This is a genomic window from Flintibacter muris, assembly GCF_943192995.1.
GTDB classification, from domain to species: domain Bacteria; phylum Bacillota; class Clostridia; order Oscillospirales; family Oscillospiraceae; genus Lawsonibacter; species Lawsonibacter muris.
Genome location: NZ_CALPCP010000002.1, coordinates 109,812 through 225,154, shown reverse-complemented (window position 1 = coordinate 225,154; position 115,343 = coordinate 109,812). Strand labels below are relative to the sequence as shown.

At 59.3% G+C, this 115,343-nt stretch carries 95 protein-coding genes, 1 pseudogene, 3 riboswitches and 1 other annotated feature (1 of these 100 only partly in view); of the genes and pseudogenes, 47 read left to right on the top strand and 49 right to left on the bottom strand.

The window, feature by feature from the left end; genetic code table 11:
- The first annotated feature begins 71 nt into the window (after positions 1–71).
- The 4 genes from NFS22_RS03315 (at position 72) to spoIVB (ending at position 3,209) form a co-directional block, all read left to right on the top strand.
- Complete coding sequence (locus NFS22_RS03315; RefSeq protein WP_251316341.1) at positions 72–1,091, top strand: dipeptidase; 1,020 nt, start codon at positions 72–74, stop codon at positions 1,089–1,091.
- Positions 1,092–1,167: 76 nt separating this feature from the next.
- Positions 1,168–1,443 (top strand): zinc-ribbon domain-containing protein, encoded by a 276-nt coding sequence (locus NFS22_RS03310; RefSeq protein WP_251316340.1) that lies wholly within the window; start codon positions 1,168–1,170, stop codon positions 1,441–1,443.
- Positions 1,444–1,704: 261 nt separating this feature from the next.
- Entirely contained in the window at positions 1,705–1,878 is a 174-nt protein-coding gene (locus NFS22_RS03305) for a hypothetical protein (protein ID WP_251316339.1), read from the top strand.
- A 209-nt stretch (positions 1,879–2,087) separates the two neighbouring features.
- Positions 2,088–3,209 (top strand): SpoIVB peptidase, encoded by a 1,122-nt coding sequence (gene spoIVB, locus NFS22_RS03300; protein WP_251316338.1) that lies wholly within the window; start codon positions 2,088–2,090, stop codon positions 3,207–3,209.
- Between the two features lie 62 nt (positions 3,210–3,271).
- Here spoIVB and NFS22_RS03295 read toward each other — a convergent pair whose 3' ends face one another.
- From NFS22_RS03295 to leuA, 8 genes are all read right to left on the bottom strand, one after another.
- Positions 3,272–3,985, bottom strand: coding sequence for a DUF554 domain-containing protein (locus NFS22_RS03295; protein ID WP_251316337.1), 714 nt, complete (start codon positions 3,983–3,985; stop codon positions 3,272–3,274).
- A gap of 4 nt (positions 3,986–3,989) precedes the next feature.
- The gene (locus NFS22_RS03290) at positions 3,990–5,438 is read right to left on the bottom strand and encodes an aminoacyl-histidine dipeptidase (protein WP_251316336.1); all 1,449 of its coding nucleotides are present in this window, start codon (positions 5,436–5,438) and stop codon (positions 3,990–3,992) included.
- Between the two features lie 67 nt (positions 5,439–5,505).
- Positions 5,506–6,000 (bottom strand): DUF6672 family protein, encoded by a 495-nt coding sequence (locus NFS22_RS03285; RefSeq protein ID WP_251316335.1) that lies wholly within the window; start codon positions 5,998–6,000, stop codon positions 5,506–5,508.
- Positions 5,997–7,130 (bottom strand): ABC transporter permease, encoded by a 1,134-nt coding sequence (locus tag NFS22_RS03280; RefSeq protein WP_251316334.1) that lies wholly within the window; start codon positions 7,128–7,130, stop codon positions 5,997–5,999. Before NFS22_RS03280 ends, NFS22_RS03285 begins: the two co-directional genes overlap by 4 nt.
- Positions 7,127–8,242, bottom strand: coding sequence for an ABC transporter permease subunit (locus NFS22_RS03275; RefSeq protein ID WP_338147928.1), 1,116 nt, complete (start codon positions 8,240–8,242; stop codon positions 7,127–7,129). Before NFS22_RS03275 ends, NFS22_RS03280 begins: the two co-directional genes overlap by 4 nt.
- Positions 8,243–8,254: 12 nt before the next feature.
- On the bottom strand, positions 8,255–9,856 hold the full coding sequence (locus NFS22_RS03270; RefSeq protein WP_251316333.1) for a sugar ABC transporter ATP-binding protein: 1,602 nt from the start codon (positions 9,854–9,856) through the stop codon (positions 8,255–8,257).
- Between the two features lie 98 nt (positions 9,857–9,954).
- The gene (locus NFS22_RS03265; protein WP_251316332.1) at positions 9,955–11,220 is read right to left on the bottom strand and encodes a DUF3798 domain-containing protein; all 1,266 of its coding nucleotides are present in this window, start codon (positions 11,218–11,220) and stop codon (positions 9,955–9,957) included.
- A gap of 399 nt (positions 11,221–11,619) precedes the next feature.
- Entirely contained in the window at positions 11,620–13,305 is a 1,686-nt protein-coding gene (gene leuA, locus NFS22_RS03260) for a 2-isopropylmalate synthase (RefSeq protein ID WP_251316331.1), read from the bottom strand.
- Positions 13,306–13,379: 74 nt separating this feature from the next.
- Positions 13,380–13,617, bottom strand: a binding site (T-box leader).
- A 208-nt stretch (positions 13,618–13,825) separates the two neighbouring features.
- Between leuA and NFS22_RS03255 the strand changes: the two genes are divergently transcribed.
- The 4 genes from NFS22_RS03255 to hflX all read left to right on the top strand — a co-directional run bounded on the left by NFS22_RS03255 (position 13,826) and on the right by hflX (position 17,263).
- A complete protein-coding gene (locus NFS22_RS03255; RefSeq protein ID WP_251316330.1) occupies positions 13,826–14,719 on the top strand; it encodes a dihydrodipicolinate synthase family protein in 894 nt (297 codons plus the stop codon).
- Between the two features lie 115 nt (positions 14,720–14,834).
- Entirely contained in the window at positions 14,835–15,038 is a 204-nt protein-coding gene (gene rpmE, locus NFS22_RS03250; protein WP_160666733.1) for a 50S ribosomal protein L31, read from the top strand.
- A gap of 137 nt (positions 15,039–15,175) precedes the next feature.
- Complete coding sequence (locus NFS22_RS03245; protein ID WP_251316329.1) at positions 15,176–15,676, top strand: flavin reductase family protein; 501 nt, start codon at positions 15,176–15,178, stop codon at positions 15,674–15,676.
- 297 nt (positions 15,677–15,973) lie between these two features.
- Positions 15,974–17,263, top strand: a complete 1,290-nt coding sequence (hflX, locus tag NFS22_RS03240) for a GTPase HflX (protein ID WP_251316328.1) — start codon at positions 15,974–15,976, stop codon at positions 17,261–17,263.
- A gap of 107 nt (positions 17,264–17,370) precedes the next feature.
- On the opposite strand, the gene NFS22_RS03235 is transcribed toward hflX, so the two are convergent.
- Positions 17,371–18,303, bottom strand: coding sequence for a D-2-hydroxyacid dehydrogenase (locus NFS22_RS03235; protein ID WP_251316327.1), 933 nt, complete (start codon positions 18,301–18,303; stop codon positions 17,371–17,373).
- Positions 18,304–18,494: 191 nt separating this feature from the next.
- On the opposite strand from NFS22_RS03235, the gene recG reads away from it, so the two are divergent.
- The 5 genes from recG to NFS22_RS03210 all read left to right on the top strand — a co-directional run bounded on the left by recG (position 18,495) and on the right by NFS22_RS03210 (position 23,666).
- Positions 18,495–20,585, top strand: coding sequence for an ATP-dependent DNA helicase RecG (gene recG / locus NFS22_RS03230; RefSeq protein WP_251316326.1), 2,091 nt, complete (start codon positions 18,495–18,497; stop codon positions 20,583–20,585).
- 52 nt (positions 20,586–20,637) lie between these two features.
- On the top strand, positions 20,638–21,006 hold the full coding sequence (locus NFS22_RS03225; RefSeq protein WP_251316325.1) for a C-GCAxxG-C-C family protein: 369 nt from the start codon (positions 20,638–20,640) through the stop codon (positions 21,004–21,006).
- A gap of 356 nt (positions 21,007–21,362) precedes the next feature.
- A complete protein-coding gene (gene mutY, locus NFS22_RS03220) occupies positions 21,363–22,409 on the top strand; it encodes an A/G-specific adenine glycosylase (protein WP_251316324.1) in 1,047 nt (348 codons plus the stop codon).
- A gap of 15 nt (positions 22,410–22,424) precedes the next feature.
- Positions 22,425–23,303, top strand: a complete 879-nt coding sequence (locus NFS22_RS03215; RefSeq protein WP_251316323.1) for a radical SAM protein — start codon at positions 22,425–22,427, stop codon at positions 23,301–23,303.
- 192 nt (positions 23,304–23,495) lie between these two features.
- Positions 23,496–23,666 carry a hypothetical protein gene (locus tag NFS22_RS03210; protein WP_251316322.1) on the top strand — a complete coding sequence of 57 codons (171 nt, stop codon included), beginning with the start codon at positions 23,496–23,498 and terminating at the stop codon, positions 23,664–23,666.
- Between the two features lie 203 nt (positions 23,667–23,869).
- Here NFS22_RS03210 and NFS22_RS03205 read toward each other — a convergent pair whose 3' ends face one another.
- Positions 23,870–25,519, bottom strand: coding sequence for a Na/Pi cotransporter family protein (locus tag NFS22_RS03205; RefSeq protein ID WP_251316321.1), 1,650 nt, complete (start codon positions 25,517–25,519; stop codon positions 23,870–23,872).
- Between the two features lie 456 nt (positions 25,520–25,975).
- Positions 25,976–26,317, bottom strand: coding sequence for a hypothetical protein (locus NFS22_RS03200; protein WP_251316320.1), 342 nt, complete (start codon positions 26,315–26,317; stop codon positions 25,976–25,978).
- A 228-nt stretch (positions 26,318–26,545) separates the two neighbouring features.
- On the opposite strand from NFS22_RS03200, the gene NFS22_RS03195 reads away from it, so the two are divergent.
- Together NFS22_RS03195 and NFS22_RS03190 are read left to right on the top strand one after the other, a co-directional pair.
- Entirely contained in the window at positions 26,546–29,026 is a 2,481-nt protein-coding gene (locus tag NFS22_RS03195) for an efflux RND transporter permease subunit (RefSeq protein ID WP_251316319.1), read from the top strand.
- Positions 29,019–32,273 carry a hypothetical protein gene (locus tag NFS22_RS03190; protein WP_251316318.1) on the top strand — a complete coding sequence of 1,085 codons (3,255 nt, stop codon included), beginning with the start codon at positions 29,019–29,021 and terminating at the stop codon, positions 32,271–32,273. Before NFS22_RS03195 ends, NFS22_RS03190 begins: the two co-directional genes overlap by 8 nt.
- 298 nt (positions 32,274–32,571) lie before the next feature.
- Here NFS22_RS03190 and NFS22_RS03185 read toward each other — a convergent pair whose 3' ends face one another.
- The 7 genes from NFS22_RS03185 to NFS22_RS03155 all read right to left on the bottom strand — a co-directional run bounded on the left by NFS22_RS03185 (position 32,572) and on the right by NFS22_RS03155 (position 43,166).
- A complete protein-coding gene (locus NFS22_RS03185; protein ID WP_251316317.1) occupies positions 32,572–34,962 on the bottom strand; it encodes a homocysteine S-methyltransferase family protein in 2,391 nt (796 codons plus the stop codon).
- The gene (locus NFS22_RS03180) at positions 34,949–35,626 is read right to left on the bottom strand and encodes a methionine synthase (protein ID WP_251316316.1); all 678 of its coding nucleotides are present in this window, start codon (positions 35,624–35,626) and stop codon (positions 34,949–34,951) included. Before NFS22_RS03180 ends, NFS22_RS03185 begins: the two co-directional genes overlap by 14 nt.
- A 66-nt stretch (positions 35,627–35,692) precedes the next feature.
- Positions 35,693–36,706 carry an aspartate--ammonia ligase gene (gene asnA / locus NFS22_RS03175; protein ID WP_251316315.1) on the bottom strand — a complete coding sequence of 338 codons (1,014 nt, stop codon included), beginning with the start codon at positions 36,704–36,706 and terminating at the stop codon, positions 35,693–35,695.
- A 106-nt stretch (positions 36,707–36,812) separates the two neighbouring features.
- Complete coding sequence (locus NFS22_RS03170; RefSeq protein WP_251316314.1) at positions 36,813–37,841, bottom strand: threonine aldolase family protein; 1,029 nt, start codon at positions 37,839–37,841, stop codon at positions 36,813–36,815.
- Between the two features lie 133 nt (positions 37,842–37,974).
- Entirely contained in the window at positions 37,975–40,680 is a 2,706-nt protein-coding gene (pheT, locus tag NFS22_RS03165) for a phenylalanine--tRNA ligase subunit beta (RefSeq protein WP_251316313.1), read from the bottom strand.
- Positions 40,681–40,953: 273 nt separating this feature from the next.
- Entirely contained in the window at positions 40,954–41,979 is a 1,026-nt protein-coding gene (gene pheS / locus NFS22_RS03160; RefSeq protein WP_251316312.1) for a phenylalanine--tRNA ligase subunit alpha, read from the bottom strand.
- Positions 41,980–42,011: 32 nt separating this feature from the next.
- Positions 42,012–43,166 (bottom strand): polysaccharide deacetylase family protein, encoded by a 1,155-nt coding sequence (locus tag NFS22_RS03155; protein WP_251316311.1) that lies wholly within the window; start codon positions 43,164–43,166, stop codon positions 42,012–42,014.
- 429 nt (positions 43,167–43,595) lie between these two features.
- On the opposite strand from NFS22_RS03155, the gene NFS22_RS03150 reads away from it, so the two are divergent.
- From NFS22_RS03150 to NFS22_RS03110, 9 genes are all read left to right on the top strand, one after another.
- Complete coding sequence (locus tag NFS22_RS03150; RefSeq protein ID WP_251316310.1) at positions 43,596–44,324, top strand: ABC transporter ATP-binding protein; 729 nt, start codon at positions 43,596–43,598, stop codon at positions 44,322–44,324.
- 179 nt (positions 44,325–44,503) lie between these two features.
- Positions 44,504–45,421, top strand: coding sequence for a SufB/SufD family protein (locus tag NFS22_RS03145; protein ID WP_251316309.1), 918 nt, complete (start codon positions 44,504–44,506; stop codon positions 45,419–45,421).
- Positions 45,421–45,867, top strand: coding sequence for a hypothetical protein (locus NFS22_RS03140; protein ID WP_251316308.1), 447 nt, complete (start codon positions 45,421–45,423; stop codon positions 45,865–45,867). The genes NFS22_RS03145 and NFS22_RS03140 overlap by 1 nt, the downstream gene beginning before the upstream one ends.
- A 38-nt stretch (positions 45,868–45,905) precedes the next feature.
- Positions 45,906–47,624 (top strand): NAD(P)H-hydrate dehydratase, encoded by a 1,719-nt coding sequence (locus NFS22_RS03135; protein WP_251316307.1) that lies wholly within the window; start codon positions 45,906–45,908, stop codon positions 47,622–47,624.
- 57 nt (positions 47,625–47,681) lie between these two features.
- On the top strand, positions 47,682–48,260 hold the full coding sequence (locus NFS22_RS03130) for a hypothetical protein (protein WP_251316306.1): 579 nt from the start codon (positions 47,682–47,684) through the stop codon (positions 48,258–48,260).
- 54 nt (positions 48,261–48,314) lie between these two features.
- On the top strand, positions 48,315–49,478 hold the full coding sequence (alr, locus tag NFS22_RS03125; RefSeq protein ID WP_251316305.1) for an alanine racemase: 1,164 nt from the start codon (positions 48,315–48,317) through the stop codon (positions 49,476–49,478).
- Between the two features lie 320 nt (positions 49,479–49,798).
- Entirely contained in the window at positions 49,799–50,164 is a 366-nt protein-coding gene (locus NFS22_RS03120; protein WP_160569579.1) for a type II toxin-antitoxin system PemK/MazF family toxin, read from the top strand.
- A gap of 92 nt (positions 50,165–50,256) precedes the next feature.
- Entirely contained in the window at positions 50,257–50,790 is a 534-nt protein-coding gene (locus tag NFS22_RS03115; RefSeq protein WP_251316304.1) for a hypothetical protein, read from the top strand.
- Positions 50,787–51,983, top strand: a complete 1,197-nt coding sequence (locus NFS22_RS03110) for a transglutaminase domain-containing protein (protein ID WP_251316303.1) — start codon at positions 50,787–50,789, stop codon at positions 51,981–51,983. Before NFS22_RS03115 ends, NFS22_RS03110 begins: the two co-directional genes overlap by 4 nt.
- A gap of 108 nt (positions 51,984–52,091) precedes the next feature.
- On the opposite strand, the gene argF is transcribed toward NFS22_RS03110, so the two are convergent.
- The 6 genes from argF to NFS22_RS03080 all read right to left on the bottom strand — a co-directional run bounded on the left by argF (position 52,092) and on the right by NFS22_RS03080 (position 59,459).
- Entirely contained in the window at positions 52,092–53,015 is a 924-nt protein-coding gene (argF, locus tag NFS22_RS03105) for an ornithine carbamoyltransferase (RefSeq protein ID WP_251316302.1), read from the bottom strand.
- Positions 53,016–53,027: 12 nt separating this feature from the next.
- A complete protein-coding gene (argB, locus tag NFS22_RS03100) occupies positions 53,028–53,882 on the bottom strand; it encodes an acetylglutamate kinase (RefSeq protein WP_251316301.1) in 855 nt (284 codons plus the stop codon).
- A 60-nt stretch (positions 53,883–53,942) separates the two neighbouring features.
- Entirely contained in the window at positions 53,943–55,166 is a 1,224-nt protein-coding gene (gene argJ / locus NFS22_RS03095) for a bifunctional glutamate N-acetyltransferase/amino-acid acetyltransferase ArgJ (RefSeq protein WP_251316300.1), read from the bottom strand.
- A 136-nt stretch (positions 55,167–55,302) separates the two neighbouring features.
- Positions 55,303–56,682: an argininosuccinate lyase gene (argH, locus tag NFS22_RS03090; protein WP_251316299.1), complete on the bottom strand. Its 1,380-nt coding sequence runs from the start codon at positions 56,680–56,682 to the stop codon at positions 55,303–55,305.
- A gap of 265 nt (positions 56,683–56,947) precedes the next feature.
- Complete coding sequence (locus NFS22_RS03085) at positions 56,948–58,162, bottom strand: argininosuccinate synthase (RefSeq protein WP_251316298.1); 1,215 nt, start codon at positions 58,160–58,162, stop codon at positions 56,948–56,950.
- Between the two features lie 394 nt (positions 58,163–58,556).
- The gene (locus NFS22_RS03080) at positions 58,557–59,459 is read right to left on the bottom strand and encodes a hemolysin family protein (RefSeq protein ID WP_251316297.1); all 903 of its coding nucleotides are present in this window, start codon (positions 59,457–59,459) and stop codon (positions 58,557–58,559) included.
- Between the two features lie 327 nt (positions 59,460–59,786).
- Here NFS22_RS03080 and NFS22_RS03075 point away from each other — a divergent pair, with 327 nt between their 5' ends.
- A complete protein-coding gene (locus NFS22_RS03075) occupies positions 59,787–61,046 on the top strand; it encodes a chloride channel protein (RefSeq protein WP_251316296.1) in 1,260 nt (419 codons plus the stop codon).
- Between the two features lie 14 nt (positions 61,047–61,060).
- Positions 61,061–61,435, top strand: coding sequence for a VOC family protein (locus NFS22_RS03070; protein ID WP_251316295.1), 375 nt, complete (start codon positions 61,061–61,063; stop codon positions 61,433–61,435).
- A 296-nt stretch (positions 61,436–61,731) separates the two neighbouring features.
- On the opposite strand, the gene NFS22_RS03065 is transcribed toward NFS22_RS03070, so the two are convergent.
- The 4 genes from NFS22_RS03065 to NFS22_RS03050 all read right to left on the bottom strand — a co-directional run bounded on the left by NFS22_RS03065 (position 61,732) and on the right by NFS22_RS03050 (position 66,440).
- Positions 61,732–61,974: a TIGR03905 family TSCPD domain-containing protein gene (locus NFS22_RS03065; RefSeq protein ID WP_251316294.1), complete on the bottom strand. Its 243-nt coding sequence runs from the start codon at positions 61,972–61,974 to the stop codon at positions 61,732–61,734.
- Between the two features lie 115 nt (positions 61,975–62,089).
- Positions 62,090–62,851 carry a sporulation transcription factor Spo0A gene (spo0A, locus tag NFS22_RS03060; RefSeq protein ID WP_251316293.1) on the bottom strand — a complete coding sequence of 254 codons (762 nt, stop codon included), beginning with the start codon at positions 62,849–62,851 and terminating at the stop codon, positions 62,090–62,092.
- Between the two features lie 278 nt (positions 62,852–63,129).
- Positions 63,130–64,395, bottom strand: a complete 1,266-nt coding sequence (gene hisD / locus NFS22_RS03055; protein WP_251316292.1) for a histidinol dehydrogenase — start codon at positions 64,393–64,395, stop codon at positions 63,130–63,132.
- A gap of 281 nt (positions 64,396–64,676) precedes the next feature.
- The gene (locus NFS22_RS03050; protein WP_251316291.1) at positions 64,677–66,440 is read right to left on the bottom strand and encodes a hypothetical protein; all 1,764 of its coding nucleotides are present in this window, start codon (positions 66,438–66,440) and stop codon (positions 64,677–64,679) included.
- Positions 66,441–66,735: 295 nt separating this feature from the next.
- On the opposite strand from NFS22_RS03050, the gene NFS22_RS23670 reads away from it, so the two are divergent.
- On the top strand, positions 66,736–66,870 hold the full coding sequence (locus NFS22_RS23670; RefSeq protein ID WP_277614739.1) for a hypothetical protein: 135 nt from the start codon (positions 66,736–66,738) through the stop codon (positions 66,868–66,870).
- 71 nt (positions 66,871–66,941) lie between these two features.
- Here the strand turns inward: NFS22_RS23670 and NFS22_RS03045 are convergent, their stop codons facing one another.
- Genes NFS22_RS03045 through NFS22_RS03035 form a run of 3 tightly spaced genes read right to left on the bottom strand, consistent with a single transcriptional unit; the run spans position 66,942 to position 67,999 of the window.
- Positions 66,942–67,199 (bottom strand): spore coat protein, encoded by a 258-nt coding sequence (locus NFS22_RS03045; RefSeq protein WP_251316290.1) that lies wholly within the window; start codon positions 67,197–67,199, stop codon positions 66,942–66,944.
- Between the two features lie 16 nt (positions 67,200–67,215).
- The gene (locus NFS22_RS03040; RefSeq protein WP_251316289.1) at positions 67,216–67,401 is read right to left on the bottom strand and encodes a spore coat protein; all 186 of its coding nucleotides are present in this window, start codon (positions 67,399–67,401) and stop codon (positions 67,216–67,218) included.
- A gap of 34 nt (positions 67,402–67,435) precedes the next feature.
- Positions 67,436–67,999 carry a hypothetical protein gene (locus NFS22_RS03035; protein ID WP_251316288.1) on the bottom strand — a complete coding sequence of 188 codons (564 nt, stop codon included), beginning with the start codon at positions 67,997–67,999 and terminating at the stop codon, positions 67,436–67,438.
- Positions 68,000–68,414: 415 nt separating this feature from the next.
- On the opposite strand from NFS22_RS03035, the gene NFS22_RS03030 reads away from it, so the two are divergent.
- The 7 genes from NFS22_RS03030 to NFS22_RS03000 all read left to right on the top strand — a co-directional run bounded on the left by NFS22_RS03030 (position 68,415) and on the right by NFS22_RS03000 (position 73,906).
- A complete protein-coding gene (locus NFS22_RS03030) occupies positions 68,415–69,392 on the top strand; it encodes an FIST N-terminal domain-containing protein (RefSeq protein ID WP_338147927.1) in 978 nt (325 codons plus the stop codon).
- Between the two features lie 13 nt (positions 69,393–69,405).
- Complete coding sequence (locus NFS22_RS03025; RefSeq protein WP_251316287.1) at positions 69,406–70,347, top strand: methyl-accepting chemotaxis protein; 942 nt, start codon at positions 69,406–69,408, stop codon at positions 70,345–70,347.
- A gap of 209 nt (positions 70,348–70,556) precedes the next feature.
- On the top strand, positions 70,557–70,817 hold the full coding sequence (locus NFS22_RS03020) for an HPr family phosphocarrier protein (protein WP_251316286.1): 261 nt from the start codon (positions 70,557–70,559) through the stop codon (positions 70,815–70,817).
- Positions 70,818–70,923: 106 nt separating this feature from the next.
- Positions 70,924–71,029, top strand: a riboswitch (TPP riboswitch).
- 64 nt (positions 71,030–71,093) lie between these two features.
- The gene (locus NFS22_RS03015) at positions 71,094–71,393 is read left to right on the top strand and encodes a thiamine-binding protein (RefSeq protein WP_251316285.1); all 300 of its coding nucleotides are present in this window, start codon (positions 71,094–71,096) and stop codon (positions 71,391–71,393) included.
- Positions 71,365–72,144 carry an ABC transporter permease gene (locus NFS22_RS03010; RefSeq protein ID WP_251316284.1) on the top strand — a complete coding sequence of 260 codons (780 nt, stop codon included), beginning with the start codon at positions 71,365–71,367 and terminating at the stop codon, positions 72,142–72,144. The genes NFS22_RS03015 and NFS22_RS03010 overlap by 29 nt, the downstream gene beginning before the upstream one ends.
- 2 nt (positions 72,145–72,146) lie before the next feature.
- Positions 72,147–73,154, top strand: coding sequence for an ABC transporter substrate-binding protein (locus NFS22_RS03005; protein WP_251316283.1), 1,008 nt, complete (start codon positions 72,147–72,149; stop codon positions 73,152–73,154).
- Positions 73,151–73,906 (top strand): ABC transporter ATP-binding protein, encoded by a 756-nt coding sequence (locus NFS22_RS03000; protein ID WP_251316282.1) that lies wholly within the window; start codon positions 73,151–73,153, stop codon positions 73,904–73,906. The genes NFS22_RS03005 and NFS22_RS03000 overlap by 4 nt, the downstream gene beginning before the upstream one ends.
- A 190-nt stretch (positions 73,907–74,096) precedes the next feature.
- Here NFS22_RS03000 and NFS22_RS02995 read toward each other — a convergent pair whose 3' ends face one another.
- A complete protein-coding gene (locus tag NFS22_RS02995) occupies positions 74,097–74,777 on the bottom strand; it encodes an RraA family protein (RefSeq protein ID WP_338147926.1) in 681 nt (226 codons plus the stop codon).
- A 77-nt stretch (positions 74,778–74,854) separates the two neighbouring features.
- Between NFS22_RS02995 and NFS22_RS02990 the strand changes: the two genes are divergently transcribed.
- Positions 74,855–75,772, top strand: coding sequence for a LysR family transcriptional regulator (locus NFS22_RS02990; protein ID WP_251316281.1), 918 nt, complete (start codon positions 74,855–74,857; stop codon positions 75,770–75,772).
- Here the strand turns inward: NFS22_RS02990 and NFS22_RS02985 are convergent.
- The 3 genes from NFS22_RS02985 to NFS22_RS02975 form a co-directional block, all read right to left on the bottom strand.
- The gene (locus NFS22_RS02985; RefSeq protein ID WP_251316280.1) at positions 75,762–76,937 is read right to left on the bottom strand and encodes a pyridoxal phosphate-dependent aminotransferase; all 1,176 of its coding nucleotides are present in this window, start codon (positions 76,935–76,937) and stop codon (positions 75,762–75,764) included. The genes NFS22_RS02990 and NFS22_RS02985 overlap by 11 nt on opposite strands.
- A 96-nt stretch (positions 76,938–77,033) precedes the next feature.
- The gene (locus NFS22_RS02980; protein ID WP_420908827.1) at positions 77,034–78,257 is read right to left on the bottom strand and encodes a glycerate kinase type-2 family protein; all 1,224 of its coding nucleotides are present in this window, start codon (positions 78,255–78,257) and stop codon (positions 77,034–77,036) included.
- A 13-nt stretch (positions 78,258–78,270) separates the two neighbouring features.
- Positions 78,271–79,233: a D-2-hydroxyacid dehydrogenase gene (locus tag NFS22_RS02975; protein WP_251316279.1), complete on the bottom strand. Its 963-nt coding sequence runs from the start codon at positions 79,231–79,233 to the stop codon at positions 78,271–78,273.
- 267 nt (positions 79,234–79,500) lie between these two features.
- On the opposite strand from NFS22_RS02975, the gene NFS22_RS02970 reads away from it, so the two are divergent.
- The 4 genes from NFS22_RS02970 to NFS22_RS02955 all read left to right on the top strand — a co-directional run bounded on the left by NFS22_RS02970 (position 79,501) and on the right by NFS22_RS02955 (position 83,523).
- Positions 79,501–80,832 (top strand): dicarboxylate/amino acid:cation symporter, encoded by a 1,332-nt coding sequence (locus NFS22_RS02970; RefSeq protein ID WP_251316278.1) that lies wholly within the window; start codon positions 79,501–79,503, stop codon positions 80,830–80,832.
- A gap of 76 nt (positions 80,833–80,908) precedes the next feature.
- Entirely contained in the window at positions 80,909–81,637 is a 729-nt protein-coding gene (gene pxpB, locus NFS22_RS02965; RefSeq protein WP_251316277.1) for a 5-oxoprolinase subunit PxpB, read from the top strand.
- 2 nt (positions 81,638–81,639) lie between these two features.
- On the top strand, positions 81,640–82,692 hold the full coding sequence (locus NFS22_RS02960; protein ID WP_251316276.1) for a 5-oxoprolinase subunit C family protein: 1,053 nt from the start codon (positions 81,640–81,642) through the stop codon (positions 82,690–82,692).
- Positions 82,693–82,764: 72 nt separating this feature from the next.
- Positions 82,765–83,523 carry a LamB/YcsF family protein gene (locus tag NFS22_RS02955; RefSeq protein ID WP_251316275.1) on the top strand — a complete coding sequence of 253 codons (759 nt, stop codon included), beginning with the start codon at positions 82,765–82,767 and terminating at the stop codon, positions 83,521–83,523.
- On the opposite strand, the gene NFS22_RS02950 is transcribed toward NFS22_RS02955, so the two are convergent.
- The 4 genes from NFS22_RS02950 to NFS22_RS02935 all read right to left on the bottom strand — a co-directional run bounded on the left by NFS22_RS02950 (position 83,504) and on the right by NFS22_RS02935 (position 90,433).
- Positions 83,504–84,007: a LysR family transcriptional regulator gene (locus NFS22_RS02950; protein ID WP_277614738.1), complete on the bottom strand. Its 504-nt coding sequence runs from the start codon at positions 84,005–84,007 to the stop codon at positions 83,504–83,506. The genes NFS22_RS02955 and NFS22_RS02950 overlap by 20 nt on opposite strands.
- Positions 84,008–84,401: 394 nt before the next feature.
- The gene (clpB, locus tag NFS22_RS02945; protein WP_251316273.1) at positions 84,402–86,996 is read right to left on the bottom strand and encodes an ATP-dependent chaperone ClpB; all 2,595 of its coding nucleotides are present in this window, start codon (positions 86,994–86,996) and stop codon (positions 84,402–84,404) included.
- A gap of 870 nt (positions 86,997–87,866) precedes the next feature.
- Positions 87,867–88,544 (bottom strand): DUF2461 domain-containing protein, encoded by a 678-nt coding sequence (locus NFS22_RS02940; RefSeq protein WP_251316272.1) that lies wholly within the window; start codon positions 88,542–88,544, stop codon positions 87,867–87,869.
- 59 nt (positions 88,545–88,603) lie between these two features.
- Complete coding sequence (locus NFS22_RS02935) at positions 88,604–90,433, bottom strand: VanW family protein (protein ID WP_251316271.1); 1,830 nt, start codon at positions 90,431–90,433, stop codon at positions 88,604–88,606.
- A gap of 352 nt (positions 90,434–90,785) precedes the next feature.
- Between NFS22_RS02935 and NFS22_RS02930 the strand changes: the two genes are divergently transcribed.
- Positions 90,786–91,988 carry a 5-bromo-4-chloroindolyl phosphate hydrolysis family protein gene (locus NFS22_RS02930; RefSeq protein WP_251316270.1) on the top strand — a complete coding sequence of 401 codons (1,203 nt, stop codon included), beginning with the start codon at positions 90,786–90,788 and terminating at the stop codon, positions 91,986–91,988.
- A 73-nt stretch (positions 91,989–92,061) separates the two neighbouring features.
- Here the strand turns inward: NFS22_RS02930 and NFS22_RS02925 are convergent, their stop codons facing one another.
- Positions 92,062–97,710: an S-layer homology domain-containing protein gene (locus NFS22_RS02925; protein ID WP_251316269.1), complete on the bottom strand. Its 5,649-nt coding sequence runs from the start codon at positions 97,708–97,710 to the stop codon at positions 92,062–92,064.
- A 41-nt stretch (positions 97,711–97,751) separates the two neighbouring features.
- Positions 97,752–97,865: riboswitch (cyclic di-GMP riboswitch) on the bottom strand.
- A gap of 83 nt (positions 97,866–97,948) precedes the next feature.
- Positions 97,949–98,046: riboswitch (cyclic di-GMP riboswitch) on the bottom strand.
- A 770-nt stretch (positions 98,047–98,816) separates the two neighbouring features.
- Here NFS22_RS02925 and NFS22_RS02920 point away from each other — a divergent pair.
- Positions 98,817–99,500: a GDSL-type esterase/lipase family protein gene (locus tag NFS22_RS02920; RefSeq protein ID WP_251316268.1), complete on the top strand. Its 684-nt coding sequence runs from the start codon at positions 98,817–98,819 to the stop codon at positions 99,498–99,500.
- On the opposite strand, the gene pfkB is transcribed toward NFS22_RS02920, so the two are convergent.
- The gene (gene pfkB / locus NFS22_RS02915) at positions 99,484–100,395 is read right to left on the bottom strand and encodes a 1-phosphofructokinase (RefSeq protein ID WP_251316267.1); all 912 of its coding nucleotides are present in this window, start codon (positions 100,393–100,395) and stop codon (positions 99,484–99,486) included. The genes NFS22_RS02920 and pfkB overlap by 17 nt on opposite strands.
- A gap of 45 nt (positions 100,396–100,440) precedes the next feature.
- Positions 100,441–100,725: a DUF1294 domain-containing protein gene (locus NFS22_RS02910; protein ID WP_251316266.1), complete on the bottom strand. Its 285-nt coding sequence runs from the start codon at positions 100,723–100,725 to the stop codon at positions 100,441–100,443.
- A 266-nt stretch (positions 100,726–100,991) separates the two neighbouring features.
- On the opposite strand from NFS22_RS02910, the gene ppdK reads away from it, so the two are divergent.
- Together ppdK and NFS22_RS02900 are read left to right on the top strand one after the other, a co-directional pair.
- Positions 100,992–103,622 (top strand): pyruvate, phosphate dikinase, encoded by a 2,631-nt coding sequence (ppdK, locus tag NFS22_RS02905; protein WP_251316265.1) that lies wholly within the window; start codon positions 100,992–100,994, stop codon positions 103,620–103,622.
- Between the two features lie 317 nt (positions 103,623–103,939).
- Entirely contained in the window at positions 103,940–105,520 is a 1,581-nt protein-coding gene (locus NFS22_RS02900; RefSeq protein ID WP_251316264.1) for a FapA family protein, read from the top strand.
- Positions 105,521–105,567: 47 nt separating this feature from the next.
- On the opposite strand, the gene NFS22_RS02895 is transcribed toward NFS22_RS02900, so the two are convergent.
- Positions 105,568–106,761 carry a coenzyme F420-0:L-glutamate ligase gene (locus tag NFS22_RS02895; RefSeq protein ID WP_251316263.1) on the bottom strand — a complete coding sequence of 398 codons (1,194 nt, stop codon included), beginning with the start codon at positions 106,759–106,761 and terminating at the stop codon, positions 105,568–105,570.
- Positions 106,762–107,028: 267 nt separating this feature from the next.
- On the opposite strand from NFS22_RS02895, the gene NFS22_RS02890 reads away from it, so the two are divergent.
- Complete coding sequence (locus tag NFS22_RS02890) at positions 107,029–109,860, top strand: phosphodiester glycosidase family protein (RefSeq protein WP_251316262.1); 2,832 nt, start codon at positions 107,029–107,031, stop codon at positions 109,858–109,860.
- A gap of 203 nt (positions 109,861–110,063) precedes the next feature.
- Here the strand turns inward: NFS22_RS02890 and NFS22_RS02885 are convergent, their stop codons facing one another.
- From NFS22_RS02885 to NFS22_RS02870, 4 genes are all read right to left on the bottom strand, one after another.
- Positions 110,064–110,561 carry a hypothetical protein gene (locus NFS22_RS02885; RefSeq protein ID WP_251316261.1) on the bottom strand — a complete coding sequence of 166 codons (498 nt, stop codon included), beginning with the start codon at positions 110,559–110,561 and terminating at the stop codon, positions 110,064–110,066.
- Positions 110,562–110,867, bottom strand: a complete 306-nt coding sequence (locus NFS22_RS02880; protein ID WP_251316260.1) for a DUF2089 family protein — start codon at positions 110,865–110,867, stop codon at positions 110,562–110,564.
- Positions 110,868–111,126: 259 nt separating this feature from the next.
- The gene (locus NFS22_RS02875; RefSeq protein WP_251316259.1) at positions 111,127–112,011 is read right to left on the bottom strand and encodes a DMT family transporter; all 885 of its coding nucleotides are present in this window, start codon (positions 112,009–112,011) and stop codon (positions 111,127–111,129) included.
- A 15-nt stretch (positions 112,012–112,026) separates the two neighbouring features.
- Positions 112,027–112,917 carry a DMT family transporter gene (locus NFS22_RS02870; RefSeq protein ID WP_251316258.1) on the bottom strand — a complete coding sequence of 297 codons (891 nt, stop codon included), beginning with the start codon at positions 112,915–112,917 and terminating at the stop codon, positions 112,027–112,029.
- Between the two features lie 67 nt (positions 112,918–112,984).
- On the opposite strand from NFS22_RS02870, the gene NFS22_RS02865 reads away from it, so the two are divergent.
- On the top strand, positions 112,985–113,590 hold the full coding sequence (locus tag NFS22_RS02865) for a DNA-3-methyladenine glycosylase (RefSeq protein WP_251316257.1): 606 nt from the start codon (positions 112,985–112,987) through the stop codon (positions 113,588–113,590).
- Positions 113,591–113,619: 29 nt separating this feature from the next.
- A pseudogene (locus NFS22_RS02860) lies at positions 113,620–113,951 on the top strand (transposase); the annotation flags it as partial.
- A gap of 270 nt (positions 113,952–114,221) precedes the next feature.
- Here NFS22_RS02860 and NFS22_RS02855 read toward each other — a convergent pair.
- Positions 114,222–114,440, bottom strand: a complete 219-nt coding sequence (locus NFS22_RS02855; RefSeq protein ID WP_251316256.1) for a NifB/NifX family molybdenum-iron cluster-binding protein — start codon at positions 114,438–114,440, stop codon at positions 114,222–114,224.
- A 19-nt stretch (positions 114,441–114,459) separates the two neighbouring features.
- Positions 114,460–114,606 carry a hypothetical protein gene (locus NFS22_RS02850; protein ID WP_251316255.1) on the bottom strand — a complete coding sequence of 49 codons (147 nt, stop codon included), beginning with the start codon at positions 114,604–114,606 and terminating at the stop codon, positions 114,460–114,462.
- 125 nt (positions 114,607–114,731) lie between these two features.
- Between NFS22_RS02850 and NFS22_RS02845 the strand changes: the two genes are divergently transcribed.
- On the top strand, positions 114,732–115,343 hold the 5' portion of the coding sequence (locus NFS22_RS02845; protein WP_251316254.1) for a Crp/Fnr family transcriptional regulator. The gene runs 48 nt beyond the window's last position; 612 of the gene's 660 nt are visible here — the first part of the coding sequence; the start codon lies at positions 114,732–114,734; its stop codon lies beyond the right edge, outside the window.

Genomic DNA, 115,343 nt, shown 5'->3' with positions numbered 1-115,343 from the left:
ACTCCCTCCGCCACCGCCTTCGGCGGTGCCACCTCCCTCAGAGAGGGAGGCTTATAGAAGGAGTTGATTTTATGCTGCCCTACGCCCTCATTGACCTGCACTGCGACACTCTCACCGCCCTGACCCCGGAGGATTACCACATGCTGGCCTCCCTCCGGGACCCTGTGAAAAAGGCGGAGACGGTCACTGCCCTGGCGGACAGGGTCCGGGGGACCAACACCCTGGACCTCCCCGGCCGTCATTTCTCCCTGTCCGCCATTCCAGAGGGGGTGCGCTGGTGCCAGTGCTGTGCCGTCTTTATCCCGGATGAATTGCGCGGAGAGGAGGCCGCCGCCTATTACGACCTCCACCAGCGCAGCTTCCACCGGCAGATGGAGGCACTGGCGGACAATGTCCGCCCTTGCCGCACCGCCGCGGACATTGAGGCCGCCTGGACCGCAGGCAAAGCGGCGGCCATCCTCACGGTGGAGAACGGCTCCGCCCTGGCCGGACAGCTGGAACGGATTGAAGCCCTTGCCCGGGACGGCGTGCGGATGATGACCCTCACCTGGAATGGGGAAAACGAGCTGGGGTCTGGAAACGTGACAGGCCACGGGCTGTCCCAATTTGGCCGGGAGGCCGTTCGGGAGCTGGAGCGGGTTGGCATACTGGTGGATGTGTCTCACTTAAACGACACAGGGTTTGACGATTTGCTGGACACAGCCTCCAGGCCCTTCGCGGCCAGCCACTCCAACGCACGGGCGGTATGCCAACACCGCCGAAACCTCACCGACGGGCAGATTGCCGAGATGGTCCGCCGGGGCTGTCTGATCGGGCTGAACTACTGCCAGGACTTTTTGCGCACCGGGGAGCGTCCCGCCGCCCTGGACGACCTGTGGCGCCATGCAGAGCACTTTTTGGAGCTGGGAGCAGAGGAGTGCCTGGCCCTGGGCTCCGACGCCGACGGCACCGACGTCCCCCCCGGCCTGGATAATCCCGCCCGGTTTGCCGGGCTGTACCAGTACTTTTTGGACCGGGGGCTCTCCCCCCGCCTTGCAGATGGTATTCTGTGGAAAAATGCCCTGAATTTTTTCAAAAATAATCTTTTTTGAACAAAACCATCTTGCGGAGACAGATGTTTTCTGCTATAATCCGAACAAGAGATTGGAAGAATAAAGGAGTAAGATTATGTCAAAACGCTGTCCCGAATGCCGCAACACCAATGAGGATTCCCGCTCCTTCTGCGTATATTGCGGCGCCACGCTGGACCCTCACCTGCGCCTGATTCAGGACCTGGAAAAACAGCAGGAGTCCGAAGCTAAGAAGCAGATCGACGCCAGGAAAGAGGATATGAGTTTTTACGTCACCCGCAGCGCCCCCGAGGAGAAGAAAAAAAGCGCCGCTCCCTGGATCATCCTGGGACTGGTCGTGATTGCGGTGGCTGCGTGGTTTTTCCTGAAATGATAACAGACAGGTCGGAGAGAACAACTCTTTCTGGCCTTTTTTGTTGCCCCACCAAGCAAATCACAGATCATACAGCCGCTGTTTCTAATTTATGATTTGCTGTCCTATGCAGGGGCGGCCTATGGCTGCCTGTCTGTTACGGGCAGAGCATTTGGTTCGGCGGGCGGCCAAAGGCCGCCCCTACAGCTCTGGTTCTTGCTTGCAAAGGGGGAATGAAATTTGGCCTTTCCGGGCAAACTGTGGCCGGAAAGGGGAGCGCTTATGGAGCAATATGAGCAATACTACCGCCTGCCCCAGGATGTGGTAGGCCACGATGCCGCTCTGCTATCCTACTGGGACCGGATGCCCGCCAAGGCCCAGCTGCGGCTGCTGGAGAGCAATATTACCGTATCCACGCTGGGGGAGCTGAAGATGCTGGCGGAAGAATTTCAGTAGGGACTGGCCTCTTTGCCAGTTTTTTGACGTTTACAAATAGTTTGTGTGACAGATTTCATTTAATCGCCGGAAAAAACCGGTTTATTATTTCATTGGAAATGGTGGTATTCCTCCCCACGGTTGAATTGAGGCATCTCCGGCCATAATGAAAGGGCGGGCGAGTGAAAAAGCTCGCCCGCCCTTTTGATTTATGGCAAGGGGGTGGAATTATGGAACAAGAGAAAAAGAACGGACCGGGGGTGTTCGGCCTGCTCCTTTTAGGGGCGGTGTTCTGCCTGTCGCTGGCGCTTACGGGCGACAGGGCGGAGGCGGTCATGGCAGGGGCCGCGTTGGCGGTGGAACCGTCCAGCTCCTCCATGGCCTCTGAGGCCCCGGAGACGGTGGGCCGCACGGTGATCCCGCTGGGCAAGGCGGTGGGCATCAAGCTGTTTTCTGACGGCGTGCTGGTGGTTGGCCTGTCCCCGGTGGAGACAGAGGAGGGCGCCTCCTACCCCGGCCGGGACTGCGGGCTGAAAGCGGGAGATGTCATCACCCATATCAACGGCGGAGAGGTGGACACCATTGAGGAAGTCCAGGCCCTGGTCAGCCAAAGTGAGGACGAGCCCCTCACCATCCAGGCGGTGCGGGGGCAGCGGCAGCTCCAGCTGACGGCGGCGGCTGTGGAAAACAGCCAGGGCGTCTGGCAACTGGGGGTGTGGCTGCGGGACTCCATGGCCGGTATCGGCACCATGACCTTTTACGATCCCAGCAGCGGCGTGTTTGGTGCCCTGGGCCACGGCATTAACGACGTGGATACCGCCATGCTCATGCCTCTGGAGTCGGGCAGCATTATGCCTGCCAGCGTCACGGAGATCAAAAAGGGGGCTGGAGGCGCTCCCGGTGAGCTCCACGGGCAATTTGACCTGACCCGTGACCTGGGTACGCTGTACGCCAATACCAATCTGGGTATTTTTGGCCAGATGCCTCAGGACACCGTGGGAAACGCGGTGGAGCCGGTGAAGGTGGCCGTCCGGGGCCAGGTAACCACTGGTCCGGCGACCATCCTGTCCAACATTCGGGGAGATGAGGTGGAGGAATTCGCGGTGGAGATTACCCACCTTTACCCTGAGGGAGATGGCACCCGGAGCATGATGATACAGGTTACCGACCCAGGACTGCTGGAGGCTACCGGAGGCATTGTGCAGGGAATGAGCGGCTCCCCCATTCTGCAAAACGGACGGCTGGTAGGGGCGGTCACCCATGTGTTGGTGAACGATCCCACAAGAGGCTACGGCATTTTGGCGGAGAATATGTTGAAACAGGCTGTAGGGGAAGGACAATTTTCTCAATAAGGAAAAATCTGAGGGCTCAGGCTGTTTGGCCTGAGTCCTCAGATTGATTAGAAGCGCGGGAGTTAAAGAAAGGCAAAAACCACGGCCAGCACTATGGCCGGCAGCAGATTGGCCACCCGGATTCTCTTGTCCCAGAGCAGGTTGACGCCTACGCAGAAAATCAGGATAGAGCCGATCAGGGACAGATTGGCCAGAGCGGCGTCTGTCATCAGCGGTTTAATCAGACGGGCCAGAACGGTAATTCCACCCTGAAATGCTGCCACGGGGATGGCTGAAAAGATGCAGCCCTTACCCATAGAGGTGGTCATTACCATAACAACAATAAAGTCCAGTGTGGCTTTGGTCATCAGGATGGAGGGGTCTGCCATAATTCCGTCCTGAATTGCGCCGATTACCGCCATAGCCCCGATACAAACCGTGAGGGAGGCAGTTACAAAAGCATTTACAAATTGATTGTCCTTCCCGTTTCCGGTTTTTACCTTGAGCCACTGGCCAAAGCCTTCAATATGGTCTTCAATGTTCAATATCTCGCCAATCAGCGCGCCGACGGAGATACACAGAACAATCTGCATGGTCCCGCCGCTGACAAGGGCGGTCCCCTCCACGCTCAGCATCCCGCATAAGGCGCCGCTGATTCCAATAAACAGGGTACACACGCCGCAGGATTTACACAGGGTATCCTGCTTCTGCTGGGACAGAAAACGTCCGAACAGCAGCCCGCACAGGCCGCCTGCGATAATAGCGGCGGTGTTGATGAAAGTCCCCAGTCCAGGCATGGCGTTATCTGCTGCGCTCCAGCAGCTTGCAGGTCACCTCGTAGACCCGCCGGGTGGAGGCCACATTCAGCCGCTCCTGTACAGAGTGGACGTCGTGGAGCTCCGGGCCCATGGAGATGACGTCCAGGCCGGGCATTTTTTCAATAAACAATCCGCACTCCAGGCCGCCGTGGGTGGCCTCAATGGTGCCGTCCTTGCCGCAGACCTCCTTGTAAACGGCCAGGACATCCTCCCGCAGGGCGGATTCTCTGGCATACTGCCAACCAGGGTAGTCGCTGCGCTCTGACACAGTGCCCCCGCCCAGCGCCAGAATGGCCCGGATGCGCTGGACCATCATAGCCTTTTGAGAGGCGATGCAGGAGCGGATGGAGAGGCTGAAATGGAGCCCGTCCTCCTCCATGCCCATGATGCCCAGATTCAGGGAGGTCTGTACCAGGCCGGGGAAGTCCACATTCATAGCCTGAACCCCCTGGGGGACGACCAGCAGAGTACGCAGAATGTTGGCCGTCACCTCCTGAGTCAGAGCGCCCTCCAGGGCAAGCTGCCGGCAGGTCAGGCTGATGTTATCATCACAGCCGGCGTACTCGTTTTTCAAAACAGCGTCAAATTCCTGGACAAAGCACTCCAGCTCCCCGGCTTGGTCCGCCGGCACAGCCACTTTGGCCTGATTTTTAGAGCAGATCACATTGTCAAATCTGCCCCCCCGGACATCGTTGAGCCGCAGACCGGGGACGCGCTCCATGGCGCTGCACAGCACCCGGCCCATCACCTGGTTGGCGGAGGCCCGGCCCTTGTGAATCTCAGCCCCGGAGTGCCCGCCCAGCAGGCCGTCCAGAGTAATCATATAGCCTGTCTCCCCGTTCAGAGGGCGCTGCTCCCCGGCCAGAAAGCAGTCCAGCCGCACGCCGCCGGCGCAGGAGACGGTAAAGACCCCCTCCTCCTCAGAGTCCAGGTTGACCAGCTTGCGCCCCTTTAAATCGGAGCAGTCCAGAGCAAAGGCCCCGTCCATGCCCACCTCCTCGTCCACGGTGAACAGCGCCTCCAAAGGGGGATGGGGCAGATCGCCGTCAGCCAGAATGGCCAGAATCATGGCCACGGCAATGCCGTTGTCCCCACCTAAAGAGGTCCGGTCCGCCCAGACCCACTCCCCGTCGGTGACCAGGTCAATGCCCTCCTTGGCCATGTCCTTGGGGTTGTCCTCAGTCTTGACGCACACCATGTCAATGTGGCCCTGGAGGATGATGGGGGCGGCGTTTTCGTAGCCGGGGGAGGCATCCTTCCAGATAATCACGTTGTTGACCTCATCCTGCCGCCAGCGCAGACCCAGCTCCTGGGCAAAACGGACGCACAGGTCGCTGATCTGCTTGGTGTTGTGGCTGCCGTGGGGGACAGCGCACAGCTTTTCAAAATACTCAAATACCTTCTTGGGCTCCAGCCCGGATAACACTGCCATGGATTTTTCCTCCTTACATAACATGGACCGTCCCACCGTAAACGCGGGGCGGTCCTATGGGTTTGGTTTAGATGTCGCCCACCAGGTCGCCGGTGAGATCGCCGTCCAGGCCGAACTCGTCGCCAATGGTGGGGTCCTCCTCCACAGGCTCCTCCGTTACGGCGGGGACAAACTCAGACAGCCAGGCCTCCTCGGGCAGGCCGGCCAGATAGGCAGGCAGATTGATGACAATGCCGTCCATATCATAGGGCAGATTGATGCTGATCTCCTTGACCACCGGCTCGTCGCCCTTGTTTTCTGTAATCTCAAGAACCATTTTAAAATTCTGCCCGATCCAGATGGACATGCCCCGTTCCCGCTTGCCCAGCTTGGCCACTTCCTCGCCCTTGACGCTGACCACAATACGCTCAAAGGCCTTGTAATCCTGGCCCTCGTAGCCCTCCAGGGTCTTGTTGTCAAAGTAGACGGTGTGTCCACGGCCAATAACCATCATGCAGGCGGAGATTGCCACCAGAAGCAGCACGGTGAGGAGGATAAAAACAATTCTGCGTTTGGATTTCATTGCGCGCCCTCCCCCTCTCTCTGGGCCTGGGCCAGCTCACGGCCGGCCTTGCTCTTGTTCATCCGCTTTTTGGCCTCATACATGATAAGGGCGATGGTGATGATGCCGTAGGACATAAACACCCGGAAGTATTCGCCCACCATGGAGTCACCGGTGATAAAGCCGCCGGCGTTGGGGGCCACGATAAACATCAGGTGGAACAAAATCACACCCAGGAAGGCGTTGCCAATAGAGGCCTTCTCCACCGAGGCGCCGCCAATCAGCAGGGCCGCAATACAGAACATACCGATCTGGCTGTGTCCGGTATAGGTGGGCAGGTTGCCCATGTTTTGCAGATAGATGACCATGCCGAAGCCGGCGAAAACAGTGGACATCATAATGGAGATCAGGCGGGTGCGGTCCACCTTGATGCCGGCGGCCCGGGCCACCTCCATGTCCTGGCCCACGGCCCGCATGTCCTGGCCCAGCTTGGTGCGCCGGAACCAGACAATGAACAGGCAGAACAGTCCCACCAGAATAAAGGTGAGCACAGGAATTTTTACACCCTGGATCCGGATGGCCAGCAGATCATCCAGGCACTGACGCATGTTCAGCAGACTGACCGTGTTCCGGATGCCGTAGCCCCGGGGGAGCATAATGCTGGAGTGGGCAATGGGAATGATGGGGCCCATGATATACAGCACGATCATCATATAGATACCGCTGCCCATGAAGAAGTTCAGGATATAGCCGGTAATCATCTCCCGGCCCTTGGCCATGTTTAAAATCGCGCCGCATACCAGCCCCAGCACCGCGGAGAAGGGGATGGACAAAATCATGGCCAGCACCACGCCGGGGATGCCCCAGATCTGCCAGTCCGCTACCAGGATGATGGCCAGCTCAGCGCCCATGGCGCCCAGGGTCATGGCAAAGTTCATGCCCATGCCCGCCATGATGGGGAAGAGCAGGCAGAGCACCAGGAACAGGTTGCGCCCCATACGGGTGATGATCTCGTTTATCAGGTAGCCGGGGGTAAAGCCGGCCATGGGGATAAAGATGGCGCAGATGATAATGAACATGATGGGCACGGCGTTGTTGCGCACCAGCTCCAAAGCACGTTTGTCCAGAGGGACATTTTTGTTCTTACTCATTTTGTTCCCTCCTGCTTTCTGGTCAGGGCGTAGAGGATCATACCGTTGGAGACAATGCTCCGGATGACCTCGCTCATATCCATATGGACCATAGCGTTCATTACTGTGGGAGTCATGGTTACCATGCCCTGAAACAGGATAGTGCCGATAATCACGTTGCCGATTGTGGCCTTATTTACCAGCGCGCCGCCGATCAGGATGGCGGACACAGTGGGCAGGGTCAGGTTGTTGGGGGCGGTATAGAGCTGGATAAAGCCAAAGCCCTGCTGATAGATCAGGATGCCCATAGCCCCCAGCCAGGTGGACATGACCACCGACAGGGTCCGCACGCGGTCCACATTGATACCGGCAGCCCGGGCAAAGTTGGGGTTGGACCCCACCGCCGTCATGGCGGTGCCCGTCTTGGTGTGAAGGAAGGCCCACATCAGAACGGCCAGCAGTGCGAACATCAGCAGCGAGCCCGTGGGAATCTTGATATACTCCAGCCAGCCCAGGCTGATGCCCCGCGCCTGGGCAATTTTTTCAAAGTCAATCTCCAAGAACTTGGCCAGCGCCTGATTATAAAAGCCGTCCAGAGAGATGGTGGGCCGCAGGCCGTTGGCCGACAGGCCGTACACCATGGTGGGGCTGTTGTAGGGCAGCAGCAGCCACATCATGCACATAAAGGAGATGATGGACAGGCCCACATAGGTGGCGATCATCATCTCGCCGCCCTTGATCTTGTTCAGCAGCCAGCCATAGCCCAGGCCGAAGATCACGGCGAAGGGGGTTGCGATAAGGACCGCCACTACAAAGCTCATGCTGCCGGTAAAGCCCAGCTGGATGGACAGGGTGCCCCCCAGCAGTCCGGAGATTACCCCCAGGGGCAGGCCGAAGTTCAGTCCGCAGCCTGAGTGAATCATGGGCACCATGGCCAGCACCAGCACCGCGTTCCAGCTGAAGCGGTTGATAATGTTGGTAATCTGCATGGGGAGGTTGACGCCCACAAAGGGGGCCATGACAAGCAGCAGCAGCAAAAAGCCGGTGATAATCATCCGGGGCACACCGTACTCCGCCGCCATAGTCTGCAAGCGGCTTTTTTCCAGTGTAGCCGCCTTATTTGATGTTCCCATTTCGCCCCTCCTTTATATAACCTGACTGACCATCAGCAGGCCGAATTCCTCCGAGGAGGCGGACGCGGGCAGGATGCCCGCCACCCGGCCGCCGGAGACGATGGCGACGCGGTCACAGGTCTGCCGCAGCTCCTCCAGCTCGGAGGAGATCATCACCACAGTGACGCCGCTGTCCCGGTTGAACTGCTTCAGCGACTCCAGCACCAGCGCCTTGGCGCCTACGTCAATGCCCCGGGTGGGCTCCGACACAAAGAGGAACTTGGGCTCCAGGGCAAAGGCCTTGGCCAGACACACCTTCTGCTGGTTGCCGCCGGACAGCTCCTTGGCCTTCTGCCTGGAGCTGGTGCATTTGATCTGCAAATCGTCAATATACTTCTGGGTTACCTTATGGATGCCCTTCTCGTCCCGCCATTTAATCAGGCCGCCCAGCAGGTTTTTTAAAAACTTGTTCTGGATCTGCATGGCGGGGAAGGCCACGTTCCACTCCAAACTCTCGTCCAGCAGCAGTCCCACCTCCCGCCGGTCCTCCGACACAAAGGCCAGGGAGGCGTCCAGGCACTTGCGGGGATTGTTCAGGGGAATTACTTTGCCGTCAAACTCCACGGTGCCGCCGGCCTCGTACAGGCCCATAACGCCGTTGGGGATGCCCAGCTTGCCCTGGCCGGCCAGGCCGCCAATGCCCAGAATCTCCCCTTCTCTAATGTCCAGGGTGACATCCCGCACCGTCTCGCCGGGCATGTCCACCCACAGCTTTTTGATGGACATGATGGTTTTGGAGCTGGAGGGGGTGCTCTGGGTTTGGGTCTGGACAGGGGCGGCGCTCTGCTGCACGTCACGGCCCACCATCCAGCGGGTGATGTCCTCCACGCTGGTCTCCTGCGAGGGGACGTCACGGACCACATGGCCGTCCCGCATGACCACCACCTTGTCGCACACGGCCAGAATCTCGTGGAGGCGGTGGGTAATGAAGATGACCGAAATGCCCTGGGCGGCCATGCCCCGGATGGAGTCCAGCAGGGCCTCGGCCTCCTTCTCCGTCAGCACGGCGGTGGGCTCGTCCAGAATCAGCAGCTTCAGCTGATCCTTGCTCAACTCACGGGCAATCTCGGTAAACTGCTTGTGCCCCACAGGCATATTGCTGATGGTCATCTTGGCGTCGATCTGGACGCCCATCTTCTCAATGGCCGCGCCGGAGCGGCGGTCCATCTCTTTATAATCCAGTGTGTTCAGCCGTTCGCCGAACACCTCTGAAACAATACTCTTCTTTTGGGGCTCCCGATTCAGGAGGATATTTTCTGTGGCGGTAAAGCCGGGAATCAGGGAAAACTCCTGATGCACCATGCCGATACCCGCCTTCAAAGCGTCAAAGGGGCTGTTGAACTGCACCTTCTCGCCGTTAATGAGGACGCTGCCGCCGTAGCCGCCGGTCTCCCGGATCACGTCCATGCCAAAGAGAATCTTCATAAGCGTGCTTTTGCCCGCGCCGTTTTCGCCGCACAGGCCCAGCACCTGTCCGGCGCCCAGGGTAAAGTTGATGTCGGTGAGGACCTGGTTGCCGAAAAAGTCCTTTTTAATGTTTTGCATTTGAAGCAAGGGAGTGCTGTTATTTGTCATACATCTGCCCTACCTATCCGTTTGTACACATTTCACTGAACTGAAAACGGGGAGGAGGAACTGTCCTCCTCCCCGTCTGGTGTCGTTTGCCTGTTTGATTAGCTGACGGTGAAGTACTTCTCGGGAATCTCCACGTCGGCGTTGCCCATATAGTGGCCGGGATTGCCCATGATATAGGTGTCCTGATAGATCAGGAACACATTGTCAGACTTGACGCCGGTGGTGGCGTTGGTGTAGCCCGCGCCGTTCCACTGGGCGTTGGGGGAATAGACGTTCAGGGCCTCAGCCACAGCGTCCATGTCGGTGATCTCGCTCTTGCCGTCGATCACGTTCTTGGCATGCTCAGCCAGACCGGCGGACAGGGTGTAGCCATAGGAGTAGGCCCAGGTGCCGAAGCGGTCGGCGCAGCCCTTCTCCACCAGGGTGGACTCCACCTTGGCCAGGATCTTCTCAAAGTCGCCGGCCTCCTCGGTCAGGTCCAGACCCAGAGCGCCGGGATAACCCATCAGGGGGGAGGGCAGGTCGGCCTCAATGAAGTAGCCGCCGTACTCAACCAGCTGCTTCAGCAGGGGCTCGGTGTGGGCGTCGTTGGTGCAGAAGTAAGCGGCCTTGGTGCCGTACTTGTCAACCCAGGCGGGGACATTCTCCAGAATATAGGCCTGAGCGCCGGGCACGCCCACGTCGGAGGTGGGGTCGGGAGCGGTCTCAAGGAAGAACTCCATGTCGAACTCCTTGCAGGCCTCACGCATGACGGCCACACGGCGGCTCATGGTCTCATAGGCCATGTGCCGGGGGAAGGAGATGTGGACAAAGGTGTCGGCGCCCAACTCGTGGGCGGTGCGGATAATCAGATAGCCGCGGGAGACAAAGTCGTTGTTGCAGACCAGGTCGGCGGCGGAGCCGATCTCGGGCAGGTCCTCGTGGCCCTCGCCTGCGATGCAGATGATGTCAGGGCGCATCTCCTTCACCTTGCGGAAGGCCTCGGTGGTGCCGGGAACGGCCTGGTTGACAATGATAGCCTTCATCAGAGGGTCGTCAGCCATGTTGACGATCTTCTGAATGGTGGTCTCCAGCTCTTCGGTGAAGTTGTCGGGGTAGATGTCCAGCTTGACCATGTCCTCGCCGTACTTGGCCTGGAAGGCCTCGGCGCCCCGGCGGTCGTCCTCAGACTGGGAGACGGAGCCGGTGATGATGCCAATGTGGTAGTCCTCGGCGGTGTCGCCGCCGGTGGTGGAACCGCTGGCGCTGGAGGGGTTGGAGCCGCTGGTGCTGGGAGTGCTGGGGGTGTTGTTGTTCCCGCCGCCGCAGCTCACCAGAGCGAGCATCATGGCGCAGGCCAACAGCATGCTGATCCTCTTTTTCATTGTATACCTCCTAAAAAGTACCTTGTGTCTTAGGGCGCACAGAAAAATCTCTCTGTACCTTGGTACAGAGGAAAAAGGCGCACGCCTTTTTCGACTTCTCTCTATTTTAACAAAAAATGATATTTTGTCAACCTCTATTTGGGCTCAAACGGGCTTGTTTTCCATCTTTTCCTGCTGAAAGCTGGTCTTTATTTTCAAAGTATTTACGTTTCGAACAAAGATAAAGGGGCGAGCAAAAGAAAGATTGGGAAAATCGACCACTCTGCCCGCGTCAGCAGCGGGGCAGCGGTACCCTTGATTTTTTAAGGGTACCGCCGCCGCTTGCCAAACAAACTCCTGTTCAATCTTTAGGCTCCCTCAAGGAGGGAGGCTTTTCGATATCCGCACATTGTGCTCCATTTACCCTCTTTTAGCCCGGTTGATGGCGGCCAGGATGGCCCGGAGGGGGGCCAGGTTGATGTTGTGGCTGAGGCCTACGCCCCAGTACTGCTTACCGGTGCGCTTGTCCTGGAGGAGGATATAGGCCACACCCTGGGAGTCAGAACCGTCGGTGATGGCGTGGGAGGAGTAGTCCAGGAAGGAGAAGCGGTCGATCTTCTCCCCCTTGATGGCGTTAAAGAAGGCGTCAATGGGGCCGTTGCCCTCGCCGGACACCTCAAACACGGTGTCGGTGTGCCGCAGGGTGCCCTGGAAGGCCACGTGGGAGTGCCCCTCCCCGTCGATGGTCTCGTGGAAGGAGTGCTTCAGCATCTGGTAGGGCTCCTTCACGTCGATATACTCCTGATGGAACAGCTGGTTGATCCGCTCCGGGGCGATCTCCTTGCCCACCTTGTCGGTCTCCACCTGGACGATATGGCCAAACTCGGGGTGCATGGACTTGGGCAGGTCGAAGCCGAAGTCGTGCTCCATGATATAGGCCGCGCCCCCCTTGCCCGACTGGGAGTTGATGCGGATGATGGGCTCGTACTCCCGGCCCACGTCGGCGGGGTCAATGGGCAGGTAGGGAATTTCCCAGAACTGGGTGCCTGAGGTTTTCATATACTGCACGCCCTTGTTGATGGCGTCCTGGTGACTGCCGGAGAAGGCGGTAAAGACCAGCTTGCCGGCGTAGGGCTGGCGGTCGCCCACAGGCATCTTGGTACACCGCTCAAACATCTCCTTGATTTTGTTGATGTTGGAGAAGTCCAGCTCCGGGTCCACCCCCTGGGTGTACATGTTCATGGCCAGGGTGACCATGTCCACATTGCCGGTGCGCTCGCCGTTGCCGAAGAGGGTGGCCTCCACCCGGTCGGCCCCGGCCAGCAGGCCCATCTCGGTGGTGGCCACGCCGCAGCCCCGGTCGTTGTGGGGGTGGAGGGAGATGATGGCGCTGTCCCGGCCGGGAAGGGTGCGGATGAAGTACTCCAGCATGTCGGCAAACTGGTTGGGCATACAGTTCTCCACGGTGGTGGGCAGGTTGAGGATCACCTTGTTGTCCGGGGTGGCGTGGAGGTGGTCCAGCACAGCCTGGCAGATCTCCACGGCGTAGTCCATCTCGGTGCCCATAAATGATTCCGGAGAGTATTCAAAGCGCAGATTCATACCGGATTTAATCATGGGCTGGCTCATTTCGTAGATCAGATCGGCAGCGTCGGTGGCAATTTTGGTGATGCCTTCGCAGTCCATGTGGAAGACCACCTTGCGCTGGAGGGTGGAGGTGGAGTTATAGAAGTGGAGAATGACGTTCTTGGCCCCCTGGATGGCCTCAAAGGTCTTCTTGATCAAGTGTTCCCGGGCCTGGACCAGCACCTGGATGGTCACGTCGTCGGGGATGTGGCCCCCCTCGATAAGTTCCCGGCAAATCTCATACTCCGTCTCGCTGGCGGAGGGAAAGCCGATCTCAATCTCCTTCACACCGATATCCACAAGGGTATGGAAATACTCCAGCTTCTCGGCCAGGTTCATGGGGTCTACCAGGGCCTGATTGCCGTCCCGCAGGTCTACAGAGCACCAGACGGGAGCCCTGGTGATGGTGCGGTCAGGCCAGGTGCGGCCTTGAATGGGCTGGGGAGTAAAGGGAATATACTTTTCAAATTTGGGTTTCATAGCGGTGTCCTCCTTAACAAATAAATGGCGTTGGATTACGTCAGGGGACAGCAAAACGCCCCCGACTCTTTCAAGTCAGGGGCGTGTCAATAACACGCGGTACCACCCTGGTTCAGCGGACAGTCACCTGTCCGCCCTCAACAGCCTCCAACAAGGCCTTGGCCGGTAACGGGGCCCCACGTTCCGCCCTACTGAGGGTTCAGGCGGACTGCTCAGGGGCCAGTTATGCACAGGGCTCCTCACACCGGCTCACACCAGCCGCCGGCTCTCTGAGTGAGAAGGGCCTGTCTTTTTCCCCTTCACCGCATTTGCTTGTTGGGTATTTTAGCGGAAAAGGACCGGCTTGTCAAGAAGAAAATTTGCGCAGCTACGAAAATCAATGTTCAGAACATCCCGCCATTTTTGCAGGGCGGGACGGCCCCCGGCCCGCCCTGCAGTGTCAAAATTGAGTTCCATGTTGTGCATCGGACCTGTGCGTGCTATAATGGCTCCATAATTTGGAGCGGAAAGGGGATTTGCTATGAAAACAAAAGAACAACTGGGCGGTATCTACTCCGCCAGCATCACAGCCTATGACCAGTCCGGCCAGGTGGACGGCGCCGCCCTCCAGCGGGTCATGGAGCGCAATCTCAAGGAGGGGGCCGCCGGGTTCTTCGTGGGGGGCAGCAGCGGGGAGTGCTTTCTGCTTACCGAGGGGGAGCGGGTGGAGGTCTTTGAGGCCGCCTCCTCTTTTGCGGGCAGGACCAACCTGATCGCCCATGTGGGGGCCATCTCCACTGATGAAGCGGTGCGCTACGCCAAAGCGGCCATGGGGATGGGCTTTGACTCCACCGCCGCCACCGCGCCCTTTTACTACGGCTTCTCTCCCAAAGAGATCTGCCGGTACTACTACGACATTGCGGAGGCCTCCGGGGCTCCGGTGCTGATTTACAACTTCCCCGGCAACACCCACAAGGAGTTCAACACCGCCGACCCGGCCTATGTGGAGCTGCTGCGCAGCGGAGCCATCCTGGGGGTAAAGCAGACCAACTACAACCTGTACCAGATGGAACGAATTCTGAACCTGAACCCCGACCTGATCGCCTTTAACGGCTACGACGAGACTATGGTGGCCGGTCAGGCCCTGGGGTGCGTCGGGTCAATTGGCAGTACCTTTAACATGATGCTGCCCCACTACAAAAAGATTTTCGACCTGTTCGACCGCGGTGAGCGGGAGGAGGCGCTGGCCCTCCAGCACAAGGCCAACAACTGCATGGAGGCCATGTGCAGCGTGGGGCTCATTGCCGCCATCAAATATGAGCTGGAGCGGCAGGGATACCCCGTCGGCCAGCCCAGAAAACCCTTTGCCCCCCTTACTCAGGAGCAGAAGGATTATGTAGACGGCGTATTGGACAAAAATCTGGTTGAGGCATAATGAGGATACCGGCAGAAAAAATTTGAAAAAACTGTTGATTTTCCTTCGGAACTGTGTTATGATACCAGTTGCGTTTACAAGCATACCCTCATGAGGAGAAAGAGGTGAAGATAAAATGAAGGAAGGCCTCCACCCCAACTATCAACAGACCACCATCCGGTGCGCCTGCGGCAATGTGATCGAGACCGGCTCCACCAAGAAGGACATCCGCGTAGAAGTTTGCTCCAAATGTCATCCCTTCTACACCGGCAAGCAGAAGATGGTGGACACCGGTGGCCGTGTCAGCCGCTTCAACAAGAAGTTCGGCCTCGACAAGTAAGACCTGTGTACAAAAGCCGCACCGTGTATTCGGTGCGGCTTTTTGCATCAAAATGGCCCGGAATCGCATAAGCTTTAAGGTACAGTTCAAAAGGAGCCCTGCCCCTGCGGGGGATATGTTATAAGGAGGAAATCACCATGCGTAAAATCGACCCCAAACAGCTTGACAAGAATGTTTTCTCTGCCATTGGCGACCAGTGGATGCTCATTACCGCCGGGACGGCGGACCGCTGCAATACCATGACCGCCTCCTGGGGCGGGCTGGGCGTGATCTGGGGGGCTCCGGCGGCCACCTGCTACATCCGTCCCCAGCGGTACACCAAGGAGTTCGTGGACCGGGAGGAGTACTTTACCCTGGCCTTCTTCGGGGAGGAAAGCCGAAAGGCTTTACAGCTGTGCGGCTCCAAGAGCGGCAGGGATATCGACAAAGTAAAGGAATGCGGCTTTACAGTTCAGGCGGCGGAGTGCGGCGCCCCCTACTTCGAGCAGGCCGAGCTGGTGCTGGTGTGCCGCAAGCGGTTTGCCCAGCCCATGGACCCGGCCAATATTCCTCAGGAAATCAAAACAAAATGGTATCCCCAGGAGGATTATCACACCCTGTATATCGGGGAGATTGTAGAGGCCCTGGTAAAGGACTGATTTACAGGTGGGGCAGAGCGGTCCGGTAGGACCGCAGCTGGCCCTACCTCTCCCTTTAATTGCTCAGATTATGGAGGCGGTCAAAAGGCTTCCGATTAAACTGCAAAATTCCATTTGCTGGGCGATCGAAAACTATAGTATGCTAGAAGCGATAGGGAAAAGATCAGAAATGACGCCGAAGGAAATCCAAGCTGCAATAACCCGGGCGCTGGAGGATGAGACTTATCCAACTCTTTGCCTCCTTTATATTACAAAATTTGCAAAAGAATCTGGAGAAAACGAGGAAACTTAGCCTATATGCAAAATATTCAAGAGAAAACACAATTCAACCGCGCCGTTTTGGTGGGGCTGAGCGCTTTCAGCCTCAGCCGGGAGGAGAACGCGGATGAGGAGTCTATGGAGGAGCTGGCCGCCCTTCTGGAGACGGCGGGGGGACAGACAGCGGGGGTGGTCACCCAGTCCAAGGACAGCCCTGATCCCCGCACCTTTATTGGTGAGGGCAAGGTGGCCGAGGTCCGGGAACTGGTGGAGGCCACTGACGCCGATATGGTCATCTTTGACAACCCCCTGTCCCCCTCCCAGCAGCGCAACCTGGCCGAGGAGCTGAAGGTGGGTGTGCTGGACCGCTCCGCCCTGATCCTGGACATCTTCGCCCAGCGGGCCCGAACCAGAGAGGGCCGGCTCCAGGTGGAGCTGGCCCAGTATAAGTATCTGCTGCCTCGTCTGCTGGGCATGTGGAAGCACCTGGAGCGCCAGGAGGGCGCCATCGGCACCCGGGGTCCCGGCGAGACTCAGTTGGAGTCCGACCGGCGGATTCTGGGCCGGAAAATCGCCAAGCTGGAGAGCGAATTGAAGGACGTGCGCCGGGTGCGGGCCACCCAGCGGGAGCGGCGGATTAAAAACGAGGTGCCAGTGGTGGCCATTGTGGGCTACACCAACGCGGGCAAGTCCACCCTGCTCAACCACCTCACCGGGGCGGAGATTCCCGCCAACAACCGGCTCTTCGACACCCTGGACACCACCACCCGGACGCTGGAGATTTCCGACACCTGCACGGTGCTGCTGTCTGACACGGTGGGCTTTATCCGAAAGCTGCCCCACCACCTGGTGGAGGCCTTCAAAGCCACCCTGGAGGAGTTGGAGTACGCCGACCTGCTGCTCCATGTCATTGATTCCTCCAGCCCCCAGTGGCGGGAGCAGGCGGAGGTGGTGGACCAGCTCATCCGGGAGCTGGGGGCCGAGCAGACACCCCGCATTGAGGTATTTAACAAGTGCGACCTGTGGACAGGGGATATCCGTCCCCACGGGGAGGACAGGGTGTCCATCTCCGCTAAAACGGGGGAGGGCATTCCCGATCTGCTGGCCGCCATCGGCAGGGTGCTGGACAACGGAGCCCGCCGGGTGACCATCCACCTGCCCTACGACCGGGGAGGCCTGCTGGACAAGCTCTATGTGGAGGCCAAGGTGGAGCGCGTGGACTACGGCGAGACCATCGACGTGGAGGCTGTCTGTACCCCCAAGGTAATCGGCCAGCTGGGCCCCCTGGTGGAGGGCTGGACGCCCCATAAGGAATTTTGGGAGGACTGAAAACAGCTATCAGATTTGCCGCCCCTGCAAGTCCGCTGTTCAGGGGCGCTCACCACTGAGAAATAGAAAAAATGAAGGCTTGCCGGTTTCAGCGGCAAGCCTGTTCTTTATTTCACCAGATTGTCCAGCTTCTCCCCGGCCAGATAGCGCCGCAGGTTTTCCTGGGCCATCTCCACGCACTTCCGGCGGGTGATCTCCAGCCGCATGCCGCCGGCCACGTGGGGGGTGAGCAGCAGGTTGGGCACGTCCCACAGGGGGCTTTCGGCGGGCAGGGGCTCCGGGTCGGTGACGTCCAGGACGGCCCCCCACAGTTTACCGGCGGTCATGGCCTTTACCAGGGCGTCCTGGTCCAGCACCGATCCCCGCCCGGCGCTGATAAGGACGGCGTCGTCCTTCATCAGGGCGATGCGGCTCTCGTTCATCAGACCGGCGGTCTGGGGAGAGTGGGGCAGAGTGAGGGCCACCACGTCGGCCTGGGGAAGCAGCTGGTCCAGCTCATCCATGGCCCGGACCTGGTCAAAGCCCTCCAGCGGGCCGGCCACCTTCCGTTTCAGGCCGATGGTTCGGGCGCCCAGGCCCTGGCACAGCCCGGCAAAGGTGGAGCCTACATTTCCCGCTCCCACAACCAAAACGGTGCCACCCAGAATGGTCTTCATGGCCCCTTCGTCCTTCCAGACATGGGCGCGCTGGCTGTCCAGGTAGACGGGCAGCCGGCGGCAGACCGCCATCAGCCCGGTGAGCATATGTTCAGCCACGCTGCGACTGTTGGAGCCGCTGGAGGAGGTAAACAAAATCCCCTCAGGCAGCGCCCCATCGTACTCCTCGGTACCTGCCCACATGGTCTGGAACCATTTCAGGCTGACGGCGTCCTTCATGGTCTCCGCCCTGGGCCAGCCGAAGATGACGGTGGCGGCGGCCAGCTGTTCCGGGGTGACGGTGCTGCTGCGGGCATAGACGTGGGTGGCGCCGGGAGCGATGGCCTCAAATTCTTCCTTCTCCCCCTCTTTCAGGGGGAGAAGATTTAAAATATACTCAGACATGGTGCAACTCCCTTTCTAGGGGCGGCCTGTGGCCGCCTGTTTAAATTTGGCTGTATTTTGCGGACAGCCACAGGCCGCCCCTACATTATATAAAATCCCGAGTGCTGTGACAAGCCCCATTCTTCGCCTTTACTCCCCGAAAAACATGTGATAAAATAGTCCTGTAAAAACGAGGAAGGGAGGCCTCCCCCATGGATATCACCCCCAATACCCCGCTGACCAGCTTCCCCGGTGTGGGGGAGGTCCGGGCTAAAAAGCTGGAAAAGCTGGGCCTGTCCACTGCGGCCAGTCTGCTGAGCTGGTACCCCCGGGACTATGAGGACCGGCGGACGGTGTATGCCATCCGGGACGCCCCTCTGGAGGGCCGGGTGTGTGTCACCGCCATGGCCGCCGAGCACCCCCGGCTGTCCCGCATCCGGAAGGGGCTGGAGCTGGTTCAGGTGAAGGTGGTGGACCACACCGGGGCCCTCTACCTTACCTTCTTCAACCAGGGGTACATTGAACGAGCCATCCGCGCGGGGGAGGAGTACATCTTCTACGGCGCTGTGGAGGAACAGGGCCGCCGCCGGTCCATGGTCAACCCTATCTTTGAGCGGGCGGGCAGGCAGAGCTTTACCGGCTGTATCATGCCCATTTACCGGCTGACGGCGGGGGTCAGCAACCATCTGCTGGCCTCCCTCACCCGGCAGGCCCTCCCCTGCGCCGAAGCCCTGCCCGAGACCCTGCCCCAGCACATCCGTCAGGAACACGGGCTGGCGGCGGTGGAGTTTGCCATAATAAATATCCATTTTCCCGAGGACGAAAAGGCCCTTGAACTGGCCCGACGGCGGCTGGCCTTTGAGGAGCTGTTTTACCTTGCGGTAGGCCTTTGCTTTTTGAAAAGCCGGCGGGACGAGGGCGGAGAGGGCTTTCCCATTCCGCCCCGGCCCAAGGAGGAGTTCCTGTCCCTTCTCCCCTTTACCCCCACAGACGCTCAGAGCCGGGTGATGGACGAGGCGGCAGCTGACATGACCTCAGGCCGGCCCATGAACCGGCTGGTCCAGGGGGATGTGGGCTCCGGCAAGACTGCCGTGGCCGCCTTTGCCGGCTGGCTGTGCGCAAAAGGGGGCTTTCAGACCGCCCTCATGGCCCCTACCGAGGTGCTGGCTGAGCAGCATTTCAAGTCCCTGTCCGCCCTGCTCTCCCCCGCCGGGGTGCGGGTGGGCCTGCTGACCGGCTCCATGAAGCAGTCTGAAAAAAAGAAGGTCCGGGAGGCCCTGGCCAGTGGGGAAATCGACTTTGCGGTGGGCACCCACGCTCTCATCTCAGAGGGGGTGGAGTTCCGGCGTCTGGCCCTGATCGTGGCTGATGAGCAGCACCGTTTCGGCGTAGCCCAGCGGGCGGCTCTGGCCGCCAAAGGCGGCGGGGGGGCCGCCCCCCATGTGCTGGTCATGTCCGCCACCCCCATCCCCCGTACCCTGGCCCTGATGATCTATGGGGATCTGGACGTCTCTGTGATCGACCAGCTCCCCCCGGGCCGCACCCCCATTGCCACCTACGTGGTCCGGGAGGACAAGCGGCAGCGGATGTACGGCTTTGTCCGCAAACAGGTGGCCGAGGGGCGGCAGGCCTATATCATCTGCCCCGCCGTGGAGGAGAACCCGGACGCCGCCCTCCCCGGTGAGGAGTCCCCCGCCCTGAACCTGAAAGCCGTCAAAACCTATGGGGAGAAGCTCCGGAAGGAGGTCTTCCCCAACCTTCGGCTGGACATCCTCCACGGAAAGCTGAAGCCCAAGGAGAAGGAGGCGGCCATGGCCGCCTTCGCCAGAGGGGATACCCAGGTGCTGGTGGCCACCACCGTGGTGGAGGTGGGGGTGGACGTGCCCAACGCCTCCCTCATCATCATTGAGAACGCCGACCGCTTCGGCCTCAGCCAGCTCCACCAGCTCCGGGGCCGGGTGGGCCGGGGGGAGCACCAATCCCACTGCGTCCTCATCACCGGCACCCGCAGCCTGGAGGCCATGGAGCGCCTGCACACCCTGGCCTCCACCACCGATGGCTTTAAGATTTCGGAGGAGGACCTGAAAGCCAGGGGCCCCGGCGACTTCTTCGGCAACCGCCAGCACGGCCTGCCCCAGATGAAGCTGGCCGACCTGTCCGGGGACATGCGCCTGCTCAGCGAGGCCCAGGAGGCCGCCCGCTCCCTGCTGGAGCAGGACCCCCAGCTCACCGCGCCGGAAAACCGGCCCGTGCTGGAGCGGGTGCGCCGGCTCTTTGCCGACACCCCCGATATTTTCAACTAGCGGCCTTTAGCCGCCTAATGTATAACCCAACAACACAGAGGAGAACAAAATTATGACACACATGGAAAAAGCTCAGGAGCTTCGGGCCCGCACCGACGTACATTTCAACTGCTGCCAGTCTGTTCTGGTGGCCTTCGCCCAGGACATGGGCCTCACCGAGGAGCAGGCCTTCAGCCTGGGGGCCAATTTTGGTTCCGGGATGCGCTGCGGCGCGGCCTGCGGGGCCCTCACCGGAGGGCTGATGGTGCTGGGTATGACCAACTACCCCCCGGAGGAGGCGGACAGCTTCCGGCGGCAGTTCCTGGAGGACCACGGGGAGATCAACTGCGCCGCCTTGCTGAAAAAGTCCCACGACGCGGGCATCCCCCGCAAGGAGCATTGCGACGGCCTGGTATTTGATGTGGTGCAGATGCTGGAGTAAACCGGCGCGGGGCGGCCCTCCGGAGCGCCCTTGCCCTCTGTTGGAAAACCAAACAGGGACACCCCTGCGGGGTGTCCCTGTTTGGTGATCTGGAAGGATGGATGAAAAAGGAATGATGGAGTCAAAGCTTAAAAACGTTTGGAATCCGCCGGCAAGAGCGGCAGCCGGAGGTCCGCTCCGTTTTTAACCCTTGCTCTGTTCAAAACTTTACCACTCCGCCCAAGGAAATGCCATCCCCAAATCCATTATATATAACATTGCTTTTTAGTTATATTTTCACGCATTTTCCAGTCATGGAAAATCGCCAAAAAAACTTGTACACTTTCACATGAAACCCCGCAAGGAGGCGTTTTGTTTTGGATGAATTGCAGCAGCTGCCCATCCCCCTGCTGGTCTGGTATCGGGAGAACGCCAGGGTGCTCCCCTGGCGCAGCGATCCCACACCCTACCATGTCTGGATATCTGAAATCATGCTCCAGCAGACCCGTGTGGCGGCGGTGCTGGAATACTACCGGCGTTTTTTGGAGGCGGCCCCTGATGTGGCTGCTCTGGCCGCCCTGCCTCAGGACCAGCTGATGAAGCTCTGGCAGGGGCTGGGCTACTACAGCCGGGCCCGAAATTTGCAAAAAGCGGCAGAACAAATCATGACCGCTCACAACGGAATATTCCCAAATACTTATGAGGATATCCGGGCTTTGGCCGGAGTGGGGGACTACACCGCCGGGGCCATCTCCTCCATTGCCTTTGGCCGGCCCGTGCCGGCGGTGGACGGCAACGTCCTCCGGGTAACCGCCCGGATCACAGGGGACGGCGGCGATATTTCCACCCCCGCCATGAAAAAGAGGGTGACCGGAGCTCTGGCCGGTGTCATATCCCTGGACGCCCCCGGAGACTTCAATCAGGCCATGATGGAGCTGGGGGCCACAATTTGCCTGCCCAACGGCGCGCCTCTGTGTGAAAAGTGTCCGGCGGCGGGGTTTTGCCGGGCCTTTCAGGAGGGCCGTACCGGGGAGCTCCCTGTCAAGGCGGCCAGGAAGGCCCGCCGGGTGGAGGAGCGGACCGTCTACCTCCTTTTTTATCGGGACAGCATCGCCCTGCGCCGCCGCCCGGGCCGGGGACTGCTGGCAGGGCTCTGGGAGTACCCCAATGAGCTGTCCGGCAGGACGGACTGGCTGGAGAGGTGGGGGCTGTCTGTCCCGGCGCTGGAGAAAGCGGGGACGGGCAGACATATTTTCACCCATATTGAGTGGCAGATGACCGCTCTGTCCGGGGAGCTGGACAGCCCGGTGCTCCCGGAGGGCTGGGTGTGGGCCGACAGGGGAGCTCTGCGGGATGTCTACGCCGTCCCCAACGCCTTTCGGAGCTTTGACCGGCTGGTTGGTGACCGGCTGGGGCACTTTTAAAAAAGGGGGAACATTATGATTTGCCGCCTCTGTCCCCGGAACTGCGGGGCCCAACGCACCGAGACGGAAGGGAAGGGCTATTGCCGCATGCCATCCGTCCCCATCCTGGCCCGTGCGGCCCTCCACCACTGGGAGGAGCCTCCCATCTCTGGCAGCCGGGGCTCCGGAACTGTCTTCTTCTCCGGCTGCTCCCTGGGCTGTGTGTTTTGCCAGAACGAGAAGATCAGTCATCAGAACTTTGGCAGGGCGGTCACCCTGGACCGCCTGAGGGAAATTTGTGAGGAGCTGGCCGCTCAGGGGGCTCACAATCTGAATTTCGTCAACCCTACCCACTATGCCCACGCCGTTGCCGCCCTGCTGGAGGATTGGCGCCCCCCTATCCCCGTTGTATTCAACACCGGAGGATATGACAAAACGGATACCCTCCGGAGGCTGGAGGGCAAGGTGGACATCTACCTCCCCGACCTGAAGTACTTGAACGGGGAGACCGCCCGCCGCTATTCCGCCGCCCCTGATTACCCGGAAATTGCGCAGGAGGCCATCCGGGAGATGGTCCGGCAGACTGGCCCCTGCCAGTTTGACGATAACAGATTGTTAATAAGAGGAACAATTATACGCCATCTCATCCTGCCCGGCCAGCTGAACCAGGCCAAGGCGGTGATGGACTGGACGGCCCGGGAGTTTGCGCCGGGAACGGTGCTGTTCTCCCTCATGAGCCAGTACACCCCTTGGGGGAACCTGTCCGCCTGCCCGGAACTGGACCGCCGCCTGAGACCCGGCGAGATGCGCTCCGCCCGGGAGTACATGGAGAATCTTGGACTGGCCGGCTTCACCCAGGAGCGGACCTCCGCCAGACAGGAGTATACGCCGCCCTTTGACCTGACAGGAATTTAAGGTTATAATTTGATTACAACCAATAATTGCCGGATAGTTGGTAGCTTTTGTCATAAAAGTCCCATAGAATAAGGCTTAAAGATTCCGAGAGTCTATTGTTAAGGCAAGAAGGAAATTTTGCCATGGGAATTGTAAAAATGTTGACAGCACTGACATTGTGTGTCTATGTTTGTCACCGTTGGAGCAGGGGCAATGTCCGCCGACACCGCCGAAGCCGCCGAGATCGAAGCGGAAACCACCGAAGCCGCTGTTGTTATGAATACGGCAACGAAGTGTACTCTATTTACGACTAGACAGCAGCCAGTGGTTCAAGAGGGGGCTATCAACATCGAAAAGCCCCCTTTCTTTTATTACCCAATGTGATATATAGCAATCGTCAGAATTGCTGCCACTTGTAGGGGGCGGCATTTGGCCGCCCCTGCAGAGCCGGTGTCAGCAATTTTGAAGCTTGCTGAAGTAAGAAATTTTCTAACAGTTCTCGCTATAAAAGATATCTATCCTCTTTGACCTGACAGAAGTATAAATAAACACAGCCGCCGCAGAATTTTCTGCGGCGGCTGTTTCAATTAAAGGGGCGTTCTGGTCTTGTTCATCTCCTGGGCAATATTGAGGACGTGGTCGCCGATACGCTCAAAGTCGGTGAGCAGCTCTGAGTAGAGGATGCAGGCCTCGTCGGAACAGGTTCCGTTGCGCATGCGGGCCAGCTGGTCACGGCGGAAATCGTCGGTCATATCGTCAATTTTCTGCTCCATCTGGGCTACGTGGGTGAGCCACTCCGAACTGCCCGCGTCGCCGGACAGCAGGGCGGACACTGCCCGGAGGGAGATGTCCCGCATCCGCTTGATCTCCTCCTGGGCGTACTGGGAGAAGGAGATGTCCTCCTCCACCAGCATTCTGGTGTAGCCGGCCAGGTTGTCGGCGTGGTCGCCAATGCGCTCAATGTTGCCCGAGATGGCGAAGAGACAGCTGACAATTTTAGAGCCCAGTTCGTTGGTCTCAATGGCGATCAGGTGGGAGATATAGCGGGAGATCTCCTTATTCAAAAAGTCTATGTACTGCTCCCGCTGCTCAATCCGCTCCAGGGGGATGAGGTCCTTGTCCGCCACAGCCTTGAAGCTGGCATCCACATTCTGGCGGGCCATCTCCAGCATGCGGTGCAGCTCATTGCGCAGCTGGTCCACCACAATGGCGGACACACCCAGGCCGCCGTCCTTGCCGCCAGCGGTGACAGGGGTGAGGTAAGCCAGACGCATGCCGCTGTTCCCTGCTTTTTCGTCCTCACCGGTATCGGGCAGGAGGCGGGTGGCCAGCCGGGCCAGGGCATCGCCAAAGGGAATCAGCAAAATGGTGGTGACCAGGTTGAAGAAGACGTGCATCACGGCAATCTGAGCCATAGGTCCAGGGACCATGGATTCAATCAGGGAAGTAAGAGGGAAGACCATCACCACTACGGTAAAGATGACAGTGCCGATTACATTGAACAGCAGATGGACACAGGTGGCCCGCTTTGCGTCACGGCTGGTACCGAAAGAGGCCATCACAGCGGTGATGCAGGTGCCGATATTCTGTCCGAACAGCACATAGACTGCCCCGGAAAACTCCACGATTCCGGCGTCAGCCAGGGTTTGCAGGATGCCCACCGAGGCGGCGGAGGACTGGATCAGAGCGGTAAAGATGGCGCCAAAGGCGATACCCAAAATGGGGTTGGACAGGGTGGCCATCATGTTGACAAAGGCAGGCACCTCCCGCAGGGGCTCCATGGCCGTGCTCATCATATCCATGCCGATAAACAAAATGCCCAGGCCGGCCAAAAGCTGCCCCACATGCTGCAAATTCGGCTTTTTCAAAAAGACCATCATGAACACGCCCACGAAGGCGACAATGGGGGCCAGCGCGCCCACATCCAGGGCGATAAGCAGGCCGGTGGTGGTCTTGCCCACGTTGGCGCCCATAATGAGCCAGACCGCCTGGTTCAGATTCATGATTCCGGCGTTGACAAAGCCCACCACCATCACAGTGGTGGCGGAGGAGGACTGGACAGCGGTGGTGATAAGGGCGCCCACCAGAATGCCCATAAAACGGTTGGCGGTGAGCCGCTCCAAAACAGATTTCATCCGGTTGCCAGCCGCGGCCTCCAGACCGGAGCTCATCATCTGCATTCCGTGGAGGAACAGAGCCAGGCCGCCGAACAGGCCGAAAAACTCCAATATATTCATATGTAGATCCCTTCTGCGGCACGCCGCATGTACCCCTAATGACAAATATCCCTAAATTCTTCCATTATCATTATAACCGTACAGGACCCATCCGTCAACTGGTGTTCCTTACAATTTTTGCCGGACTTATCTGCGGATCACAGCAATTCCAATGATTGATATAAAGTGCGCAATAGGACACTTCTAAAGACATAGAAATCAATTTTTCCACTGTAGGGCGCGCCGTTGGGAAAAGCGGCCAACCAGCGGCGGGCCAGGGTCGTCCCGCCCTACAAATGCGGCAGGTTTTCTGAGAATTGATTTCCGTGACTAAGAGAATCTCCCTTTTCAGATTGGTGTTGCTCTATAGCCGTTTCACAAAACAGTGGGTCAAAATACATAAAGCGGGCTGCCCTCAATTAGAGGATGGCTGCCCGATAAACCGAAACTTGTTATTCAATATTCCCCATTTAGGAGCTAATTTTCATCCTCAAAATAAATATTTATCATTTCAATTTTTTCATTATTGATAACGATGTCTTTATCATTTCTTGAGATAAGAATTTCGTTTATCGGTTCTCCATAGCTTATCCATTTATTTGCTATCGTTTTTAAAAATTTCTCCAATACTTCTTTTTGTAAGATACTAACATCTGAATCTACATAAACATCAACGCTATATATACCGTTTATTTTCCAGTACGGTTCCAACTCAATCTTAGTTTTTCCTATCTCAATGTTCAATGGAGATAAAATATCTGTGATAATTTTCATAGATTCATCTTCTGTATTAGCATATAAAAATACCTTAATAAACACTTCAATATTGCCTCCTACCTATCCCGATTTGCCGAACAGCTTGTACCGCAAAATAATTATCATATCAATCTGGTTTTATAGAAACTGCCGAAGTTATGCCGCAACAACACTTTTCTTGAAAGGGGCAAGGGAATCTGTGTTGAAAGGGGCAAGGGAATCTGTCCATTGATTTTTTTGTCAAAGAGGTGTATTATAATTTATTATAGTTTTTGGAAAGGAGTGCTCAGCTTGAGCAAGCATACAGTGGAAGCTTCGGAAAAACAGAGCCCAATGGAGCGGGTAGCCGCCTTCATCGTGGACAAGCGAAAGGCGTTTTACCTGATGTATATCGGTATCGCCATTTTTTGTGTCTTTTCCAGCGGCTGGGTGGCGGTCAACGACGATCTGACCAGCTATTTGCCTGACACCACTGAGACCCGCCAGGGTCTGACCATCATGGATGAGGAGTTTGTCACCTTTGGCACCAGCCGCATTATGGTGGACAACATCTCTTACAGCCAGGCAGAGCACCTGGCCGGGCAGGCGGAAGCTGTAAAGGGTGTAAAGTCGGTGGAGTTCGACGGTACGGAGGACCACTATACCAACGGCTCCGCTCTGTTTTCCATCACCTATGACGGCACCGCAAGCGACCAGGTAAGCCTGGAGGGGCTGAACGGTGTAAAGGCGCTGCTGGAGGGGTATGACGTCTACGTTACCGGGGACGTGGGCGACTCCGCCTCCGCCAATCTGGACGCCGAGATGCAGGTGGTTATGGTGATTGCCATAGTGATTATCCTGCTGGTGCTGCTGTTTACCTCCCACACCTATATGGAGATTCCCGTGCTGCTGATGACCTTCGGCATGGCTGCCCTGATGAACAAGGGCACCAACTTCATCTTTGGGGAAATTTCCTTTGTGTCCAACTCGGTGGCGGTGGTGCTCCAGCTGGCCCTGGCCATTGACTACGCCATCATTTTGTGCCACCGGTATACCGAGGAGCGGGAGCACCTGGAGGCCCGCGAAGCGGTGGTGATCGCCCTGAGCAAGGCCATCCCGGAGATTTCAGGCAGTTCCATGACCACGCTCTCCGGCCTGGGGGCTATGTGCTTTATGCAGTTTGGCATTGGCAAGGATCTGGGCCTGGTGCTGATGAAGGCCATTGTGCTCAGCCTGCTGGCTGTGTTCACCCTGATGCCGGGACTGCTGCTCAGCTTCAGCGGCCTTATCGACCGGACCCATCACAAAAATTTTGTGCCCAAGATTACCGCCTGGGGCCAGCTGGCGGTTAAGACCCGCTTTATTATGCCCCCCTTGTTTGTGGTACTGCTGATCGGCGGCTTTATCTTTGCCAACCGATGCCCCTACGCCTATGGGCAGACCGACCTGACCACCATCCGGAAAAACGATGCCCAGATTGCCCAGACCAGGGTAAACGACACCTTTGGCCGGGTGAACACCCTGGCCGTGCTGGTGCCCCAGGGGGACTATGAGCGGGAGGGCCGGCTGCTCCGGGAGCTGGAGCGGATGACTGAGACGGACACCGTACTGGGGTTGGCCAACGTGGACGCCATGGACGGCTACGTGCTCACCGACCGGCTGACTCCCCGCCAGTTTGCCGAGATGACTGACCTGGACATTGAGGTAACCCGGCTGCTGTACTCCGCCTACGCCGTGGATCAGGAGAACTATGGGCAGGTGATATCCGGCCTAGACAGCTACGGCGTGCCCCTGATTGACATGTTCCTGTATGTCTACGACATGATGGAGGAGGGCTACGTCACCCTGGACGCTGACATGACCGAGACCATCGAGGACCTGCACGGGCAGCTTACCGACGCCCAGCTGCAATTAAAGGGGGAGAACTACAGCCGCCTGGTCCTCCAGCTCAACCTGCCCGAGGAGAGCGAGGAGACCTTTGCCTTTTTGGATACTCTCCACACCGTGGTGGGCAAATATTACCCGGAGGACGCCTTTCTGGTGGGCAACTCCACCAGTGACCTGGACCTGTCCACCTCCTTCGGCAACGACAACCTGCTGATCGGCATCCTGACCATTGTGTTTGTGGTGCTGGTGCTGGTGTTTACCTTCCAGTCCTCCGGACTGCCCATCCTGCTGATTCTGGTGATTCAGGGCAGTGTGTGGATCAACTTCTCCTTCCCCTACTTACAAAGTGAGCCCCTGTTCTTCCTCAGCTATCTGGTGGTCAGCTCCATCCAGATGGGGGCCAATATCGACTACGCCATTGTGATTGCCAACCGCTATGTGGAGCTGAAGCAGACCATGCCCTTGAAGGACGCGGTGATCGAGTCGCTGAATGAGGCCTTCCCAACCATTGTCACCTCGGGCACCATCCTGGCCTCCGCCGGTATCGCCATTGGCGTGCTGTCCACCACCGCCTCTATCGCCTCCATTGGCGTGTGCCTGGGCCGAGGCACCCTGATTTCCATCTTCCTGGTTATGGGCATCCTGCCCCAGATTCTGCTGCTGGGCGACATTATCATTGAAAAGACCGCCTTCACCCTCAAGGCCCGGCTGCCCATCCAGACCCACACCGGAACCATGCGGGTGAACGGCCACGTCCGGGGCTACATCTCCGGCGTGGTGGACGCCGATTTCAGCGGTACCCTCCATGGCACCATCAACGCCGCGCTGGCGGCGGGGGCGCTGGAGTCCGAAGAGGGCCCGCCGTCGGCCCTCACCGCAGGAAAGGGGGCAGAACACCATGGATAAGCGCTTTACCAACCGGCTGCTCGCTTTGCTGCTGGCCTGGTGGCTGGTGGCCTCCTTTGTCCTGCCTGTGGCCAGGGCCGCGGAGGGGGAGCAGGTGACCATCTCCACAGTGGAGGATTTTCAGAAATTTGCCCAAAGCTGCTCCCTGGACACCTGGTCCCAGGGTAAGACCTTTGTGCTGACCGCCGACCTGGAGCTGGAGGGACAGGACTTTGCCCCCATCCCCACCTTTGGCGGCACCTTCCTGGGCCAGGGGCACACCATCTCCGGTCTTCGCCTTACTTCCGCCGGCTCCACCCAGGGGCTGTTCCGCTATGTCCAGCCGGCCGGCGTTGTGCGGGACCTGACCGTTACCGGACTGGTGGCCCCTGAGGGAACCCGCTCCACCGTGGGAGGCATTGTGGGTGACAACGCCGGCACCCTGGAAAACTGCGCCTTTCAGGGCGTGGTGCAGGGGGAGAGTATGGTGGGCGGCGTTGTGGGACGCAACGCCGAAAGCGGACAGCTGATCGGCTGTTCCGCCTCCGGCTCCGTCAGCGGTGAGAATGCCACCGGCGGCATTGCGGGCCGCAGTCTGGGCCTGCTGCTGAAATGCGTCAACAGTGCCGGGGTCAACCTGACGCAGACCGAGAGCTCTGTGGACCTGCTGGGCGCGGACGCCGGAACCGCTCTGGAGGAGCGGGTTACAGCGAATGATGAGACCTACTATCTGCTCAGCAGCTGTTTTGACACCGGAGGGATTGTGGGGTATTCCAGCGGCGTGGTGCAGGGCTGCACCAACAACGGCGCGGTGGGCTACCCCCATGTGGGCTACAACACCGGCGGAATCGCCGGCCGCCAGAGCGGCTATCTCACCGGGTGCGTCAACAACGGGACCATCCATGGCCGCAAGGATGTGGGCGGCATTGTGGGCCAGGCGGAGCCCTATGTGGTGATGGACCCCGGCAGGGACGTGATTGAGGAACTGCGCCAGGAACTGGGCACGCTGGAGAGCCTGATTAACCGGGCGCTGGACAACGCTCAGCACACCGGCGACGATGTGTCCGCCCGCCTGAGCGTTATGGGGGACTACACCAGCAGCGCCGGGGACAGCGCCAAAGAGATGCTGGACCACGTCAGCGATTTTACCGACGAGAACATCAACACTGTCAATATTCTGTCCGCCGACATCACCAACGCCCTGGATCAGATTTCCCCCGCCCTGGACGACCTGTCAGACGCGGGCCAGAAGCTGGAGCGCATGTCCAGACAGCTGGAGGAGGCAATGGACAGCCTGGGCGACGCGGTGGATACCAGCGACCGGGCCTTGAAGGAGGTCCGCTCCGCCCTGAGCGTACTGCGGCAGTTCAACGGGGAACTGGTGACCGCCATAAACCGTTTCCAGCAGGCGCTGGACGCTTTTGACCGCTTTTTGCCCTCTGGGATCGGCCTCCCCTCCCTGAGTGAGCTGGGGGAGGCGAGAAAAAATCTGCGCAGCGCCTTTAGCGCCATGCAGAGCGCCGGAGACCAGCTGGACAGCGCCATACTCCGTCTGGAGCGGGCGCTGGAGGCGGCCCGCCCCCTGTCCGGTGAGCTGGAGGACGCGCTGGAGGAGCTCCAGGGCGCGGCCAACTCCTCCGCCGCCATTGGCAGACTGCTGGACCGGGCCTTTGACACCATCGGCGATGCGGTGGACGACCTCACCGCCGATGGCCCGGCGGAGTTTACCCCCCTGGGGGAGGAGTTCCGCCAGGCCAGCGACAGCCTGTACAGCTCTATGAGCGGCCTGTTTGACGAGATGGAGGGGCTGAACGGCGTGCTCCAGTCCGCCAACAGTACCCTTACCTCTGACCTGCGGGCCATCAACCGCCAGTGCAACGTGGTTTTTGCCCTGCTGCTGGACTCCATGGACGAGTTTTTGGATGACGTGGAGGAGGGCCCGAGCAGATGGGTGGAGGACACTTCTGAGGAGGACATTGCCGCCACCCGTGAGGGCAAGGTGGCCGATTGCCGCAGCACCGGCGCCGTAGAGGGCGACCGGAACGTAGGCGGCATTGTGGGCGCTATGGCCATTGAGTTTGACCTGGACCCGGAGGATGACACAGCAGACCGTTTCTCCTTTGGGGCCACCTATGAGACCAAGGCGGTGCTGCAAAGCTGTCTGAACTATGGCAGCGTAACCGCCAAAAAGGACTATGTGGGCGGCATGGTGGGCCGCATGGACCTGGGTACCGCTCTGGACTGCCAGAACTACGGCCCGGTGGCCAGCACCAGCGGAGACTATGTGGGGGGCGTGGCCGGCTTTGCCGGCGCCTCTGTCCGGAGCTGTTATGCAAAAAACACCCTCTCAGGTGGAAACTATGTGGGCGGAATTGCCGGCTGGGCCAGCCGCCTGCAAGGCAGCTATGCCATTGCCACCATTACAGAGGGAACGGAATACCTGGGCGCTGTCGCCGGCGGCGTGGAGACGGATGGCGTCCTCCGGGACAACCACTTTGTAGACACCGGCGTGGCCGGGGTGGACGGCGTCAGCTACGCGGGCCGGGCTGAGCCCATCCCCTTTGACGAGCTGTCCCGGATGCCCGGCGTCCCCCTGGAGTTTACCGCCTTTACCCTGACCCTGACGGCGGAGGGAGAGACAGTGGCCCAGATTCCCTTCCTCTATGGGGAGGACCTGTCCCGCATCCAGCTCCCCCCTGTGCCTGAACAGGAGGGCTGCTACGGCATGTGGCCCGAGTTTGACCGGTCCGGCCTCAGCTCTGATCTGACGGTAGAGGCGGTATACGCCCCCTGGATCACAGTGACCGCCAGCCAGGAGCTGTCCGGAAAGCTGTCCCTCGCCCTGGCGGAGGGGCGGTTCACTGAGGAGGCTGTCCTCCATGTGTCGGAAAGCGCCCAGCTCCCGCCCCAGAACAGCGGAGATGGAACGGTGGTCTGGGACATCTCCCTTACCGGAAGCGGGCTGGACAGCGGGGATACCGTCCCCCTGCGGCTGCTGAACCCCAATGGAGGCAAAGCCGCCGTCTGGCAGTATCGTAACGGCCAGTGGCAGCAGGTGGAGGCGGTTGAGAATGGACGGTATCTGCTGCTGGCTATGGAGGGCACCCAAGCCACCTTCTGCATTCAGCCCCAGCCAGGCGGAAGCTGGACGATTCTGGCCGCAGCTGTGGGAGCGGCGGTACTGGCCGCCCTTCTGGTGATTGTTGGAAAAAAGAAAAAGAAGCCGGCCAAAGCGCAAAAAGAGAAGGAACCCGCCGCCAAGGACTAAGCCGCCAAAGCTAAAAAAGCCTCACTCTTGGGGCATGCCTGATAGAGAAGTTTTCTTTGTTAGGTGGCAACTGCATGATACTACGGTGTCATGCAGTTGTTTTTTGCTGCATTGACTAAATTCCAGGGAAAATCTATCACAGCAATGAAGTTATACAGTCAACACACTTGAAAAAACGCATTCTGCGACATAACTGACCTTGATCCAATCACCAACCTTGTCTCCAGCAGGGTGAAGGGCGCGGCGGTGGGAGCTGTGGCAGTCTGAGTAGTGTTGCTCTCGGTTCGGTAGACGGTATTTATCCGATGACCTGTCTGGCCACGTCCACGCTCTCCTTGGCGTCTTTGGCGTAGAAGTCGGCGCCGATTTTTTGGGCATAGCCGGCGGTGAGCACCGCGCCGCCCACCACCACCTTGCAGGGCAGGCCAGCCTGGCGCAGGAGCTTAATAGTCTCCTCCATGCTGCCCAGGGTGGTGGTCATCAGGGCGGACAGCCCTACCAGGGGGGCGCTGTGCTTTCGGACAGCCTCCACCACGGCAGCGGGATCCACGTCCTTGCCCAGATCGACAACCGGGTATCCATAGTTTTCCAGCAGCACCTTGACAATGTTCTTACCAATGTCGTGGATATCCCCCTTGACGGTAGCCAGCACCACCGGGGCCTTGGGCCCGCTCTCCCCGCCGGGCTGGGCGGACAGATGCTCCCGGATCACCTCAAAGGCGGCCTGAGCCGCCCCAGCCGCCTGGATGAGCTGGGGCAGGAAGACCTTTCCCGCCTCAAAGTCCGAGCCCACCTTGTCCAGCGCGGGGATGAGAACGCTGTCCACCACCTCCATAGGGCTGGTGGTCTCCAGCAGACGGCGGGCCGCCTCTCCCGCCTCCCCTTTCAGGCCCGCCTCCACAATTTGAGACAGAGTCCGCTGGCTTCCCGGGGCGGCGGATGCCTGGGCCGTCCCCGCTGTGATAGATGTGGACACTTCGGCGTTGGCGTAGGCGGCAATATAGTCCCGGGCGCCGGCGTCAATATTCATCAGCAGATGGTAGCACCGGACGGCGGCCATCATGGCATCCAGATTGGGATTGATGATGGGCAGGTCCAGGCCCATGGTCATGGCCATGGTGAGAAAATTCTGGTTGACCAGAGGCCGGGCGGGCAGTCCAAAGGAGATGTTGGACACCCCCAGCACCGTTTTCAGGCCCAGCTCCTTTTTCACCCGGCGGAGGGCCTCCAGGGTCTGGGAGGCTGCCGCCTGCTCGGCGGAGACGGTGAGGGTGAGGCAGTCGATGTAGATATCTTCCTTCCGGATGCCAAAATTCATAGCCCGGTTCATAATCTTTCGGGCGATATCCAGCCGGTCCAAAGTGGTTTTGGGGATGCCTCTTCTGTCCAGGGTGAGGCCCACCACCGCCGCGCCGTACTTTTTCACTAGGGGGAGAATGGCGTCCAGGTTCTCCTCATCCCCGTTCACCGAGTTGACAACGGCCTTGCCGCAGTACACCCGCAGGGCTTTTTCCAGCACCTCGGGGCGGGTGGAATCCAGCTGGAGGGGGGCGTCGGTCACCCCCTGGAGGGCCTTGACCACCTTGACCATCATAGCTGTCTCGTCAATGTCGGGCAAGCCCACATTCACATCCAGAATATCCGCCCCGGCCTGAATCTGCTCCAGGGCCTGACCCAGCATGTAGTCCGTATCATCCCGGAGCAGGGCCTCCTTCATCCGCTTTTTGCCGGTGGGGTTGATGCGCTCGCCGATAACCCGTACCCGGTCGATGGGCACCACCTTCGCCGGACTGCACACGGCGGCGGGGACATGGCGGGGAATTTCCCGGATGGTCCTGCCTTCCAGCGCTCCTTTCAGCTTTGCAATATACTCCGGAGTGGTGCCGCAGCAGCCGCCGTAAAACTTCACGCCCAGCTCTGTCAGGCTGGCCATGGCCTGTGCAAACTCGTCCGCCGTAATATCGTAGCCCGCCCCCCCGGGGTCGGGCAGGCCGGCGTTGGGCTTGACCGAGATGGGCAGGGTGGTCCAGCGCTTCAACTCCTCCACAATAGCGGGCATCTCCCGGGGACCCAGGGAGCAGTTCACGCCGATGGCGTCCGCCCCCATGCCCTCCAATGTGAGGGCGGCGCAGGCAGGAGCGTGGCCCAAAAAGGTTCTTCCTCGCTCCTCGTAGGTGAGGGAGACCATCACCGGCAGGCTGCTGTTCTCCTTGACCGCCAGCAGGGCGGCCCGGCACTCCTGAAGGTCGGTCATGGTCTCAATCATCACCAGATCCACCCCGGCGGAGACGGCTGTGCGCACCTGCTGGGCAAAAATGTCCACCGCCGCCTCAAAATCCAAGGTTCCGGTGGGCTCCAGCAGCTGGCCTGTGGGTCCCAGGTCCAGGGCCACCAGCGCCCGGCCCTCCGCGGCCTGTTTGGCAATGGCCACAGAGGGTGGGATGACTTCCTCCACCGTCTTTCCTGTGCGCCTCAGCTTCTCCCGGTTGGCCCCGAAGGTGTTGGCACACAAAATTTGGGTGCCCGCCTCCACATAGTCCCGGTGAATATCCAGCAGCCAGTCCGGGTGTTCCAGAGCGGCCAGCTCCGGATGCTCCCCCAGTTTCAGCCCCTTGGCCTGGAGCATGGTGCCCATGCCGCCATCCAGCACAATGGGGCCGGGAGCTTGTAACAGTTCACGAAATTCCACAGTGTCCGCCCGCCTTTCGGTATTGACAGCCGCCCTGGGCGGGACAGCCCAGGCAGCTTCTCTTTTTTGATTCAATTTCCCCCGCCGCGATTCCCAGAATGGCGGTCACCGACTTTCGGGGGGTAAGCAGATGGTTGGCCGTAGCGCACAGTCCCACCCGGCGGGGGGCGTCCAGCAGGGCCAGAAGCTCCCCCTGCACCTCCAGGGTCAGGTCGCCGTAGCCGGGACTGTAGCGGAAGGGGAAAAAGCGGCCGGGGAATTTTCCCTGGAGCTCCTCCTCAATCTGGTCGCACACCTCCTCCACGGCGGCGGAGGCGCAGCAGTCCAAAACAAGGGCCTTAGCCATGTCCAGCCGCTCCGCCCGGCGGATGAGGGCGTCCACCTCCGCCCCCAGAGTGGCGCAGAAGACCGCCGCCCGCCCGCAGCCGGCCAGATGGGCTTTCAGGTCCTCCCCTGGCAGGAGCAGGCCGCCCTCCAGGCGGACACCCGCCTCCTCAAAGGCAAGACCCACCTCCCGCCAGCTCCACCGGGGACGAATCACCCCCAGCAGCTCCCGGGCGCACTCCTCCACCCGAGCCCGGAGGAGATCGTCCGCCTTCTCCGGCGGACAGCCCATGTAGCGCAAAATTTCACTGGTGTTCAGTTGAGTAAGGACGATAGGCATAACGATCTCCTTTCGCCCCCGCCGCAGCGGGCAAGGCCCCTTTTGAAAGCGGCTGACTGAGGAAGTTTACAGCAGCGTAATCCCTGCCGCCTCGGCGGCCTGGATATTGGCCTCGTCCCACAGGGAGGACTGGACCTCGCCGATATGGGCCTTGCCCAGCAGCAGCATAGACACCCGGCTCTGGCCAATGCCGCCCCCCATGGTCAGGGGGAGCTCGCCGTTAAGGAGCATCTTGTGGAAGGGGAGTTCCCGGCGGTCCTCACAGCCGGCCAGCTTGAGCTGGCGCTCCAGACTCTCCTCGTCCACCCGGATGCCCATGGAGGACACCTCAAAGGACCGCCGGCCCACACTGTCCCACACCAGCAGATCGCCGTTCAGGTTCCAGTCGTCGTAGTCGGGAGCCCGGCCGTCGTGAGGCTTGCCGGACTTCAGCTTGCCGCCAATGCCCATGAGGAAGGTGGTGGGGTGGTCCTTCACAAAGGCGTCCTCCCGCTGCTTGGGGGTCTTGTCGGGGAACATGTCTTCCAACTCCTGGGTGGTGACAAAGGCGATATGGGTGGACACCAGGGGCAGAACATTCAGCTGGGGGAACACCGTGCGCAAAAAGGCCTGGGTCTCAAACAGGGCCTCCACAATGGAGCACACGGTCTGCTTCAAAAAGTCGATATTCCGCTCCTCCCGAGTGATAATCTTCTCCCAGTCCCACTGGTCCACGTAGGCAGAGTGGAGGGAATCCAGCTCCTCATCCCGGCGGATGGCGTTCATGTTGGTATACAGGCCCTCACCGGGGTGGAACTGGTAGCGTTTCAGGGCAAAGCGCTTCCACTTGGCCAGGGAGTGGACCACGGCGGCGTCTCCCTCCACGCCGTTGATGTCAAAGGAGACCGCCCGCTCCACGCCGTTCAGGTCGTCGTTCAGCCCGGAGGACACCGGCACAAACAAAGGGGCGGAAACCCGGTGCAGCCGCAGAGCTCCGGCCAGCTTGTCGGCAAACAGCCGGTTGCCCAGATCGATCGCCCTTTGCGTCTCATAGATGGACAGCAGGGGCTTATACCCCTGGGGTAATTTCATATCTTTCATCACTAAAACTCCTTTTCTGCCTTGGATTTTCCCATTATACCCGCTGGAGGCGGAAATTGCAATCAAATCATGAAGGGCTCCCTCAGCGGGAGCCCTGTTGTTTGTGTTACAGCCTCTGGATATCGGCAATGAGGGCATCAATGTCCTCGTCAGTGGTGGACCAGGAGGTGCAGAAGCGGACGGCGGTGTGAGCCTGATCCACCTTGCCCCAGATTTCAAAGGAGTATTTTGATTTCAGCACCGACACGTCCCCGTTGGTCAAAATCGGGAACTGCTGGTTGGTGGCGGAGTCCACAAAGAGGTTAAAGCCCTGGGCCAAAAAGGCCTCCCGCAGACGCATGGCCTGGGCCACCTCCTTTTTTCCGATTTCCAAAAACAGGTGATCGGTCAAAAAGGCCTCAAACTGTACCCCCAGCAGCCGGCCCTTGGCCAGCATGCCGCCCCGCTGCTTGATAAGATAGCGGAAATCCCGGTTCAGGGCGGGGTTGGTAATTACAACCGCCTCGCCAAAGAGCAGTCCCGCCTTGGTGCCACCCAGGTAGAACATGTCGCACAGCCGGGCCAGGTCGGGCAGCGTGATGTCTGAGGCCGCCAGAGCGCAGGCCAGCCTTGCCCCGTCCACAAACAGGGGCAGCTTCCACCGGCGGGCGGTCCGGCTGATCTCCTCCAGCTCGGCCAGGGTGTATACGGTGCCCAGCTCGGTGGGGAGGGAGAGGTACACCATTCCAGGCTGGACCATGTGCTCCCAGGCCACGTCGTCATAGTGGGCCTGGCAGTAAGCGTCGATCTGCCCAGCGGTAATTTTTCCGTTTTCAGAGGGCAGGGAGAGCACCTTGTGGCCGGTGGACTCAATGGCCCCCGACTCATGGACGTTGATATGCCCCGTCCCGGCGCACAGAACCCCCTGGTGGGGGCGCAGGGCGGCGGCAATGACGGTGGTGTTGGCCTGGGTGCCGCCCACCAGAAAGTGGACCCCCGCCTCCGGAGACTGACACAGCTCCCGGAGCATCATCCGGGCCTGTTCGCAGTGGCCGTCCACCCCGTATCCGGGGCAGGCCTCCAGATTGCTGTTTACCAGCGCCTCCAAAATCTTCGGGTGGGCCCCGGTGGTGTAGTCACATTCAAATCGGATCATGACAGATACTCCTTTGTTTGGTGGTTGGATACAGGGGGTAGGGCGCGACGACCCCGTCGCGCCGTTTTCCCCGGGATGCATTTTATAACGGCGGGCCGGGTCGTCCCGCCCTACACGTCCATAGATAAAATATTTACCGCAGCTTGGCCCCACACTCGCGCTCCAGGGCGGCCAGGATGGACTTCACGTCCTCGTCGGCCTCCTCGCTGGTGAGGGAGCGGTCGTCCGCCCGGAGGACCAGATTGAAGGCCACCGATTTCTTGCCCTCGTCAATGCCCTTGCCCCGGTAGATGTCAAAGAGGGAGACCTCCTTGAGCAGGCCCTTGGCCCCCTTGCGGATGGCATTCTCCAGCGCGCCCACGGTAACCGCCTCATCACACACCACAGCGATATCCCGGGTGACAGAGGGGAATTTGGGTAGGGGGACATACTCCGGGTCGGCCCCTTTGGCGTTCATCAGCTCGTCAAGGGACAGCTCGGCGCAGTACAGCTCAGCGTCCACGCCGAAGCTCTTGGCCACGTTGGGGTGAATCTGTCCCAGCACGCCCACCATGTCGCTGCCGCTGTAAAAGTAGGCGCAGCGGCCGGGGTGGTAGGAGGGGTCGTCTGCCACGGGCAGGAAGGTCACCTTCTCGGCTCGGATATCCTTCAAAATGGCCTCTACAGTTCCCTTCAGGTCGTAAAAGCTGAAGCTCTCGCCGCAGGCCCCCAGGGTGAGCACCTTGGCCTCGTTGGCAAGGCCGTTCTCCCCGCCGGGCTGATAGATCCGGCCCAACTCGTACAGGCGGACGTCCTTGTTGCGGTAGTTGTAGTTACGGGCGAGAATGTCCAGCATGGAGGGCAGGGTGGTGGTGCGCATGATGGAGGTGTCCTCCCCCAGGGGGTTCAAAATCTTGAAGGAGCGGCGGCAGGGGGCATCAGCCTCCCAGCCGATCTTGTCGTACCAGGTGGGGGAGATGAAGGAGTAGGTGATGATCTCGTCATACCCGCAGGAGCGGCAGACGCAGCCCAGGGCCTGCTCCAGCTTCTGCTCGGGAGAGTAGCCGCCCAGGGTGGTCTGGCCCTTCATCAGAGTGGTGGGGATGTTGTTGTAGCCGTAGAACCGGGCCACCTCCTCGGCCAGGTCGGCCATCTCCTTCACATCACCCCGCCAGGAGGGGACCTTCACCATGCCCCGCTCCTTGGTGGTCTCAAAGCCCAGCTTCTGGAGGATGGTGTACATCACGTTCTCCGACACATCGGTGCCCAGCAGGGCGTTGATCCTGTCGGGCTCCACCTTCAAAACAGTGGGCTGAGGGACATAGTTCAAAATGTCGATCACCCCGTCCAGCACCTCACCGGCCCCCAGCAGCTCCACCAGTTCACAGGCCCGGTTGACGGCGGGGAGGGTGTTGAGGATATCCAGCCCCTTTTCAAACTTGGCGCTGGCCTCGGTGCGCATGCCCAGGGACAGGGCGGTCTTGCGGATGGTAGTGCCGTCGAAGTTGGCCGACTCGAACACCACGTCCACCGTGTCCTCCACGATCTCGGAGTTCAGCCCGCCCATGATTCCGGCCAGACCCACCGCCCGGGTGTCGTCGGCGATGACCAGCATGTTGGAATTCAGCTTACGGACGTTTCCGTCCAGGGTGGTCAGCTCCTCGCCGTCCTGGGCCCGGCGGACCACGATCTTGCCGCCCTTCACATAGCGATAGTCAAAGGCATGCATGGGCTGGCCATACTCCAGCATGACGTAGTTGGTGATATCCACAATGTTGTTGATGGGCCGCACACCCATGGCCCGCAGCCGCTCCCGCATCCACTTGGGGGAGGGGCCGATCTTCACGTTGCGTACCATTCGGGCGGTGTACCGGGGACACAGCTCAGGGTCGGGGGTCTCTACGTCCAGCAGCTCAGGCAGGACGCCCTCGCCGCCCCCCTTGACCTCCGGCTGGTGGAAGCGGCAGGGCTTGTCGAAGGTAGCCGCCGCCTCCCGGGCCAGGCCGATCACGCTGAGGCAGTCGGGCCGGTTGGGGGTAATCTCAAATTCCACCACATGGTCGTCCAGTCCGGTGACGGCCTTGATATCGTCCCCGGGCTTGCAGTCCTCCTGAAGGACGAAAATGCCGTCGGGGATGCAGTGGGGAAACTCCTTCTGTTCCGCGTGGAGGTCAGCCAGGGTGCAGATTGTATTCGTCTTTGTGTTGTAAGCCACTAGATCCCACTTGTGAAGGTTCTGGCAGTCGGTCAGCAGAGTAGTGGCACAGGGGCCGTCATTCTCCGTGCGAATCAGTGTGCATTCCCATTTGCCGTCTCCGGAGGGGGAGACATTTGCTACGCCTGCGCACATCACTGGCCCAAACACCTTGTCCCCTGGTTTGATGTCCGCCGGGATGGAGGGCTTGTCCGGGTCGATGGGGTGGTAGTCGTTCAAAAGGGCGGCGGCGGTGATGACACCGTAGGGGAAATCCCGCTCGTCCAGGCCCAGTTCGGACAGAGAGCACAGCATCCCGTTGGACAGCACCCCACGCAGCTTGCCTTTCTCAATTTTCTTGCCCCCGGGCAGGGTGGACTTGTGCAGGGCCACGGGGACCAAATCCCCCTCGTGGATGTTCCACGCCCCGGTGACGATCTGTACCGGCTCCTCCCTGCCCACGTCCAGCTGGCACACCCACATATGGTCGGAATCGGGGTGGCGCTCCATGGACAGGATGCGGCCCACCACTACGTTGGAAATTTCCCCGCCCATGTCGTGGGTCAGCTCCACCTTGGAGCCAGACAGAGTCATGGCCTCGGCAAACTCCCGGTCGCCGGCGTCGATCTCAACGAATTCGTTGAGCCATTTTCTGGATAGATTCATATTCAAAACTCCTCTTGTTATCGTTAGTCAATCAGGAAAGCGCCCCTCGTTCCACGCAGGGGTAAGGCCCCTTTGGCAAAGGGGCTCCGCCCGCAGGGCGGTGGGGATTGTATTTTGCGAAGCAAAATGTACGAAGTACTGTAAATTTGCAAATCCTTATTTATTTCATACGTTCGCCTTTGGCAAACACAATCCTCCGTCATCCGCTTCGCGGATGCCACCTCCTTTGGCAAAGGAGGCTTTTTTCCTTGCGGCGGAACGAGGAATTACTTCTCAGAACTGTTCCAGGAACCGCACGTCGTTCTCAAAAATGAGCCGCAGGTCGGCGATTTTGAACCGGCGCATGGCGGTGCGCTCCAGGCCCATGCCGAAGGCCCAGCCCGACCACTCTTCGGGGTCAATGTTGGCCATACGCAGTACGTTGGGGTGGATCATCCCCGCGCCCAGCAGCTCGATCCAGCCCTCGCCCTTACAGGTGGGACAGCCTGCGCCGCCGCACTTGTGGCACTGTACGTCCATCTCGCAGCTGGGCTCGGTGAAGGGGAAGTGGTGGGGCCGGAACCGGGTGACGGTGCCCTTGCCGAACAGCTCCTCGGCCAGCAGGTTCAGGGTGCCCTTCAAATCGGCCATGGTGACGTTCTTGTCAATTACCATCCCCTCCACCTGGTGGAACATGGGGGAGTGGGTGGCGTCGATCTCGTCCTTGCGGTAGACCCGGCCCGGGGCAATGATACGGATGGGCAGCGGCATGGAGTCCATGGCCCGCACCTGCATGGGGGAGGTCTGGGACCGGAGCATCACCCGGGCGTCCCGGTCGAAGTAGAAGGAGTCCGACCAGTCACGGGAGGGGTGGCCCTCCTCGGCGTTGAGGCGGTCGAAGTTCAGCTGGGCCAGTTCGATCTCCGGGCCGTCTAGCACGGTAAAGCCCATGCCCACAAAGATGTCCTTGATCTCGTCCAGGGCGCGGTACATGGGGTGCTTGTGCCCCAGCTTGGGCGCCTTGCCTGGGACGGTGACGTCCAGGGACTCGGCCTTGAGCCTGGCCTCCAGGGCCTCCTCCTCCAGCTTTTTGGCGGCGGACTCAATGGCCTCTTCCAGGGCGGCGCGCACCTCGTTGGCCAGGGCGCCCATGGCGGGCCGCTCCTCGGGGGACAGCCTGCCCATCTGCTTGAGAACGGCGGTGAGCTCACCCTTCTTGCCCAGGTAACGCACCCGCAGCTCATCCAGGGCGGCGGGGGAGGCCACTGCCCCAAAGGCGGTCATAGCCTCGCTTTTAATTTTTGCTAACTGTTCTTTCATTGGTAAAACTCCTTATTTTGGATTGATTTGGTTTAATCGGGCAATATGTCGCTGAGGGGCACCCCCATGGATACGTTGCACCGTTTCAGGCTGTACAGCCCCTTGGATATATCGCAGGAGCCGTGGCGGGTGATGAGGGTGAGGGAGAAATGATCTTGAATGAAGCCGGCGGCCCAGGAATCCTTAACCCCGTTGGGATAGGCGAAAAGCAGAGGGGCTTTGCCTAGGTTCGCCTCCATCAGGTCAATGCTGGTCTGGAGGTCGGGGAGGATGCGGGCCTCATACTCCTCTCTGGTCTCCCCCGCCAGCCGCTTGATGCCGTTTTCGTTCTCATCGTGGGAGGCGTAGGTGTGAGAGCCGAACTCCACCAGCCCGGACTGGGCCATCTCCCGGCACATATCCCAGGTGAGAAAAGCGGATTGCTGGTCGTCCACATTTTTGACAATGATGGAGATGACCGCCTTGGCCTGATACTCCCGCAGGAGGGGGTATGCCAGCTGGTAGTTGCTGCGGTAGCCGTCGTCAAAGGTGAGCATAACCGCCTTATCCGGAAGGGGCTCGCCGGCAACAAGCTGGCTGGGCAGTACGGTGGTCCAGCCGTGGTCCGCCAGCCATTGCATGTCCTCCCGGAAGCGGATGTCAGTTACCATCCAGTTGTTATATTTTTTTCCCTCCGGAATGAAATGGTGGTACATCAAAACATAGAGCTTTGTGTTCTTTTTCACCGGCTTCTGTTCGCTCTCCGGCTCAGTCTCGGAGGGCGACTCAGCCGCTGTGGGCTGCTCCGGAACGGAGCTGTCCGGTTTTGTTGTCCCGGCGTCCTCAGCGGAGCTGTCCGGTTTTACTGTCTCAACGTCCTCAGCGGAGCTGTCCGGTTTTACTGTCTCAACGTCCTCAGCGGAGCTGTCCGGTTTTACTGTCTCAATGTCTTCAGCGGAGCTGTCCGGTTTTACTGTCTCAACGTCCTCAGCGGAGCTGTCCGGTTTTACTGTCTCAATGTTCTCAGCGGAGCTGTCCGGTTCTATTGGCTCAGTGTCCTGGGCAGAGCTGTCCGGTTCCGATGGTTCAGACTCCACAACAGGGCTGAAAAACGGAGCCGTTCCCGCCTGTGGTCCCTGGCAGAAGCTCAGCGGCGTAATACACCAGAGGATATACAGCAACAGCAGCAGCCCCCGGGATATTCTCATGGCAGCCACCCTCCTAAAAAAGAAAAACCCTCCGCCCCAATCTCTGGGGACGAAAGGCAACCCTTCCGCGGTACCACCCGCATTCGCGTCTGTGACGCGCACTCAATCCTCCGGTAACGGCGGAGAAACCGTCCTCCTCTCGAAGGCCGCTCCCGGGCGAACCAAGGGAAACCGTCTCAGACGGGCTTTCAGCCGGCGGCCCGTCCTCTCTGAGAGAGGAAAATTCCCTATTTTCCCGTTCCACACATTTGAACTACCCGTATTTATACCATAAATCATCTTGTAATGCAAGAGGAAAAGGGGTATAATTTTGGAAAACAGGGGAGATATGCAAATTGAAATTAACCCAGTAAAAAAATAGGAAATAATGTAGACAAATTTAGTGCTCTATGTTAGAATAGGGCAAACCAAATACAGGGAGGTAACCCCATGCTGGAACTACAGCACATCAGCTATGATGTGGAGCAGGACGGCGACAACAAGGGCATCCTGCACGACATTGATTTAAAAATCGACGAGCGCTTTGTGGCCATCACCGGCCCCAACGGCGGCGGCAAGTCCACCCTGGCCAAGGTGATTGCCGGCATCCTTACCCCTACCCGGGGCCGCATCCTTTTTAACGGCGAGGATATTACCGGTCTGTCCATCACCGACCGGGCCCGGAAGGGAATCAGCTTTGCCTTTCAGCAGCCGGTGCGCTTCAAGGGGCTGACGGTGAAGGACCTGATTACCCTGGCCAGCGGAAAGGATATCGGCGTACCCGAGGCCTGCAACTATCTGTCTGAGGTGGGGCTGTGCGCCAAGGACTACATTGACCGGGAGGTGGATGCCTCCCTGTCAGGCGGCGAGCTGAAACGTATTGAGATTGCCACCATCATGGCCCGGGGGACAAGCCTGTCCGTCTTTGACGAGCCGGAGGCGGGCATAGATCTGTGGTCCTTTAGCAACCTGATCCAGGTCTTTGAGCATCTGCATGAGAAGATCAACGGCTCCATTCTCATCATCTCCCACCAGGAGCGCATACTGAACATTGCCGACCGGATTATCGTTCTGGCCGACGGCAAGGTCATCAACGACGGTCCCCGAAAGAACGTCCTGCCCACGCTGCTGGGCGGCGCCCCCGGCGTGTGCGGGGCGCTGGCGGATAAGGTGCGGTAACTCTCATGTCCCGCCCGCAGGGGGAAAAGCCTCCCTTCGCAAAGGGAGGTGGCCCTGCCGAAGGCAGTGACGGAGGGTTTTCCCCTATCGAAAAGGCATCTGCCGCTGTAGGAGAAAACCCCACCCGGCTTCGCCGGGAGCCCCCTTTGCGAAGGGGGCCTTTGTAAGGAGGAATTTTTATGGACGCAATACAAAAAAGCCTATTGGAGCAGGTGGCCGGGCTCCACCAGGTCCCCGAGGGGGCCTATAACATCCGGGCCAACGGCCAGAAGGCCGGCCGGAACACCACCGCCAATATTGACATTGTCACCAAAACCGACAAGGACGGCATCGACATACACATCCGCCCGGGCACCAAAAACGAATCGGTCCACATCCCGGTGGTACTGAGCATGAGCGGCCTGAAGGACATGGTGTACAACGACTTTTTTATCGGCGAGGACAGCGACGTGACCATTATTGCCGGCTGCGGCATCCACAACTGCGGGGTGCAGAACTCGGAGCATTCGGGCATCCACACCTTCCACGTGGGCAAAAACGCCCGGGTGCGCTATGTGGAGCGCCACTACGGCGAGGGGGACGGCTCCGGTGAGAACATCATGAACCCCACCACCATCGTTGAGATGGAGGAGGGGGGCTACATGGAGATGGAAACCACCCAGATCAAGGGGGTGGACTCCACCGTCCGCACCACCACCGCCAGACTGGGCCCCAGGGCCACCCTGATTATCAAGGAAAAGGTAATGACTCACGGCAAACAGCTGGCTAAGTCCGACTTCACCGTGGACCTGGACGGGGAGGGCTGCCACACCAACGTCATCTCCCGCTCGGTGGCCCGGGACCAGTCCAGGCAGATTTTCCTGGCCCGGATCAACGGCAACGCCGCCTGCTACGGCCACTCGGAGTGTGACGCCATCATCATGGACGAGGGTGTGGTGTCCGCCATCCCGGAGGTTACCGCCAACTGTTTGGATGCTCAGCTGGTCCATGAGGCCGCCATCGGCAAAATCGCCGGGGAGCAGCTCACCAAACTGATGACCCTGGGCCTGACCGAAAAAGAGGCCGAGGAGCAGATCGTCAACGGGTTTTTGAAGTAATGGGCCACCAAATTCAGGCCATTATTGGGAAGCGTGAGGCTGTCCAGGTCTTCGCAGACTGCTGGGTGTGGGCGGAGATTGTGGACCTGCCCCAGGACTGTGGGCTGGTTTTTCTCACCGACGCCCTTTTTGATAGCATCACCGAGCTCTTTGACAAGCCCGACCGGGAGGAGCCGTCACCCCTGATGCTGTTTACCTCCGCCATCCGCTGGGCTTTGGAGGGGAGCGCCTGTCCTGGGCCGCTTGCCTACATTGAGACCGACTACACCGGGGGCTATGGGACCCAGGCCGGGGTGCTGCTGGAGCGGGGCCGGATCATCCAGGGACCTGTGGAGGGCGAAGAGACTATTAACGGTCTGCTGCGGGCTGTCGGTGTCTGGCACCGGCCGGGGGAGGACGAGTTCGACGCCCTGGGCCTGGGCCATTACCGCCATATGCCCTTGTAGGGGCGGCCGAAGGCCGCCCGATTGTAAGGAGGTATCCCATGTTACCCTTAGCCACCGCCGCCCAAATGAAGGAGCTGGACCGCCGGGCCATCCAGGAGCGGGGAATCCCCTCCCTGGAACTGATGGAGCACGCCGCCCAAGCTGTGGCGGACACAGTCTGGGAGCTGATTCAGCCCGACGAATCCATTTGCACCTCTTCCATTGGTGTGATCGTTATGCACAAAAAGGACGCTCCCCCTCCCACCGAGGAGGAACGGCGCCAAGAGAAGGAAATTCGGGCGATTGTCGAGAGCAAAAATACCGACCCCACCCCCCGGGTGGCGGTCTTCTGCGGTCCCGGCAACAACGGCGGAGACGGGGTGGCCTGTGCCCGTCTGCTGATGGAGCGGGGCGGCTGTCACGTCCGGGCCTTCTTCGTGGGGGACCGGGCCAAAATGACCCCCGACGAGCGGGCCATAGAGGACAGGCTCACCGCCGCTGGAGGGTGCCTGGAGGATTTTTCTATCGATCTCACCGACCGGGAGACGGCGGAGGCCACCTTTACCTTTGAACAGCAGAAGATTTCCGCCTGGCTGTCCACCTGTGACTGTATGGTAGACGCTCTCTTCGGCATTGGCCTGACCCGGCCTGTGACCGGTCCCTTCGAGGCGGCAATCCGTCTGATGAACGGGCGGACTGTGGTGTCCTGCGATATCCCCTCCGGAGTGAACGCCGACACCGGGGAAATCCTGGGTGAGGCCGTCCGGGCCAAGGTGACGGTCACGTTTACCCGCCCCAAGCCGGGGCTGTACATGGGGGAGGGGGCTGTCTGTGCCGGTGAGGTGCGCACCGTGGATATTGGTATCCCCTATGATCTGGAATTTGAGGTATTACGGAGTGCTCCCCGGGTGGAAATGCTGAACTGCCCCAACGGCGGCCTGCCCCGCCGTCCCCGAAACGCCCACAAGGGAGATTTTGGAAAGCTGTTCATATTGGCCGGGAGCGAGGGCTATACCGGCGCACCCGTTCTGGCGGCAAAAGCTGCCCTGCGCACCGGGGCGGGGCTGGTGTACTTAGGGGTCCCCCGGGAAATCTACCCCATTGCGGCCGTCAAGTGCGACGAGGCCATGCCATTTCCCCTCCCCCAGGACTATAAGACCATTCTGGAGAGGGCCCAGGGCTGTGACATTGCCCTCATTGGCCCCGGACTGGGCCGCAGTCCAGAGACAGAGCGGCTGGTCCTGGGTCTGCTGGCGGACCTGACCATCCCCATTGTGCTGGACGCGGATGGCATAAATGCCCTTTCCGGGCATATAGATGAATTGGACAAACGGACAGCCCTCACCGTCCTCACCCCCCACGAGGGGGAGTTTGCCCGGCTGACCGGCTGCCCCTTGCCCGTCGGGAACCGGCTTGCCGCCGCCCGGGACTTTGCCAAAGCCCACGGCTGTATCCTGGTCCTCAAGGGGCAGGGCACCGTTACCGCCGCCCCGGACGGCTCCGCCTGGGTCAACACCACCGGCAACCCCGGCATGGCCAAGGGGGGCTCCGGGGACGTGCTGGCCGGGATGATCGCCGCCCTTCTGGGGCAGAAGCACCTGCGGAAGGAGGGCCGTGAAGGGGACAGCGCGGCGGAGCTGACGGCGGACGCCGTCTTTTACCACGGCGCAGCGGGGGACGTCTGCGCCCGAAAGCTGGGCGAGTATGCCATGCTGCCCACAGACCTGATCGAGGCCCTGTCCCAAGTATTGCGGGAATGGTCGGAGGATGAACGGTAGGGGCCGCCTGCGGCCGCCCCTACAGGCAGATTTTACGATCAAATTGGAGGTAACACTGTGCGCAAATGTCTGGTTTGCGTACTAATGATAATCCTCCTCACCGGCTGCGGCGCGGCGGAGGGGAGCGAGGCGGAGGAACTGGCCCTGACCATTCGGGGCGAATATCTGGCCATAGACAGCTGCGCGGTCCAGGCCGCCATTACCGCCGACTACGGCCAGCGGGTGTATCAGTATGAGATGGCGGCGGCGGTGAACGGGGATGAGACCGTCCTCACCCTGTCCGCCCCCGAAACGGTGGCGGGGCTGACGGCCCGGATCACCGGGGAGGACGGCCTGCTGGAATTTGACGGCGTGGCGGTGGAGACCGGCCCTCTGGACGGCCAGGGGCTAACCCCTGTCTCCGCCCTGCCCGCCCTGTTGGAGGCGGCCCGCTCCGGGTACATCACCGCCTGCGCTCTGGAGGAGGACGGTGCCCTTCTCCGTGTGGACTGCGGCGACCCTGCGGGGTCTCCCGGCAGAGGGACCGAAACGGTGTTGTGGTTTGACGCCGCCACCCACGCCCTGGTGAGAGGTGAGGTGAGTGTAGACGGCTTCCGGGCGATTTTATGTGAATTTACCGGGTTTACTGCCGGTTAATCTCCAGGGGCGGCCTATGACCGCCCCTGCATACTAAAGAAGGAGAGAGCAGCAATGACAGACAGACGAGACAGCCGCGCCTGGGTGGATATCGACCTGGACGCCCTGGCCCACAACTATCAGTCCCTGCGCAACTGGGTCCGGATGAGTGAAAATCCCGAGGAACCGGTAAAGCTGCTGGGCATGGTGAAGGCCAACGCCTACGGCCACGGGGCTCCGGCCATTGGGAAAAAGCTCCAGGAGCTGGGGGCGGAGATGCTGGCCGTGGCCTGCCTGGACGAGGCCGTCCAGCTGCGACAGGCGGAGGTGACCATCCCCATCCTGTGCCTGGGCCAGACCCCGGTGGAGCTGGCCGGCGAGCTGATGAAATACGACGTCACCCAGACGGTGGGCGACCTGGAGCTGGGCCGGGCCCTGTCCGCCGCCGCCGTGGCCGCGGGCAAGGAGCTGGCCATCCACATCAAGCTGGACACCGGCATGGGCCGGCTGGGCTTTATGTGGCGGGAGGGCAGCCAGGCCGAGACGGTGGAACAGATCCGCCAGCTGTGCGCTCTGCCCGGTCTGAAAGCGGAGGGGCTGTTTACCCACTTTGCCGCCGCCGATGAGGAGATTGACTACACCGAGCTCCAGGGCCGCCGCTTCCGGGAGGCCCGCGAGATACTGGAGCAGTCGGGGATCTTCCTTAAAAATTACCATTGCGCCTCCAGCGCCGCCGTGCTAAACTATCCTTGGACTCATATGAATATGGTGCGGCCGGGAATCGCCATGTACGGCCACTACCCCGATCCGGCCAGCGAAATTCGGGGTGCCCCCGATCTGCGTCCGGTGATGACTCTGAAGGCCCGGGTCACCTCGGTGCGCACCATGCCCCTGGGGACCAAGCTGGGCTACGGCTGTACCGCTGTGCTGGAGCGGGAATCCCGGATCGCGGTGCTGTCCATTGGCTACGCCGACGGCCTGCCCCGGTCCCTGTCCAACAAGCTGAAGGTAAAGCTCCACGGCGCCCCCTGCCCCGTTTTGGGCCGTATCTGTATGGACATGTGTATGGCCGACGTCACCGCCCTGCCCCAGGTGCGGGTGGGCGACACGGCTGTGATCTACGACAAGGACCTGAACCGTATCGCCGAGCTGGCCGGCACCATTACGGATGAATTGGTGTGCCGTGTATCTTCCCGGGTTCCCCGGATTTATTGGGAAAACGGGAGGAAGATCCCGTAACATTTTCACCAAAAGCCCATGGACAGCCTCTGGAGCTGCATGTCCGGCCCCGTGACCGCCCAACTTGTCCCAACATAGGATGGGATGGAGCACGGGGGGCGCTTTGCTCCCCCGGGTTTGCAGGGCGCGGCGGGCTTTTGGAGTGGGCCGGGACCACTGCGGTCATCTGACGGCTCAAGGCTGATTTTAAATTTATACCAGAAAAACTTGCGTTTTTGTGGTATAATGCCCGCCGCCCCGTGGGAGAATCATAGTACAGCGTTACATAAGACCGGTCCGGCTGTAACGCGGTGCTATCTTCCAGCGGAGTGTGAGTGTACTTGGATAACAGCGTAAAACGAGGCGACATCTTCTACGCCGATTTGAGCCCCGTAGTGGGCAGCGAACAGGGGGGCGTGCGCCCTGTCCTCATTGTGCAAAACGACACCGGCAACCGGCACAGCCCTACGGTGATTGCCGCGGCCATCACATCACAGACGGGAAAGGCCCGGCTGCCCACCCACATCTCGGTGGCCCCTCTGAGCTGCGGCCTGCCCAAGGAGTCGGTAATCCTGCTGGAGCAGGTGCGCACGCTGGACAAACGCCGTCTGCGGGAGAAGATGGGCCGCCTGGACGACGGCGTCATGCGCCAGGTGGACGCCGCTATCGCCGTAAGCTTTGGTCTCCACCCGGAGACTATGGTGTGATTGCAGGGGCGGCCTTTGGCCGTCCGCAGACAGACACGGGAAGCAAAATGCGGGCGGCCACAGGCCGCCCCTACATAAAAAGGAGCGTACTTATGAAAAAACCGGACAAGCGTTTGTCCCTCCGCCTGGGCGCCGCGGCCCTGTCCGTTGCGCTGCTGGGCACAGGGGCGGCTCTGGCCGCCGGCGGCCAGAGCGACCCTTTGATTACCCTCAGCTATTTGAATCAGACGGCCATCCCCCAGATTGTCAAGCAGGTGGAAGAACAGACAGCCGCCAAGCAGAAGGAGCTGGAGCTGAACCTGGCCAGTCAGATCAGCCAGTACCTCCAGCAGGGCGGACAGGGGAGCTCCTCCGGTTCCTCCGCCTCCTTTGCCGTGGTGTCTATGACCAGCGGCCAGGTCATGTCTCTGGGCGTGGGCTGTGAGCTGCTGCCCCGAATCGGCACTGTCACCGTCCGGGCCAACACCTCCCCCGCCCTCATTGACCTGTCCGCCGGCGGAACGGTGGACTCCGGCGCCGCCCTCACCCGCAACCACCTGTACATGGCCACCATTGCCGACCGCACCCTCACCGCCTCCGGTGACGTGAAGCTTCTGGTGCGGGGCAGCTACTCCATTGCCGGATGAAAAAATACCTTTCTCTGCTGCTGGTTCTGGTCCTGCTGCTGCCAGGGTGCGGAATAAAGCGGGATGAAAGGTCGGGCCAGCCCTGTGAGACCATGGTTCTTCTTATGCAGTCCTGCACAACGGAGTACGAGGAGACCGCCAGCCTGTTCCACTGGTATTTCAATGACGAGCAACGTCAGGGTAACGGTAAGGACGAGGAGTACTACAATGAGAAAGAGATGAACGCTCTTCTCTCTGACTTCTACGGTCTGGAGGACCTGAGCTGGTACGACGCGGCCGTTGTCCGCATGGAGGGCGTGCGCGCCTTTGAGCTGGCCGTCCTCTCTGTACCCAGTGAGGAGCAAAAAACCGTTGTGACCGCCTTTCAGGAGTACCTGCTGGACCGGCAGGGGGCCTTTACCGGCTACGAGCCGGAACAGGCCGCGCTGGTGGAAAATGGAAAAATCCTTACCTGCGGCCAGGAGGTGGCTCTGCTGATTTGTGAAGACATATCCGGAGCTCAAGACGCCTTTGAGGCGTGCTATGGGGACGGCCGCTTTGCCGCCGGCATGCCAGACTTTTTCCCTCCTAAACTAGAACAGCGTCCCGACGGACGCTATGTCTACACAGACCCTCAGACTGACGACATGACCCTCTTCGACAACTCGGCTATCCTGGCCGCCTGGGAGAGCGGGGACAGTTCTTCCCTGTCCACGAAGGACAAGGCGGTGCTGGACGCGGCGAAAGCGGTGTTCAATCAGTGCGTTACCCCAGAGATGTCCAACTATGGCAAGGAATATGTTCTGTACGCCTGGCTTACCGGGAACGTCACCTATGACCAGACCCACTATGAAAAAAAGGGCGCGCCCCGAACCTCCTATGAGCCCTATGGCCCGCTGGTTCAGGGCAAGGGGGTCTGTCTGGGCTACGCCGAAACCTTCCGGCTGCTGATGGATATGGCGGGTATCGAGTGCATCACTGTCACCGGGGCGGGGTTCCGGAACCGGGAAAATCACGCCTGGAACATGGTGAAGCTCAACGGGGAGTGGTACTGCGTAGACCCCACCTGGGACGTGAACCCGGGAATCAACCAGGGTGGGGACTATGTGTACAGCTACTTCAATGTCACCAGCGACTACATGGCCTTCACCGACCATCAGTGGGACTACGACAACGTCCCCGAGGCTACGGCAGAGGACGGCGGTCTTCCATAGACGCTGCAAATTGTCGCCTCCCTCAAAGAGAGAGCCTGAACGGACGAGCAGGAGTTCTTTACACGCAAAAACGGCTCCCCGGCATAAGCCGGGGAGCCGCTGGTTTGTTTATTGGTCCTCTTCCTTCATCAGCAGATACATGACCGCCTTCTGGGCGTGGAGCCGGTTTTCCGCCTCGTCGAAAATCTCCTGGGCGTGGGCCTCGAAGACGTCGGCGGTGATTTCCTCTCCCCGGTGGGCGGGCAGGCAGTGCTGCACCATGCAGCCCTCATTGGTCAGGGCCATCAGCCTGGAGTTGATCTGGTAGCCCTGGAAGGCCTTGGCCCGGACGGTTTTCTCCTCCTCCTGGCCCATGGAGGCCCACACGTCGGTAATCATCACGTCGGCGCCCACGGCGGCCTCTTCGGGGGTGCGGAACAGGGAGAACTTGTGGGCGGGGTCACCCTTTGCAAAGTCCAACACCTGGGGGTCGGGGTCGTAGCCCTCGGGACAGGCCACCGAAACCTCCATCCCCGTTTTCAGGCCGCCCACAATCAAAGAGTTGGCCATGTTATTGCCATCGCCAATGTAGCACATCTTCAACCCCTCCAGGACCGCCTTGTGTTCCCGGACGGTGAGCAGGTCGGCCAGCACCTGGCAGGGGTGGCAGAAGTCGGTCAGGCCGTTGATTACGGGAATCTTGGTGTACCGGGCCAGGGTCTCCACCTCCTCCTGGGCGAAGGTGCGGATCATGATGCCATTGCAGTACCGGTCCAGCACCCGGGCGGTGTCCTCAATGGGCTCTCCCCGGCCGATTTGGCTCTCCTTGCCGGACAGAAACAGGGCGTGGCCCCCCAGCTGGTACATGCCCGTCTCAAAGGACACCCGGGTGCGGGTGGAGTTCTTCTCAAAGATCATGGCCAGCGTCTTGCCCTTGAGGTAGTCTTTGTGGATGTTGTGCTTGGTCTCATATTTCAGCTGGTCCGCTGTGTTCAGGATGGACACAATATCCTCCTTGGACAGGTCCAGCAGCTTTAACAGGTCTTTTTTCATGTGACAGCCCCCTTAATTGGTCAGCATGGTGCCCACGCCGGCGTCGGTGAGCAGCTCGGTGAGCAGGGAGTGGGACACCCGGCCGTCCAGAATGACGGCGGACCTGACCCCTGAGCGGACGGCGTTGACACAGCAGTCCACCTTGTGGACCATCTCCCCGGCAATGACCCCCTCCCGCACCAGGGCGGGGACGGAGGACAGCTGGAGCTCGGGAATCAGGGTGGTCTCGTCGTCCGGACTGCGGAGCAGGCCCCTTACCCCGGTGAGAAGGACCAGCTTCTCCGCCTCCAGAGCCACGGCCAGCTTGGCGGCGGCAGTATCGGCGTTGACGTTGTAGGACACCGGCTGGTCCATCCCCTGGGCCACGGGGGCCACCACGGGGATGTAGCCGCTGTTCAGGGCGGAGGATGCCATGGAGGAGTCCACCTTGGCGATATCGCCCACCAGGCCGTATTTCTCGTCCAGCATTTTGGCCTGGAACAGCCCGCCGTCCAGCCCGCACAGGCCCACGGCCCTGCCTCCAAGACGGTTCAGGGTGGCCACCAGGTCCTTGTTCACCTGGCCGCACAGCACCTGCTGGACTACGGACATCGTCGGTCCGTCGGTGCAGCGCAGGCCGTCCATAAATTTGGACTGCCGGCCCAGCAGATTGAGCATGTCGTTGATTTCCGGGGTGCCTCCGTGGACCACCACCACCCGGATGCCCACCAGGGACAGCAGGATAATGTCGGAGATGACAGTTTCTACCATCTCGCCCTGGACCGCGCCGCTATCGTAGCGCACCACAATGGTCTTGCCGGAAAATTTTTGAATATAGGGCAGGGCCTCGGCCAGTATCTTGGCCCGGTCGATTTCATTGAAGGACATGGTTGATTCCTCCCTGTCTTTATTTGGCTCCCCCCTTGAGGGAGGCTTTTGTCATGGGATTTATGACCGGTAGTCCCCGTTGATGTGGACATACTCGGCGGTGAGGTCACAGCCCCAGCACTCGGCGCAGTCGCTGCCCTCGTTGAGCTCCACGGCAATGACCACCTCTTTTTGGGACAGGATCTCCTTGGCCCTGGCCTCGTCAAAGGGGATTCCGTCTCCCTGACGGCACACCAGGATGGACCCGGCCTCCGATTCAAAGGTGATGTCCACATGCTCAGGGCGGAAGGGGGCCTTTGAATAGCCCATGGCGGCCAGTACCCGGCCCCAGTTGGCATCCGCTCCGCACATGGCGGCCTTCACCAGGGAGGAGCCCACCACTGCCTTGGCCAGGCGCTCGGCGTTCTCCTCGCTGCGGGCGCCGGTCATTTTACAGGTGACCAGCCTGCCGGCCCCCTCGCCGTCTCCGGCAATGCTTCGGGCCAGATAGCGGCAAACCTGATCCAGGGCCTCTTTGAAGGTCTCATAGCCCTCGTCCTTCCACTCAATCAGCGGATTGCCTGCCATGCCGTTGGCCAGGATGACGCAGGTGTCGTTGGTGGAGGTGTCGCCGTCTACGGTGACCCGGTTGAAGGTCTTCTGGGCGGTGTCCCGCAGGGCGTCCTCCAGCATTTCCGGGGTAATGGCGCAGTCGGTGGTGATGAAGCACAGCATGGTGCCCATGTTGGGGTGGATCATGCCGGAGCCCTTGGCGATAGCTCCAATCTTCACCGTTTTGCCCCCCACATCAAAGGAGAGCGCGATCTCTTTTTTTACTGTATCGGTGGTCATAATGGCGGCGGCGGCGCTGTCAGAGCCGCTGGAGGACAGAGCGGCCGCCAGAGCGGGCATGCCCGCCTCAATGGCTCCAATGTTGATGGTCTGGCCAATGACCCCAGTGGAACAGACGGCGAAGTCCGCCGCCTCACGTCCGGTGGCTTTGGCGGCGGCGGCGCACATGGCCTCCGCGTTCTCGTGGCTGCCGGAACAGCAGGCGTTGGCGTTGCCGCTGTTGGCCACAATGCCCCAGGCTGTGCCGTCCTCCAGATGGTCCATGGTCACATAGATGGGGGCCGCCTTCACCCGGTTCAGGGTGTACACCCCGGCGGCGGCACACTCCCGGTCAGAGAGGATCATGGCCAGATCGTTTTTGTCCGGGCTGCTGGTGGCCTTTACGCCGCAGTGGACGCCGCCCGCCTTGAAGCCCTGGGCGGCACACACGCCGCCGGTAATCTCGTTGAACATATTTTGTTACTCCTTCCCAAAAGCTCCCTTCGCAAAGGGAGCTGTCAGCCCTCAGGGCTGACTGAGGGAGCTTTCCGACGGCGGACTCCCTCCGTCACGGCTTCGCCGTGCCACCTCCCTCGGAGAGGGAGGCTTTTTACTTTCTTGCCGCCACAAACTCTTCGATCAGGCTGATCTGTTTCTCCACGCTCTCTCTGGCGGGGCCGCCGTAGACTTTTCTGCCGTTGACGCAGGTTTTTAAGGCCAGGGCCTGGTATACGTCGGTGTCGAACAATCCGGAGATGGCCCGGAAGTCCCGGAGGGTGAGGGTGTCCAGTGTGTCCCCCGTCTTGAGGCACAGGTTGACCAGACGGCCCACGATCATATAGGCCTCCCGGAAGGGCAGGCCCTTCTTCACCAGGTAGTCGGCGCAGTCGGTGGCGTTGATGAAGCCGCCGGCGGCAGCCTTTGCCATGTCCCGGGACCGGACGGTGAGGGTGTCCACCATGGCGGCAAAGACGGGCAGACACAGCTCCACGGTGTCCACGGCGTCGAAGATGGCCTCCTTGTCCTCCTGCATGTCCTTGTTGTAGGCCAGGGGGAGGGCCTTCATCACAGTGAGCAGGGTGACCAGCGCGCCGTACACCCGGCCCGTCTTGCCCCGGACCAGCTCGGCCACGTCGGGGTTTTTCTTCTGGGGCATGATGGACGAGCCGGTGGAGTAGGCGTCGTCCAGGTCCACAAATTTAAATTCCCAGGAGCACCACAGGATGATCTCCTCTGAGAACCGGGACAAATGCATCATCAGGATGGACAAAGCGGACAGCAGCTCAATGGCGTAGTCCCGGTCAGAGACGGAATCCATGGAGTTGTCGGTGGGCTTTTTAAAACCCAGGGCGGCGGCGGTTTCAAACCGGTCCACCGGGTAGGTGGAGGTGGCCAGGGCGCCGGCGCCCAGGGGGCACTCGTCCAGCCGCTCCAGACAGTCCTCCAGGCGGGTGACGTCCCGCTTGAACATGTTGGCGTAGGCCATCATATAGTGGCCGAAGGTGGTGGGCTGGGCCCGCTGGAGGTGGGTATAGCCGGGCATAACCGTCTCCAGGTTGGCTCTGGCCTTTTTTACCAGCACCTCCTCCAGGTCCAGCACCTGGGCGATGAGGACGGGGATCTCTGTGCGGACATACAGCCGGGTGTCCACCGCCACCTGGTCGTTCCGTGACCGGGCGGTGTGCAGCCGCTTGCCGGCCTCCCCCACCCGACGGGTGAGTTCGGCCTCAATGTTCATGTGGATGTCCTCGTTTTCCAGAGAGAACTCCACCTGATCCGCCTCAATGTCGGCCAGAATGGCCTTCAGTCCGGTAACAATGGTCTCGGCCTCGTGGGCCTCGATAATGCCGGTTTTGCCCAGCATCTGAGCGTGGGCGATAGAGCCGGCAATGTCCTGCTGGTACAGCCGGGCATCAAAGCCAATGGAGGAGTTAAAGTCGTTGACAAGGGTGTCGGTTTCCTTTTGAAACCGTCCGGCCCAGAGTTTCATAATTTGTTCCTCTTTTCGTTCAGAGTTCCAAGGCTCCTTTCGAACGGAGCTGTCAGCCGCAGGCTGACTGGAAAGGCCCCTTTGAAAAGGGGCTCCGCCCGCAGGGCGGTGGGGATTGTATCTCGCGAAGCGAGATGTACGAAGTATCATAAGTCTGCAAAAACTTGTTTACTTTGTATGTTATGCTTCGCAAAACCCAATCCTCCGCCCCCTTCGGGGGCACCTCCTTTTCAAAGGAGGCTTTTTTCCTGCGGGGGACGGGGACTTACAGCTTCCCCTGCTCCCGCAGTGCCTGGACGGTGTCGGGCAGGCCCCACAGGTTGATAAAGCCGGTGGCATCATCCTGGTTGTAGTCGCTCTCCTCAAAGGTGACCAGATTTTCGGAGTACAGGCTCTCGGGGGAGGTGACGGAGGCGGTGATGATGTTGCCCTTGTAGAGCTTGAGCTTCACGGTGCCGGTGACATGCTCCTGGGTCTTGACCGCAAAGGCCTGGAGGGCCTCCCGCAGGGGGGTGAACCACTTGCCGTTGTACACCAGGTCAGCAAAGTCCACGGCCAGCTTGCTCTTCATGTGCTTGGTGTCCTTGTCCACGGTAATCATCTCCAGCACCTCGTGGGCCCGGTAGAGGATAGTGCCGCCGGGGGTCTCATATACGCCCCGGTCCTTCATGCCGACAAGGCGGTTTTCCACGATGTCCAGCAGGCCGATACCGTTCTTGCCGCCCAGGTCGTTGAGCTTGCGGATGATGTCGCTGGCCTTCATCTTCTCCCCGTCGATCGCCACCGGCCAGCCCTTCTCAAAGTCCAGGGTGATGTAGGTGGGCTTATCGGGGGCCATGGCGGGAGAGACGCTCATCTCCAAAAAGCCGGGCTTGTCGTACTGGGGCTCGTTGGCCGGGTCCTCCAGGTCCAGGCCCTCGTGGGACAGGTGCCACAGGTTCTTGTCCTTGGAGTAGTTGGTCTCCCGGGAAATTTTCAGGGGGACATTGTGGGCCTCGGCGTAGTCGATCTCCTCGTCCCTCCCCTTGATGGACCACTCCCGCCAGGGGGCGATAATCTTCATCTCGGGGGCGAAGCGCTTGATGGCCAGCTCAAAGCGGACCTGGTCGTTGCCCTTGCCGGTGCAGCCGTGGCAGATGGCGTCAGCCCCCTCCTTCTTGGCGATCTCCACCAGCCGCCGGGCAATGATAGGCCGGGCGAAGGCGGTGCCCAGCAGATAGTCCTCATACTTGGCCCCCATCATCATGGAGGGGATGATTACCTCATCCACCATCTCGTCGGTCAGGTCCTCCACGTAGAGCTTGGAGGCGCCCGTCTTGATGGCCTTCTCCTCCAGGCCGTCCAGCTCGGTACCCTGGCCCACGTCGCCGGAGACGGCAATGATCTCAGGGTTGTCGTAATTTTCTTTCAGCCAGGGAATGATGATGGATGTATCCAGACCGCCGGAATATGCCAGCACTACTTTTTTCACAGAAGCCATGGTTATTTACCCTCCAAATTTCCGGAACCGGGCGCTTCTTTGCCCCCTCCGTATCTTATGGGGACAAGTCTACCACGGTTTTGTCCAGATTGCAAGCGATTTTTTGCATGACTATACATTTTTGCGTCTAAACTTTCCGTATATTTTCACCAAAAATGAATATTATTCCGAATATGCTGATTTTTTATGCACCCCAATAAGGACCCCGCCTGACTTGCCCGGGCACATCCCATTGGCAGATTTTAATGCAGGGGCGGCTACAGGCCGCCCCTGCTATAGCGCCATAGAACATGCCCGCATGCTTTACCCCCTGACGCAGTACGTTCGGTTTCCTGCGTCAGGGGGTGTCTAACTGCCTGTTTGCCGGGGCGGGTCACAGGCTGATTTTATGTAGTTATTCCGTTTCCTGCTCCGGGGCGGGCTCCAGCTTTTCTACCAGGGCCCACTCCACCCGCCGGTCACACAGCTCCTCCACCTGGATGCGCAGGCCCAGGGCCTCTACCATGGGACGGCTGCCGTCCTCCGGGATAACGGACAGCTGGGAGAAAATCAGGCCGCCCAGGGTATCGTAATCCCGCTCCTCATCCTCGGGGAGCTCAAACTCCATGGCCTCGGCCAGCTCCTCCAGGTCGGCGGAACCGGATACCCGCCAACGTCCGCCGTCCAGCTTGATGATCTCCTGCTCCTCCTGGGGGTCAAACTCGTCGTAGATGTTGCCCACCAGCTCCTCCAAAAGGTCCTCCAGAGTGACCAGGCCGCTGGTACCGCCATACTCGTCTACCACCAGGGCCATATGGGTCTTCTTGCCCTGCATGTTCCGAAAAAGCACATCTGCTGCCACCGTCTCAGGGACGAAGTAGGCCGGGCGGAGCAGCTCCTTCAGGGGCAGCGGGGCCGGCTGGTGAAAGTTGAGCAAATAGTCCCGGGTGGACAGCACTCCAAGAATGTCGTCGGCGTCCTCCCCGTACACCGGGAAGCGGGACAGGCCCGACTGGCGGATGGCGTCCAGAATCTCACTCTCCTTTGCATCGGCGGGAAGGGTGACCATGTCGGTGCGGTGGACCATCACGTCCTTGGCGGTGGTGTTGTCAAACTCGAAGACGTTCTCAATAAATTCTTTCTCGTTGCTCTGGATGGCTCCGGACTCCTCGCCCTCCTCCACCATGGCCCTGATGTTGTCCTCTGACACCTGATCCTTGCGATGCAGCAGGTTCAGGATGGGCCGCCAAAGCAGCTGAATGATGTTGATACACAGGCTGATGGTAAAAAGTGCCAGCCATAAATGGCCGTCCTCCACGGAAATAACCTCCTTTATTGAGCGGAACAATTCGTTGATACGCCTGCATCATAGCATAAAAACACAGCCATTGCAAGGGGGAGGATATGTTTTCGGCGGAAAAACCCTCACAGAAATCAGTTTGGGAGCTGTAGGACGCGGCGAGCTCGGTGCGCCGTTCACAAAATCTGTCAACCAGCGGCGGGCCGAGCCGTCCCGCCCTACGAATTTAGCTGGGTGTTCTGAACATTGATTTCTGTGAAAACCATTTTTGGGGGGTAGAAATTTTTTGGGGATGTGGTATACTGGTATCCTCTGATTTTAAAACGCCGCAAAGGGGGAATGTACATGCCGCAGCTGTCTGACCGGGCCAAGGCCAGCCTGGATAACGTTGCAGCCTTTGTAAAGTGGCTGTTTTACGCCTGCCTGACCGGTGTGGTGGTGGGTCTGGTGGCGGTGGCCTTTCATGTGGGCATTGATATCGCCGCCGAGACGAGGGAGAGATACCCCCAGATTATCTGGCTGCTGCCGGTGGCCGGTCCGGCCATCATCCTGCTGTACAAGGCCTGCGGTATGGCAGAGGACCGGGGCACCAACCGGGTGCTGGTGGCGGTGCGGGACGCGAAACAGCTCAAGCTGCGCACCGCCCCGCTGATCTTCCTGTCCACCATCTGCACCCACCTGGCGGGCGGCTCGGCGGGACGGGAGGGCGCGGCTCTCCAGCTGGGCGGGTCACTGGCGGCCTTTACCGGCAAAAAGCTGGGCCTGGACGACCTGGACGAGCGAACTATGGTGATGTGCGGCATGGCCGCCGCCTTCTCCGCCCTGTTCGGCACGCCGCTGACGGCGGCCATCTTCGCCATGGAGGTGGTCACGGTGGGGCGGATGTACTACGCGGCGCTGGTCCCCTGCCTGGCCTCCTCCGCCACGGCGCTGATGGTAGCTCGGGCCTTCCAGCTCCATCTGGACGGGGACTATCCGGTGTATGACGCCCTCCAACTCAGCCCCCTGGCCCTTGTTCAGGCGGTTGGACTGGGGATTTTGTGCGCGCTGCTGTCCATTTTGTTCTGCGTGGTCATGCACATCACCCCTAAGCTGTACGCCAAATACTTGCCCAACCCCACCCTCCAGGCGGCGGTAGGAGGCACACTGGTACTGATCCTCACTCTGCTGGTAGGCAGTCAGACCTACAACGGGGCCGGTGACCCGGTGATCCGGCGCCTGCTGGCCGGCGACACTATCCCCCAGGCATTTGCCCTGAAGCTTCTGTTTACCGCCCTCACCCTGGGCGCCGGCTTCCGGGGGGGCGAGATTGTGCCGGTGCTGTTTACCGGATGCGCCTTCGGCACCTGGATGGGACCTATGTTGGGCCTGCCCCACGGCTTTTCCGGAGCGCTGGGCATGGCGGCGGTGTTCTGCGGCGCCACCAACTGCCCGCTCAGCTCCATTTTTCTGGCCTTTGAGCTGTTCGGCGGCAAGGGCCTGCCCCTGTACGCCATGTGCTGCGGGGTGTCCTACATGCTGTCCGGCTACTACGGGCTGTACAGTGAGCAGAAAATTATCTATTCCAAATTCAAACCCCAGTGGGTGGACAAAAAAACACATTAAAAGGAGTACGCATCATGACAACCTTCAACCATTTCAACTTCAACGTTCTGGATCTGGACCGCTCTCTGGCCTTTTACAAGCAGGCGTTGAACCTCTCCCCCGTGCGGGAGAAGGAGGCCGCCGACGGCTCTTTCAAGCTGGTTTTCCTGGGAGATGAGGCCGGCAGCCCCTTCCTTCTGGAGCTGACCTGGCTCCGGGACCGCACCGAGCCCTACAACCTGGGGGAGTGCGAGTTCCACCTGGCCTTCTACACCGGCGAGTACGACGCCCTGTACGCCAAGCACAAAGCCATGGGCTGCATCTGCTTTGAGAACCCGGCTATGGGTATCTACTTCATCTCTGACCCCGACGGCTACTGGATCGAGATTGTCCCGGAGCAGGGGAAATAACCATTCAAAAATGGTGTGAGATACTTGCAGACCATGGATTGTCTCCTCTCTGTACTCAAGACCATCTATGTTATCCATCCAAATACCGCCTTTTATTTATTTTTATATAATTACCTGTATACGGGTAATTATGGCGACATATATTGCTATCATAAATCACCCCTTTCACCCATTTCTGCCCCCGTTTGGGTAAAAAATAATGCAGAAAAAGGTTGAAAAACCTTTTCTGCATTTAACTTACTACATCAGCGCAGAAAGCATAAAAACCCGGAACCGTTAACGGTTCCGGGTTTTGTTCACAGCGCCTTTTTCAGGGCCTGGGCGATCTGGTCGGGGCAGGAGGTGGGCTTTGTGCCGCAGCGGATGCCCTCCAGGCGGGGGATAGCGTCCTCCACCTTCATTCCTTTCAGCAGGGAGGAGAGTCCTTTCAGGTTGCCGTCACAGCCGCCCACCACCTGGACTGACTGGATGACCCCCTCCTCCACCTCAATCTGAAACTGCCGGGAGCAGGTACCCCGGGGGGTATATTGTATCGTCATAGCGCCGCCGCCTCTCTTTCTTATTTTATCATTCTTCGACCGTTTGTGACACAATCCGACATCTATCAAGCGGTACAATAGGAATTATAACAAATTCCGGCGGCAAACGCAACCCTTACAGTACTTTCCGCCGGGCCAGCTGAAGCCGATCGGCAATCATGGCGATAAACTCGCTGTTGGTGGGCTTTCCCTTGGCGTTGGAGACGGTATAGCCAAAATACTTTTGCAGCGTCTCCAGGTCACCCCGGTCCCAGGCCACCTCAATGGCGTGACGGATGGCCCGCTCCACCCGGCTGGGCGTGGTATTAAACCGCTTGGCCACCTCGGGGTAGAGCACCTTGGTCACCGCGTTGATCACATCCATATCGTTGACGGCAATGATAATGGCCTCTCTCAGATACTGGTAGCCCTTGATATGGGCCGGAACCCCCACCTCGTGGATGATGGCGGTGACCTGGCTCTCCAAGCTGGCGTTTTGATCCACCTCCGGCTCCGAGCCGCTGGGTGTCATCACCTGTCTCAGCCGCTCTCCCACCGACGTGACCCGGCAGGGCTTGGTGACAAAGAAATCCGCCCCTTTGGCCGCCGCGGCATCCACCACATTTCCCTTGATATAGCTGGAGAGAATCAGCACTTTGGGCCGGTTCTGCAATTTGGAAACAGCATCCAGCACATCCATGCCGTCCATCCCGCCGGTGAGTACCATGTCCATAACCACGGCGTCGGGCTGGCTCTTCTGCACAATGCGCATCAGTTCCGCACCGTCTCCGGTTTCGCCGACAATCTGAAAGTCTGACTCTTCCGACAGCGCCCGGATCAGGTTCTTTCTAAACTCTGTCCCTGTATCGGCCACCACAATTCGTTTTGTGCTTTCCATACATTTACGCTTCCTTTCATAAAAATCTGTGATGACCGGTAAAAGTTCCCGACTAGCGCATTCACGGTACATTTCGACCGGCCGCTTACAATTTATCATATAACAGCGAATTATGCAAGTCATTTTTTCAGATTTTATGGCACTTTTTATCAGCATTTTCGACCATTTTTCTACATATATACAACTTATCTTCGAAAATGCGGGCCTTTGCCGCCCGTCTGGATACCTATGCCCTGTCGAAGGGGCTGACGGCCCCTGTCGAAGCCTGTCAGACGGGATTACAGCAGCTGCATCCGGATGTCCGCAGCTCTGGCGTGGGCGGCCAGTCCTTCGCCGCAGGCCATGCGGGAGACAAGCGGGGCAATTTCCCGCATAGCTTCGGGCTGATAGCGCTGGTAGGTACATACCTTTAAAAAGGTGCCCACCCATACGCCGCCGGTGTACCGGGCGGCCCGGACGGTGGGCAGCGTGTGGTTGGTGCCGGAGGCGTAATCGCCAAAGACCTCGCCGGTCTCCTGTCCGATAAACAGTGAGCCGAAGTTGACCAGCTTTGGCAGGATGCTCTCGTCGTCCACAATGACCTCCAGATGTTCCGGGGCGTAGTCGTTGGCAATAGCCGCCGCCTCGTCCAGACTTTCGGCCAGGATGACCTCCCCGTAGCGATCCCAGGAGGCCCTGGCAATTTCCTGGGTCTCCAGGGTGTCCAGCTGCTCCTGGACCACCTGCATGACAGCCTCCCCCAGGGAGCGGCTGGTGGTGACCAGAACGCCCTTGGCCAGCCGGTCGTGCTCCGACTGGGCCAGCATATCGGCGGCCAGAATGCGGGGGTCGGCGCTGTTGTCGGCAATGGCCAGCACCTCGCTGGGACCGGCGAAAAAGTCAATCCCCACCTGACCGTAGCACTGGCGCTTGGCCTCAGCCACATATTGGTTGCCGGGGCCGACAATCATGTCCACCGCCTTGATCTGCTCCGTGCCATAGGCCAAGGCGGCGACAGCCTGGGCACCCCCGGCCGCATAGATCTCGTCCGCGCCGGCGATGTCCATGGCCACCAGGGTTTTGTAGTGGATGGAGGCAGTCCCCTTCACCGCCGGGGCGCAGGCCGCCACCCGGCCCACTCCCGCCGCCTTGGCGGGGATGATGAGCATCAGCGCGGTGGAAAACAGGGGGTAGGAGCCCCCGGGGACATAACAGCCGCAGGAGCTGACCGGGATGATCCGGTGCCCCAGAACGGAGCCGTCCACGTTGGCGAAGCCGTCCAGCGGCCTGATGCACTCCTTCTGTGCCAGGGCAAATTTGCGGATATGGCCGGCGGCCTGGCGCAGGTCGTCCAGCTCTTGACTGGTCATTTGCCCATAGGCCGCGTCAATCTCCTCCCGGGTGACCCGCAGGGCGGTGCGGTTATTGCCGTCAAAACGGGTGTTGTACTCCACCATGGCGCTGTCGCCGCGGGTACGGATATTTTGGATGATTTCAGCCACCCGCCTGCCGCACTCCCCCGCCTCCCCGGCGGGACGGACTGCCGCTTTTTTTAAATATTCCATTGGAATAACCTCCTTTTTCTTCACCTATAGCAATCATTAGATTTGCTGCCATATGCAGGGGCGGCCTTTGGCCGCCCGTCTGTCACAGGCAGACCTGTTTGTTTCTGCGGGCGGCCACAGGCCGCCCCTACAGCTCCAGTGTCAGCAATTTTGAAATTTGCTATATATTATACATCCGCTTCCGGTCAGGTCAATCCCCAGCCCCCTGCTTTTTCCAATTTTTGCAGCTGATGTCAACTTTCAAGTCATATGTTAGGGCAGCCTTCATTTATACTCCGGAGTCAGAGCCCCAGACAGCTGTAATAGACAGCGCCCACGGCCTGGGCGAACTGGGCCACAGTGTAGTCCGGATGGGCATCCAGCTGCTTCATCAGGGCGGTGTTAGCCAGCGCGCCGCTGGCGGCGTACTGCCGCAAGGCGGGCTCCCGGCGGGCGGCCCCCTCACACAGCAGCCGGAAGCAGGCGGGCAGCTTGACAAGCCGGCCAAAGAGCGTGCGGTCTTTGGTCTCGGGCCGCAGGATATACTCCGTCTCCCGCCAGGTAACGGCCAGATACTCACCCACCGTCCGGAAAATCTCCTCACACACCGGCTCTTCTCCGGCAGCCAGCTCCATACAGCGCTCCAGGCAGGCCTTGCGCATATCTTCCGGTTCTGAGGGGACCTCCAGCGTATCCCCCTTCCAGCGGAAGAGTCCCTCCTCCAAGAGGGCCTCCCACAGCTTTGGCGCCTGTTCAGGCAGTCGTCTGGCCGCCAGACGGAACACGCCCGACTGTCCCGTATACCGCTGGAGGGCGCCTGGAAGTCCTGTGTTAAAGCTGCGCACACTGCGAACATCCTCCGCGGAAAAGTCCTGCTGAGTGCCGCTGCCCAGGTCAATTATAAAATTGTACACCTCCAAAGGAATTTCAGGGATAGAGCCGTCGGGGCACACCCACCCGGTGCCCAGATCGGTGCCCAGCGTGTGGGCAAAAAAACCTTTAGACAGGTCCCCGCCCGCCGCCGCCTGCTCTACCGCAGCGGCAAAGGCGGCCATAGGGCCGTCGTTGGTGTTCATCACCGGACCGCCCTCCACCACATAGACGGCCAGGGCGTCATTCAAAGCGGTGATTTTGGCAAACTGCTCCTCGTAGCACAGGCTGGTATTGTTTTGCAGCCCTAAGGTCTTGTGGGTCTCGCCCCCCACAATGCGGTTCCGGATGACTACATCCGGGAAGCACAGACCAATGGCATCAAAATTCCGCAGACAGCTACCCGCCGCCCGCTCCATCTGCTGGACGCCTCGCTCCATTTCCTCAATCGCGGCCCCTCTGTGCAAGGCGGCCCGGTCAATTTCAGGCTCCCGGCCAGCCCAGTACAGGCTGCCCGCAGCACGAAGCAGCCGGGTCAGCAGCAGCAGCGGCCCGGTGATCTCCTCCGCCAGAGTGCAGGAGGCGGGAAACCAGTCAAATTCCTTGCACAGGGCCAGCTGCCCGTCCACACTGACGGCCAGTTTCACATCGGTGCCCCCGATGTCCATGCCCAGTACCATTTTTCCTCTTGTCAGGGCGGGCAGACGGGCAAAGACCGGCTGTCCGCAAACCGCTCTGGGGGGCTCCACAGCCGGCTCCTCCTCTACACTGTGGATGCCGAAGGCAAAGCGCTCCTCCCCGCCGAACAGGGCAGTCAGAACACGCTCGTTCACGTTGAGGCACTTGCCATAGCCGGTTCGGGCGGTCTTGCTCAGGTCCAGCTGGAAGACCAGGTCCAGGCTTTCCGCCAGTTCCGCCGCCCCTTCGTCGGCCCGGTTCAGATAAATATCCATCCGAAGCCCCCCCAGAGCGGACAGCAGATTGTAGATACTGGCATAGATATACTCTGCCACAAACCTTTCCTCGTCCTCTCCCGCCGTCTCAGGCAGCTGGAGGGCAAAGACCCGAACAGACCGGTCGTAGAGGGTGATGTGCAGATGGAATGGGCGACTCCCTTGGGCCTGAAAGGCCTGACGGACATCGGTGATATACACGTTCTCATCCCTTGCGGCCTGTTGAAGAAATCCTTTTATCATATTGGTCACTCCTTTTCCGGAATTGTACCACGAGGCGCTCCTGCGGTCAATTATAGCAAACTTCAAAATTGCTGACACCGGCTCTGTCTGTGACGGGCGGGCGGCCAAAGGCCGCCCCTGCAAATGGCAGCAATTCTGGTGATTGCTATAATACCCCAGGCCCAGATGATCCAAAACGTGATCCGGCAAGGGCCTTGTCCATTTTTCCGCTGCGGAAAACACTTGACTTAAACTCTGCTTTAACTGATATACTGCTCCTCTTATTGGAGAAGGGCAGAAATACGGTGCAGTGACAATGCTGGTCAATGCGGCGGATGAACTGCTGATGAGCCAAAAGGGAGCGTTTATCACTGGCGCGGATTTTCTGATTGATGGCGGTGCAACCGCGTCCTGCTTCTATGGTCCGTTGAGGCCGCAGGAGAATATGTAGCGTTCGCAAAATCACAGGACAAAAATTTTCCGGGCGGAGCGTCCTTTGATAGGCGCTCCGCCCCGGTGCGGTCACGCTGTAGGCTGTTGATTGGAGAACTTGGTATACGCCTGGCTGACCTTGCTCTTGGGAGCCTGCTCCACCTGATACCAGCCCTTGGTCTGGGCCATGCGGAACAGATCGCTCTGGGTCTGGTGGCTCTGGTTGAGGATGTTGAGAAAATCGTCCCGCAGGGCCATGTTGACGCACTCGGAGGCATAGGTGTTGTAGTTGGATGTCATCTTCTTTTCACTGCAAATAAAATCGGTCATTCGTTCCTGATCGTTCATAGGTGATCCTCCTTTGTCAGCGCAGATGGTTCAGCAGAGTGTTGTAGTTGTTCAGGTGCTGGGCGGCGCAGGACTGAAACTTGGTTTTCAGTTCCTGGTCCTGGCTCTCCTGGACGGCGGACAGGTACTTGCAGTGGAGCACCCTTTCAAAGTCCAGCTGGTCAGACAGGGCATGAAGTTCCTCGGTGGTCAGATTGGGCATAAAACTGCCTCCTTTCAAAGCGGGGGAGCCCCCGTTACTGGCAGTTATTCTGTCCGGATTCTTCCTTTTTATGCGGAACGACCGGCTGGCCCTTGGAGTCGAAATCCCAAACCAAATGGAGCTGTCCGTTCCAGCGCTCCACCCGGGACAGGCAGAACAAGGTGGGCAGCTGTACAGGGCGGTCGGTGCGAAAGGGGACGGCCAGAGAAAAAGCCCCCTCCCCTTTTCTGCACAGCATAGCGCCTGCGCATCGCTCCTTTAAAATGGGGTCGGCCACCAGTCGGTCCGGATGCTGCTCGCAGTACCAGCGGCCATCAGACTGTCCGGAGAAGGCAAACGCCAGGGGGGCTTCCGCCCAGAACTGGGGCCAGCAGCCGGCCCGCTCCAGCGTCCCGATAGACAATGTGCGCCGCAGACGCAGCGCCCCGCCCTCAGGAGCCAGGGTGCCCAGAAGAAGCTTGCCCCCCCGGTCACCGTGGAGCCATACCTTATATAGTCCCCTGCCGTCAGACGGACGCTCCGCCTCCATGTGGACTCTGGGGCCGTCCTGATACATGGTCAGGGTGCCTCCCCCGCGCATTGACATCTGTTCCGCCACAGTCTCCACCCCCTCTCCTGCCATTCTATGTGAAATGAGCGGAAGGATGTGCCAAGCTGCCAACCCGAAAGCCATTTTTATAGTAATCGCCAGTTTTGCAGGTATATGTAGGGGCGGCCACAGGCCGCCCCTGCAGAGCTGGTATCAGCAATTTTGAAGCCTGCAATAGCCCACAGAAATCAATTTCGGCGCTGTAGGTTGTGCCGTTGGAAAAAATTTCTAACCAGCGGCAGGCCAAGTCCTCCCGTCCCACAAATACAGTGTGAAAATATTGACAGACCGGGGAATTTACCATATAATAATCCAGATTTGAAATTATTGGGAAGGGGACAACAGCATGAGACAATTTTACGGTATGAGCTAGCGGGGGAATCTGGATGAGGCGCTCCAGGGACTGCATAACCCCCAATTCATCATGCTATTAACCAACGCCGATCAATTTGAGAGGCATGTGACGGAGTTGGAACGGCGCTTCCCCGGCGTACCCAGCATTGGGTGCATTGGAATGAGCTACCAGACCAGCGTGGCGGAGCACGGAGTGGGGATCATTGCCTTTTCAGAGGGGGTGACCGCTGCCGCCAACGTACTGGAACATGCGTCCACCATGCCGGTGAAATACATACAGCGCCTGGAGCGGGACATGCAGACAGTGGGCGGTACAGACCGGGATACCGTATGCATTGACTTCTGCTCCGGCAACGACGCCTGTGTGCTGACCACCATCTATACCGCGCTGCGCAAGCGGGGCATCTCGCTGGTGGGCGGCACCGGAGACCAGGGAAAGGTGTCCGCCAACGGTCGGATTTATGAGGATGCAGTGGCCTACGCTCTGGTGCGCAACCAGAATGGCCGGGTGAGGACATACAAGGAGAATATCTATCACCAGCTGGGCAACTACCGCTTTGTGGCCTCCAATACAGACCGGGCCAACTATGTTTTGGGCGCCCTGAACGGCAAAAGTGCCAAGCAGGTCTATCAGGATATCCTTCATGTGACAGACGAGGAAATTCTCACCCGGACCTTCCAAAATCCCTTTGGCAAGGTAAATGGGGACGACACCTGCATCATTTCCATCAAGGAGGTCAAGGGGAGCGCCCTGGCCTGCTTCCGTCAGGTGAACGACTCCGACGTGCTGATCCTTCTGGAGCTGGGCGATTACAGGGCTATCGTCCGGGAAACCATCCAGCAGATTTGCCATGACTTCCCCCACCGTTCGGCCATCTTCTCTGTCAACTGCCTGTTCCGCTACAAGCTGTTTTCAGAACAGGGGTATATGCAGGACTATCTGCGCGATATGGCGGCCCTGGGCAACCACGCCGGTTTTGTGGGCTACGGCGAGCACTACAACAACCGTTTTGTCAACCAGTCTATGACCTGTGTGGTCTTTGAGTAAAGGAGGGCATTTTATGCTGTTCAAACGTAAAAACCATCAGGCTGCGCTGGTCCAGGAGGAAAAAAGCCTGTATCCGGTGCTGCATATTGCGGGAAGTCTGAAAGAATACCAGCGGGAGCTGGTAAAAAAGGAGGTCAACTCCCTCTGGGAGCTGAGTCAGGTGGGCTCCTCCTTCTCCGGCGTTCTGGAGGGAGGAGACCAGTTCCAGATGAAGCTCCAGGAGCTGGGACAGTCCTTCTCCAGCATCAGTGAGACGGCGGAGCAGTTTGGCCAGGTGCGGGGAGAGATCGGCCAGGCGGTTTCCGAGGCCCGGGACCAGATGGAAGCTCTGGGCCAGACCTCCATGCAGGTGCAGCAGTCCTACGAAACCATGGCGGAGACCTTTTCCCTCCTGGAAAACGCGATCCGGGGCATCCAGCAGACGCTGGGCAAGATTGTGTCTATCGCAGAGCAGACCAATATTCTGGCCATCAACGCCTCCATTGAGGCGGCCAGAGCGGGGGCCGAGGGCCGCAGCTTTGCGGTGGTGGCGGCGCAGGTCAAACAGCTGGCCGGAGAGATCAAGAACCTGGCGGGCGAGGTGGACAGCGGAGTAAACGAGGTGGAGCTTCGGGCCAACGAGCTCAGCGACAGTATCTCCACATCCCAGCAGACCCTGGGCCAGGGCGTGGGCATTGTCAACCAGACGGAGGGCAGCTTTGTGAAAATCACAGAGGCCGCAGAGGGCGCTGTGTCAGTTCAGACCGGGATTGTCGGCGTAATCGGGCAGTCTCAGCAGGAGCTTCAGCTGCTGTGTCAGTTCTTCGATCAGATCAAGGATCAGTACCAGGAAGTGGTCAAACACATTGATTATGCCAGCCAGCTGGGCACTACAAAGAGCGCAATGTTTGAGGATATGGACAACATGATTTCTCAGCTGCCTCCCCTGATTCAGGACATGGAAATTAAAAAATAAGACGGCAGCCCGCTGACTGCAATTTTGAAGATTGCTATAATATATTGAGAATCCCGACAGGTTCCTGTCGGGATTTTTATGTGGGAAAAATGTGCAGGTCTCCGAAATTGAGGGATGTGGCTCAGGTATCTTTTGGCTGATTGATTCTTGCGTTTGTGATTGGCTTTGATTATAATTAGGCCCAACCTTTCAGAAAGGGGTACTTGGATATGAAAGAGTTTACCTATACTATCACGAATAAGACCGGCCTGCATACCCGCCGTGCCGGACTGCTGGCCATGCATGCCAAGGCCTTTCAGGATACCCGGATTACGGTGTCCTCAAACGGGAATACCGCCAACACCAATCAGCTGATGAAGCTGATCAGCATGGGCCTCAGGCAGGGCAGCAAGGTGACCGTAGCAGCGGAGGGCCCCCAGGAAAACGCCGCCATTGATAACATGCAGAGCTTTTTTGAGTATTACCTGTAAGCTGGCCGCTTTGCAGGCGGAGGCATCAGAAAAAAATGAATTTTTTTCTGATACCCCTTGCCAAGTTGGGCAAAAGCCGCTATACTGGTAGGCGGAACAAATACAAGTGAATAGCCAGGGGGGCTGCCGCGCAGCTGAGAGTAAGGCTTTAGGCCTTTGACCCTTTGAACCTGTTGGGTAATGCCAGCGTAGGGAGTACATTCTGAGGTGTATCAGAGCATCCGCATGGCATCACTTGCGGATGTTCTGATTTTTTATATTCGGAGGTAAAACACTATGAAAGCAAACGTCGCCATCCAGATCCTGCCCGCCGCGCCCAATGACCAGGAGGTTGTCCGCATTGTGGACGAGGTCATTGACTACATCAAATCTACCGGCCTGCACTACTATGTAGGGCCCTGCGAGACCGCCATTGAGGGGGATGACCTCCACCAGCTGATGGAGATTGTGGAGCGCTGCATGGAGGTAGCCCACAGGGCGGGCAGCCCCAAGGTCTCGGCCTATGTGAAGCTGGGCTACAACCCTGAGGGACAGGTGCTGGGGATCGATGAAAAAGTCACAAAGCATCACCAGTAAGCTTCCGGCGGCCGGGGCCCTGATTTTAATCGGGGTCTTGTGGCTGGCGGTGAGCGAGTGGGAACTGGTGCCCTCCTTCCTGCTGCCCTCCCCGGTGGAGGTGTGCCGGGCCCTGGTGAAGGACGGCCCTGTCCTGCTGGAGAACGCCGGCATCACCCTGCTGGAGGCGGCCATGGGACTGGGTCTGGGTATTGCCGCCGCCCTGGTGCTGGCTACCGCCATGCACCGCTTCCGCCTGTTGTACCGGGCGCTGTACCCCGTTCTGGTCATTACCCAGACCATCCCCACCATTGCCCTGGCCCCCCTTCTGGTGCTGTGGATGGGCTTTGGTATGTCGCCCAAGGTGACGCTGGTGGCGCTGACCACCTTTTTCCCTATTGCTGTCAGCCTTCTGGAGGGCTATGCCAGCACGGACCGGGCGGCGGCGGATCTGCTGCGTTCCATGGGGGCCAGCCGCCGCCAGATTTTCCTCCACCTGGAATTTCCTTCCGCCCTGAGCCACTTTTTTTCCGGATTGCGGGTATCCGCGTCCTATGCGGTGGTGGGGGCGGTCATCTCCGAGTGGCTGGGGGGCTTTCAGGGGCTGGGCGTCTATATGACCCGGGTGAAGAAGGCCTACGCCTTTGACAAGATGTTCGCCGTGATTATCGTCATTGTGGCGGTCAGCCTGCTGCTGATGGCCCTGGTGACCGCCCTGCGGCGGCGGGCCTGCCCCTGGGAAGCCTTTGAGAAAATAGAAAGGAACGACTGAACATGAGACATTTTAAGTCTATGGGAGCGCTGCTGCTGGCGGTCCTTCTGGTTTTGACTGCCTGCGGACAGAAAACCGGCGGAAAGGAGGGGCTTACCGACGTGACCCTCTGCCTGGATTGGACTCCCAACACCAATTATACCGGCGTGTATGTCGCCCTGGCCCAGGGCTGGTTTGAGGAGGAGGGGCTGAACGTCTCCATCGTCCAGCCCCCGGAGGACGGAGCGGTGGCCATCTGCGCCGCCGGACAGGTGGAGTTTGCCGGAACGGCGCAGGACTCCATCGCCTCCGCCTTTGCCCGGGAGGACCCCCTGGCGGTGACGGCGGTGGCCGCACTGCTCCAGCACAACACCTCCGGAATCATCTCCCGGGCGGGGGAGGGGATGGACCGCCCCGCCGGCCTGGAGGGACACACCTACTCCACCTGGAACACCCCCACGGAGTTGGCCATGATGGAACAGGCGGTCACCGCTGACGGCGGTGACTTCTCCCAGGTCAAGCTGATTCCCAATAATATTACCGACGAGGCCGGAGCCCTGCGGGAGCACCAGACCGACGCCATCTGGATTTTCTACGCCTGGGGCGGCATTGCCGCCAAAGAGAGCGGCCTGGACTTTGACTACTTCGACTTTAAGGATGTCAACCCGGTTTTCGATTACTACACCCCCATTTTGGTGGCCAATAACGATTTTCTGGACAAACAGCCCGAGACAGCCAAGGCTTTTCTGTCCGCCGCCGCCAGAGGCTATGAGTACGCCATTGAGCACCCGGAGCAGAGCGCCCAAATGTTGATCGATGGCGACGAAACCGGTTCCCTGGCCGGCAGCGAGGAGATGGTAAAGGCCAGTCAGGAGTGGATCGGCGGCCAGTACAAGGCCGGGGAAGAGCGGTGGGGCTACATTGATCCGGAGCGCTGGAACGCCTTTTACCAGTGGCTGAATGACAACAACCTGCTGGAGCGGCCCATTCCGGAGAACACGGGCTTCTCCAACGACTATCTCCCCCAATGAGGGACGCGGCGAAGACCGTCCTTCAGGCGGAGGGCATCACAAAGTCCTACGGCGGCAGGACCATCATCCAAAACATCTCCCTCACCCTGGGGGAGGGGGAGCTGGTCTGCCTGCTGGGAGTAAGCGGAGCGGGAAAGACGACCCTTTTCAATGTGCTGTCCGGGCTAGAGCGCCCGGATGGAGGACGGGTTTTGCTGAAAGGGCAGGATATCACCAGCGCACCGGGCAAAATCAGCTATATGCTCCAAAAGGACCTGCTTCTGCCCCACAAAAAGGTGGCGGACAACGTGGCCCTGCCCCTGGTCATCCAGGGTCAGGACAGGCGGAGGGCCCGGGAAACGGCCCTGTCCTATTTCGGCGCCTTTGGCCTGGAGGAAACCCAGGACAAGTACCCGGCCCAGCTGTCCGGGGGAATGCGCCAGCGGGCGGCGCTGCTGCGGACTTTTTTGGGGTCTCAGGGGGTGGCGCTGCTGGATGAGCCCTTTTCCGCCCTGGACGCCCTAACCAAACGGGAGATTCACCAGTGGTACATGGGAATGATGGACCGGCTGGAGCTGGCCACCCTGTTTATCACCCACGATATCGACGAGGCGGTGCTGCTCTCTGACCGGGTTTGCATCCTGTCGGGCCAGCCCGGGCAGATCACTGCTGAGCTGACCATCCAGCCGCCCCGGCCCCGGAATATGTCCTTTGCCCTCAGCGAGGAATTTTTGGCCTGTAAGCGGCAGATCCTGTCTCTGCTGGATGGCTGATCCCTGGTGGGCCAAAAACGCGGAATTTTAATTGTGGACGCTTGTAGAGGTGGCTTGCAGTCGCCCTCAGAAACGAATAGTCCTGCCGGTGGCAGGCGGGCGGCCACAGGCCGCCCCTACCATAGCGTTGAATAGGAGCAACACAAAGGCCCTGACCGAAATCCGGTCAGGGCCTTTGTTATACCTATACTCAGTCTACATACTCCACGCCGATCTGCTCCAGCACCTGGTCCACGAAGGGACGGGGGAAACCCTTGCCGGCCAGGATGTCGGCAATCTGGCCCTGCTCCTTCTTCTGGACGGCGGCGGCCTCCTTGGCTACCCGCTCGGCGTCCTCGGGCTTGACCACCAGCACGCTGTCGCCGTCGCCTACCAGGATATCTCCCGGGCAGATGACCTGGCCGCCCACACTGACGGGGAAGTTGATCTCACCGGGGCCGTTCTTGTAGGGGCCGTTGGGCACCACGCCCCGGGCGTAGACGGGGAAGTCGGTGAACTGGGCCAGCTCATCCCGGTCACGGACGCAGCCGTCAATGATGAAGCCAGCCAGGCCCCGGCTCTTGGCATAGGTGGCCATAATCTCGCCGCACAGGGCGCGGCTCAGGCTGCCCCGGGCGGCGATAACCAGCACGTCACCGGGCTGAGCCATATCCAGGGCCTTGTGGAACATCAGATTGTCGCCGGCGGGACACAGCACGGTAAAGGCGGTGCCCAGCAGGGGGGAGTGGTTCATGGGCTCCAGTCCGGCGTCCACAGCGGCCAGACGGCCCATGCAGTCGTCAATATTGGCCACGGGAATGCCCCGGAAGGCCTCCACCAGCGCCCGGTCCGGGCGGACAAAATTACGTCTGATTCTGCAACCAACTGCCATGATAAAAACCTTCTTTCCAAAACTCGAAAAATCATTTATAATATAGAAAAATCAAATATTTAAGGAGGCGCGTCCCTATGGATCTGACCGATGTGGAAATGTTTTTAACCATTGTCAACACTAAAAGCATCTCCAAAACAGCCGAGACCCTGTTCCTCTCCCAGCCCACCATCAGCCACCGGCTCAAGGTGCTGGAGAAGGAGCTGGACTTTGCCCTTATTACCCGCAGCAAGGGCTTTAAGCAGATCGAGCTCACGCCCGAGGGGGTGGAGTTCATCCCCATTGCCGAGCGGATGCTCTCACTGTGGAAGGAGACCCGGCTGTTGAAGCGCAGCCGGGACCGGGTGCTGCTGTCGGTAGGCTGTACGGACAGCGTCAACGTGGCGCTGCTGGCCCCCTTTTACCGGGAGCTGATGGGTCCGGACTCCATTGTAGACCTGGATGTGCGCACCCACCAGTCGGCAGAGCTGTACGGGATTCTGGATAACCACGATATCGACGTGGGGTTTGTGTTCTACCACTTGTACTACAAAAACATTCTCTGTGAGCGGGTATTCCAGGAGAAATTTTACCTGATCCAGTCCGCCAGGCCGGCGGTGGACAAGCCTCTGGTCCACACTGAGGAGCTGGATGGCTCCCGGGAAATCTTTTTAAAGTGGGACGACCCCTATCAGCTCTGGCATAACCAGTGGCTGACCAACTATGCCCGGCCCTGCGTCGCTCTGGACACCATCACCCTGGCCCGCCGGCTGTGGCAGGAGGGGGAGAGCTGGATGATCGCGCCGGAGTCGGTGGTCTATGACATGGCCCAGTCCCGGCCTATCTACGTCAGCGAGCTGAAAAACCCGCCCCCGGACCGGTGCTGCTACAAGATCACCCACCGCTTCCCCCTGGTTACCAGTGAGCCTGCCCTGGAGTTTTTTGAGGAACAGCTGGCCATCTACCTGGAAAACCTGAAATTCAATATCCCGATCGGAGAAGTGTTCAGGCTCTGAGGGCCTCAATCGCCTTCTTCATCCGCTCCATGGCCTCTACAATGCGCTCGTAGCTGCATGCGTAGGAAAGGCGGATGTAACCCTCACCCTGGGGGCCAAAGGCGGAACCGGGTACGGCGGCAATCTTGGCGGTCTCCAGCAGATAGTCAGCCATCTCGGCGGAGGTCTTGCCCAGCTGCTTGATGTTGACAAAGATGTAGAAGGCTCCGCCCGGGGTCTTGCAGCTCAGGCCGTCAATGGCGTTGATGGCGGACACGGTGTAGTCCCGGCGGCGCTGGTACTCCTTCACCATCTCCTGCACATCAGGCTCAGCCTTCTCCAGGGCAGTGATGCCGGCCTCCTGGACAAAGGAGGGGGCGCAGGTGTTGATGTAGGCGTGGACCCGGACCATAGCCTTGATGAACTCCACCGGGGCGGCCACGTAGCCCAGGCGCCAGCCGGTCATGGAGTAGCACTTGGAGAAGCCGTTGAGGGTGATGGTCCGCTCCTTCATGCCGGGCAGGGCGGCGATGCTCACGTGCTTGGCTCCGTCATAGACCAGCTTTTCATAGATCTCGTCGGAAACCACAATAAGGTCGTGCTTCTTGGCGATCTCGGCCAGCTTCTCCAGGGTCTCATAGGACTGGACCACGCCGGTGGGGTTGCCGGGGGTGTTGATGACCAGCATTTTGGTCTTGGGCGTAATCAGGCTCTCAATCTGGTCCAGGTCGATCTGGTAGTCATTTTCCTCCTTCAGGGCGTAGCTGACGGGCACCGCGCCGAAGAAGTGGGGCACATGGATATAGTTGAGCCACACGGGGTCGGGGACCAGAATCTCGTCGCCGGGCTCGGTGAAGGCGGCCACAGCGGCGTAAGTGCCCTCGCCCACGCCAATAGTCACCAGGATCTCCTCGGCCTTGTAGTCAATATTGTTGTCCCGCTTGAGCTTGTCGGCGATAGCCTGGCGCAGCTCAGGAGTACCGTAGTTGGAGGTATAGAACACGTTGCCGTTGGCCAGGGCCTTGTTGGCGGCCTGCTTGATAACCTCGGGGGTGTCAAAGTCGGGGCGGCCGATCTCCATGTGGATCACGTCCTCACCGTTCTTTTGCATCTGGGTCGCTTTCTCCATCATCACACGGATCTCGGAGAAGGGAAGGGCTTCCATACGGCTGGCAGGATTAAACATGATTCATTCTCCTTTCAGTTGATATTAACAGTATATCACAAACTTTTATATTTGTAAAATTGTTAATTTCGATTTTGAATATCTAGAAATTTTATATTATCCGCCGATCAAAACCACAGCCACATCATTGACGTTGGTTCCGGTGGGACCGGTGACAATCAGGCCGTCCGCCTTGGCCAGGGCGTGGTAGGCATCGTTGTCCTCCAGCACCTGGTGGATGGACAGGCCCTGCTCCTGAAGCCGGGACGCCGTCTGGCCGTCCGCCATGCCGCCTGCGGCGTCGGTGGGGCCGTCGGTGCCGTCGGAGCCCAGAGAGAAGACCAGCACATTGTCCAGCCCGGCGATACCCTGAGCGGCGGACAGGGCCAGCTCCTGGTTGCGGCCCCCTTTGCCGGTGCCGGTGAGCTTCACCACCGTCTCGCCCCCCGCCAGAAAGGCCAGCTTTTTGCCCTGTCCCTGGTGGGTCCGGGCAATGGAGGCCAGGAAGGACCCGGCCTCCCGGGCCTGACAGCACAGCAGATCGGTGAGGATGACCGGCTCATAGCCCAGCTCCTGAGCGGACCGGGCGGCGGCGGCGCACAGCTCCCTGACGCTGCCGGTGATTTGGGTCTCCACGTTATCCAGCTCCTTGGGGGTCTCCTGCGCCAGCAGCTCTTTGGCCTGGGAGGTGAGGGAGAGGCGGTACTTCTCCGCAATAGCCAGGGCCTGGTCACAGGTGGACCGGTCGGCGCAGGCGGGGCCGGAGGCAATCATATCCAGGGGGTCGCCCAGGATATCGCTGAGAACAATGGCAAAGACCCGGGCGGGGGCACACAACTGGGCGAAGCGCCCTCCCTTCACGGCGGACAGCCGCTTGCGGATGGTGTTCATCTCCACAATGTCCGCCCCGCTGGACAGCATCTGATTGGTGATGTCCTGGAGCTCCTCCCCAGGGATGAGGGGCTTTTCAAACAGGGCGCTCCCCCCGCCGGACAGCAGGAAAATGACCGTGTCCTCCGCCGCCAAACCGGATACCATATCCAGCACCGCCTGGGTCCCTTTAAAGGAGTTCTCGTCGGGGACCGGGTGGCCCGCCTCATAGCAGGTACAGCCGGGGAGCTCTCCGGCCACATGGCCATACTTGGTGACCACCACACCGGCGTCGATCTGGAGGCAGTCACAGGCCGCCTTAGCCATCTGCCATGCGGCTTTACCCGCCGCCGCCAGCACCACCCGGCCGGGAAATTCCCGGCCCTGGAGGGCACGCTGGACGGCGGCGTCAGGCTGTACCGCCCGGATGGAGGCGGAGATGATAGTCTGAGCATCGGAACGCAGGCTCATAATAATCTTCCTTTCAGTTCACCACGTTGACGGGGGCCCCGGCCAGATAGGCCTTGATATTGTCCACGGACATGTTCATAATCCGGGAGCGGGGCTCCTTGGCGGCCCAGGAGATATGGGGGGTGATGATGCAGTTTTTGGCCTTCAGCAGGGGATTGTCCCCCTTGATGGGCTCGGTGGATACCACGTCCAGACCAGCGGCGGCCACCTTGCCGGAGTTGAGGGCGTCGGCCAGGTCCTGCTCCACCACCAGGGGACCGCGGCTGTTATTCAGGATGATGACGCCGTCCTTCATTTTGGCGATATTGTCCTTGTTGATGATACCCTGGGTCTCGGGGAACAGGGGGCAGTGGACGGCGATAACGTCAGACTTGGCCAGCAGCTCGTCCAGAGTGACATATTCGGCAATGGCCTTGCCAGAGTCGTTGGGGTAGCTGTCAAAGGCAATGACATTCATCTCCAGCGCCTTGGCGATCTTGCCTGTCTGCTGGCCGATCCGGCCAAAACCGATCACGCCCATGGTCTTGCCCGCCAGCTCAATGAGGGGGTAGTCCCAGAAGCACCAGTCGTCGCAGTGCTCCCAGCGGCCGGCGTGGACGGCCTCATTGTGGTGGCCGATATGGTGGCAGATCTCCAGCAGCAGGGCGATAGCGAACTGGCCCACAGAGGCGGTGCCGTAGGTGGGAATATTGGACACGGGGATGCCCTTCTCACGAGCGGCAGCCACGTCCACCACATTGTAGCCGGTGGCCAGCACACTTATGAACTTCACGCTGGGGCAGGCGTCCAAGGCGGCCCGGCTGATGGGGGTCTTGTTGGTGAGCACCACCTCGGCATCGCCAATGCGGCGGATGATCTCCCCCTCATCGTCCAGGGGGGTGCGGTCATATACCGTTACCTCGCCCAGCGCCTCCATGCCGGCCCAGCTCAGGTCACCGGGATTTTCAGTGTATCCATCCAGTACTACGATTTTCATAATAAAGAACCCTCCCAAATTTTTAGTGCTCCAATTTTTCGGTGTGTTTTGAGTATAGCACACGAAAAACCGCCGGGCAAATAGATAATTTTAAGGCAATATATTGAAAATTCCGATATTTGACAAAATGACGAAAATTCGTCGTTAAATATAGAAAACCTAAATATTCTTCTTTAAAATTATTCATTTTACCATATGTCACTCTTTATGTTATACTGGACGCAGCAGGACAAAAGCACACAAAAATCAAATTAGGGAGTGACCAACATGGGAGAAAAAGCACGTAAAAACTTTGTCAAACGCATGATAACCGGTCTGATTCTGGGTGTGGTATGCGGCATTATCGCCAGCCTGGCCAAGACCTCCATGGACCCCGGTACCTGGAACATCATCAATACGATCTTCTTCCAGGACATCACCGTCAGCGCCGGACGCAACGCGCTGGGCCTGTTCTACATTGTTCAAACTGTCTTTACCAACGCACTCAAGCTGGCCATTGTCCCTATGGTGTTCTTCTCTATTATCATGTCCGTGTGCAGCATGAATGATATGAGAAAGCTGGGCCGTATCGCCGGCAAGACCATCATTATCTTTGTTCTGTTCTATCTGGTAGCCTGTGTTTTCGCCGCTATCGCCTCTGAAATCGTCATTGGCATGAACATCTACCGTCCCTTCAGCGTGGACCAGGCCGCAGCCAGCGTCACCGAAATTGAGACCAGCAACATTCTGGTCACGATCGTCAACGCAGTGCCCGACAACCTGATCGCCCCCATGACTTCCAACAACCGGATGCTGGCCGTTATCTCCTGCGCAGTGGCTATCGGCGTGTGCATTGCCTCCATGGGCGGCAAGATCACCGTGTTCAAAACCTTCTGCGACGAGGCCGCCCAGATTACCCAGAAGTTCCTGGACTTCCTCATCATCACCTGCTCCCCCATTTCCGTGTTCTGCATGGTCACCCGCACCTTCGCCATCTACGGCATTGACCAGGTCAGCAACATCTTCTCCTACATCCTGGTTACCCTCATTGTTCTGGTTATCTATCTGCTGGTGGCCTACCCTGTGGCCATTGGCGCTGTCACCCGCTGCAATCCCTTTATCTTTATGAAGAAGATGATTAAGGTGGCCATTATCGCCTTCGGCGCCGCCGCCTCCGCCCCCGCCCTGCCCCTGAATAAGGAAACCTGCGTCGAGGAACTGGGCTGCAGCGAGGAGATCACCAACTTTGTCCTGCCTGTGGGCATGACCATCAACATGAACGGCACCGCCATCATGCACATCATTGGCGCCGCCTTCATTGCCACCTGCGCCGGCCTGGAGGTTACCCCCATGCACTACGCCACCATGACTCTGCTGGCCATCTGCGCCTCTATGGGCACCCCCGCCATCCCCGCCGCCGGCACTGTGATGCTGTACGCGGTGCTCACCGGCGCCGGCTTCGGCACCGAGCTTTGTACCCTCATCTACTCCCTGATCCTGGCCATGAACAAGCCCTGTGAGATGGTGCTGACCACCCTGAACGTGGTAGGCGACGCCGCCACCACCGTGATCGTGGCCAAGAGCGAAAACGAGTTTGACGCCAAGGTCTACAACAGCTGATTTCATACATTTTATCACTGTTCCCGCCCCGGAAGGGGCGGGAACCTGAAAATCTGTTTGGATGGAGGAAAAAGCTGTGTCTGACTACACTGTGCGCTATGTGGGCGACCAGGCCCTTCTGGTGGAGTTTGAAAACGAGATCAGCATGGAGGTCAACCAGAAGGTCCGGGCCCTGAAATATGATTTGGAACAGAAGAAAACTCCCGGTATGGGGGAGCTGGTCCCCACCTACCGGGCTCTGCTGGTCCACTACGACCCGCTGAACGCGGATCTGGACCAGCTGAAAGAGGCCATCAGCCAGTCCGCCGCCAATATGGACCTGTCCCAGCTGCCAAAGGCCATTGTTACCGAGATCCCTGTCCTCTACGAGGGGGAGTATGCCCTGGATCTGGAGGAGATTGCCAAGCTGGAGAACACCACCCCTGAGCAGATCATCAAGATCCACAGCGGCAGCGACTACTATGTGTACATGCTGGGCTTTGCCCCGGGCCACCCCTACACCGCCCGGTTTGAGAATTCCTTCTCCTTCAAACGGAGGGAGTCCCCCCGGGTGCGCATTCCGGGAGGCAGTATTGTGGTTCAGCTGGCCCTCAGCGACATCATCCCCTTCGATCAGCCCTGTGGCTGGAATATCATTGGCACCACCCCCATTCTGGCCTGCGACTACCGCAAGGAGAACCCGTTCCTGCTGAAGGCGGGCCAGTGGATTCGCCACGTCCCGGTGGACAAGGCGGAATTTATGGAGATCAAACGGCAGGTTGAGCTGGGCGAGTACCAGTGCAAGAGCTATGAAAGGGGGCAGTGACCATGGGCTTTACCGCAGAAAATCCCGGCGTTCTTACCACCATCCAGGATGAGGGCCGTTACGGCTATGAGCAGTTTGGTATGTCCCCGGCGGGCCCCATGGACCTGAAAGCCTTCCGCACCGCCAACCTTCTGGTGGGCAACGATCCGGGGGAAAGCGCCCTGGAGGCCACGGTGCTGGGCCCCACCCTGCGCTTTGACCAGAGCAATGTTATCGCTGTCACCGGGGCGGATATGGGCCCCGTTCTCAACGGCCAGCCCTGCCCCATGTATCAGGCTGTGGCCGTCAAGGCCGGCGACCAGCTGAGACTGGGCGCCGCCAAAACCGGATGCCACTCCTATCTGGCCTTCGCCGGCGGACTGGACGTCCCCCAGGTGATGGGCAGCCGGGCCACTGCCCTGCAAAACCAGGTGGGCGGCTACCAGGGCCGCAAGCTGGCCAAGGGAGACCAGGTGGGCTTCCGGGCCCCCAACACAGCCCTGGCCGCCCCCCGCATTGCGCCTGTCCCGGCCCCCGCCGGGAAGGAGGTCACCATTCGGGTCATCCTGGGTCCCCAGGACGACATGTTTACCAAAGAGGGCATCAACGCCTTCCTGTCCCAGCCCTACACTGTCAGCAAGGACTTTGACCGCATGGGATGCCGCCTGGAGGGGGCGGTCATCCAGCACAAAACCGACGGCAACATTATCTCCGACGGCATGGTCACTGGAGCTATCCAGGTGCCCACCTCGGGCCAGCCCATTATTATGCTGGCCGAACGGCAGACCGTGGGCGGCTACACCAAGATTGCCACTGTCATTTCCGCCGACCTGCCCCTGGTGGGCCAGAGGAAGACCGGCGATGTGATCCGCTTCCAGGCGGTGACCGTGGAGGAGGCCCACAGGCTCTGGCGGGAGTTCACCCAGGAGCTGGAGGACCTGAAAGGGCAGCTGGACCGGCCTCAGACCGTTCAGTCCCAGCCCGCCCAGTCCCAGGCGGCCCAGCCGGTCGGAATTACCTATAAGGTCACGGTAAACGGACGGACCCACCAGGTGCAGGTGGTAAAGCACAGCTGACTTTCCTATAATCTGCCCTCCCGCCCCTGCGGCGGGAAGCGCTATAAATTTATGATAAAGGAGTGGAACCGGATGTATCAGATCGACCTGAACAGCGACATGGGTGAGAGCTTCGGCGCCTACAAAATTGGCAATGACGAGGGCATTCTCCCCTATATCACCTCCGCCAACATCGCCTGCGGCTACCACGCCGGCGACCCCATGGTGATGGACCGGGTGGTCAAAATTGCCAAGGAGCGGGGCGTGGCGGTGGGCGCCCACCCCGGCTACCCCGACCTGATGGGATTTGGCCGCCGGAAGATGGTGCTCAGTCCCGATGAGGTCAAAAACTACATGAAGTACCAGATTGGCGCCCTGTGGGCCTTTGCCCACAGCAGCGGCCTGAAGCTCCAGCATGTGGCCCCCCACGGGGCGCTGGGCAACCTGTGCCAGTATGACCGGGAGGTCTCCCGGGCCATCTGCGAGGCAGTGTACGAAATCGACCCCTCCATCATGATTTTCTACTGCGCCGGAGCGGTGCTGGGTGAGGAGGCCGAAAAGATGGGCCTGAAAACGGCGGCGGAAATCTTTGCCGACCGGGCCGTGCAGGATGACCTGAACCTGGTGCCCCGGAAGCAGCCCGGCTCCATGATTACCGACGAGGACCTGGCGGTGGAGCGGTGTATCCGCATGGTGAAGGAGGGCGTGGTTACCTCCATCACCGGCAAGGATGTGCCCATCCGGGGCGACACCCTGTGCGTCCACGGCGACGGGGCCAAGGCCTTGGCCTTTGTGGAACGTATCCGCAAGGCCTTTGAGAGCGAGGGCATTGTCATCCGGAATTTCCAGTAACTCTCCCAAAAACGCAGCTTCTTAACCGAAAATACAAAAAGGCCGGCAGACCCATATGTTGAGTCATAAGGTATTCGTTTTTCACTGGTGTGAGGCTTAGATGTTCTTCCTTAATTATCCGCTCTACTTCCCCTAATATCCGCCGATAGTGGGGAGGAGTAAGGGCTGAGTGGGCAGTTCTCGCAAAGAAATAGTATCCTGCTGAGCCAGCACATGGATTCTTGGAGACAGACAAATAGACTTTGTCATTGAGAAACGGAATTGTTTCCAACTTGGGATGTTTTAGTTCCCCGGTTTCGTTGATCCGTATTTGGTTTGGGCTGCGGTGGAAGAGTTCTGCGCCTAAATCGGTTTCCAGCCGTTTCAGCATTGCGCTCATGGCCGGCTGGGAAATATGCAGTTTCTCTGCTGCCCGAGTTAAGGATTCTGTCTCGGCAATCATTTTGAATGCTTCCAGCTGAGTGATATCTATTGCGTCCTCCATTCGCATAATGTTTTAATTATGCTCTATCAATATTTGATAGTGTGCTTTTTGAAAATAATCCGATATCATTCGGACAGAAAAAGGATTTTTTATCCTTTGGAAAAATTATAGCATAATGGACTCGAAATGCAAAGAGGAGGAATATGGTTGTGGATTTGTTACGCGATAGAATGCCGTTTTGCCGGGTTTAGGTATAAATCCTTGTCCTCGCAAAAAACGCGCCCGCAAAGCCGCTTGCAGCAAGGCCCTTTTTGGCCCTGTTGCGTAACATGAGGCCATAAAAAAAGCGGCGTTCCTGTTCTCCCGTGCAGGGATAGAGAAACGCCCTTCGCCGTGCCACCTCCCTCAAAGAGGGAGGCTTTTTTTTGACTTTGAACCGCCTCGGGCGGTTTTTTTATTCCACTGTCAGCTGTCCATCCCGCAGGTCTACTGTCAGATTTGCGCCGGGCTCCACCTGGTCGGCGATAATCTTGCGGCCGATCAGCGTCTCCACCGTGTGCTGGAGGTAGCGGCGCAGAGGCCGGGCGCCATATACGGGGTCGTAGGCCGCTTGGATAATCTCCTCCTTGGCGGCGGGAGTCAGCTCCACAGTCAGCTGCTTGCCGGCCAGCCGCCGGTTCAAACCGGCCACCAGCAGGTCGATAATGTGGGTGATATTGTCCCGGGTCAGCGGTTTGTAGAAGACAATCTCGTCCAGCCGGTTGAGGAACTCGGGCCGGAAGGACCGCTTCAGCAGCTCATTCACCTGGTTCCGGGCCGTTTCGCTGATCTCACCCTCCTCATTGATTCCGTCCAGCAGGGCCTGGCTGCCCAGGTTGGAGGTGAGAATCAGGATGGTATTTTTAAAGTCCACCGTCCGGCCCTGGCTGTCGGTGATGCGGCCGTCGTCCAGTACCTGGAGCAGGACGTTGAACACATCCGGGTGGGCCTTCTCCACCTCGTCGAAGAGGACCACCGAATAGGGCTTGCGCCGCACCGCCTCGGTAAGCTGGCCGCCCTCCTCATAGCCCACATACCCCGGAGGGGCGCCAATGAGCCGGGAGACGGAGAATTTTTCCATATACTCGGACATGTCGATACGGACCAGGTTCTTTTCGCTGTCAAACAGGGCCTCGGCCAGGGTCTTGGCCAGCTCGGTCTTGCCCACGCCGGTGGGGCCCAGGAACAGGAAGGAGCCAATGGGCTTATCCGGGTCGGCGATACCGGCCCGGGAACGGAGGATGGCCTCGCTCACCAGCCGCACCGCCTCGTCCTGGCCCACCACCCTTTTGTGGAGGATGTCCTCCAGGTGGAGCAGCTTTTCCCGCTCCCCCTCCATCAGCCGGGCCACAGGGATGCCCGTCCACCGCTCGATAATCCGGGCGATCTCCTCCTCGGTCACCTTGTCCCGAAGGAGAGAGCGGGCCTTGCCCTCGTTGGCGGTCTGTTCCTCTGCCTCCAGAGCCTTTTTCAGCTCGGGGATACGGCCATATTGCAATTCCGCGGCCTTCTCCAGGTCGTACTCCCGCTGGGCCTTCTCCAGGGCGGCGTTGGCCGCCTCCAGGTCCTCACGCAGCTTCTGGACCCTGCCGATCGCCCCCTTTTCGTTGTTCCACTGGGCCTTTTTGGTCTTGAATTCCTCCCGCATGTCGGACAATTCCTTTTGAATCTCCGCCAGATGCTCCTGGGACAGCTTGTCGGTCTCCTTTTTCAGCGCCGCCTCCTCAATCTCATGCTGGATAATCCTCCGCTGGATCACATCCAGCTCGGTGGGCATGGAGTCCATCTCTGTGCGGATCATGGCGCAGGCCTCATCCACCAGGTCGATAGCCTTGTCGGGCAGGAAGCGGTCAGAGATATAGCGGTTGCTCAAGGTAGCGGCGGCAATGATGGCTCCGTCGGTGATTTTCACCCCGTGGAATACCTCATAGCGCTCTTTCAGTCCCCGCAAAATGGCAATGGCATCCTCCACAGAGGGTTCGTTCACCATAACGGGCTGGAACCGCCGCTCCAGGGCGGCGTCCTTCTCAATATACTGCCGGTACTCGTTGAGGGTGGTGGCCCCAATGCAGTGCAGCTCCCCCCGGGCCAGCAGGGGCTTGAGCAGGTTGCCCGCGTCCATAGAGCCCTCGGTCTTGCCCGCACCCACAATGGTGTGCAGCTCGTCGATAAATAGGATGATCCGGCCCTCTGACTTCTTCACCTCGTTGAGAACGGCTTTCAGCCGCTCCTCAAATTCGCCCCGGTACTTGGCGCCTGCAATGAGGGCCCCCATGTCCAAGGCAAAGATGGTCTTGTCTCTCAAGGAACCGGGTACGTCTCCCTTGACAATCCGCTGGGCCAGCCCCTCGGCAATGGCCGTTTTGCCCACGCCGGGCTCACCAATCAGAACCGGGTTGTTCTTGGTCTTCCGGGACAGAATGCGGATAACGTTCCGGATCTCGTCGTCCCGGCCGATCACCGGGTCCAGCTTGTTCTGCCGGGCCCGCTCCACCAGGTCAGAGCCGTACTTTTTCAGGGCGTTGTAGGTCTCCTCCGGGTTGTCGGAGGTGACCCTCTGATTGCCCCGGACGGAGGCCAGCGCCTGGAGGACCCCCTCCTTGGTCAGGTTATAGGTGCGGAACAGCTCCTTCAGCGCGCTGTTGGGGTGGGCCAGCAGGCCCAAGAGGATGTGCTCCACCGAGATATACTCATCCTTCATGGCCCGGGCCTCCCGCTCGGAGGCCTGGAGGGCCTTGTCCACGTCCTGGGAGACATAGACCTTGCCGCTCTCCCTGCCGGAACCGGACACCTTGGGCAGCTTGTCCATCTCTGCCTTCACCGCTGCCTTAAAGCTGGGGACAGTGAACCCCATAGCGGTGAGCAGCTGGGGAATAAAATCCTCGCCGTCCCCCACCAGAGCCAGCAGCAGATGGGGCTGCTCAATCTGCTGGTTTCCGTGCTCCAGGGCGATATCCTGGGCCCCTTGAATGGCGGCCAGAGATTTTTTCGTAAACTGATTCATGTTCATAAATAACACTCCTTTCATGGAACAGCCTGCGGTATGGTCTTAGTATAAACCGCTCCCAAAAGGATTGCATGAACAATTCGTGAATTTTTAGCACTCTCATTCTCAGAGTGCTAATTCCAGCCTTGCAGACTTCCTCATGGCAAACGTTAAGAAGCCTGATAAATGGGCTGGCCAGAGGGCCAGCCCCTACTGTAGGAGCCGCCGGCTTCGGTGGCCCGCTGGCTGTAATTTTGCAGATTGCTATAAAAAGAAAAAGACGGCTCATCGCCGCCCACAGACAAAAAAGAAATGACCCTTGACTGTCCGTTTCGTAATCCGTTACAGTCAAGGGTCATTTCTGTTCTGTCTTATTATCTAACATCATATGGCTACCTCCGTTTCTACTGGATACGCTCCGCCGCATTCCCCTTCCACAATCCTCCAGTTCTTCCACGACCGTCCTTTTTATTGCCGTTATTACAGCCTGACTCCTCATATGTGAGGCCCTTGGTCGGATCACTTTCCTGTTTGCAGTTTGGGCTGGGCTTTGCGCTGACTGAACACCGTCTGCTTTCCGGTCATTTGGAGATCGACTTCTTTTATGAATCCTGAAGCTTGTTTGTCTCTCCTTGGCTCCCTCTCATGGCCGACGCTAAGTTTTAATACAGAATATATTTGACCACGCATCCGGTTTCAGCTGCTTGGGCACTTACTTGTACATTGGACTCACCCTTCCTTAATCTGTCTATACTTTACCACACTAGCGTAATTTTGTCAACTGTTTTTGTTCGTTTTATTTAACAAATATGAACTTCCGTTTTCTACGTTTTGAATAATTTTCTGGAATATCCTGCAAAACACCCCCGAAGGCTGTTCCTCCGGGGGTGCTCATCACATATGCTCCGGTTCCGGGTCTCCGGGCAGGGAACACAGGAATCTGTACTGGGGTACCAGAGACTTCCACCCCTCCAGCACCTGACCGGCCAGCTCAGGAGTAAAGAAAATTCCCTCGCAGTTGCGCTCACAGGAAAAACTGATCTGCTTCCGGTTGTACCAGGGGTAGAGCAGGGAGCCGGGGTCCCCCTTGGGACGCTTGTACTCCTGACCATCCAGCACAAATTCCCCCCGCTTCTCCACTGCCCGGGCCAGCTTTTCAATGGGCTTGGGGTCCCGGTCAATGCGGGCGCGGAGCTTGGCCATGGTGACGGGCGGGACCTCCCAGCAGCCCATGCCGTAGCCGTAGCGGTCGGCGGCTATCTCAAACCAGAAACAGGGGATCATCCCATCGTGCTCCCCCGGCTTGCGCAGGGAGAACCACAGGTGGTCCTTGTAGGGCCCCCGGCCAAAAAGCCGGCGGGCGTCCCGGTAGATGCGGCTCACCTTGGGCTCCAGGCCCAGCTTGGGGTAGGCGGCGGTCATCTCTTCGGTAAGCTGCGCGCACAGCTCACGGGTGGGCTGATCCACCAGCTGGAGGAACTCTTCCTTGTGGGCCTGAAACCAGGGGCGCTCGTTGTTCAGCTTCAGGCCCCACAAAAAGTCGATGGCGCCCTGGGTGTAACCTTGAAACATAGTGTTTCCTCTCTCGCTTGTTGTTTCTTACGCAGGGGCAGCTTTGTACGCCGGGTAAATCACCCCGCCGCCATATTAGGGTCTATAGGGGCAATCCCCGTGTCAGAGGCGGGGGGCGTCTGCTGTCCCTGGTCCTCCGCACCGGGAGGTTCAGTTTCATCCGATGTGCCTGTGCCGGGATCGGCAGGGGTTGTGGTATCAGGATTCTCCGGCGCTGTTGTCCCGGGATCGGTGGTAGTGGTTCCGCCGGGCTTGCCGTCCACCCAGGTGGAGAGGTCGCCGTCGGCGGGGTTATAGTGGTAGGAGTTGGGCCGCATGTTGTATTTGCTGGTGCCCATGTCCTGCTTTTCGATCTGGTTTCCGTCCTTGTCGTAGATATAGCGGTAGGTGTGGGCGGACCAGCCGGTGTAGGCGTACTGCTTCCGGTCCAGCACCAAGGTGCCCCGGGGGACGCTCTCGTCCGGAACATAGACGGTGGTGGGGGCCACCTTGTCATAGGTGACGCTGTCCGGAACGGCGTAGATGCCCTCCGGGTTGGTGCCGTAGATTTGTACGTTCAGGTAGCGCTTGCCGTTGGAATCATAGCTGTTGGTGACAATTTTAACGGGGTAGTCAGTATTGTTCCGGAAACGGAAATCCAAGCTGCCGAAATAGACGGTGGCGTCCATCCCCAAGGTCACATAGCCGGTGTTGAACTGGTGGTCATGGCGCTCCACCACCTCCAGGGCGGTGTGGAGAACGGCGTAATAGATGGTGGAGGAGGTCTGGCAGATACCGCCGCCGATATCGTCCACCGACTGGCCGGCCACATAGGTAGGGGCATTTTTATAGCCCTTGGCGGCGGTGCGGCTGCCGGTAGTATTGTTGTAGGAGAACTCCTCGCCGGGGAGGAGAATCACGTTGTTGCACGCCTCAGCGGACAGCTGCACATTGTGCTTCCGGTTGGCGGAGCCGGACACCGTGGTGGTACCCTCGCCCAGCAGGTCCTTGAACAGCTGGCCCCCCAGGTCCTCCTTGGTCACCTTGGGCTGGGTGACGGTGAGGGGGATGGAGAAGGTCTCACCGCTCCTGGCCGCGTAGTAGGCCTCTTTCAGCTCCTGAACGTCGAAGTCAAGGCCCACGGTGTGGTCGGTGATCTCCATAGACTCCAGGTCCAGGGAGGCATCCTTGACCTCGGTGTACACCTCCCGGTGGATGGCCTCAAAGTCCGGGTCCTGCTGCTGGCTCTGGGAGGCGGACAGGGTGATGGTCTTTTCCACCGGCCCCTCCCCGCCGCTCAGCCGCTCCTCAACGGCCTCCTGCGCGGTCTCCCGAACGGTGCCCAGCGTTTGATCCCAGTTGATGGTGGTAACCGGGGCTCCCTTGGTCATCAACAGCCGGTCCCCATCCACCTGATAGCCGTGGTCTACTGTGGCGTCTTTCACAGCCTGCTCCATGTCTGAAACAAAGTCATCCAAGGCGAAATTTTCCTCCGCCAGGGGGAGCGGCACCTGGCTGGACATGCCCAGCATATGCCCCACCAGCTGAGGGCCGCCGGTAAAAAAGTTCCCATGGCCGACCTGCTGGGCCGCCTCCACCCCCTGCCCTACGTCCAGCTCCAAGCCGGCGCAGTTCAGACTTTGTTCCAGGTCCTCATAGGCCAGGGTAAGGGTAACGTCCTGGCCCGCCTGATCCGCCGCAGTCCTGACGGTATCCCGGGCCTGCTCCACCGTCAGGCCAGAGACATCGATCCCGGCCACCGACACGTTGGGCAGAATGGTATCCCGCCCGGATGCCCAGACGCATGTGCCAATGTAGGCCGCCGCCAGCACTCCCGCCACCGCGCCGGTGATGATCCAAGGCAGCTTACCGCCGCCCCCCCCTTTTTTTGCTACGCGCTGTCCTTCCATCGCTGTTGTTCCTCCTGTCCGGCCCAGATCAGGACCGTTGCCGCACGAAACTCGTGTGAGTGTTGATATGTATGTTCAGCTTTACACTGTGAACCAATTTTATATTATAGCACGAGGGGACTTTGAAAGAATTACAGAATAGTTACAACTCCCCTGAAAAATCCAACCAGCTCTGTGGCTATTTTCCTGCAAAAAGCAAAGCGGGCCATTTACTTTTTCCCTCTGGTGCGCTATGATATATAAAGCCGATATTTCTTTACCGAATTTTAAGAAAAAATCAATTCCATTTTGGGGATTATCTGCTATAGTAAGTAACAGTGCTGCCGCGTGGCAGAGATATGGGGGTAGGACAATGTCTGACTATCAGGGACAAAAAGGTAATGGCGACGGGCTTTATTGGTTGATTGCCCTGGGTTTGATTTTTACCGGTATCGCCGCCCCGGTGGGTGTGCTGATGATTGTATTGAAGCTGCTCAGCGGCAAGAAGAGGGGCCGCCACCCCTACTATGAGGGGCAGAACGCTCAGGGACAGGTGGGAGCCCGGACCTTTCGGGAGAGTCCCTCCTGGGAGGAGACCTCCCAGGCCGCTCCTGCCTGGGAGGAGCCCGTTCGGGCGCAGACCCCTCTCAAACCCAAGCAAAAAAAGGGCAAGGACCGGGACCTGATCTCTGAGCTGGACAAAAAGGGAAAGAACTGGGCCATCGCCGGAGGCGCCACTGCGGCCGGCTGCCTGGTGGCCTTTATCGCCAGCCTGGGCGAACCTTTTTTCTGGCTCTTCAATGGCGATATGGCCTTTTTTCTGGAAGAGCTTATGGGCCTGATGGTTCTGCCCTGCATCGCCGCCGGCGGACTGGGCTCTCTGTGGGCCGGCCTGCGCAAGCGGAAGCAGGCCCGGCGCTATCGAAATTACCTGGCCATGATCGGCCGGCAGAGTTCGGTGTCTGTCTCCGCTCTGGCCTCGGCCACCGGCCTGTCCCCCAGCAAGGTGCGGGACGATCTGGCCGACATGCTGGACGACGGCATCTTCCCCCAGGGCTTTCTGGACTACGGCGGCGACCGGCTGGTCCTCTCCGGAGACGGAATCGCCGAGCCGTCCAAGCGGGAACATGCCGCCCCGCCGCCCCCGCCCAAGGAGGATGAAAACGCCATCCTGGCGGAGATCAGAGCCGTCAACAACGCGATTGACAACGAGAAGATGTCCGCTCAGATTGACCGGATCGGTGTAATTACCGCCAAAATTCTGGACTATCAAAAGACCCATCCAGAGAAGGCCGCCCAGCTTCACAGCTTTTTGAGCTATTACCTGCCCACCACGCTGAAAATCCTTCGGGCCTACGGCCAGCTGGAGGATCAGGAGGTCTCCGGCCAAAACATCACCGCCGCTATGTCCCGCATTGAGGGGATGATGGATAAGGTGGTAGAGGGCTTTGAAAAACAGCTGGACCTCCTTTTTCAGGGGGACGCCATGGATATCACCACCGATGTGGAGGTACTGGAGCGCATGCTGGCCAAGGACGGCCTGTCCGACCAGGAGGGACTCACGCTGGGACTGTAAGCAGAGCGTTGCGGGATATATAAAAACGGGAGAGAGCCGTCAGGCTCTCTCCCGTTTTCTCCGTATTTAGGAATTACTCGTTAGTGATGGCGGTCCAGTTCTCTACCAGATTGCCCTCGCTGCGGCGGGTGTAATCGTGGGAGTTGGTGGCCTCCAGAACCTCGTAGTAATACCAGCTGCCCTCCTGGTTGTCGGGCCACTGCTTGGCCTCGGCCAGCAGGCCTTCCTCATCCACTTCGCGGTCCAGAACGTTGTTGATCAGCGTCATGGCCTCGGCGCGGGTGATGGCCTTCTGGGGCAGGAAGGTGCCGTCGGTGTAGCCGCCGACCCAGCCCTTGCTGGCGGCGAAGGAGATCAGATTCTCAGCCCAGTGGCCGGTGGTGTCGGAGAAGGGGTTCTCCACATTCTCGGTCACAACGTCGAAGCGGGCGGCGATGGCCGCGAACTCGGCGCGGGTGATAGTCTGGCCGGGCAGGAAGGTGCCGTCGGGATAGCCGCTGATGATGCCCGCGTTGGCCAGGGTGGAGATGGCCCGGTTGGACCACCGGCTGCTGGCTACGTCACTGAAATCGTTGACGTCAGTGTCGTAAATAGCGCGGGACTCGTCAGTGAGCAGACGGTAGAAGATGGCGGCTACCTCTTCGCGGGTGATGTTGTTGTTGGGACGAACGGTGCCGTCCTCATAACCGCTCACGTAGGCGAAGTGGTCCTCCTTGTTCAGCTGGGTGTCACCAGCCAGAGGCACTTCACCGTCCACGATGGTGGTGGTGCCGCCGGTGTTTCCGCCACTGCTGCCGCCGCTGCTTCCGCCGGAGCTTCCGCCGCTGCTGCCGCCACCGCTGGTACGGCCGAAGTTGGCAACTACCTCATAGGTCTGGCCGCCCACAACGGGAAGGTTATAGGCCAGAGCTGCGCTGTTGCTCAGGGTAGTGCTGCCCTGGGCCCAGCTGCTGAAGTAGGTGCGGCTCAGAGTGGTGGTGGAAGCGGTGTTGCTCAGGGCCATAGTGCCGCTGGCGCCGGCGGTGCCCAGATTCAGGGTCTGGTAGCTGCTGGCGACAGTGCCGTAAGTCTCGTTGCTGGAGCGGTAGTACACCACAACCTCCTGGTTGTCAGGGATGTTGTCGGGTTCTCTGCCGTCCGGGCCGCCGCCGATGTTGTCGATGGCGTAGGCCACATTGACAGTCACGCTATCGTTGCCGGCGGGCACTGTGGGCAGTGCGCCGGTGCGGATATAGTGGTCGCCGCTGCGGTCGAGGGTGGCAGGAGCGTCAGTGCCGGTGACGGTGTAGCCAGTGCCCTGGGGCACGGTGACCGTCACGCTGTCAATCACCACACCGTTATGGGTGCGGTTGATGGTGATGACGCGGTTGCCAACGGGCGGGATGACAGTATAGTTGGCAGTGATGGTCACGTCGCCGTTCTCATCAGGCGCGCCAACAGTCCAGCCGGTGAAGACATAACCGCTGTGCTCAGGAGCCGCGGGACGGTCCGCAGGTATCTCAGTGACATTCTCCCGGGTTTCAATGACAGTGTTGTCAAAACCATCCACGAAGGTCACGGTGAAGGTCTTCTGCTTCTCGGTGCCAGTATAAGTTGCGTCTCCAGTGGCGGGGACAATCTCGGGGGACCAGGTGTAATCGCCAGCGGGAGGCACAGGGGTCTCGCCGTGCTTTACGGTGTCTTCCTGCGTAGTGCCGTCGGGCAGCACCCAGGTAATGGTATACTCCTTCAGCGTGTAGGTGACGGTAACTTCCACATCGGTGTCGCCCATAGTGCCGGTCACAATGGCCTTGTCAGCCTCATAACCTTCCACCGCGGGAGAACCCTCACTGTACTCTTCGCCCTTGGCGTACTCTTTCACGAACTGCTCAGGGGTCTGAGCCGTACCCTCAGAGATCACATAGGTGATTGTCAGGGTGTGCTTCTCAGCTTCCTTGTCCTTAAAGACCGGCTTGATGGTGACATTGCCGGTGACAGGGTCCGTCTCGGGGTCGCCCCACTTGTCAAACTCCTGGCCCTCGGGAGCCTCAGGCGTGCCCTCGGGCTCGCTGGTGTAAGTGCCATTCGGATTAACTTCCGCAGTATAGAACGTCTCGCCGTCCTTGTCCTGCCAGGTCACGGTGGGCTTGTTCTGGGGATTACCCGTGCTGCCCGAACCGCTGACATTGCCGCCGGGCTCTGTGGGCCGGTTCTCACCTTCACTTGGCTCAACCGGGGTAATGGAACCGGAAGGCGGGGTAATGCTGGGGCCAGTGAGCGAGCCCTCACCGTCGACGTTGCTTCTCAGCATTCTCGCAGCGGGGTTGTAGTCATAGGCGCCGGCTTTGGCAACGTTACTCAGCTGCTTGCCGTCATACCCGGTGACTGTGGCCTGATAGCTCACTTCCACTGTGGCGTTTTGGGCCAGCTGGCCGTTCCAGGTGAAGTACAGCAGCTCACCCTCAGTCTCGGTCCTGTTGTAGACCTTGCAGGAGGGAGCGCCGGTGCCCTGGATGGTAGCTCTGTCCAGCGTCAGCTTGGTGTCCATGGTGTCCATAACAGACAGGTTCCACAGGTTCACATTGCCGTTGTTGGTGACTTTTACCTTATAGAGCACCTTGTCGCCCATGGAGATGCTGTCGCTGGCAGTCAACTGCTTGCTGCCGTCCGCGGTCCAGATGGATTTCTCCACCGCGATGGCGGGCTTGGCGGGCTCGGTGGGAACGGTTGCTGTAACATTGTCGGAACTGTCCTCAGCGCCGTTCTTGTCTGCATCGACAAAGGAGGCGGTGTTGCTAATTGTGCCCGCCTCCATCACCTTGGCCTCAATGGTCAGGGTGACGGTCTGTTTGGCTGGCACGGTGCCGATTTCATACTTGTTGCCCTTGGGAACATCATCCCAGCTCTTGACGGTAGTGCCATTACTGGAAGCCACCGCGCTCACAAAGCTCAGCTTGGTGTTCAGCTTGTCGGTAACAACAACGTTCTTTGCATCGGCATCGCCATTGTTTCTCAGGGTGATGGTGTAGGTCACCGTATCGCCGACATTGACTCTGATCTTGTCAACCGTCTTCTCAATGCTCACGTCAGAAGCCTTGCACTCCACATAGAACTTCACAGGAGCCTGAGTAGCGTCAGCCAGTTTCCAGGCGCCCTTGCCGTCCTCGACGACCCACTTGAAGGTTACAGTCTTGTTACCCTCATTAGCCACCAAGTCGTGCTTTGCCGTCTTCAAGGTGTTGTAAGCTTCCCGATACTTTTCCGCAAGGAAGGTCACATCACAGGTGTAGCCGCTCGTGGCATCGCCCTTGACCTCACCGATCTCAACACGGCCAGGATGGATATTGACGCCAGGCTTTCCCTTTTCTTCATTGTAGCAGTCGAAGTAACCCACCTGATGCCGTCCAGGCTGGCAGTACACTTCAACAGCGGACTTGCCCTTGCCGTCGTTGCGAACCTCACGGTTCACCTCCTGCTCAGTGGGAGCATCAGGGGCCTTGGGTGTCTGAACGGGCTGATACTTCGCCTTATAGGTCTTGACGGTGTCATCAGCATTCCATTCCACGTCCCACTCGCCAGTCCACTTGTAGGTCACGCCGTCCAGGGTGTAGGGCTTGGGGTCAGACACATTGCTCTGTGCCTTCACCGTTTCCCACGTGGGCTCGGTATCAGCGGTTACATTGTCTTCTTTGTGCAGCGTAGTCCACGGGAGGAAAGTTGCAGTTGGGGTATCTTGATCCTCGTCCACACCCTTCCATACGACGGTGTAGGTTGCAGCTTTCTGGCATTCCACATGGAAGGTAGCCAGCACGGTGTCCTTTGGCTCACCACTGGCCTCGGCCCACTTTTCATCGGTAGCATTCCATTTCAGCGTAATGGTCTTGGTGGGACTTTCGTCGCTGGCCAAGGTGTGCTTTACACCGGTGCCGAAGCTGGGCTCGTAGCCGTACATGGCGGCGTAGACATCTCCGTTCAGGGTTACGTTCACCTTCCAGTCGGCCCCATCTAGGTAGACAGTGCCAATCTCAGCCTCGTACTTGCCATTGACGGATTTGGTATTAGTGCAGTAGGTCTTCGCCTCATGCGGAAGGTCTGTGCCCTCAGACACGCACTCCACCTGAACGAAGTTACGCAGGATACCGTACAGGTCAACACGCTCGGGGGCCTCGGGGGCGGTGGGGGAAGTGGTGTCGTCATCCGCCCAAACCGCATACAGCGTCTTGGAAACGGGGGCATCCTTGCTGCCCAGGCCCTCGGACCAGTTCAGAGTGATAGACTCACCGCCGGTATACTGCGCAGTCTTAGCGTCCGCAGTCTCCGCCCAGCCCAGGAACTTGTAGCCTGTCTTAGTGGGGACTTCGCTGGTGACAGTCAGGGTGGCGCTTGTGCTCATAGTGTCCTTAGTGGTTGCTGAAACCGCAGAACCACCCTGGGTGTTGTAGTTTAGGGTATATCTGGCATAGACCTGAATAGGAACGTTATCTTGATACGTATAGTATATTCCTACGTTGTTAAAGCCATCAGTTCCCCATCCACATATAGGACAACCACCACTGGCTGTTGAACGATTATCAAATCTAACATAATAATTTAATGTCGCGGTAGTTGTTCCGGGCTTTAACGTGGTGAAATTCCACTGCAGGCAGTCAGAGCCATCCATCTGAGGCATAGCACCATTGTCAATCCAAGTGCCAATTGTATAGCCGTCGTTCTGTACTATGGTGCTGTTGTAGGATTTAACAGATGGACGATTATAGTACTTGGCGGCGCATACAAACATCAAATGACCACAAAGGCTTCCATAATAGCTATTAGTCGGGAGACGCTGGAAATTCCATGTCTCATTGACAAATGTCTTAATTGTAGCATGGTTATTTGTTTTCCCCGGGTATGCACTTCCAGACTGATCAATAATCTTAGCATTGTGATAAGGCTGATACTGAGTGCCATAAGCAAAGTCATCACTCTCCATATCCAGCGCCGCGTCCACAGCCGCGATAGCGGCGGTGTAGCTGGCGACGGCCTTCTGGATATCCTGGCGCTCCTCGTATTCGGTGCCAAGCAGCGCCTTGTAGAGCTCAGAGACCTCGCCATAGACGTACTCAGCCACCTCAGCGGCGTTCTCCGGGGTAATCTCCGGAATGGCCGCCACGGCGTCCAGGAAGGCCTGGACCTCAGCGGGGACGACAACCGCTTCTGCGGCCTCGGTGATGGTGTTCTTGACCTCTTCCACGATGGGGGCCACCACCTCGCCCATGTTGGCGGGGGGAACGGTGGTTTCCTCCTCGGCGGGGTCATCATCCTTCACCTCGGGCACCTCGGCGGGGTCTTCGTTCTCTGCCTTGGGCTCCTCAGTGGGGGTCTCGCCCTCTGCCTTGGGGTCCTCGGCGGGGGTCTCGCCCTCTGCCTTGGGCTCCTCAGCGGGGGTCTCGCCCTCTGCCTTGGGCTCCTCAGCGGGGGTCTCGCCCTCTGCCTCGGGCTCCTCAGCGGGGTTATCAACCTCCTCTTTGGGTTCCTCGGTGTTCTCAGCGGACTGTTCAGGCTCAGTATCCTGGCCCTCCTGGTTATCGACAGGGTTCACCGTGTCATCAGACACGGTGACATTCTCACTGATGACGGTATCATCAGTGACGGCGGCCTCCTCCGCGAATACGGAGAGGGGCAGCATGCCCATGCACATAATCAGAGCCAGGAAGAGCGCCAGACCGCGCTTGCTGAGAGCACTCCATGTTCTCTTAGTCATAGTCATTCTTCCTTTCTTTGCAAAAAATCGGATGCAAAGTATCCGGCGGCCGGGCTGGCATGCCGTCGCTTCCGGCGGGCAAAATGCCCAGCGTGACGTCGGTTTAGCCCCCTTTTCAGCTTTGCGTCCCACAGTTTCCTGTGGTTTGCTAGATGCAACCCGGCGAACATAGCGTTCGGAGTTTCCCCCGACACCGTAGTCCCGTAGCTTTGCGTCCCACAGTTTCCCGTGGTTTGCCAGATGCAACCCGGCGAACGTAGCGCCCGGAGGTTCTCCCGGCGCCGTAGTCCCGTAGTTTTGCGTCCCGCAGTTTCCTGCGGTTTGCCAGATGCAACCAGGCGAGCATAGCTTCCGGGTCCCCCCGGCGCCGTAGCCCCTTAGCTTTGCGTCCCACAGTTTCCCATGGTTTGCCGGCACGCCTGCCTGCCCGAGCAAACGGACCTCCCGCTGTCACCGGCGCTCACGTGACAGCGGGTCAATTACCGGGTGGACTGCATTGGGTCATGCCGCTTCCTCCCCTCCAGTTCAGTTTATGAATCAGCCCTCCACCGGTGCCTGAGCGCCGGCGCTGGCAAACTCACCGATACAGCCCCACGGCCTCCTTTTTCATCTGTGCCATGGGAACACGATCCTTATATCCGGGCCCATCTCCATTTTATGGAAAAGCTATGTACTTTATCTGGAAACAGTATACCATAAAGGAAAAAAATATGCAATACCTTCCAAAAGAATCTCACGGGAATCAACGTTCAGAAAATCCAGCCGAATTTTCAGGGCGGGACGACTCGGCCCGCCGCCGGCCGGACGCTTTTTCCAATGGCGCGCCGGGGTCGCCGCGCCCTGCAGCGCCAAAATTATTTTCCGTGAGAGAAAGCAATGTTCTATTACGCATTTTGCAGCAATCATCAGAATCGGTGTAATCTGTAGGGGCGGCCTGTGGCCGCCTCTATATTAAAATCTGAGAGAGGGACACTCCCCAAGAGAACCTTTGGTATAAAACCTGTCTCCGGCAAACTTACCCGAAAAACAGGTGACAATATCCGTTTTATGTGGTAAAATCATTCAACAAAACTGGTTTTACAGCGAAAATATGGAGGTAACCGCATATGAAAAAACACATTGTCTGTCTGGGCGATTCCAACACCCACGGCTACTGCGCCGACCCCCAGGACTGCGCCGACCCCGTCCTGGCCCGCTTCAACGAGGAGGAGCGCTGGACCAAGCTGCTGCAAAAATCCCTGGGGGAGGACTATCTGGTTGTGGAGGAGGGTCTGTCCGGCCGGACCACCGTATTTCAGGACCCGCTTTACGAGGGTCTGGACGCGCTGAGCTATCTGTGGCCCTGCCTGAAAAGCCACGAGCCAGTCAGCCTTTTGATTGTCATGCTGGGCACCAACGACACAAAGCAGCGCTTTGGCATGAACCCCTACGCCATCGGCCTGGGCATGCGGCGGCTGGTGCGCAAGGCCGCCGCAATCGACTGCTGGGGCCCCGGCAGAAGGCCCAACATCCTGATTGTAGCCCCGCCCGCCATCGGCGAGGGGGTCCTCACCTCCCCGGTGGCGGAGGAGATGGGCACCACGCCCCCCACCTGTGTGGAGAAATCCCGTCAGCTTCCGGCGGAGTACCGCCGGGTAGCGGAGGAGGCCGGATGTCATTTCCTGGACGCCAACACCTGCGGCTGTGAATTCAACACCATTGATTTCATGCACCTGACCCAAAAGGGCCACGCGGCCCTGGCCGAAGCTCTGGCCAAGTTGGTTCCCCGGCTCCTTACCCAAGAGGGATAGCTTTCAGCAGTGCCCGGACCTCATCTCCGGTGGCCAGACCGTCAGAAAACGCGGTGGCGGAGCCGGCGGCGGCCCCCAGCCGGTGGGCGGCGGCGCAGTTGCGGTCTTTCAGCCAGCCGGCCAGAAAGCCGGCCACCATGGAATCTCCCGCTCCCACCGAGTTGCGCACCGTCCCTCTGGGGGCGGCCAGCCGGTGACATTCTCCCCTCTCATCCACCAGCAGGGAGCCGTCCCCCGCCATGGACACCAGCACATTCCGGGCTCCCCATGCCTGGAGCTGCCGGGCGCACTCCTCAATCTCACCGCCGGCGGCCAGGGAGCGCCCAAAAATCTCCCCCAGCTCCCGTCTGTTAGGCTTGACCAGGAAGGGGCGGTAGGGCAGCGTCTCCCGCAGCAGCTCCCCCTCAGCATCCACCGCACTGAGGACGCCCCTCCCCTCCAGCCGCTCCAAAATACGCCGGTAGATATCCTTCGGGAGGGAGGCCGGGATAGACCCGGCCAGCACCAATATATCCCCCTCCCCCAGGCGGTCCAGCCTGACAAACAGCTCCTCCAGCGCATGGGACGGGATGTCCGGCCCCCTGCCGTTAATCTCGCTCTCCTCTTCCGCCTTGAGCTTCACATTGATCCGGGTCAGGCCCCGCTCCAGCCAGATAAAATCGGTCCTGACGCCAGTGTTCCGCAGTCCCTGCTCCAGCCCCCTGCCGGTAAATCCGGCCAGAAAGCCCAGGGCCACGCTTTCCACCCCCAGATTCCGCAGCACAATGGACACATTGATCCCTTTGCCGCCAAACTGAACCCCGTCGCTGTCGCTGCGGTTGGTCTCGCCGGGGTGAAAATTCTCCAGCCGGACCACATAGTCCAGCGCCGGATTAAAGGTAACAGTATAAATCATAGCTTCCATCTCCTTTGAGTGAGAGCCCCGCCAGCGGGGTGCTTTTTAAGCATATCTCAGGGCCAGCCAGGCCAGCAGTCCGATTTGAAGGACCAGCAGCAGGGGGAAGCCCCAGCGGAAATACCAGTGCCTGGTCTTATGGCGGAACACCTTCATTCCCAGGGTGCCGCCCAGCGCCCCTCCCAGAAGGGCGGGGAGGAACAGTGTCCGCTCTGAAATGCGCCACCTTCCCCCTTTGGCCCGGCGTTTGTCCGCTCCCATCAGCGCAAAAGCGGCCAGATTGACTGCCGCCAGATACAGTCCCAGCAGCTGCCACAGCCATTTTTCCATCCAAAACCGCCCCTTTCCGTATATTTCGGGTCTTTTACAGGATACCTCCTTCAACCGCCTTTTTCAACAAAATTTTGCCTGGAATTTCTATGGAAAATTTTCTAAAAAATCTTGCAATATCAGCCAGCCGTCTGTATAATATTATGCACGGTATTCCAGAAACTGCGGACAATATTGCTAATCCCGATTCTCTCCCCACCACGGCGTTCCCGCCGGGGACGGACGGCTGGAGCGCCGTATACGCTAGAAAGGAATGATGTTTACCAATGGCTACTAAATTCTTGTACCTCTTCTCCGAGGGCAACGCGAACATGCGTGATCTGCTGGGCGGCAAGGGCGCCAACCTGGCCGAGATGACCAATATCGGCATGCCTGTCCCCCAGGGCTTTACCATCACCACCGAGGCCTGCACCCAGTACTATGAGGACGGCGAGAAAATCAACGACGATATCCAGGCCCAGATTATGGAATATATTGACAAGCTGGAGCAGATCACCGGCAAAAAGTTCGGCGACATGGAGAACCCCCTGCTGGTCTCCGTCCGCTCTGGCGCCCGGGCCTCCATGCCCGGCATGATGGACACCATCCTCAACCTGGGTCTCAACGAGCAGGTGGTGGAGGTTATTGCCAAGCAGTCCAACAACCCCCGCTGGGCCTGGGACTGCTACCGCCGCTTTATCCAGATGTACTCCGACGTTGTCATGGAGGTGGGCAAGAAATACTTTGAGCAGCTCATCGACGAGATGAAGGAGAAGAAGGGCGTTACCCAGGACGTGGAGCTGGACGCCAACGACCTGAAGGAGCTGGCCGGACAGTTCAAGGCCGAGTACAAGGCCAAGATCGGCGCCGACTTCCCCTCCGACCCCAAGGAGCAGCTGATGGGGGCCATTAAGGCCGTCTTCCGCTCCTGGAACAACCCCCGGGCCATTGTCTACCGCCGGATGAACGACATCCCCGGCTCCTGGGGCACCGCCGTCAACGTGCAGTCCATGGCCTTTGGCAACATGGGCGACGACTGCGGCACCGGCGTGGCCTTTACCCGCAACCCCGCCACCGGCGAGAAGAAGCTGATGGGCGAGTTCCTCACCAACGCCCAGGGCGAGGACGTGGTGGCCGGCGTGCGCACCCCCATGCCCATTGCTGAGATGGCCGAGAAGTTCCCCGAGGCCTTTGCCCAGTTCCAGGACGTGTGCCAGAAGCTGGAGGACCACTACCGTGACATGCAGGACATGGAGTTTACCGTGGAGCACGGCAAGCTTTACATGCTTCAGACCCGCAACGGCAAGCGCACCGCCGCCGCCGCCCTGAAGATCGCCTGCGACCTGGTGGACGAGGGCATGATTGACGAGAAGAAGGCCGTGGCCATGATTGATCCCCGCAATCTGGACACCCTGCTCCACCCCCAGTTTGACCCCGACGCCCTGAAAAAGGCCGCCCCCATTGCCACCGCCCTGCCCGCCTCCCCCGGCGCCGCCTGCGGCAAGATTGTCTTTACCGCTGAGGACGCCAAGGAGTGGGCCGCCCGGGGTGAGAAGGTCTGTCTGGTCCGTCTGGAGACCTCCCCCGAGGATATCGAGGGCATGGTGGCCTCCCAGGGTATCCTCACCGTCCGGGGCGGCATGACCTCCCACGCCGCCGTGGTGGCCCGTGGTATGGGCACCTGCTGCGTGTCCGGCTGCGGCGCCATCAAGATGGACGAGGAGAACAAGCAGTTTGAGCTGGACGGCAAGATTTATAAGGAGGGCGACTGGATCTCCCTGGACGGCTCCACCGGCAACATCTACGGTGAGGCCATCCCCACCATCGACGCCTCCATCTCCGGCGAGTTCGGCCGCATTATGGCCTGGGCGGACAAGTACCGCCAGATGGGCGTGCGCACCAACGCTGACAACCCCCGTGACACCGCTCAGGCCGTCAAGTTCGGCGCCGAGGGTATCGGCCTGTGCCGCACCGAGCACATGTTCTTCGAGGAGGACCGCATCCCTGCCATCCGGGAGATGATCTGCGCCGACACCGTGGAGCAGCGGGAGAAGGCCCTGTCCAAGCTGGAGCCTATGCAGCAGGGTGACTTTGAGGCCATGTACGAGGCTTTGGAGGGCCGTCCCATGACCGTCCGCTTCCTGGACCCCCCGCTGCACGAGTTCGTCCCCACCGAGGAGGCCGACATTGAAAAGCTGGCCAAGGACATGGGCAAGAGCGTGTCCGACATCAAGGCCATTATCGCCGGTCTTCACGAGTTCAACCCCATGATGGGCCACCGCGGCTGCCGTCTGGCCGTCACCTACCCTGAGATCGCCGTGATGCAGACCAAGGCCGTCATCAAGGCCGCCCTGGCTGTCCAGACCCGCCACCCCGACTGGAAGATGGTCCCTGAGATCATGATCCCCCTGGTGGGCGAGGTGAAGGAGTTCGCCTTTGTGAAGAATATTGTCACCACCACTGCCAACGAGCTCATCAAGCAGGCCGGCTCCTCCATGACCTACAAGGTGGGCACCATGATCGAGATCCCCCGGGCCGCTATGACCGCTGACGAGATCTCCACTGTGGCCGACTTCTTCTCCTTCGGCTCCAACGACCTGACTCAGATGACCTTCGGCTTCTCCCGCGACGACGCCGGCAAGTTCCTGGACGCCTACTATGAGAAAAAGATTTACGAGTTCGACCCCTTTGCCAAGCTGGACCAGCACGGCGTGGGCCGCCTGATCCACAACGCCTGCCGCTGGGGCCGGTCCACCAACCCCAACGTCCACCTGGGCATCTGCGGCGAGCACGGCGGCGATCCCTCCTCTGTCATGTTCTGCCACGACATTGGACTGGATTATGTCTCCTGCTCCCCCTTCCGTGTCCCCATCGCCCGGCTGGCCGCCGCCCAGGCCGCTATCGCAAACCCCCGCTGATCGAACTGCTTTTGAGAAACACCGATTCCGGCAGGTCCAGTTGTTAGACTGGCAGCCGGTCTACAACAAACGCCAAAAAAACTGACAAACGGGCGGCCCGCTGGCCGCAATCTTGAAGATTGCTATAAACACGCAGTGTGCCGTGATTCCAGCAAACCAGCTGGACGGCACACTCTTTTTACGCTGCATCAAGGTCATAATACTTGATAATATTTTCTAAAAATGGTACAATACAAATGTTTACCCGTAGAGTGGGTCGTTACAGTTCACAGCAGGCGGCCATCAGCACGAATGCAGAGTCCAGAAAGAAGCGAGGGATGAAAGTGTCCATTTTTGACCGTTTTGTTTCAACTGTGACCAATGAACAGGAAAAAAATGCCTTTCCTCCCACTCCCTACAGGAGACTGCTTTCTGAGCTGGACATGGCAGGTGAAGACGCCAAAGAAGAATATCCGGATGACATCCAAACGGTCAGTGATTTTGTTGATTTTTTGAAGGAGGTCTGCAAAACCAGGCGCAAAAAGACGGCCGAACCCGTCAAGGCGGAGGCGCGGTTCATCCTGTCGGCCGATCGAATGCGGGCATATGCCTGCCTGCTCCCCCCGGAAAACAATGGTGCTGAGCTTACCCTGGAGGAGCTTCTGGATGATATGCACTATGAGGGCATCAATTACGGCATCTCCCAGGAAACCCTCCAGCAGGAGTTTTCCCGCGGATATCTGCGCATCTTTTTAGCTGCCCAGGGCACGCCCCCTCGGGCGGGGCAGGATGGCAAGGTGACCGAGCTGTTCCAGCGGCGGGGGAACCGGTGCCTGAAGGTGCAGGACGAAACGCAGGTGGACTTCCGGCAGGACATCCAGCTGCAGCCCATTCGAAAGGGAGCCGTAATCTGTTTGATCCGGCCTGCCAAGCCGGGGACCGACGGCATGGATGTGACGGGGCAGACCCTTCCCTGTCCACAGACTGTCAGCGCCCAGGTCCCCCAGGGGACGAACACCGCAATCGGCAGGGGCGGCCAGGCGCTCACCGCCAGCGTAGACGGGCTTTTGTACATGGAGCAGGACCGGTTCTGCATCCACGAGCAGCGCATCATTGACGGCGATTTGAATCAATTTCAGGGGGTCTTTCAGATCTCAGGAAACCTCTATATCGGTGGAAATGTGGACGGCGGAATTGAGATCGAGGCCTCTGGCGACATTGTCATCAACGGCAAAATGGGTCAGGCCCGTGTCACCTCCAAGGGCGGGACCATCCGGGTCCAGCAGGGCATCTATGGGACCAGTGGAAAAACATTTCTGAGCGCGGCCCATCAGGTGCAGGCCCCGGTGATGGAGTGGGCGGACATTGACGCCGGAGGCAGCGTAATCGCGGAGATGATCTTAAACAGCACCATTTGCTGCACTGGCACGGTCTACGCTATGACCGGGCGCGGCATGATCGCGGGCACCCAGATCCAGGCGGGCGGCAGCGTCCTGTGCCAGCGGATTGGAAACATAGCCGGTGACCTGAGCCGCTTTTCGGTGGGTTATCCCCCGCACTGTCCAGAGACCTGGACCCGGCTCAAAGCCGAGATGGCGGAGGTACAGTCCACCCTGAACAAGCTCTGGACCACCATCTCCGACCTGCGGAAACGGGGAAACCGAATCTCGGATATGGAGAAGTCGGTGCTGGAGCAGCTGGTCATACAGCGGGATCTGTACAACGAAAGACGAGAGACCCTGACCGCCGAGCTGAACGTTTTGGACGAGATGCTGGCTAAAAAAAGCAACGGGAGAATCCAATGCCAAAATTTGCACCCCATTCTGGAGATTCAGATCGGCCGGCTGACGGAAAAAATAACGACGCTGGAGGAAAACTGCAACATCCGTGCCGTTGAGAGCCGGATCTTTATCAAATAAGAGGAAATTGCTGTTAAAATGTGCCGCCCATAGGGCGGCACATTCTCTTACTCTGTAGTGTAATTGTCAAAATATCCCTGAATGAAGACCACCGGGGTGCCCTTGTCACCGGAGCCGGAGGTCAGGTCGCACAGGGAGCCGATCAGGTCGGTAAGGCGGCGGGGGGTGGTGCCCTCCGACACCATCTGGCCCACCAGGTCGCCGTCCTTCTTATGGATGCGGTCCTTGATGGCCTCCTTCAGCGCCTCGCCGGACAGGTCGGCAAAGTCGTTGTCGGCCAGATATTTCAGCTTCAGCTCGTTGGGCGTGCCCTCCAGACCGGCGGTGTAGGCGGGAGAGACCACCGGGTCGGCCAGCTCCCAAATCTTGCCCACGGGGTCTTTAAAGGCGCCGTCGCCGTAGACCATGACCTCCACATGCTTGCCGGTCTCCTGAAGGAGTTTCTTCTGAATGGCCTCCACCAGGTCCTGACAGTCCCGGGGGAACAGCTTCACCTGTTCCTCGGTGGACTTGTTGGAGCCCAGCAGGCCATACTTCTCATTGCAGCCGCTGCCATCCACCGGGGCGTTGAGAATCTCGTCCAGACCGAAGACCCGCTCCGCCCCGGCGGCCTTAAGCAGCCGCTTGGTGCGCTGACGGGTGTGAATGTCGCAGCACAGCACATCCTTGGTATAGGGCAGGATGGCCCGGGGATCGTTGGCAAAGATAATCTCCACCTGAGCCCCGCAGCCCTGGATCAGCTCCTGATAGTAGGCCACATAGTCCACGCCGGTAAAGGGGTGCTTCTCATAGCCGAACAGTTCCCGGTACCGCTCCAGGGTGAGGACATCCTTGTAGGGATCCACCCCCTTCTCGTCCACCGCATCCAGGCTGATGAGGTGGTTGCCCACCTCGTCAGAGGGGTAGCTGAGCATCAGGACGATTTTCTTCGCCCCCTTGGCGACACCCCGCAGGCAGATGGCAAAGCGGTTACGGCTGAGGATGGGGAAAATCACCCCCACCGTCCCGCCGCCCAGCTTGGCACGGACGTCGGCGGCGATGTTGTCCACCGTGGCGTAGTTGCCCTGGGCCCGGGCCACAATGGCCTCCGTCATAGCCACGATATCCCGGTCCCGGATGGCAAACCCGTCTTCCCGGGAGGCCTCCAGCAGGGAGCCGGTGACAATCTCCACCAAATCGTCTCCGCTACGGATGATGGGGGTGCGGATGCCCCGGGATACAGTACCGACCATACGACTCATAAAGGAACACTCCTTGTTTTCATATCGTTCGTGGGGAAAGACTTTCCACAACAATACATCATAACACGATTCAGACCGGTTGTAAATATGATTTTGCGGCGGGCACAAAAATCAATTTTGACGCTGTAGAGCGGGAGCCGGGCGTCAAACTCCAAATTCCAAATGCTGTTGCCCTGTTCCTTCCCCTTTTTCCCATTGAAACCTGTCATCCCTTTATGCTATAATGGGTGGCGTACGCTTTGACACATACAGCAAAGGAGTATACCCATGAGACATACCACATCCCTTCCCCGCAGAGCGGCGGCCTTTTTCCTGGCCTGCCTGCTTCTTCTCCCCTCGGTGTATGCCACCGCCGGGGAGCGAAAGCTCCAGACCACCACTGAGATTGTGGACGGCCTGGTCTACCGAAACACCGTAACCACCAACGCGGGCAGCCGGGTGGAGAGCTTCTCCATGGAGCTGTCGCCCTACAGCGCCGCCCGGCCCATTCTGCTCCAGGGCTCAGGCACCATCTACGCCGGAGCCACCATCAACAAGGTGATCTCCAATGCCCAGGAGGCCGGTTACCATGTGCTGGGCGCCATCAACACCGACTTTTTCTCTATGGCCACCGGCGTGCCCATAGGCATTGTCATTGAGGATGGAGTATACAAGTCCGGCACCGACGGCGAGAATGCCATGGCCATTGTCAACAACGCCGTCTCCATTGTGGACGCCCCCCAGGTATCCATGTCTTTGTACGACCACGCCACCGGCGTCACAGTGGTCCCCAACAGCTTTAACAAGGCCCGCCACCCGGTGGGCGGCGTCTATCTGCTTAATGAGGCCTTTTCCACCGTCTCCACCCGCAGCGACGGCAGCGGCTGGTATGTGCGCTTGAGAGCCATCCCAGACCCTTACACCGGTCAGGTTCCTGACCTCACCGTCAACTCCACCCTCAGCCTGGAGGTGACGGAGCTGCTGCTGTCCGACCAGTCCATTATCATCGGCCCGGACGAGTACATCCTCACCGCCTCTGACGACTCTGGGCGTGAGGACGCCTACGCCGCCTTTCAGGTGGGCGATCTGGTCACGCTGACCACCTCCTGTACCGATCCCGCCCTGTCCGCCGCCCAGTGGGCCGGGGGCGTGGGGGACATTATGGTGCGCAACGGCGCCATCACCGACAGCTCCACCTGGGTTTACGCCAAGGACGGCCGCCAGCCCCGCTCCGCCATGGGCATCAAGCCTGACGGCACGGTGGTGCTCTATGCGGTGGATGGCCGTCAGTCGGGCTACTCCGTGGGCCTGACCCAGCTCAATCTGGCCGAGGAGCTGCTCAGCCAGGGCTGTACCACTGCGGTTAACTTGGACGGCGGCGGCTCCACCTCCCTGTCTATGTGGATTCCCGGAACCAACGGCCCGGTTATGCAGAATAAGTCCTCCGACGGCAGAGCCCGCAGCTGTGCCACCTATCTGCTGCTGGTGGCCAGCCAGCCCTCCAGCTACATACCCCAGCGGCTGGCCCCCAAGGAGAACGGCCAGGTGGTCTTCACCGGCTCTTCCCTCACCCTGCCCCAGGCTGCAGCTATGGATGAGGTACTCAACCCCGTATCCGCCGACCTGAGCGGGCTGACCTACACCTCTATGGACCGTCTGGGCAGCGTTTTGAACGGCGTCTACACCGCCGGCTGGCAGACGGGCACCGACAACCTCCTCCTCACCGCCGGCAATTTGGAGGGCTATAGCCAGGTCCACGTGGTGAATCAGCTCACCGAGTTCACCGTCAGCCGGTCGGGCAGCACAGCCGCCCTGACCTCTTTGTCCGTCAAGCCGGGACAGCAGGTCCAGCTGGCCGCCTCCGGCACATACTGGGGCCGCACCGCCCTGCGGGACTTCGCCCCTGTCACTGTTACTGTCCAGGGCGGCGTGGGCACGGTGGACTCCAACGGCCTGTTCACCGCCAGCCAGGACCTGAGCGGCGGCGGCTCCATCACCTTCACCGCCGGAGGGCTGAGCCAGACTGTTCAGGTGTCCTCCGTCTACGTCCACAACGATGTCCAGCCCGGCCACTGGGCCTATGACGCGGTGGAGTACTGCTATGAAAAGGGGGTGTGCAGCGGCATCAGCTCTACCCTGTTCGGCCCTGACAACTCCATGATCCGGGGCGACTTTATGCTCATGCTGTACAACGCTGCCGGCAAGCCCGCCGTAAACACCCCCTGCACCTTTACCGACGTGGCCGAGACCGACTACTACTACACCGCCCTGGCCTGGGGACAGAGCAATGGCCTGGCCTCGGGCACCGGAAACGGCAAATTCTCCCCCAGGGACCAGATTACACGGGAACAGGCCTTCTCCCTGCTGTACCGCTATCTGCCTATCATCTCCAAGAACTGCCCGGACGGCGACCCGTCTGTGCTGGACCAGTTTGCGGACCACAGCAAGATAGCCGCCTACGCCCAGACGGCGGCGGCCACCCTGGTATCCCAAGGTCTGGCCTCGGGCAGCGCCGGGAATCTGGACCCCCAGGGCACCCTGACCCGAGCCCAGATGGCCTCCCTGCTCTACCGTGTGCTGGAGCACACCCCCATCCAGACCCAGCCCACCAATCCCTCCACGCCCACTGACCCGGTCACACCGGCGCAGCCCGGAAACTACGCCATTGCCCTGGACCAGAGCCAGGTCACCCTGGCCTCCGGCAGCAGCGTCACCCTGAACGCAGTGGTCCTGCCCGCCACGGAGGGAGCCGCTGTCACCTGGACCAGCAGCAGCCCGGATACCGCTGTGGTCTCCTCCACCGGTATGGTTACCAACCTGTACTCCGGGAACGGTGAGGCTAAGGTTACCATTACCGCCAGCTGGAACGGGGCGTCCGCCTCCTGCACCGTCACCTGCCAGCAGGCCCAGCGCACTGGCACCGTCACCAACGCGGAGTATGGCCTGAACATCCGCTCCGGTCCGGGCACCAACTATAACCCGGTGGGCGGTCTGGCCAACGGAACCAGCATTGTCATCCTCAGCGAACAGCCCGGCTGGTATCAGATCCTCTTCCGCAACGACCAGGGCCAGGCCGCTATCGGCTATGTGTCCGCCGACTACATCACCCTGAACCGATAAAAAACTGCCGCCCCCAAGTGGGGCGGCAGTTTTTCAAGTTGTCAATGAAGCCTCCCTCTTTGAGGGAGGTGGCACGGCGAAGCCGTGACGGAGGGAGTTTTTACCCAAACAAGACACAAAAATCGCTGTTTACTCCCTCAGTCACCGCCTGCGGCGGCGACAGCTCCCTTTGAGAGGGAGCCTAAAAGGATGAGCACAAGTTTTTACTCCAAATCCTCAATCCGCATCCTTTTCAGGTCCTCCAGGGTGTCCTGACGGCCCTTGTAGTGCAGCCAGATGCCTCCAAAGACCACCGTAGGGATATTGCTCACCAGAAAAACCACACCAACGGCAAGCAGCGTCTGGGGATGAAACTCCGTTTTCTGCCTGGGAACGCCCTCCTGGGCTGGAACCTCAATATAGTCTTCCTCCTGGGCCGGGATCTCAATATAATCTTCTTGCGCTGGAGACTGCGTAGCGCCGCCGCCGATTGGCGTTACCATCGTATTGCCGGCAGTGACGGTCAAGGTACTAAAGGTGGCCATACTCAATACCAGGATCAGAGACAGCGCCAGAGAGATACACGGCAAAATCAGCCCCAGCTTCAAACTCTTTTTACACAACCACACCTGAAGCGCCACCATCAGCGCAATGGGAAGCGCAAACATGAACAACACAATTATCAAACCGAGCGAGCCAAACAGCAATGCAAAACCAGCCATTTATAATTCCTCCATATTTTTCGTCTTCTTATACTCCGCGATCAGGACCTTGGCGGTATCCAGGTCCAGCTTTTCGTTCATCGCCAGGCGCTTGATGGTGGCGATGTAGGGGTCGGCGGCGGTGTTCTCGGTCAGCTTGATCTTTTGGATCAGCCGGTCCAGCCGCAGGCGCACGGTGGGGTAGGTCACGCCGTACTGGCCGGCCACCTCCTTCAGCGACCCCGAGGCCAGGATAAACTTTTTGATGAAGGCCACGTCCTCCTCCTCCAGCCCGGCCATCCACTCGGGCAGCAGTTCAATCGCCATAGGCAGCCCTCCTTTTCTGTATGTTCAGTATATACTTTAATTTTATTAAAGTCAAGCTTTAATTTTATTTTTCGAAAAGTTTGTTAAAAATAAAAATTCCCCGCTCTGTAGAGCAGGGAAAGACCAGCCGTATTTGTAGGGCGGGACGACTCAGCCCGCCGCAGGTTGGCAGTTGCTGCCAACGGCGCGCCGGGGCCGTCGCGCCCTACAGCGCCAAAATTGATTTCTGTGTTCAAAAGCCTCCCTTTGCGAAGGGGGCTTATGGACGTCTCCGCAAAAAAGAAAATTTGGTCTCGGAGCACAGCACGCCCACAAAAATCAACCCGAAGCCGGTGAGCAGGCGGGGCGTGAGGGGGTCGCCGTAAAAAATAACGGCCAGAATCACTCCGAACACTGCCTCCAGGGACAAAATCACCGCCGCTGGAGCGGGCTCCGACCAGACGATCCCCACGTTCATCAACAGCATGCACACGGTGGTGGCCATCACGCACAGGTAGAGCATGGGCCACAGCACCTGGGGCTGACCCAGGGCCGCAAAGTCAAAGGTCTCGGTGGTCAGGGCCACCACCCAGGCGCACAGGGCCACCGCGGCAAACTGGATCACAGTGAACAGCATCACGTCCCGGCCCCCGCCCAGGCGGGATACGGTGATAATATTCGCCGCGCAGAACACCGCCCCCAGCAAGGTGAACAGGTCGCCGGTGCTGATGGTCAGCTCCTGGGTGAGGGAGACAAAGCCCACCCCCGTCAGGCACAGCAGGGCGGCGGCCACATTGTACCGGTCGGGCCGCTCACGAAAGAGCAGCCAGGCCAAAAATGGGACAATCACGCAGTATACCGCCGACAAAAAGGCGTTGTTGGAGGGGGTTGTGGTCTCCAGCCCCACCGTCTGGGCCCAGTAGACCCCGAAGAGCATCAGCCCGGCAAAGCCGCCCCGCCACAGATAGTCCGGAGTAAAGTTCTTCCAGTGCCGCCAGCTGATTAAAGCCACCATGGGCGTTCCTGCGGTAAAGCGGATGGCGATCAGATACCCGGTGGGAATGCTGTCCAGGGCATTTTTCATCAGCAGGAAGGAGGCCCCCCAGAAAAAGGCCGCCGCAAAGAGCATGGGCTTGGCCAGCAGCTTCATGGTTTTTTCAGGCATGATGTCAACTCCAAGTTAAGATTGCGGTCTTCGTCTCAGAAAGGAAAATTTCGTCTCTGAGCACACCACGGCCACAAAGATCAGGGCAAAGCCGGCCAGCAGCCGTCCGGTAACCGGGTCACCGTAGAAAATCACCGAAGAGAGCACCCCAAACACCGACTCCAGGGACAAAATCACTGCGGCGGAGGCGGGGTCGGACCAGACCTGGCCCACATTCTGGAACAGCAGGGCCACGGTGGTGGCCATGACGCACAGGTAGACCATGGGCCACAGCACCACCGGGTCGGTGAGGGCGGAGGCAGGGAAGGTCTCGGTACAGGCACCGCAAATCCAGGCGTACAGGGCGGCAAAGGCGAACTGGAACACGGTGAGCAGGGTGATATCCTTTTCAGGGGACACCTTGGCCACCGCCACAATGTGGCTGGCGTAGAAGACCGCGCAGCACAGAGTGAGCAGGTCACCGGTGTTGATGGTCAGCTCCTCGGTGAGGGACACCAGCCCCACCCCCGTCACACACAGCAGAGCGGCGGCCACGTTGTACCGGTCGGGCCTGATCTTCACCACCGCCCAGGTGAGAAAGGGCACCAGCACGCAGTACACCGCCGTGAGAAAGGCGTTTTTGGAGGGGGTGGTCAGCGCCAGGCCGAAGGTCTGCACCGAGTAGGCCAGGAAGAGAAAGCCTCCAATGACGGCCCCCCGCCACAGGTAGTCCAGGGTGAATTTCTTCCACCTCTTCCAGGCCACCAGGGCCAGCAGCACCGCCCCGGCGGTAAACCGGATGGCCAGCAGGAAAAACACCGGTATCACATCCAAGGCGTTTTTCATGATGAAGAAGGAGGTGCCCCAGATGAGGGCGGCGGCAAACAGCATGGGCTTGGCCAGCATTCGCATGGTCTTGGGGGACATTGGTATCAACTCCAGATTGAAAAATAGGTTTCAGCTATGCTATGATAAAGGAAAGGGAGGGGACAGTATGGACATTCTCACAAGGGATTTTTATAATCGGGACACCCTTACCGTGGCCCGGGACCTGCTGGGCCGGGAGATTGTCCGGGTGCTGGAGGACGGAACCGCCCTGCGGTGCTCCATCACTGAGACAGAGGCCTACATAGGCCGCATGGACAAGGCCTGCCACGCCTACGGCTACAGGCGCACCGCCCGGACGGAAACCCTCTTCGCCCCGCCGGGGACGGCCTACATTTACCTCATCTACGGGATGTACCACTGCCTCAATTTCGTCACCGAGAGGGAGGGAGAGCCCGCCGCCGTTCTGATCCGTGGAGCTGTCCCGATCGAAAACGGGGATATTATAGCAAAAAACCGCTATGACTGCAAGATGGAAAATATGAGTTCCTATCAGAGAAAGAATTTTCTCAACGGCCCCGGCAAGCTGTGCCGGGGATTGGCCCTCACCCGGTCCCAAAACGGCCTTGATCTGACCGCCCCAGCCAGCGGACTGTATGTCCGCGCCGGAACACCTCCCTCCCCCAGCCAGATTCAAACAGGCAAACGAATCGGCATCGACTACGCCCAGGAGGCGGCGGACTTCCTCTGGCGGTTCTGGGTCGAAAACAACTAGATAGTGTCTACACAAAGCAAAGCAGTTGTGAAGGTACCAGAGCGGATTGTAAAGAAGCTGTCCACCTGATCGAGGGGATTTCTGCGGAACGTTTGCTGGCAGACCGGGGCTATGACACAAATGATATTCTGGCCCATGCGGTTTCAGCAGGGAGGGAACCTGTGATCCCGCCGAAGAAGAACCGTAAAGAACAGCGTGACTATGATAAATATCTCTATAGACTGCGCCATTTGGTAGAAAACTGCTTCCTGATCCTGAAGCGCTGAGAGGTATTGCCACTCGTTATGTCAAGACTTCAGATGCCTTTATCGCTGCGGTACACGTCCGTTGTATCGCTATTTGGGCTGCTTCCCCCGCTTAATTCGTGTAGACACTATCCAGACAAAAAAAGAGACTATTTGTTTTCTTTAAAATACGAAAAACACCGCATTTCACGCGGTGTTTTTCGCTTGCATTTTTTATCAACACAGATTGTATTGCGGTGCCAAAAAAGATGCAGTCACAGAACATTTGCAATACAAGGACCTGTTTTAAGTTTCACCACATAGGGCATCAATTGCCGCAGGTATGTGTCCCGCAGCCATGCTCTCTGTAGGTGTGTTCCGCTCCATGGTGATGATCGCAGCACGCATCAGAATGAAAAGTTCAGCTTCCCTTTGAGCAGAGCCTGTACCGCGCAGTCCGCCTCGCCGGATACGCCGCCGTATAGTTGGATGCCTGACGCCGCCAAGTCCACCTGAGTACCGCCGCCAATCCCGCCGCAAATCAAAGCGTCCGCTTTCAATGCGGTAAGTACTCCGGCCAAAGCACCGTGTCCGCTTCCGTTGGTGCCGGCCGCCTCAGATGACACAACCCTACCATCCTCTACATCATATGATGTGGAGCAAAACCCCTTCCACCAGCGCTTTTGCCAGCTTTTTCGATCGCTGCCGTAAATTTCCTGCACCGTCGTCCGGGCCACCTGCATCCGTTCCCCACACGCTTTCCGGGATAACCCCTCTTACAAGCCTTGTCATAGAAACTCCTCCCGATCGATATACTATAAATCGTAGAGAGATCAAGGGCACATGTCAAGCACGAAATTGACATATGCCCTTAATCGTTTTATACTGAGTACAGTTTTGGGTAAGGAGCGCACACAATGGAGTTTTCAGAGTATTTTCCTGTATGGGACAGCATGACGCCCCAACAGCAGCAGGCAATTTCTGACGGCCTGGTCAGCCGGAGCGTGAAAAAAGGAACCATACTCCACAGCGGCAGCACCGACTGTACCGGCCTGCTGCTGATCAAATCTGGCCAGCTTCGGGCCTTCATCCTCTCCAGGGAGGGGCGGGAGGTCACTCTCTACCGGCTGTTTGACCGGGATATTTGCCTGTTTTCCGCCTCCTGTATCATGCGTTCCATCCAGTTTGATGTGGCCATTTCGGCGGAAAAAGATACCCAGCTGTGGGTCATTCCTTCGGATATCTATCAGCAGATCATGGAGCAGTCCGCCTGTGTGGCGAACTACACCAATGAAATCATGGCCTCCCGGTTTTCCGAGGTCATGTGGCTGATGGAGCAGGTCATGTGGAACAGCATGGACAAACGGGTGGCTGCGTTTCTGCTGGAGGAAGCATCCATCGAGGGCGCAGACCGCCTGCACATCACCCATGAGACCATTGCCAACCACTTGGGGACACACCGGGAGGTAATCACCCGGATGCTCCGCTACCTTCAGAATGAGGGGATGGTCAGGCTGTCCCGGGGCACG

What these genes read in the sequence shown, in the direction of transcription:
- NFS22_RS03145 (WP_251316309.1), top strand. Translation starts at nt 44,504, where the DNA reads ATGGACGCAATACAAAAAAGCCTATTGGAGCAGGTGGCCGGGCTCCAC.
- NFS22_RS02850 (WP_251316255.1), bottom strand. Translation starts at nt 114,606, where the DNA reads ATGACAAGGCTTGTAAGAGGGGTTATCCCGGAAAGCGTGTGGGGAACG.
- NFS22_RS03305 (WP_251316339.1), top strand. Translation starts at nt 1,705, where the DNA reads ATGGAGCAATATGAGCAATACTACCGCCTGCCCCAGGATGTGGTAGGC.
- NFS22_RS03040 (WP_251316289.1), bottom strand. Translation starts at nt 67,401, where the DNA reads ATGCCCAATCTGACCACCGAGGAACTTCATGCCCTGTCTGACCAGCTG.
- pheS (WP_251316312.1), bottom strand. Translation starts at nt 41,979, where the DNA reads ATGAAAGAACAGTTAGCAAAAATTAAAAGCGAGGCTATGACCGCCTTT.
- NFS22_RS02900 (WP_251316264.1), top strand. Translation starts at nt 103,940, where the DNA reads ATGAAAGTGTCCATTTTTGACCGTTTTGTTTCAACTGTGACCAATGAA.
- NFS22_RS03140 (WP_251316308.1), top strand. Translation starts at nt 45,421, where the DNA reads ATGGGCCACCAAATTCAGGCCATTATTGGGAAGCGTGAGGCTGTCCAG.
- asnA (WP_251316315.1), bottom strand. Translation starts at nt 36,706, where the DNA reads ATGAAAGATATGAAATTACCCCAGGGGTATAAGCCCCTGCTGTCCATC.
- NFS22_RS02890 (WP_251316262.1), top strand. Translation starts at nt 107,029, where the DNA reads ATGAGACATACCACATCCCTTCCCCGCAGAGCGGCGGCCTTTTTCCTG.
- NFS22_RS02930 (WP_251316270.1), top strand. Translation starts at nt 90,786, where the DNA reads ATGTCTGACTATCAGGGACAAAAAGGTAATGGCGACGGGCTTTATTGG.
- NFS22_RS02910 (WP_251316266.1), bottom strand. Translation starts at nt 100,725, where the DNA reads ATGGAAAAATGGCTGTGGCAGCTGCTGGGACTGTATCTGGCGGCAGTC.
- NFS22_RS02950 (WP_277614738.1), bottom strand. Translation starts at nt 84,007, where the DNA reads ATGGAGGACGCAATAGATATCACTCAGCTGGAAGCATTCAAAATGATT.
- pfkB (WP_251316267.1), bottom strand. Translation starts at nt 100,395, where the DNA reads ATGATTTATACTGTTACCTTTAATCCGGCGCTGGACTATGTGGTCCGG.
- NFS22_RS03005 (WP_251316283.1), top strand. Translation starts at nt 72,147, where the DNA reads ATGAGACATTTTAAGTCTATGGGAGCGCTGCTGCTGGCGGTCCTTCTG.
- NFS22_RS02925 (WP_251316269.1), bottom strand. Translation starts at nt 97,710, where the DNA reads ATGACTAAGAGAACATGGAGTGCTCTCAGCAAGCGCGGTCTGGCGCTC.
- NFS22_RS03045 (WP_251316290.1), bottom strand. Translation starts at nt 67,199, where the DNA reads ATGAACGATCAGGAACGAATGACCGATTTTATTTGCAGTGAAAAGAAG.
- NFS22_RS03170 (WP_251316314.1), bottom strand. Translation starts at nt 37,841, where the DNA reads ATGATCCGATTTGAATGTGACTACACCACCGGGGCCCACCCGAAGATT.
- rpmE (WP_160666733.1), top strand. Translation starts at nt 14,835, where the DNA reads ATGAAGGAAGGCCTCCACCCCAACTATCAACAGACCACCATCCGGTGC.
- NFS22_RS03010 (WP_251316284.1), top strand. Translation starts at nt 71,365, where the DNA reads ATGAAAAAGTCACAAAGCATCACCAGTAAGCTTCCGGCGGCCGGGGCC.
- NFS22_RS03020 (WP_251316286.1), top strand. Translation starts at nt 70,557, where the DNA reads ATGAAAGAGTTTACCTATACTATCACGAATAAGACCGGCCTGCATACC.
- NFS22_RS02920 (WP_251316268.1), top strand. Translation starts at nt 98,817, where the DNA reads ATGAAAAAACACATTGTCTGTCTGGGCGATTCCAACACCCACGGCTAC.
- leuA (WP_251316331.1), bottom strand. Translation starts at nt 13,305, where the DNA reads ATGAAACCCAAATTTGAAAAGTATATTCCCTTTACTCCCCAGCCCATT.
- NFS22_RS03275 (WP_338147928.1), bottom strand. Translation starts at nt 8,242, where the DNA reads ATGGGAACATCAAATAAGGCGGCTACACTGGAAAAAAGCCGCTTGCAG.
- NFS22_RS03310 (WP_251316340.1), top strand. Translation starts at nt 1,168, where the DNA reads ATGTCAAAACGCTGTCCCGAATGCCGCAACACCAATGAGGATTCCCGC.
- NFS22_RS03245 (WP_251316329.1), top strand. Translation starts at nt 15,176, where the DNA reads ATGCGTAAAATCGACCCCAAACAGCTTGACAAGAATGTTTTCTCTGCC.
- NFS22_RS03225 (WP_251316325.1), top strand. Translation starts at nt 20,638, where the DNA reads ATGACACACATGGAAAAAGCTCAGGAGCTTCGGGCCCGCACCGACGTA.
- NFS22_RS03215 (WP_251316323.1), top strand. Translation starts at nt 22,425, where the DNA reads ATGATTTGCCGCCTCTGTCCCCGGAACTGCGGGGCCCAACGCACCGAG.
- NFS22_RS02870 (WP_251316258.1), bottom strand. Translation starts at nt 112,917, where the DNA reads ATGTCCCCCAAGACCATGCGAATGCTGGCCAAGCCCATGCTGTTTGCC.
- NFS22_RS03270 (WP_251316333.1), bottom strand. Translation starts at nt 9,856, where the DNA reads ATGACAAATAACAGCACTCCCTTGCTTCAAATGCAAAACATTAAAAAG.
- NFS22_RS02895 (WP_251316263.1), bottom strand. Translation starts at nt 106,761, where the DNA reads ATGAGTCGTATGGTCGGTACTGTATCCCGGGGCATCCGCACCCCCATC.
- NFS22_RS02970 (WP_251316278.1), top strand. Translation starts at nt 79,501, where the DNA reads ATGGGAGAAAAAGCACGTAAAAACTTTGTCAAACGCATGATAACCGGT.
- NFS22_RS02935 (WP_251316271.1), bottom strand. Translation starts at nt 90,433, where the DNA reads ATGGAAGGACAGCGCGTAGCAAAAAAAGGGGGGGGCGGCGGTAAGCTG.
- NFS22_RS03025 (WP_251316287.1), top strand. Translation starts at nt 69,406, where the DNA reads ATGCTGTTCAAACGTAAAAACCATCAGGCTGCGCTGGTCCAGGAGGAA.
- ppdK (WP_251316265.1), top strand. Translation starts at nt 100,992, where the DNA reads ATGGCTACTAAATTCTTGTACCTCTTCTCCGAGGGCAACGCGAACATG.
- NFS22_RS02995 (WP_338147926.1), bottom strand. Translation starts at nt 74,777, where the DNA reads ATGGCAGTTGGTTGCAGAATCAGACGTAATTTTGTCCGCCCGGACCGG.
- NFS22_RS02990 (WP_251316281.1), top strand. Translation starts at nt 74,855, where the DNA reads ATGGATCTGACCGATGTGGAAATGTTTTTAACCATTGTCAACACTAAA.
- NFS22_RS03265 (WP_251316332.1), bottom strand. Translation starts at nt 11,220, where the DNA reads ATGAAAAAGAGGATCAGCATGCTGTTGGCCTGCGCCATGATGCTCGCT.
- NFS22_RS03075 (WP_251316296.1), top strand. Translation starts at nt 59,787, where the DNA reads ATGCCGCAGCTGTCTGACCGGGCCAAGGCCAGCCTGGATAACGTTGCA.
- NFS22_RS03280 (WP_251316334.1), bottom strand. Translation starts at nt 7,130, where the DNA reads ATGAGTAAGAACAAAAATGTCCCTCTGGACAAACGTGCTTTGGAGCTG.
- NFS22_RS03290 (WP_251316336.1), bottom strand. Translation starts at nt 5,438, where the DNA reads ATGGCAGTGTTATCCGGGCTGGAGCCCAAGAAGGTATTTGAGTATTTT.
- NFS22_RS03050 (WP_251316291.1), bottom strand. Translation starts at nt 66,440, where the DNA reads ATGATAAAAGGATTTCTTCAACAGGCCGCAAGGGATGAGAACGTGTAT.
- NFS22_RS03285 (WP_251316335.1), bottom strand. Translation starts at nt 6,000, where the DNA reads ATGAAATCCAAACGCAGAATTGTTTTTATCCTCCTCACCGTGCTGCTT.
- NFS22_RS02960 (WP_251316276.1), top strand. Translation starts at nt 81,640, where the DNA reads ATGGGCTTTACCGCAGAAAATCCCGGCGTTCTTACCACCATCCAGGAT.
- pheT (WP_251316313.1), bottom strand. Translation starts at nt 40,680, where the DNA reads ATGAATCTATCCAGAAAATGGCTCAACGAATTCGTTGAGATCGACGCC.
- NFS22_RS03295 (WP_251316337.1), bottom strand. Translation starts at nt 3,985, where the DNA reads ATGCCTGGACTGGGGACTTTCATCAACACCGCCGCTATTATCGCAGGC.
- NFS22_RS02975 (WP_251316279.1), bottom strand. Translation starts at nt 79,233, where the DNA reads ATGAAAATCGTAGTACTGGATGGATACACTGAAAATCCCGGTGACCTG.
- NFS22_RS03190 (WP_251316318.1), top strand. Translation starts at nt 29,019, where the DNA reads ATGGATAAGCGCTTTACCAACCGGCTGCTCGCTTTGCTGCTGGCCTGG.
- NFS22_RS03030 (WP_338147927.1), top strand. Translation starts at nt 68,415, where the DNA reads ATGCTATTAACCAACGCCGATCAATTTGAGAGGCATGTGACGGAGTTG.
- NFS22_RS02940 (WP_251316272.1), bottom strand. Translation starts at nt 88,544, where the DNA reads ATGTTTCAAGGTTACACCCAGGGCGCCATCGACTTTTTGTGGGGCCTG.
- NFS22_RS03255 (WP_251316330.1), top strand. Translation starts at nt 13,826, where the DNA reads ATGAAAACAAAAGAACAACTGGGCGGTATCTACTCCGCCAGCATCACA.
- argH (WP_251316299.1), bottom strand. Translation starts at nt 56,682, where the DNA reads ATGAAACTCTGGGCCGGACGGTTTCAAAAGGAAACCGACACCCTTGTC.
- NFS22_RS02880 (WP_251316260.1), bottom strand. Translation starts at nt 110,867, where the DNA reads ATGGCGATTGAACTGCTGCCCGAGTGGATGGCCGGGCTGGAGGAGGAG.
- NFS22_RS03210 (WP_251316322.1), top strand. Translation starts at nt 23,496, where the DNA reads ATGTCCGCCGACACCGCCGAAGCCGCCGAGATCGAAGCGGAAACCACC.
- hisD (WP_251316292.1), bottom strand. Translation starts at nt 64,395, where the DNA reads ATGGAATATTTAAAAAAAGCGGCAGTCCGTCCCGCCGGGGAGGCGGGG.
- hflX (WP_251316328.1), top strand. Translation starts at nt 15,974, where the DNA reads ATGCAAAATATTCAAGAGAAAACACAATTCAACCGCGCCGTTTTGGTG.
- NFS22_RS03110 (WP_251316303.1), top strand. Translation starts at nt 50,787, where the DNA reads ATGAAAAAATACCTTTCTCTGCTGCTGGTTCTGGTCCTGCTGCTGCCA.
- spo0A (WP_251316293.1), bottom strand. Translation starts at nt 62,851, where the DNA reads ATGGAAAGCACAAAACGAATTGTGGTGGCCGATACAGGGACAGAGTTT.
- NFS22_RS03205 (WP_251316321.1), bottom strand. Translation starts at nt 25,519, where the DNA reads ATGAATATATTGGAGTTTTTCGGCCTGTTCGGCGGCCTGGCTCTGTTC.
- clpB (WP_251316273.1), bottom strand. Translation starts at nt 86,996, where the DNA reads ATGAACATGAATCAGTTTACGAAAAAATCTCTGGCCGCCATTCAAGGG.
- NFS22_RS02865 (WP_251316257.1), top strand. Translation starts at nt 112,985, where the DNA reads ATGGACATTCTCACAAGGGATTTTTATAATCGGGACACCCTTACCGTG.
- NFS22_RS03065 (WP_251316294.1), bottom strand. Translation starts at nt 61,974, where the DNA reads ATGACGATACAATATACCCCCCGGGGTACCTGCTCCCGGCAGTTTCAG.
- NFS22_RS03070 (WP_251316295.1), top strand. Translation starts at nt 61,061, where the DNA reads ATGACAACCTTCAACCATTTCAACTTCAACGTTCTGGATCTGGACCGC.
- recG (WP_251316326.1), top strand. Translation starts at nt 18,495, where the DNA reads ATGGATATCACCCCCAATACCCCGCTGACCAGCTTCCCCGGTGTGGGG.
- NFS22_RS02985 (WP_251316280.1), bottom strand. Translation starts at nt 76,937, where the DNA reads ATGTTTAATCCTGCCAGCCGTATGGAAGCCCTTCCCTTCTCCGAGATC.
- NFS22_RS02980 (WP_420908827.1), bottom strand. Translation starts at nt 78,257, where the DNA reads ATGAGCCTGCGTTCCGATGCTCAGACTATCATCTCCGCCTCCATCCGG.
- argF (WP_251316302.1), bottom strand. Translation starts at nt 53,015, where the DNA reads ATGAAAAAAGACCTGTTAAAGCTGCTGGACCTGTCCAAGGAGGATATT.
- NFS22_RS03235 (WP_251316327.1), bottom strand. Translation starts at nt 18,303, where the DNA reads ATGTCTGAGTATATTTTAAATCTTCTCCCCCTGAAAGAGGGGGAGAAG.
- NFS22_RS03180 (WP_251316316.1), bottom strand. Translation starts at nt 35,626, where the DNA reads ATGCCTATCGTCCTTACTCAACTGAACACCAGTGAAATTTTGCGCTAC.
- NFS22_RS02955 (WP_251316275.1), top strand. Translation starts at nt 82,765, where the DNA reads ATGTATCAGATCGACCTGAACAGCGACATGGGTGAGAGCTTCGGCGCC.
- NFS22_RS03015 (WP_251316285.1), top strand. Translation starts at nt 71,094, where the DNA reads ATGAAAGCAAACGTCGCCATCCAGATCCTGCCCGCCGCGCCCAATGAC.
- NFS22_RS03150 (WP_251316310.1), top strand. Translation starts at nt 43,596, where the DNA reads ATGCTGGAACTACAGCACATCAGCTATGATGTGGAGCAGGACGGCGAC.
- NFS22_RS02875 (WP_251316259.1), bottom strand. Translation starts at nt 112,011, where the DNA reads ATGCCTGAAAAAACCATGAAGCTGCTGGCCAAGCCCATGCTCTTTGCG.
- NFS22_RS02885 (WP_251316261.1), bottom strand. Translation starts at nt 110,561, where the DNA reads ATGGCTGGTTTTGCATTGCTGTTTGGCTCGCTCGGTTTGATAATTGTG.
- alr (WP_251316305.1), top strand. Translation starts at nt 48,315, where the DNA reads ATGACAGACAGACGAGACAGCCGCGCCTGGGTGGATATCGACCTGGAC.
- NFS22_RS03315 (WP_251316341.1), top strand. Translation starts at nt 72, where the DNA reads ATGCTGCCCTACGCCCTCATTGACCTGCACTGCGACACTCTCACCGCC.
- argJ (WP_251316300.1), bottom strand. Translation starts at nt 55,166, where the DNA reads ATGTTCAACGAGATTACCGGCGGCGTGTGTGCCGCCCAGGGCTTCAAG.
- NFS22_RS23670 (WP_277614739.1), top strand. Translation starts at nt 66,736, where the DNA reads ATGCTGGTCAATGCGGCGGATGAACTGCTGATGAGCCAAAAGGGAGCG.
- argB (WP_251316301.1), bottom strand. Translation starts at nt 53,882, where the DNA reads ATGTCCTTCAATGAAATCGACCGGGCCAAGATACTGGCCGAGGCCCTG.
- NFS22_RS03000 (WP_251316282.1), top strand. Translation starts at nt 73,151, where the DNA reads ATGAGGGACGCGGCGAAGACCGTCCTTCAGGCGGAGGGCATCACAAAG.
- NFS22_RS03135 (WP_251316307.1), top strand. Translation starts at nt 45,906, where the DNA reads ATGTTACCCTTAGCCACCGCCGCCCAAATGAAGGAGCTGGACCGCCGG.
- NFS22_RS03115 (WP_251316304.1), top strand. Translation starts at nt 50,257, where the DNA reads ATGAAAAAACCGGACAAGCGTTTGTCCCTCCGCCTGGGCGCCGCGGCC.
- spoIVB (WP_251316338.1), top strand. Translation starts at nt 2,088, where the DNA reads ATGGAACAAGAGAAAAAGAACGGACCGGGGGTGTTCGGCCTGCTCCTT.
- NFS22_RS03085 (WP_251316298.1), bottom strand. Translation starts at nt 58,162, where the DNA reads ATGGCTTCTGTGAAAAAAGTAGTGCTGGCATATTCCGGCGGTCTGGAT.
- NFS22_RS03155 (WP_251316311.1), bottom strand. Translation starts at nt 43,166, where the DNA reads ATGAGAATATCCCGGGGGCTGCTGCTGTTGCTGTATATCCTCTGGTGT.